The organism is Trinickia sp. LjRoot230 (genome assembly GCF_964253315.1).
In the GTDB taxonomy this organism is placed as follows: domain Bacteria; phylum Pseudomonadota; class Gammaproteobacteria; order Burkholderiales; family Burkholderiaceae; genus Trinickia.
This window is the reverse complement of record NZ_CAXUQX020000002.1, coordinates 803,672-919,014: the sequence shown is the minus strand read 5'-3', so window position 1 is coordinate 919,014 and position 115,343 is coordinate 803,672. Positions and strand designations below refer to the sequence as shown.

Annotated in this window: 94 protein-coding genes and 1 pseudogene (1 of these 95 cut by a window edge); 61 read left to right on the top strand and 34 right to left on the bottom strand. The window is 59.9% G+C overall.

The features are described from left to right. Positions 1-151 precede the first annotated feature (151 nt). Both ACSQ20_RS23130 and ACSQ20_RS23125 read left to right on the top strand, forming a co-directional pair. On the top strand, positions 152-349 hold the full coding sequence (locus ACSQ20_RS23130) for a hypothetical protein (RefSeq protein ID WP_436024597.1): 198 nt from the start codon (positions 152-154) through the stop codon (positions 347-349). Between the two features lie 102 nt (positions 350-451). Next, positions 452-898: a hypothetical protein gene (locus ACSQ20_RS23125; protein WP_436024595.1), complete on the top strand. Its 447-nt coding sequence runs from the start codon at positions 452-454 to the stop codon at positions 896-898. A gap of 11 nt (positions 899-909) precedes the next feature. Here the strand turns inward: ACSQ20_RS23125 and ACSQ20_RS23120 are convergent, their stop codons facing one another. From ACSQ20_RS23120 to ACSQ20_RS23085, 8 genes and pseudogenes are all read right to left on the bottom strand, one after another. Then, entirely contained in the window at positions 910-1,437 is a 528-nt protein-coding gene (locus tag ACSQ20_RS23120) for an NADH-quinone oxidoreductase subunit B family protein (protein WP_436024593.1), read from the bottom strand. Continuing rightward, entirely contained in the window at positions 1,437-2,993 is a 1,557-nt protein-coding gene (locus ACSQ20_RS23115) for an NADH-quinone oxidoreductase subunit C (protein ID WP_436024591.1), read from the bottom strand. The genes ACSQ20_RS23120 and ACSQ20_RS23115 overlap by 1 nt, the downstream gene beginning before the upstream one ends. A gap of 3 nt (positions 2,994-2,996) precedes the next feature. Beyond that, positions 2,997-4,457: a hydrogenase 4 subunit F gene (locus tag ACSQ20_RS23110; protein ID WP_436024589.1), complete on the bottom strand. Its 1,461-nt coding sequence runs from the start codon at positions 4,455-4,457 to the stop codon at positions 2,997-2,999. Beyond that, on the bottom strand, positions 4,450-5,109 hold the full coding sequence (locus ACSQ20_RS23105) for a formate hydrogenlyase (protein ID WP_436024587.1): 660 nt from the start codon (positions 5,107-5,109) through the stop codon (positions 4,450-4,452). Before ACSQ20_RS23105 ends, ACSQ20_RS23110 begins: the two co-directional genes overlap by 8 nt. After that, a complete protein-coding gene (locus ACSQ20_RS23100) occupies positions 5,110-6,060 on the bottom strand; it encodes a respiratory chain complex I subunit 1 family protein (RefSeq protein WP_436024585.1) in 951 nt (316 codons plus the stop codon). Then, positions 6,057-8,066 carry a hydrogenase 4 subunit B gene (gene hyfB / locus ACSQ20_RS23095; RefSeq protein WP_436024583.1) on the bottom strand — a complete coding sequence of 670 codons (2,010 nt, stop codon included), beginning with the start codon at positions 8,064-8,066 and terminating at the stop codon, positions 6,057-6,059. The genes ACSQ20_RS23100 and hyfB overlap by 4 nt, the downstream gene beginning before the upstream one ends. A 725-nt stretch (positions 8,067-8,791) precedes the next feature. After that, positions 8,792-9,034 (bottom strand): annotated as a pseudogene (locus tag ACSQ20_RS23090) (IS3 family transposase); the annotation flags it as partial. 50 nt (positions 9,035-9,084) lie between these two features. Further along, entirely contained in the window at positions 9,085-10,593 is a 1,509-nt protein-coding gene (locus ACSQ20_RS23085; RefSeq protein ID WP_436024581.1) for a peptide MFS transporter, read from the bottom strand. A 362-nt stretch (positions 10,594-10,955) separates the two neighbouring features. On the opposite strand from ACSQ20_RS23085, the gene ACSQ20_RS23080 reads away from it, so the two are divergent. Continuing rightward, on the top strand, positions 10,956-12,386 hold the full coding sequence (locus tag ACSQ20_RS23080; protein WP_436024579.1) for an OprD family outer membrane porin: 1,431 nt from the start codon (positions 10,956-10,958) through the stop codon (positions 12,384-12,386). A 79-nt stretch (positions 12,387-12,465) separates the two neighbouring features. Here ACSQ20_RS23080 and ACSQ20_RS23075 read toward each other — a convergent pair whose 3' ends face one another. Beyond that, a complete protein-coding gene (locus tag ACSQ20_RS23075; RefSeq protein WP_436024577.1) occupies positions 12,466-12,711 on the bottom strand; it encodes a hypothetical protein in 246 nt (81 codons plus the stop codon). 286 nt (positions 12,712-12,997) lie between these two features. Further along, the gene (locus ACSQ20_RS23070; RefSeq protein ID WP_436024575.1) at positions 12,998-13,567 is read right to left on the bottom strand and encodes a TetR/AcrR family transcriptional regulator; all 570 of its coding nucleotides are present in this window, start codon (positions 13,565-13,567) and stop codon (positions 12,998-13,000) included. Positions 13,568-13,723: 156 nt separating this feature from the next. Here ACSQ20_RS23070 and ACSQ20_RS23065 point away from each other — a divergent pair, with 156 nt between their 5' ends. The 3 genes from ACSQ20_RS23065 to ACSQ20_RS23055 all read left to right on the top strand — a co-directional run bounded on the left by ACSQ20_RS23065 (position 13,724) and on the right by ACSQ20_RS23055 (position 15,332). Beyond that, positions 13,724-13,921 carry a hypothetical protein gene (locus ACSQ20_RS23065; RefSeq protein WP_436024573.1) on the top strand — a complete coding sequence of 66 codons (198 nt, stop codon included), beginning with the start codon at positions 13,724-13,726 and terminating at the stop codon, positions 13,919-13,921. Between the two features lie 3 nt (positions 13,922-13,924). Then, the gene (locus ACSQ20_RS23060) at positions 13,925-14,536 is read left to right on the top strand and encodes a J domain-containing protein (protein ID WP_436024571.1); all 612 of its coding nucleotides are present in this window, start codon (positions 13,925-13,927) and stop codon (positions 14,534-14,536) included. Positions 14,537-15,041: 505 nt separating this feature from the next. Continuing rightward, positions 15,042-15,332 (top strand): H-NS histone family protein, encoded by a 291-nt coding sequence (locus tag ACSQ20_RS23055; RefSeq protein WP_436024569.1) that lies wholly within the window; start codon positions 15,042-15,044, stop codon positions 15,330-15,332. 27 nt (positions 15,333-15,359) lie between these two features. On the opposite strand, the gene ACSQ20_RS23050 is transcribed toward ACSQ20_RS23055, so the two are convergent. Continuing rightward, positions 15,360-16,262, bottom strand: coding sequence for a LysR family transcriptional regulator (locus ACSQ20_RS23050; RefSeq protein WP_436024567.1), 903 nt, complete (start codon positions 16,260-16,262; stop codon positions 15,360-15,362). A 92-nt stretch (positions 16,263-16,354) separates the two neighbouring features. Between ACSQ20_RS23050 and ACSQ20_RS23045 the strand changes: the two genes are divergently transcribed. The 4 genes from ACSQ20_RS23045 to ACSQ20_RS23030 all read left to right on the top strand — a co-directional run bounded on the left by ACSQ20_RS23045 (position 16,355) and on the right by ACSQ20_RS23030 (position 19,997). Then, positions 16,355-17,578: an MFS transporter gene (locus ACSQ20_RS23045; RefSeq protein ID WP_436024565.1), complete on the top strand. Its 1,224-nt coding sequence runs from the start codon at positions 16,355-16,357 to the stop codon at positions 17,576-17,578. Positions 17,579-17,611: 33 nt separating this feature from the next. Then, positions 17,612-18,490 carry an alpha/beta fold hydrolase gene (locus ACSQ20_RS23040; protein WP_436024563.1) on the top strand — a complete coding sequence of 293 codons (879 nt, stop codon included), beginning with the start codon at positions 17,612-17,614 and terminating at the stop codon, positions 18,488-18,490. 121 nt (positions 18,491-18,611) lie between these two features. Beyond that, positions 18,612-19,001, top strand: a complete 390-nt coding sequence (locus tag ACSQ20_RS23035) for a cytidine deaminase (protein ID WP_436024561.1) — start codon at positions 18,612-18,614, stop codon at positions 18,999-19,001. A 24-nt stretch (positions 19,002-19,025) separates the two neighbouring features. Then, positions 19,026-19,997, top strand: a complete 972-nt coding sequence (locus tag ACSQ20_RS23030) for a nucleoside hydrolase (RefSeq protein WP_436024559.1) — start codon at positions 19,026-19,028, stop codon at positions 19,995-19,997. On the opposite strand, the gene ACSQ20_RS23025 is transcribed toward ACSQ20_RS23030, so the two are convergent. Next, the gene (locus ACSQ20_RS23025; RefSeq protein ID WP_436024557.1) at positions 19,991-20,329 is read right to left on the bottom strand and encodes a cupin domain-containing protein; all 339 of its coding nucleotides are present in this window, start codon (positions 20,327-20,329) and stop codon (positions 19,991-19,993) included. The two genes, ACSQ20_RS23030 and ACSQ20_RS23025, sit on opposite strands and share 7 nt — an antisense overlap. 301 nt (positions 20,330-20,630) lie before the next feature. Here ACSQ20_RS23025 and ACSQ20_RS23020 point away from each other — a divergent pair, with 301 nt between their 5' ends. After that, entirely contained in the window at positions 20,631-22,595 is a 1,965-nt protein-coding gene (locus ACSQ20_RS23020) for a collagenase (protein ID WP_436024555.1), read from the top strand. Here the strand turns inward: ACSQ20_RS23020 and ACSQ20_RS23015 are convergent. From ACSQ20_RS23015 to ACSQ20_RS23005, 3 genes are read right to left on the bottom strand one after another with little or no spacing between them, the layout of a single operon-like run. Beyond that, on the bottom strand, positions 22,552-23,544 hold the full coding sequence (locus ACSQ20_RS23015; RefSeq protein ID WP_436024553.1) for a GDP-mannose 4,6-dehydratase: 993 nt from the start codon (positions 23,542-23,544) through the stop codon (positions 22,552-22,554). The genes ACSQ20_RS23020 and ACSQ20_RS23015 overlap by 44 nt on opposite strands. Then, entirely contained in the window at positions 23,541-24,584 is a 1,044-nt protein-coding gene (gmd, locus tag ACSQ20_RS23010) for a GDP-mannose 4,6-dehydratase (protein ID WP_436024551.1), read from the bottom strand. Before gmd ends, ACSQ20_RS23015 begins: the two co-directional genes overlap by 4 nt. Before the next feature lie 43 nt (positions 24,585-24,627). Then, positions 24,628-25,710, bottom strand: coding sequence for an acyltransferase family protein (locus ACSQ20_RS23005; RefSeq protein ID WP_436024549.1), 1,083 nt, complete (start codon positions 25,708-25,710; stop codon positions 24,628-24,630). 283 nt (positions 25,711-25,993) lie between these two features. Between ACSQ20_RS23005 and ACSQ20_RS23000 the strand changes: the two genes are divergently transcribed. The 3 genes from ACSQ20_RS23000 to ACSQ20_RS22990 are packed head-to-tail and all read left to right on the top strand — an operon-like array spanning position 25,994 to position 32,252. Then, positions 25,994-28,321 (top strand): hypothetical protein, encoded by a 2,328-nt coding sequence (locus tag ACSQ20_RS23000; RefSeq protein ID WP_436025835.1) that lies wholly within the window; start codon positions 25,994-25,996, stop codon positions 28,319-28,321. Between the two features lie 14 nt (positions 28,322-28,335). Further along, complete coding sequence (locus ACSQ20_RS22995) at positions 28,336-29,802, top strand: oligosaccharide flippase family protein (RefSeq protein WP_436025833.1); 1,467 nt, start codon at positions 28,336-28,338, stop codon at positions 29,800-29,802. Next, a complete protein-coding gene (locus ACSQ20_RS22990; protein ID WP_436024547.1) occupies positions 29,799-32,252 on the top strand; it encodes a glycosyltransferase family 4 protein in 2,454 nt (817 codons plus the stop codon). The genes ACSQ20_RS22995 and ACSQ20_RS22990 overlap by 4 nt, the downstream gene beginning before the upstream one ends. Before the next feature lie 48 nt (positions 32,253-32,300). Here the strand turns inward: ACSQ20_RS22990 and ACSQ20_RS22985 are convergent, their stop codons facing one another. Further along, positions 32,301-33,533: an acyltransferase family protein gene (locus tag ACSQ20_RS22985; RefSeq protein ID WP_436024545.1), complete on the bottom strand. Its 1,233-nt coding sequence runs from the start codon at positions 33,531-33,533 to the stop codon at positions 32,301-32,303. 247 nt (positions 33,534-33,780) lie between these two features. Between ACSQ20_RS22985 and ACSQ20_RS22980 the strand changes: the two genes are divergently transcribed. The 6 genes from ACSQ20_RS22980 to ACSQ20_RS22955 all read left to right on the top strand — a co-directional run bounded on the left by ACSQ20_RS22980 (position 33,781) and on the right by ACSQ20_RS22955 (position 39,115). Continuing rightward, positions 33,781-33,942 carry a hypothetical protein gene (locus ACSQ20_RS22980; protein WP_436024543.1) on the top strand — a complete coding sequence of 54 codons (162 nt, stop codon included), beginning with the start codon at positions 33,781-33,783 and terminating at the stop codon, positions 33,940-33,942. Positions 33,943-34,003: 61 nt separating this feature from the next. Then, a complete protein-coding gene (gene galU, locus ACSQ20_RS22975; protein WP_436025831.1) occupies positions 34,004-34,885 on the top strand; it encodes a UTP--glucose-1-phosphate uridylyltransferase GalU in 882 nt (293 codons plus the stop codon). Between the two features lie 226 nt (positions 34,886-35,111). Then, a complete protein-coding gene (locus ACSQ20_RS22970) occupies positions 35,112-35,789 on the top strand; it encodes a hypothetical protein (protein WP_436024541.1) in 678 nt (225 codons plus the stop codon). A gap of 27 nt (positions 35,790-35,816) precedes the next feature. Continuing rightward, a complete protein-coding gene (locus ACSQ20_RS22965; RefSeq protein ID WP_436024539.1) occupies positions 35,817-36,140 on the top strand; it encodes a hypothetical protein in 324 nt (107 codons plus the stop codon). A gap of 195 nt (positions 36,141-36,335) precedes the next feature. Further along, on the top strand, positions 36,336-38,444 hold the full coding sequence (locus ACSQ20_RS22960) for a phosphocholine-specific phospholipase C (RefSeq protein WP_436024537.1): 2,109 nt from the start codon (positions 36,336-36,338) through the stop codon (positions 38,442-38,444). Positions 38,445-38,668: 224 nt separating this feature from the next. Next, positions 38,669-39,115 carry an HU family DNA-binding protein gene (locus tag ACSQ20_RS22955; protein ID WP_436024535.1) on the top strand — a complete coding sequence of 149 codons (447 nt, stop codon included), beginning with the start codon at positions 38,669-38,671 and terminating at the stop codon, positions 39,113-39,115. 180 nt (positions 39,116-39,295) lie between these two features. On the opposite strand, the gene ACSQ20_RS22950 is transcribed toward ACSQ20_RS22955, so the two are convergent. The 3 genes from ACSQ20_RS22950 to ACSQ20_RS22940 form a co-directional block, all read right to left on the bottom strand. Continuing rightward, a complete protein-coding gene (locus tag ACSQ20_RS22950; protein ID WP_436025829.1) occupies positions 39,296-40,456 on the bottom strand; it encodes a porin in 1,161 nt (386 codons plus the stop codon). 216 nt (positions 40,457-40,672) lie between these two features. Further along, entirely contained in the window at positions 40,673-41,569 is an 897-nt protein-coding gene (locus ACSQ20_RS22945) for a YihY/virulence factor BrkB family protein (protein WP_436024533.1), read from the bottom strand. A gap of 396 nt (positions 41,570-41,965) precedes the next feature. Further along, positions 41,966-42,847 carry a LysR family transcriptional regulator gene (locus ACSQ20_RS22940; protein ID WP_436024531.1) on the bottom strand — a complete coding sequence of 294 codons (882 nt, stop codon included), beginning with the start codon at positions 42,845-42,847 and terminating at the stop codon, positions 41,966-41,968. A gap of 132 nt (positions 42,848-42,979) precedes the next feature. Between ACSQ20_RS22940 and ACSQ20_RS22935 the strand changes: the two genes are divergently transcribed. The 5 genes from ACSQ20_RS22935 to ACSQ20_RS22915 all read left to right on the top strand — a co-directional run bounded on the left by ACSQ20_RS22935 (position 42,980) and on the right by ACSQ20_RS22915 (position 46,655). Beyond that, a complete protein-coding gene (locus ACSQ20_RS22935) occupies positions 42,980-43,897 on the top strand; it encodes a nitrilase-related carbon-nitrogen hydrolase (protein ID WP_436024529.1) in 918 nt (305 codons plus the stop codon). Positions 43,898-44,050: 153 nt separating this feature from the next. Continuing rightward, a complete protein-coding gene (gene parS, locus ACSQ20_RS22930) occupies positions 44,051-44,650 on the top strand; it encodes a type II RES/Xre toxin-antitoxin system antitoxin (protein WP_436024527.1) in 600 nt (199 codons plus the stop codon). Beyond that, entirely contained in the window at positions 44,647-45,129 is a 483-nt protein-coding gene (locus ACSQ20_RS22925; protein WP_436024525.1) for an RES family NAD+ phosphorylase, read from the top strand. Before parS ends, ACSQ20_RS22925 begins: the two co-directional genes overlap by 4 nt. Before the next feature lie 181 nt (positions 45,130-45,310). Beyond that, positions 45,311-45,436: a hypothetical protein gene (locus tag ACSQ20_RS22920; protein WP_436024523.1), complete on the top strand. Its 126-nt coding sequence runs from the start codon at positions 45,311-45,313 to the stop codon at positions 45,434-45,436. A gap of 562 nt (positions 45,437-45,998) precedes the next feature. Then, complete coding sequence (locus ACSQ20_RS22915; RefSeq protein ID WP_436024521.1) at positions 45,999-46,655, top strand: response regulator transcription factor; 657 nt, start codon at positions 45,999-46,001, stop codon at positions 46,653-46,655. Here ACSQ20_RS22915 and ACSQ20_RS22910 read toward each other — a convergent pair whose 3' ends face one another. Then, positions 46,656-47,057, bottom strand: a complete 402-nt coding sequence (locus ACSQ20_RS22910; RefSeq protein WP_436024519.1) for a response regulator transcription factor — start codon at positions 47,055-47,057, stop codon at positions 46,656-46,658. It lies immediately after the preceding gene. A 104-nt stretch (positions 47,058-47,161) separates the two neighbouring features. Between ACSQ20_RS22910 and ACSQ20_RS22905 the strand changes: the two genes are divergently transcribed. Next, positions 47,162-48,685, top strand: coding sequence for a PAS domain-containing sensor histidine kinase (locus ACSQ20_RS22905; protein WP_436024517.1), 1,524 nt, complete (start codon positions 47,162-47,164; stop codon positions 48,683-48,685). Here ACSQ20_RS22905 and ACSQ20_RS22900 read toward each other — a convergent pair. Together ACSQ20_RS22900 and ACSQ20_RS22895 are read right to left on the bottom strand one after the other, a co-directional pair. After that, positions 48,680-50,392: a class I SAM-dependent methyltransferase gene (locus ACSQ20_RS22900; protein WP_436024515.1), complete on the bottom strand. Its 1,713-nt coding sequence runs from the start codon at positions 50,390-50,392 to the stop codon at positions 48,680-48,682. The two genes, ACSQ20_RS22905 and ACSQ20_RS22900, sit on opposite strands and share 6 nt — an antisense overlap. Before the next feature lie 349 nt (positions 50,393-50,741). Continuing rightward, positions 50,742-51,401: a TetR/AcrR family transcriptional regulator gene (locus tag ACSQ20_RS22895; protein WP_436024513.1), complete on the bottom strand. Its 660-nt coding sequence runs from the start codon at positions 51,399-51,401 to the stop codon at positions 50,742-50,744. Positions 51,402-51,489: 88 nt separating this feature from the next. Between ACSQ20_RS22895 and ACSQ20_RS22890 the strand changes: the two genes are divergently transcribed. The 8 genes from ACSQ20_RS22890 to ACSQ20_RS22855 all read left to right on the top strand — a co-directional run bounded on the left by ACSQ20_RS22890 (position 51,490) and on the right by ACSQ20_RS22855 (position 61,847). After that, positions 51,490-52,317, top strand: a complete 828-nt coding sequence (locus tag ACSQ20_RS22890) for a class I SAM-dependent methyltransferase (protein ID WP_436024511.1) — start codon at positions 51,490-51,492, stop codon at positions 52,315-52,317. A 15-nt stretch (positions 52,318-52,332) separates the two neighbouring features. Further along, complete coding sequence (locus ACSQ20_RS22885; RefSeq protein WP_436024509.1) at positions 52,333-52,890, top strand: hypothetical protein; 558 nt, start codon at positions 52,333-52,335, stop codon at positions 52,888-52,890. A gap of 648 nt (positions 52,891-53,538) precedes the next feature. Then, positions 53,539-54,069: a hypothetical protein gene (locus tag ACSQ20_RS22880; protein WP_436024507.1), complete on the top strand. Its 531-nt coding sequence runs from the start codon at positions 53,539-53,541 to the stop codon at positions 54,067-54,069. A 290-nt stretch (positions 54,070-54,359) separates the two neighbouring features. Then, positions 54,360-54,443: a K(+)-transporting ATPase subunit F gene (gene kdpF / locus ACSQ20_RS22875; protein ID WP_436025827.1), complete on the top strand. Its 84-nt coding sequence runs from the start codon at positions 54,360-54,362 to the stop codon at positions 54,441-54,443. Next, on the top strand, positions 54,440-56,248 hold the full coding sequence (kdpA, locus tag ACSQ20_RS22870) for a potassium-transporting ATPase subunit KdpA (protein ID WP_436024505.1): 1,809 nt from the start codon (positions 54,440-54,442) through the stop codon (positions 56,246-56,248). Before kdpF ends, kdpA begins: the two co-directional genes overlap by 4 nt. Before the next feature lie 13 nt (positions 56,249-56,261). After that, entirely contained in the window at positions 56,262-58,406 is a 2,145-nt protein-coding gene (gene kdpB, locus ACSQ20_RS22865) for a potassium-transporting ATPase subunit KdpB (protein WP_436024503.1), read from the top strand. Between the two features lie 37 nt (positions 58,407-58,443). Continuing rightward, positions 58,444-59,040, top strand: coding sequence for a potassium-transporting ATPase subunit KdpC (kdpC, locus tag ACSQ20_RS22860; RefSeq protein WP_436024501.1), 597 nt, complete (start codon positions 58,444-58,446; stop codon positions 59,038-59,040). Positions 59,041-59,087: 47 nt separating this feature from the next. Next, the gene (locus ACSQ20_RS22855; RefSeq protein ID WP_436024499.1) at positions 59,088-61,847 is read left to right on the top strand and encodes a DUF4118 domain-containing protein; all 2,760 of its coding nucleotides are present in this window, start codon (positions 59,088-59,090) and stop codon (positions 61,845-61,847) included. A 38-nt stretch (positions 61,848-61,885) separates the two neighbouring features. Here ACSQ20_RS22855 and ACSQ20_RS22850 read toward each other — a convergent pair whose 3' ends face one another. Continuing rightward, a complete protein-coding gene (locus ACSQ20_RS22850) occupies positions 61,886-63,016 on the bottom strand; it encodes a DSD1 family PLP-dependent enzyme (RefSeq protein WP_436024497.1) in 1,131 nt (376 codons plus the stop codon). A 303-nt stretch (positions 63,017-63,319) separates the two neighbouring features. On the opposite strand from ACSQ20_RS22850, the gene ACSQ20_RS22845 reads away from it, so the two are divergent. From ACSQ20_RS22845 to ACSQ20_RS22815, 7 genes are all read left to right on the top strand, one after another. Continuing rightward, positions 63,320-63,724 carry a RidA family protein gene (locus ACSQ20_RS22845; RefSeq protein ID WP_436024495.1) on the top strand — a complete coding sequence of 135 codons (405 nt, stop codon included), beginning with the start codon at positions 63,320-63,322 and terminating at the stop codon, positions 63,722-63,724. Between the two features lie 229 nt (positions 63,725-63,953). Further along, complete coding sequence (locus tag ACSQ20_RS22840; RefSeq protein ID WP_436024493.1) at positions 63,954-65,162, top strand: hypothetical protein; 1,209 nt, start codon at positions 63,954-63,956, stop codon at positions 65,160-65,162. 644 nt (positions 65,163-65,806) lie between these two features. Then, complete coding sequence (locus ACSQ20_RS22835; protein WP_436024491.1) at positions 65,807-66,043, top strand: hypothetical protein; 237 nt, start codon at positions 65,807-65,809, stop codon at positions 66,041-66,043. Positions 66,044-66,480: 437 nt separating this feature from the next. Then, entirely contained in the window at positions 66,481-66,753 is a 273-nt protein-coding gene (locus tag ACSQ20_RS22830) for a hypothetical protein (protein ID WP_436024489.1), read from the top strand. Positions 66,754-66,795: 42 nt separating this feature from the next. Beyond that, positions 66,796-67,209, top strand: coding sequence for a type II toxin-antitoxin system HicB family antitoxin (locus ACSQ20_RS22825; protein ID WP_436024488.1), 414 nt, complete (start codon positions 66,796-66,798; stop codon positions 67,207-67,209). Positions 67,210-67,372: 163 nt separating this feature from the next. Next, a complete protein-coding gene (locus ACSQ20_RS22820; RefSeq protein WP_436024486.1) occupies positions 67,373-67,582 on the top strand; it encodes a hypothetical protein in 210 nt (69 codons plus the stop codon). 172 nt (positions 67,583-67,754) lie between these two features. Next, a complete protein-coding gene (locus ACSQ20_RS22815) occupies positions 67,755-69,005 on the top strand; it encodes an IS256 family transposase (RefSeq protein WP_436024484.1) in 1,251 nt (416 codons plus the stop codon). A 45-nt stretch (positions 69,006-69,050) separates the two neighbouring features. On the opposite strand, the gene ACSQ20_RS22810 is transcribed toward ACSQ20_RS22815, so the two are convergent. The 4 genes from ACSQ20_RS22810 to ACSQ20_RS22795 form a co-directional block, all read right to left on the bottom strand. After that, positions 69,051-69,257: a hypothetical protein gene (locus ACSQ20_RS22810; protein ID WP_436024482.1), complete on the bottom strand. Its 207-nt coding sequence runs from the start codon at positions 69,255-69,257 to the stop codon at positions 69,051-69,053. Between the two features lie 56 nt (positions 69,258-69,313). Next, positions 69,314-69,481, bottom strand: a complete 168-nt coding sequence (locus tag ACSQ20_RS22805; protein ID WP_436024480.1) for a hypothetical protein — start codon at positions 69,479-69,481, stop codon at positions 69,314-69,316. Positions 69,482-69,969: 488 nt separating this feature from the next. Continuing rightward, complete coding sequence (locus ACSQ20_RS22800) at positions 69,970-70,218, bottom strand: DUF1488 domain-containing protein (protein ID WP_436025825.1); 249 nt, start codon at positions 70,216-70,218, stop codon at positions 69,970-69,972. A 427-nt stretch (positions 70,219-70,645) separates the two neighbouring features. Next, positions 70,646-70,963: a hypothetical protein gene (locus ACSQ20_RS22795; RefSeq protein ID WP_436024478.1), complete on the bottom strand. Its 318-nt coding sequence runs from the start codon at positions 70,961-70,963 to the stop codon at positions 70,646-70,648. A 242-nt stretch (positions 70,964-71,205) separates the two neighbouring features. Here ACSQ20_RS22795 and ACSQ20_RS22790 point away from each other — a divergent pair, with 242 nt between their 5' ends. After that, on the top strand, positions 71,206-71,469 hold the full coding sequence (locus tag ACSQ20_RS22790) for a transcriptional regulator (RefSeq protein WP_436024476.1): 264 nt from the start codon (positions 71,206-71,208) through the stop codon (positions 71,467-71,469). An 18-nt stretch (positions 71,470-71,487) separates the two neighbouring features. On the opposite strand, the gene ACSQ20_RS22785 is transcribed toward ACSQ20_RS22790, so the two are convergent. Beyond that, positions 71,488-72,408: a LysR substrate-binding domain-containing protein gene (locus ACSQ20_RS22785; protein WP_436024474.1), complete on the bottom strand. Its 921-nt coding sequence runs from the start codon at positions 72,406-72,408 to the stop codon at positions 71,488-71,490. Positions 72,409-72,559: 151 nt separating this feature from the next. Between ACSQ20_RS22785 and ACSQ20_RS22780 the strand changes: the two genes are divergently transcribed. From ACSQ20_RS22780 to ACSQ20_RS22760, 5 genes are all read left to right on the top strand, one after another. Continuing rightward, on the top strand, positions 72,560-74,017 hold the full coding sequence (locus tag ACSQ20_RS22780; protein WP_436024473.1) for an aldehyde dehydrogenase family protein: 1,458 nt from the start codon (positions 72,560-72,562) through the stop codon (positions 74,015-74,017). Between the two features lie 441 nt (positions 74,018-74,458). Beyond that, positions 74,459-75,295: a hypothetical protein gene (locus ACSQ20_RS22775; RefSeq protein WP_436024471.1), complete on the top strand. Its 837-nt coding sequence runs from the start codon at positions 74,459-74,461 to the stop codon at positions 75,293-75,295. Positions 75,296-75,469: 174 nt separating this feature from the next. Continuing rightward, positions 75,470-76,576 carry a hypothetical protein gene (locus tag ACSQ20_RS22770; RefSeq protein ID WP_436024469.1) on the top strand — a complete coding sequence of 369 codons (1,107 nt, stop codon included), beginning with the start codon at positions 75,470-75,472 and terminating at the stop codon, positions 76,574-76,576. 9 nt (positions 76,577-76,585) lie between these two features. Next, on the top strand, positions 76,586-77,005 hold the full coding sequence (locus ACSQ20_RS22765) for a phosphate ABC transporter substrate-binding protein (RefSeq protein ID WP_436024467.1): 420 nt from the start codon (positions 76,586-76,588) through the stop codon (positions 77,003-77,005). Positions 77,006-77,030: 25 nt separating this feature from the next. Next, positions 77,031-80,249 carry a bifunctional diguanylate cyclase/phosphodiesterase gene (locus tag ACSQ20_RS22760; RefSeq protein WP_436024465.1) on the top strand — a complete coding sequence of 1,073 codons (3,219 nt, stop codon included), beginning with the start codon at positions 77,031-77,033 and terminating at the stop codon, positions 80,247-80,249. Here the strand turns inward: ACSQ20_RS22760 and ACSQ20_RS22755 are convergent. Further along, a complete protein-coding gene (locus tag ACSQ20_RS22755) occupies positions 80,246-80,950 on the bottom strand; it encodes a glutathione S-transferase N-terminal domain-containing protein (protein WP_436024463.1) in 705 nt (234 codons plus the stop codon). The two genes, ACSQ20_RS22760 and ACSQ20_RS22755, sit on opposite strands and share 4 nt — an antisense overlap. 125 nt (positions 80,951-81,075) lie before the next feature. Between ACSQ20_RS22755 and ACSQ20_RS22750 the strand changes: the two genes are divergently transcribed. Then, positions 81,076-81,552: a hypothetical protein gene (locus ACSQ20_RS22750; protein WP_436024461.1), complete on the top strand. Its 477-nt coding sequence runs from the start codon at positions 81,076-81,078 to the stop codon at positions 81,550-81,552. A 10-nt stretch (positions 81,553-81,562) separates the two neighbouring features. On the opposite strand, the gene ACSQ20_RS22745 is transcribed toward ACSQ20_RS22750, so the two are convergent. Both ACSQ20_RS22745 and ACSQ20_RS22740 read right to left on the bottom strand, forming a co-directional pair. Further along, complete coding sequence (locus tag ACSQ20_RS22745) at positions 81,563-82,660, bottom strand: hypothetical protein (RefSeq protein ID WP_436024459.1); 1,098 nt, start codon at positions 82,658-82,660, stop codon at positions 81,563-81,565. A 22-nt stretch (positions 82,661-82,682) separates the two neighbouring features. Continuing rightward, the gene (locus tag ACSQ20_RS22740) at positions 82,683-83,207 is read right to left on the bottom strand and encodes a DUF3455 domain-containing protein (RefSeq protein ID WP_436024457.1); all 525 of its coding nucleotides are present in this window, start codon (positions 83,205-83,207) and stop codon (positions 82,683-82,685) included. A 265-nt stretch (positions 83,208-83,472) separates the two neighbouring features. Between ACSQ20_RS22740 and ACSQ20_RS22735 the strand changes: the two genes are divergently transcribed. Continuing rightward, positions 83,473-84,015 carry a DUF488 domain-containing protein gene (locus tag ACSQ20_RS22735; protein WP_436024455.1) on the top strand — a complete coding sequence of 181 codons (543 nt, stop codon included), beginning with the start codon at positions 83,473-83,475 and terminating at the stop codon, positions 84,013-84,015. Positions 84,016-84,039: 24 nt separating this feature from the next. Here ACSQ20_RS22735 and ACSQ20_RS22730 read toward each other — a convergent pair whose 3' ends face one another. Beyond that, the gene (locus ACSQ20_RS22730; protein ID WP_436024453.1) at positions 84,040-84,642 is read right to left on the bottom strand and encodes a phosphatase PAP2 family protein; all 603 of its coding nucleotides are present in this window, start codon (positions 84,640-84,642) and stop codon (positions 84,040-84,042) included. A gap of 193 nt (positions 84,643-84,835) precedes the next feature. Here ACSQ20_RS22730 and ACSQ20_RS22725 point away from each other — a divergent pair, with 193 nt between their 5' ends. The 6 genes from ACSQ20_RS22725 to ACSQ20_RS22700 all read left to right on the top strand — a co-directional run bounded on the left by ACSQ20_RS22725 (position 84,836) and on the right by ACSQ20_RS22700 (position 91,324). Further along, positions 84,836-85,303, top strand: coding sequence for a YaiI/YqxD family protein (locus ACSQ20_RS22725; RefSeq protein ID WP_436025823.1), 468 nt, complete (start codon positions 84,836-84,838; stop codon positions 85,301-85,303). 277 nt (positions 85,304-85,580) lie between these two features. Continuing rightward, positions 85,581-88,178 carry a bifunctional lysylphosphatidylglycerol flippase/synthetase MprF gene (mprF, locus tag ACSQ20_RS22720; protein WP_436024451.1) on the top strand — a complete coding sequence of 866 codons (2,598 nt, stop codon included), beginning with the start codon at positions 85,581-85,583 and terminating at the stop codon, positions 88,176-88,178. Next, positions 88,175-89,620, top strand: coding sequence for a virulence factor family protein (locus tag ACSQ20_RS22715; protein ID WP_436024449.1), 1,446 nt, complete (start codon positions 88,175-88,177; stop codon positions 89,618-89,620). Before mprF ends, ACSQ20_RS22715 begins: the two co-directional genes overlap by 4 nt. A gap of 175 nt (positions 89,621-89,795) precedes the next feature. Then, complete coding sequence (locus ACSQ20_RS22710; RefSeq protein ID WP_436024447.1) at positions 89,796-90,449, top strand: ProQ/FinO family protein; 654 nt, start codon at positions 89,796-89,798, stop codon at positions 90,447-90,449. 61 nt (positions 90,450-90,510) lie between these two features. Continuing rightward, entirely contained in the window at positions 90,511-90,801 is a 291-nt protein-coding gene (locus ACSQ20_RS22705) for a hypothetical protein (protein WP_436024445.1), read from the top strand. A gap of 16 nt (positions 90,802-90,817) precedes the next feature. After that, positions 90,818-91,324, top strand: coding sequence for a CreA family protein (locus ACSQ20_RS22700; RefSeq protein ID WP_436024443.1), 507 nt, complete (start codon positions 90,818-90,820; stop codon positions 91,322-91,324). A gap of 77 nt (positions 91,325-91,401) precedes the next feature. On the opposite strand, the gene ACSQ20_RS22695 is transcribed toward ACSQ20_RS22700, so the two are convergent. Next, entirely contained in the window at positions 91,402-102,063 is a 10,662-nt protein-coding gene (locus ACSQ20_RS22695; protein ID WP_436024441.1) for a hypothetical protein, read from the bottom strand. Between the two features lie 957 nt (positions 102,064-103,020). Between ACSQ20_RS22695 and ACSQ20_RS22690 the strand changes: the two genes are divergently transcribed. Both ACSQ20_RS22690 and ACSQ20_RS22685 read left to right on the top strand, forming a co-directional pair. Then, positions 103,021-103,458 carry a hypothetical protein gene (locus ACSQ20_RS22690; protein ID WP_436025821.1) on the top strand — a complete coding sequence of 146 codons (438 nt, stop codon included), beginning with the start codon at positions 103,021-103,023 and terminating at the stop codon, positions 103,456-103,458. Positions 103,459-103,563: 105 nt separating this feature from the next. Beyond that, the gene (locus ACSQ20_RS22685; protein WP_436024439.1) at positions 103,564-103,938 is read left to right on the top strand and encodes a VOC family protein; all 375 of its coding nucleotides are present in this window, start codon (positions 103,564-103,566) and stop codon (positions 103,936-103,938) included. Between the two features lie 85 nt (positions 103,939-104,023). On the opposite strand, the gene ACSQ20_RS22680 is transcribed toward ACSQ20_RS22685, so the two are convergent. Beyond that, entirely contained in the window at positions 104,024-104,737 is a 714-nt protein-coding gene (locus ACSQ20_RS22680) for a hypothetical protein (protein ID WP_436024437.1), read from the bottom strand. Between the two features lie 370 nt (positions 104,738-105,107). Here ACSQ20_RS22680 and ACSQ20_RS22675 point away from each other — a divergent pair, with 370 nt between their 5' ends. The 4 genes from ACSQ20_RS22675 to ACSQ20_RS22660 form a co-directional block, all read left to right on the top strand. Further along, positions 105,108-106,307, top strand: a complete 1,200-nt coding sequence (locus ACSQ20_RS22675) for a tetratricopeptide repeat protein (RefSeq protein WP_436024435.1) — start codon at positions 105,108-105,110, stop codon at positions 106,305-106,307. Between the two features lie 225 nt (positions 106,308-106,532). Next, entirely contained in the window at positions 106,533-112,610 is a 6,078-nt protein-coding gene (locus ACSQ20_RS22670) for an alpha-2-macroglobulin family protein (protein ID WP_436024433.1), read from the top strand. Further along, a complete protein-coding gene (gene pbpC, locus ACSQ20_RS22665) occupies positions 112,594-114,876 on the top strand; it encodes a penicillin-binding protein 1C (protein WP_436024431.1) in 2,283 nt (760 codons plus the stop codon). Before ACSQ20_RS22670 ends, pbpC begins: the two co-directional genes overlap by 17 nt. An 82-nt stretch (positions 114,877-114,958) precedes the next feature. After that, positions 114,959-115,343, top strand: the 5' portion of a protein-coding gene (locus ACSQ20_RS22660; RefSeq protein WP_436024429.1) for an NYN domain-containing protein. The gene runs 734 nt beyond the window's last position; only the first 385 of its 1,119 coding nucleotides appear in the window; it begins with the start codon at positions 114,959-114,961; its stop codon lies off the right edge, out of view.

The following is a 115,343-nucleotide window of genomic DNA, read 5'->3' as shown; positions in this document are numbered from 1 at the left end:
CTCAATAAGATGCAGATGTGAAGGAAATCGTTATTTCGGCGGCGGAGATCATCAATGAACTGCGCAAGCAATACATTTTGCAGTAAGTTTCATGGAGTGTCCCCGAGCCTCGGCAACCTCCGAAGCGCCGGAGTCGATGAAGGAGATAGTCATGGCAGATGAACTCAGTCCCAAGGCGATTGAAGCGCTGGGCGAACTCAACCGTCGTTCTCCTGGCGAGCGGCCGCTCATGCTGGAGTGGGACATCGAGAGCGAACTCAGGAAGCGCGACTTCATTGAAGAGGTGCCAAACGGCGGATGGCAGATCTCTGAGCGCGGCCGGGCGTATGTGCGGAGCCTGAGCGCTTGAGCCCTGGCGCATCGAGTGAAAAGAGTATTGACTGCTGCCGTACAGACACTTCCCGTTGGACGTGAGATGGTGCGATGCAATAGAACCATTTGCACGATGATCATGACAAAGGCCGCTCTCCAAACGCTAGCCGTGCTTACAGCAATCGGCGCCGGATTCTTTCCAGTTCTGTGCCGTGCCTACGCGCTCGACCCGCAACTCGACTGTAAATCCAGCGCGCACGCGTTCATCGCCCCACTGGTGCACGATCGATACATCGATCCGAGCCCGATGCGGGTTGAGGCGAATTCGGTCAATGCATTTCGACCGGCGCACGGCAGCGCCTTGACGGCGTTCGGTTTTCGCGTCTATGCCGTCCTCGGGTATCAACACGACGATGCGATCTTCAAGAAGGGAAGCGGCGAACCCATTACAGACTCGTCGTATGGCGTGATAGTCGTCGGGCCGACCGAGTCGGTCGAAATGCGCGCGCGAGAGGCTGGCAGCGACGCTGTCGTTCAGCAGGTCATCCCTCTCGTGCTCACGGCCGTTTTCTGCAACGGGCATTGACGCGCTGCGGATCATGGCGGGAGCATCATGTGCTTCGCACGAAGCGCGGCGAGGATGCCCTTCAGGATATCGATGGGAGGTGGTGGGCAGCCCGGTATCGTGACGTCGACCGGAAGGAGCGTCGAAACCGGTCCGCACACGGCGTAGCTGTCAGTGAAGATGCCGCCCGTGCAGGCGCACTCGCCGGCCGCGACGACCAGCTTCGGATGCGGCGTTGCCTCGTAAGCCCGCGACACCGCTTCCTTCATGTTCAGAGTGAGCGGACCGGTGATGAGCAGCATATCGGCATGGCGGGGACTCGCGACGAACCTGATACCGAGACCTTCGAGGTTGTAGTAGGGGCTATTGAGCGCATGGATTTCCAGCTCGCATCCATTGCAGGAGCCCGCGTCGATCTCGCGAATGCACAGCGCTCGACCTAGTACGTCGAGTATGTTCTGCTGAATCTGCTGGCATTCGGTGCGCCAAGCGTCATCGCTTTCTGGCGCGCGCTCATCCGGCGTGCCGGTTCTCGCGATCTGTTTGAGAAGTTGCCACATTACAGGTCGTGTCCAGCGTAGTTGAGATTGAACGACTTGTTGATCAGCGGAAAGTCAGGAACGATATTGCCGATGATCGCGTGTTCCAGGGCTGGCCAGATCTGCCACGACGGGTCATGGCAGTGACAACGCGAAATGGCACCGTCGGCCTTGGTGTCGAGTGCGACGAACACATCGCCCCTCCAGCCTTCGATCCAGCCTACGCCATAGGATGGCGAGCCGTCGTGTTCAAGCTGCGCGACGATTTCGCCGCTTGGCAGATCGTCCAGGAGGGTTCGGATCAACCGGATGGACTCGTAGATCTCGTTGAAGCGGACGGCGACCCGGGCCGCCACGTCACAGCGGTCATCGCTGATCATTTGCGCCTGAACCTCGTGATATGGCGCGTAGGGGTGATCGACGCGCACATCGATTTTCCGGCCGCTTGCCCGTCCGACCAACCCACACACACCGAAATGCTCCGCCACCTTCGCCGAGAGGATGCCAGTGCCTGCAAAGCGATCCTGCAGTCCCGACTGGTCGTCGTAAATGTTCTGCATGACACGAACCTGCGCGTCAATCTGGTCGCACTGCGTCAGCATCGCGGTGATGAAGTGCGGATCGATGTCCGTTGCCACCCCCCCAGGAACGATCTGATCCATTAGATAGCGGTGTCCAGAAAACCGCGCGTTCAGCCGGAGCCAATCTTCCTTCAGGCGGGAGAACTGTGCCAGTCCGTACGCGAACCCGGCGTCGTTGCCCAGTGCCCCGAGATCGCCCAGATGGTTGGCTATGCGCTCACGCTCGAGCAGCAGCGCACGCAGCCATTGCGCGCGCGGTGGAATCCGTCCGTTCAACGCGCGCTCGACCGCCATGCAATAGGCCCACGAAAAGGCGACCGTGGTGTCTCCGGCGATCCGTCCTGCCAGACGATGCCCGAGCAACAAAGGCGTCTGCTCGAACAGCTTCTCGATGCCCCGATGCGCGTAACCCAGCCGCTCCTCGAGTCGCAGCACCTTCTCGCCGACGACCGAGAAGCGGAAGTGCCCCGGTTCGATCACGCCTGCGTGGATCGGGCCCACGGCGATCTCGTGGACGCCGTCCCCTGCGACCGGTACGAACGGATAATCCGCTTGCTGCGACTCGAACCGCTCGGTCCCGGAAGACAGCTTCCGCAGAGGATGGTAGTCGGTAAGCCAGTTACCGTGATTCAGCCACGGCCTTGTGTCTTCGGCGCCGATCGCGTTCAGTCCCAGCAGATCGTGGACGCCGCGTTGCATACGCGTCGCGCAGGGAAAGATGGAGGATAGATCCGGGTATCCGTTGCCATGTCCATCGTCTGTCGGCAACTGAAGCCACAGGATGCCGTCTTCCAGTGCGTAAGCGGCGGAGATCACGAAAGCGTCCGCAGCCTCCTCAGCACCCCAGAGGGAGATCAGTCGGCCGCCGGTTTCGCGCACCGTGCCGGCGGTGTGGGTCCACATGTCATGATCGACCTGTGCGAGAAAAGCGGAGGATTTGCCTGCAAACGCGGACAGGCGAACCAGGTTGGGAAGCCCGAATGCCTCGATGCGCATATGTCACCCCGCGATCATGGCCGCCGCCTGCCGATACCACGTCGCAAGATAGGGCGGAATGTAGAGTCCCAGCACCAGGCCGATGCCGAGATGGACGAACACCGGCAGCAACGCGGGCGGGTGCTCAAGCGCCTTCGCCGTGGTGTCCCCGAACACCATGCCCTGCACACGCACGAAGATGGCCGCGAACGCCGCAGCAAGCGCGAGCAACAGAAAGGGCGTGGCCCACGGGAGTTTGTTCATCGCGGTCGTCAGGATAAGGAACTCGCTCGCGAAGACGCCGAATGGCGGCATGCCCAGGATCGCTAGCGCCCCGAGCATCATGCCCCACCCAACGGTTGGGCTCACGCGTAACAACCCGCGGATGTCGTCGATTGCCTGGGTGCCGGCCTTCTGGGCCGCATGCCCGACTGTGAAGAAGATAGCCGACTTCACCAGCGAATGCACCGTCATGTGCAGCAGGCCTGCGAAGGTTGCGATGGGGCCGCCAATCCCGAAGGCGAACGTCATCAGGCCCATGTGCTCGATCGACGAATACGAAAAGAGCCGCTTGACGTCTTTCTGCCGGAACAGCGAAAAGGCGGCGACCAGCACCGAGACCAGCCCGAATCCGACCAGCAGGTTTCCCGGCAGGCCGTTATGGAGTGCACCATCGGCCAGCACCTTGCAGCGCAGCACCGCATAGAGTGCAACATTGAGCAGCAGGCCGGACAGCACGGCGGAAATCGGCGTCGGGCCTTCGGCATGCGCGTCGGGCAGCCAGTTGTGCATCGGTACGAGGCCGACCTTGGTGCCATAGCCGATCAGCAGAAACACGAACGCGAGCGAAATGATGGTCGGGTCGAGATTGCCCTTGACCGCGTTTAGGCTGGTCCAGAGCAACGCATCGCCGCCGCCGAGCTGCCGGCTTGCTGCGAGATAGAGCAGGATCGTGCCGAACAGCGCCTGCGCGATGCCGACGCCGCACAGAATGAAATATTTCCACGCGGCTTCGAGACTGGCCGCCGTGCGATAGACGCTGACGAGCAGCACCGTCGCGAGCGTGGCAGCTTCCATGGCGACCCAGAGGATGCCCATGTTGTTGGTCAGCAGCGCGAGCAGCATCGCAAAGATGAACAACTGGTACATGCTGTGATAAAGGCGCATGCGAGGCCCGGTCATCTTGCCGCGATCATGCTCGATGCGCATGTACGGCCTCGAAAAGATCGACGTGGTCCAGCCGACGAAGGCCGTCAGCGCGACGAGGAACACATTGAGCGGATCGACGAAGAACAGCTTGCCCAGCGCGAACGCAGGCCCATGCGCCACGGTTTGCAGGGCGAGCAGCGCGGCGGCGGCAAAGGTCAGGAAACTGAAGCCGACGTTGAGCTCCGCGGCGACATGATGCTGGCCCACGAGCACCAGACAGGCGCCCGCGAAAAGCGGGATTCCGAAAACGAGCAGCAGTACCCAGGCTTCAGTCATCCTTGAGTTTTTCCAGGTGATGAATATCCAGACTGTCGAACTGTTCGCGGATCTGGAACATGAACACGCCTAGGATCAGGATGCCCACCAGCACATCGAGTCCGATGCCAAGTTCAACGATCATCGGCATGCCGTTCGTTGCCGCCGCGGCGGCAAAGAACAGGCCGTTTTCCATCGACAGGAAGCCGATCACCTGCGGTATCGCCTTCGCGCGCGTAATCATCATCATGAACGACAGCAGCACACAGGCGAGGGCAATGCCGAGCGTGCCGCGGGCGACTGACGACGCGAGCTGGCTGATCGGCGACGCGACATTGAATGCAATGATCACGAGCACGATGCCAATCAGCAGGGTGGCGGGAATATTGAGCAGCGGCTCGACGTCCGTCGTGACGTTGAGCCGCCGCACGAGTCTGTAAAGTATCCACGGGATCAGGCCGGCCTTGAGTACCACGGTCAGTGCGGCGGAGATATAAAGGTGTACGTCAGCGGTGACGTATCCCAGGATGACATTGGCTGACACGAGTGTCAGGCCCTGCAGCGTATAGAGGTGAATCAACGACAGGATCCGGCGCTGACTGAGCATTGCAAACGACAGCAGCAACAGGATGGCGGCCAGGAAGTTGATGATCTGCGTCGCGAAGCCGTGCATTCACGCTCCCAGCAGGAAGTGAACGAGCATGCCGATGACAGCGAGCAGGAACGCTGTCGCGAGAAACTCCGGTACGCGGAAAATGCGCATCTTCGCGTTGGTCGTCTCGACTACCGCAAGCGCCGCGCCACCTATCGATAGCTTGACGAACAGCGCGGGTATCGCAAGCAGCAGCGCGGTTGGATTGCCGGCCTCGGCGATTCCCCACGGAATAAACAACGCGAGGCCGATGCAGGAGTACGCGAACAGTTTGAGGCTCGCTGCCCATTCCATTAGCGCGAGATGCCGGCCGGAATACTCAAGGATCAGCGCCTCGTGGATCATCGTCAGTTCGAGGTGCGTGGTCGGATTGTCGACCGGCAGGCGCGCGTTTTCGGCGAGCGACACCATCGTGAACGCGATCCCTGCGAACGCGAGGCTCGGATAGATTGCAAGCTCGCGATGACTGAGCGTGGCGACGATGCTGGTCAGCAGTGTGGACTGCGTGATCAGCGACGCCGAAAACAGCACCATCAGCAAGGCAGGCTCCGCGAGGAAGCCGACCAGCATCTCGCGGCGCGCGCCCATCGTGCCGAACGCGGTGCCGATATCCATCGCGGCCAGCGAGATTGTCACGCGAGCCAGCGCGAAAAGGCCCACCAGGGCGATCGCGTCTGCAGCCGGCGAGAGCGGCAGATCGGTGGAAAGCGTGGGCACGATCGCACAAGCGAGCGCCATGCATGCCCAGACGACATATGGCGCGCCGCGGAATATGGGGCTGGCGTGGTCGGCGACGACCGACTCCTTGTTGAACAGCTTGTGAAGCATCCGGTAAGGCTGCCAGATGCTCGCTGCCCGGCGGTTTTGCAAACGCGCGCGGCACATGTTGACCCACCCTGTCAGCAGGGGAGCCGCCGCCAGTGCGAGCACGATCTCCAGCCCCTGGGAGAGCAATCCGGGGAGCGCGATCATCGTCTCACCAGCATCAGCAGTACGATCAGCACGAGAAAGCTGTGCATCAGATAGACCGCGATGCGGCCTGTCTGGAGCAACCCGGCCAGTGCCGCGAGGCGCTTGACGAGCCGCTCGATCGGCCCATAAATCAGCGTCCATGCGCGATCTGTCACGGTGACGCTGTACACGGGGTGGCTGTCAAATGGAGAAGGTAGTTGCCGTTCGATCCTGAACAGCGGCGCGAAGATTTCACGGATCGGCTGCCCGAACCCTTCTGCCGTGTCCTGCATACGCGCGTTCACGAACGGAAAGCCGCAGGCCCAGGGAGCAGCACGTCGCAGGCGCCCGTGGTAAAGGCGGCGTACCAGCAGCCACGCGAGCCCGCAACAAGCAACGAAGAACAGCAGGAAAACCGCCGGCATGTAGCTTGCCCGGTCTACGCCTGTGGGTGCGAGCAGCAGCCAGCCATTCCTTGCGACCGCCTGGCCGATACCGGCGCCAACCAGCATCTGCGTGACGCGATCCAGAACGACCACGAACTGTACCGGCAACAGCCCGAGCAGCACGCATATCGCTGCGAGCCACACGAAGCCGACGCGCTCCCACGGACTTGCATCCCGTGCATCGCGTAACTTCGCCTCGCGAGGCTGGCCGAGAAAGATGATGCCGAAGAACTTGACCATCGTGTAGCCGGCGAGCGCGGCCACGAGAGCGATTAGCGCGGCGACGAGCGGCACTACCATGTTCAGGAACGGGTCAGGCAGGCCCGGCGTGAACAGAAAGCTCTGCAGCAACAGCCATTCGGAGACGAAGCCGCTCAACGGCGGCAGGCCTGCGCTGGCAAGTGCACCTATCAGAGCGGCCCAGGCGGTCCACGGCATGAAACGGATCAGGCCGCCCAGGCGCCCGAGATTGCGTTCGCCTGTCGCATGAAGCACAGAACCCGTCCCGAGGAACAGCAGGCTCTTGAACGTCGCGTGGCTAGCGATCTGATAGAGCAGGGCGGTCAACGACAAGGCAGCCAGCGCGCTCATTCCGTATGCGCGAAACAGGACCGTCAGCCCCATGCTGACGAACATCAGGCCTATGTTGTCGATTGATGAGTACGCAAGTAGCCGCTTCATATCCGTCTGGATGGCGCTGAACACGACCCCGAACAGCGCGGTGAAGAGTCCAAGCATCAGCATGAGCACGCCCCACCACGCAATCTGCACGTGCAGCAGATCAAACACCGTGCGCAGCACGCCGTAGAGCCCGGCCTTCAGGACGAACCCGCTCATGAGGGCCGATACCGGCGACGGCGCCGCCGGATGAGCCTCTGGCAGCCAGACGTGCAGCGGAAAAATGCCTGCTTTCGTGCCGAAACCGAACAGCGCCAGCAGAAACGCGATGGATGCCCAGAACACGTCCAGATGCTGCTGTCGCATGTTGGCGAACGTATAGTCGCCGGTATTAGCCTGTAGCAGGCCGAAGCACAGCAGGAGCGCCAGCGCGCCGACGTGGGAGATCAGGAAGTAGAGCCAGGCGGCCCGGCGAATCTCGGCAATGCGGTGATTGGTCATCACCAGGAAGGTAGCCGACAGTGTCATCGTTTCCCACGCGACCATGAAGCAGTATGCATCGTCCGCTAGCAGCAGCATCGCCATGCTCGCGAGGCACACGTGATATTCGAAGCACAGCAATCCGGGTGGCGTGCCTTCGCCTTTGCGGAAATAGCCGGCGGAAAACGCGCTCACGCCCGCGCTCACCGCGCCGAGAACACAGAGGAAATAGGCCGACAGGCCGTCGAGCCGCAGATGGAACGGCAGATCCGGCAACCCGAGCGGCAGGATGACTTGCTGGGGGCCTGCGAAAACGCCGGTCAGGCCCAGTCCGAACAGCAGTAGGCCAAACACCGCACCGACCGGAAACAGGCCATGCGCCACCACCCGTGTTCGTCGCAGGCTGGCGAGTCCCAGAACGCTAACGACCAGCCAGCTCGCGATGACCAGCAGCACGTAATGGACGACCAGCAGATGTTCCATCGGCGTTGTCTCCGGTGCCGTCAGACGTCCTGTCCAACGGTCAGTGTGTTGGACGAAGGGTATCCCGGAACTGGCCCTGCCCGGTGATGACGTTCCATTTTTTTGACATACCGGTACAGGTCGAGTCCCATCGATTTCCTGATGGCTTCAGCGCGGGCATAGAGGTCCAGCCACCCAGGCACGGTTCCCTGTTTGACGCCGATGGCAATGGTATTGCCTTCGCGCCGCGCCATGATGCGGAACACTTTTCCGTCGCACGCACGGCGCAGCCGGTCGAGGTGGGTAGTGAGCCGCGTGTCGTTGTTCAGCAGGTTGGCCACCAGCACACCTTCGCTGCGCAGCGCGGCATGACAGGAGTCGTAGAAGGATTGGCTTGACAGGCTGGCCGGTAAGCCCAATGCGTCGAAGCCGTCGAGAAGGATCACATCCGCGACGCCAATCTTGTCCGGGAGATCGAGCCGCACGCGCTGGTGCATCCCGCGCCGCGATGAGACGCTCGCCATCTGATGTTCTTCAAGCGTTTCGTCAAGCAGCATGGCACTTCTCCCGATACGTCGGGTAGGGCACCAGGCAGCCAGTCGGCCGCCTGGTGTTGTCGCCTCGCGATCACACGCGCCTTGAGCCTGCATTGTTGCCGCTGCGGACCCATGCGCAACATCTCCTGGCATCACCCGCCCCTGGGAGTGAACTGCCACCAAGGGCATAAAGTTACCGGTTAACCCAGCAAGTTTTGAATAATAAGCGGCTTCAGCCTGGGCAGGTGGAATGTTGCCGATGGGCTCAAGCAGCCGACGGTGATTGAACCACTCGGCCCATTTGAGCGTCGCCATCTCGACGGCTTGCAGCTTACGCCACGGCCAGTGCGTTGTCGTCGGAGTCGTCCACGCCGCCGAGGGCGGCTCGATGCCTGTCTCGGCCAGATGATCCGTATAGCGGATCGAGCCGTCCTGCTTAGGAACGTTGGTATGTTGGTTAACCTGGCGCACATATCGTCCCGCCGACCGGACCGAACGACGCCTTAGTCGACGACCAGCGCACCCGAACGCACAGCCGCGAGTTCGTCTGCCGAGCGGCGGTGCGCGTCCGAGAGCTTGCGCATGAGCGGCAAGAGCAGCATGGAGATTACCGCACCAGCCGCAGCGAGCCAGCCGAGTTTCGCAAAAAGCGCCGTGTACAGCGGCAGCGAATCGGCGGCTGCCAGCGCATTGGACGGCAGCCGCGCGAGATTTGCCACCACGCTGCCGAGGTACTGCGACACGCCGGTAGCCACAAAGTAGGCACCCATCATGAAGCCGCCCATGCGCACCGGTACATAGCGCGCCATCATCGCAAGACCGAGGCCGCTCACCAGCAACTCGCCAAGCGCATTGAGGCCGTAGCCAAGCACCATAAACCATGATGAGATGCGGCCGTCCACCGCATAGCGGCCGCTTACGGCATAAGCGAAGAACCCCGCAGCGACGGCGAGGAACCCGAGCGCAAACTTGGCGGCGACGCTGATATCGCCGCCATGTTGCGCGGCTCGCGTATAGGCCAGCGCGAGCAACGGGCTCAGCAGCATCACCCAGATCGGATTGAGCGCTTGAAATTGCGCTGGGCTCCATGCAAAAAGCTGTATGCCGAACAATGAGAACGACGGGTCGACATTACGCAGTGCGAACAATGTCAGGGAGGTCGACATCTGCTGATAAAAGACGAAAAAGAGAATGCACTGAATGACGAGGACGAATGCAGCAACGAGCCCTGCGCGTTCCGCTCGCTCGCAGGTCAATGTCATGAACGCAAAAATGGCGACAATCGCAGCCGCGGCAACATAGACACAGGCCACAGCGAGCGTTTCGTGCCCAAGCACGAAGACCGTCGCGAGTGCGAGCGCAGCGCCGCCCAGCGCAACGGCACCAACGCGCTTGACGCAAATCGGTGCGTCGTCCGGTACCGATCCAATTTGCGCGAGCGAACGGTAACGCATCATCAAATTCAACACGCCGAGCACCATGCCGGCGCAGCACAGTCCGAAGGCCGCGTGCCATCCCCAGTGATCCTTGATCCACGGCGTCGCGAGCATCGATACGGTCGAACCGATGTTGACAGCCATGTAGTAGATCGTGAATGCGCTATCGAGACGTGCGTCGTCGCCGTCGTAGATGCGGCGCACGAGGTTGGCCGCATTGGCTTTGAACAAGCCATTGCCGACCACGACGACGCCGAGCGCTGTGTAGAGAAATCCGATCCGGTCATCGGGAATGGCCAGCATCAGGTACCCGCAGCAGAGAACGAATGCGCCGAACAACATGGTGCGGCGTGTGCCGAGCACTTTGTCGCCGATCCATCCTCCGATCGAGGGCGCGGCATAAACGAGTGCCGTGAATGCCCCCCAGGCCAGGTTGGCCTGCGAATCGGTGAAGCCGGTCTGCTCGATCATGAAGAGCACGAGCAGTGCCGCCATGCCGTAATAGCCAAAGCGTTCCCACATTTCAATCAGAAAGACCGTCGCAAAGGAACGGTTTTGCAAACTAGAGGAATTCATCGAGTACGTCTCCTGATGGTCGAATTCCCACAGCGCATGATGTGCGCAAGGGGTAGCGGTCTGCGAATGCGATCGAGTAGAGGCGGATCAGCGCGCTGCCGACAGCGGACGAACGCCGCTGGCGCCAAGCCGCAGCGAGGCTTACGCAACACGTTTGCGACGGCCCGTCGATGCAATGCCGCGGCGATTCTCGCGAGGCGAGATGTGAGCGTCACTCAGGGAATACGCCCCTCATACCTTTGCTAGCTGCACATCGGCACGCGTGCGTGGTCTGATGCGCGTTTCTTTTCGTCCGCAAAAATTAGTCAGTAGTCCTTACTAATTTTTGCGTGACATCACACCCGAGCCAGGAAGAGACGCGGATGAAACAAGATGGATTGTGCGCGGCGCTCGCGCGGTTAGCGTCGTTCGCTTATGCAGTTTTGATGACTGTCGGAGCCGGCGTAGGTGCCGCTCATGCAGCGCAGGCATCGCCTGACGAGGCACTCGCGCGTGCCGATCAGATCGAGGCGACGCCGCCCGAGCCGAGTACCGCGGTGTTAGCGAACGGCAAGCACGAGGGGTTGATCGAAGGCAGCCACATCGACTTCGAGTTTCGCAACTACACCGACTATCTGCACATGGCGGGGGGCACAACGCGCCACGCGTGGGTGGGCGGGATGCAGGCCCGCTTCGAGTCGGGCTTTACCGCGGGCCTCGTCGGACTAGGCGCGGACGCCGCATTGTTTGGCGCGCTCAAGTTCGACGGCGGAGCAGGCGTGGGCAACATGGTGCACGTGGGCCGCAATGGTGGGGGATCGAACCAGCTAGCCTGGGCCTATCCGGGGACATACGATGTGAAGGCGCGCATGTCGGAGACGGTGCTCAAATACGGCTTGCACGCCGTGTCGAATCCGTTTCTCGAGCCGCACGACAATCGTGCGCTCCCACCGACGTTTCTCGGCGCATCGATGCTCAGCCAGGAGTGGAAGCAATTGGCTTTGCAAGCCGGCAGCTTTACGAAAGTGAATGCCAGAGGACACACCGCGTTGTCCGGATTGAGCACGTCATACGGTGGCGTGCCGGTGCGGCGCTTTAGTTTTGTGGGTGGCGCATGGGCCTATTCGCCCAACGGCAACGCGATGCTGTACGCGGGTCAAGCCGACGATGTCTGGCGGCAATACTATGCGTCGATTCAACACGGTATTGGCCGTATCGAGGCATTGAGGCTGACCGGTGCCGCTGGCGTTTATGTCACGCAAGATACGGGCGCCGCACGACAGGGCGCAATCGACAATCGCGCCTACGGCTTGTCGCTTTCGGCGCAGCACGGGCCTCATTCGCTGTTGGTCGGCTATCAGAAGATTTCAAGCGACCAGTTCTTCGATTACGTGAACGAGACGGCCGGCGACTACTTGGTCAATTCGATGGATGTGGATTACAACGCCCCACATGAGCAATCACTGCAGTTGCGTTATTCGTTCGATGGCAAATATGCAACGTTGCCCGGCTTTTCGGCGATGGTGTGGGCGCAACAGGGGTGGGGTGCCGACGCAGCCGCGGGTGCGCAGCGATATGGGTCGGGCGGGCCCGGCGCACCGGCATATGGCGCCATGTATTTGAAGAACGGCCAGGCGGTTCATGGCAGGCATCACGAGTTCGGCATCACGCCGTCATACGTTGTGCAGAGCGGGCGTTTCAAGCAAACGAAAGTCGCGTTGATCGCAATGTGGCATGTGGGATCGGCTTACTATTCGGACCCTACCAGTCAGGTGTACCGGCTTGTCGTCACGTTGCCGGCGCGCCTGCTTTGAAGCTCGGCATTGACGAGACAAAAAAACGCGGCAGACATCGCGCCTGCCGCGTTTTTTTGCGAGATGGATGCAAAGCGGGTCAGCGCGCGTGCTGCTCGCCTGGCAGTTCCGCGCCATTGGCACGAATGGCCGCGATCAGTTCGGCCGGCGTGATTTCGTAGCGCACTTCCCGGTGGATGCCGGGCTTGCGTTCGTCGATTTCGATCAGAAGAATGCTTTTGCCGTCTTCTGCGGTTTCAAGTTTCAGAGAGCGTACTTCACGTCCGCTCGTTTCGTCGATTTCGGTGAGCAGGGTCATGGCCCCGGAACAACGGGTGGTGCGCATCGAACGTTTCCTCGGGTCGTTATTGAAAGCGATTGTACGGGCAGCGCCTGCTGTTCGACAGAGTGCTTTCGTCTGCCGGCCGGGCGCAACAACGCGGCGAGCCGCGACGTCGCGGCGGCTTTTCCGCTGCCCAATTTCATGTCGATGAGTGTAACGCGAAGTTCGCCGGCGTCAGCGGCTTTTTAAAGTGCGCGAACAGCATGCCCCAAGCGGGCGCAATCGCGCACGGTGCGCGATGCACCCTCTCGTCGCTCACCGTTTTTTCGCGTGCGGATGACGGCGTGCGTTACACGCAATGCACCCGTTCGTTGTCGACCAGCACTTGCGCCATTTCCCACGCATCGCGTGCGGCGTCGGTGCGGCCGCTCAATTGGCGAGCTAACGTTGCGCCATCGAGTAGAAGCGCACATCGCCGCGCAAGCCGGGCCGCCGCTTCGCCGTCGAAGCGTTCCCCGAGAATGCGCTCGAGCAAATGAACAAATGCATACCGTTGCGCCTCGGACGCTGCAAAAATTTCGTTTTCCTCGGCGTGAAATTCCGCAGCGGCATGAACGAACATGCTGCCCGTAAATGGCTCTGCGCGGAACCAGGCATCGTGCCAAAGAAAAACGGCATGCAGTTTATCGAGTGGTTCGGAATGCGGCGCGGTGGCAGCCGCGATTCCCGCGGTTAGCGCCGCACCCTGCTCGTTGAGCACCTCGACGACGAGGCGGCTTTTCGACGGAAAGTACTTATACATCGTCATTTTCGCAACGCGCGATTCTGCGATGATTCTGTCGATTCCCACGGCGTGAAAGCCGAACCGCGAAAATAGCTTGGTCGCGGTATCGATCAGCGCTTTCTTTTTCTCACTCATTTTTGGCCCGCTTAATATATGTGAAAAGTTGTGCGTTTTCGCGGAGAAACTCGCCTATCGAGTCAATTTCTTCGAAGAAAACGTTATTTTTCAACAAGTGTTTCCCCCGATAGACGACTTTCGATCGGTCTGACTCGCACCTCTCAATGCGGGACGATGATCGTAAGTGATGTCATTCAAATCGAAGCGCGTCCTGAAATCAAGCCCCCAGCCGAATTATTAATGTTGCAGTGCGCAGATAATATCGGCGCCACTACGCCGATTGCATTGGCTGGCCGGGCTGAGCGGCCTGAATCGATGACCGGAATGGCGCGCGATGCTACGATCGAAAAACACGCAACTATTTTCAAGTGAGGGATGGTGACGCTTTATGACACGCTGGGTGTGCGCGAGGATGCCACCGAAGAGGAAGTCAAGCGAGCCTATCGGAAAGCCGCGATGCGCTCGCATCCTGACCGCAATGTGGGAAATGAAGCTGCTGCACACGCGACGTTTCAACAAGTGAAGGAAGCTTACGCAATCTTGTCGGACCCGGAACAGCGGCGCGTCTATGACGCCGTGTTTGCCGAGGAGATGCAGCGACTTGCACGGCGCCGCGAGAAAGAGCGCCGCCGCGCGCAAGCCGAGGCAGCGCGACAGCAGGCCGAGTACGCGGCATTCGTCACGCTCGCCATGCGCTATGCGGAGCAGGGACACAACCGCGATGTCCTGTTCGGCGTATTGCTCGGCCGCGCGTGCGACGCAACGCTCGCAGCCCGTATCGCCGACGGCGTCGCTGCGCTTCAGTCGTCGCGCGAGGCGCAGCCCGCGGGCGCATCGGTCGAGAAAGGCGCAACCGCGCAAGCCTCGCAATCATCGGAAGCCTCCGAAGTGCCGGACGCATACACTGGCCATGGCGAAGCAAAGGACTCGCTGCACACGAATCTTTTCAGTACGCTGTGGCACGGCATGTTCGGACTTCGATCGTAGCGAGCGGCGCCAATTACATTGAATTCGAAACCCTGTCGAATAGGGATGATTACGCCGCGGCGTGGTAATGCAATAACAAGACGCCCGCCGCGTGGCATACTCCCGCCATTCGAAAGCAAACGAATCAATTGGCTCGATGAAACACACGCTCCCATCTTCTATCCATCGCGCAACGGCACGTCGCGCCGTCTACGTCATTCATGCCATGGTGCTCGCTATGGCGGCTACGGGTTGCGGTGGCGCGGCACCGCTTTTCACGTCCGATGGCCGTCCAACCACGCTCGTTCAGTGTCCGGCGCAAGGCCCGGAAAGTGCTTGCTTGGAAAATGCGCGTGGCATGTGCGGAGGGGGGGTCGACGTCGTTCAGAAATCTACCGATAACGGTATGCGCAATGTGCTCTTTGCATGCAAGGCGAGATGAAATTGCACTTTTGCGCGTCCGATCTGTCACAAGCGCGGTACCAATTGGCAATTACATCGGCAACCACAACGGAGGCGATTCTCTATGGCGAGCTATCGGCAACTTACTGAGCAACTTGCAAAAGTCCAAGCGCAAATGGCTGCCGCGCGCGAGAAGGAAATGGCTGCTGTCATTGAGCAAATAAAGGCCCAAATCGCGGAATATGGCATTAGCGCGGAAGAGCTCGGCTTCACTGCCAAACGGGCGCGCAAGACCCAATCGGGCCGGTTGCCGCCAAAGTACCGCGATCCGAAAACCGGCGCCACCTGGAGCGGTCGAGGACGTGCGCCGACATGGATCGGCAAGCGGCGCGAGCGCTTCCTGATTCAAGATTAAGCCGCGGGTGTGACGCCGCGTCGAGCGCTACAGCGCGACGCTTTGAAGCCGTGCCGCCAGAAACTCCACAAAGAGGCGCGTGCGCACCGGCAGACGCCGCGTCGGCGGCCATAACGCCTGCAATGGCAGCGGCGTAAGTTCGTAGTCAGCCAGAATCAATTCCACGCGACGTTGCAGCACGAGTTCGCTGATCTGCCAGTAGGCGGCCCGGCCGATACCGAGGCCGCTTGCCACGGCCTCGTTGAGCGCAGCCGTGCTGTTGCTGTCGAAGCGGCCACGCACCTGCACTCGTTCTTCTATGCCGCGTTTGCCCCGGTAACGCCAGAGCGACGCCTCAGGCAGTGCCGAGCGCACCAGGCAATCGTGTTGCTTCAAATCCGCTGGCCGCAGCGGACGTCCGCGAGATTCCAGGTAGGCAGGCGAGGCAAACGTCACGCGACGAATCGTGCCGAGCCGCCGCGCAACCAGATTCGAGTCCGGTGTTTCGCCTATACGGATCGTGACATCGGCGCCGGTTTTCGCCGGGTCATCGTATTCATCCGAAAGATCGAGTGACGCCCTGAGTTCGGGATAACGCGCCAGAAAGCTGGCCAGCAGCGGCGCGATATATCGCGGGCCGAACAGCGTCGGACCGCAGATACGCAAACGCCCCGACACGGTCGTCGCGTAGTCGGCGAGTTCCGCGCGTGCCATCGCAAGATCGCCGAGCACCTGCTTGATGCGCGCATAGAACTTCTCGCCTGCGGTGGTCAGCCGGCACTGCCGCGTAGTGCGTGCGACGAGCAGCGTGCCTGCTTCCCGCTCGAGCACCTGGAGCGAGCGGCTGACTGCCTGCAATGACTTGTCAAGCCTGCGCGCCGCTGCGGTGAGGTTGCCTTCTTCCGCAATCGCGACAAACGTTTCCAGGTCGCGTAATGATCCATTGTCCATTTTTTCGGGAGAAAGAGTCAGGCGTTGCAAGGATTATCTATCACTAAGGCGAGAGTACGATTCAGCGGATGGTGTTTCCGGAGTGCATGTTGATGTCAGCAAACGAATTGAGTCGCGCCGACGTCGCAACGTCCACATGCGTTTCGACGTGGCCGTATGCAATCGCCGTCGGCATCGCTGTGCTCGGCCTGTATGCGTCGCAGGGGCTCGTCGACGACCTGGCCACGTCGATCGGACTCGGTGCATGGGCCAATCTCGTGACAATGCTGACGCTGGCTGGCTATGCCTGCGGGCTGTTGCTTCTCGTGCCGCTCGTCGATCTGTTGCCGAACCGGCGGCTCATCGTTGCGACGCTCGGTGCGCAAGTGATGTCGCTGGTTGTGGTCGCCGCTGCGCGCGAGCCGATGATGTTTCTGCTCGCGTCGTTCTTCATCGGCGTGAGCTCGAGTGCGATCCAGATGCTCGTGCCCGTCATTGCATCGCAGGCACCCGAGGCAGATCGTGGCCGCGTGGTCGGCGACGTCATGAGCGGACTGATGCTCGGCGTATTGCTGTCGCGGCCAGCAGCGAGCCTGCTCGCTGGCGCGTTCGGATGGCGCAGCTATTATGCGATCGATGCAGTGGCGCTCGTCGCAATGACCGCGTGGCTCTCGACGCACATGCCCGAACGGCGTCCCGTGCATCGCAGCTCATACGCCGCGCTGACGAGTTCGCTGTTGCGCCTGATTCGCGATGAATCGGTGCTGCGGCGCCGCGCGTGGTATCAGGGCCTACTGATGGTCTCCTTCAACTTATTCTGGACGAGCGTGTCGCTCGAGCTCGCGAATCCACCACTGCGGCTCGGTCATGTGGGCATCGGCCTATTCGCTCTGGCCGGCGCGGGCAGCACGATCATCGCGCCGGTCGCGGGACGCCTTGGCGACCGCGGTTTCGATCGGCAAGCCACGATCGCTTTCCATATGATCGTCGTGCTTGCGACGGGCATCGCGCTACTCGGCGGCAGCCACATCGTGTCGCCCGCCGCTTCCGTGACGCTGCTCGTCGTCGCGGCGCTGCTGCTCGACCTCGGCGTGATCGGGGATCAGGCGTTGGGGCGCCGCGCGGTTAATTTGCTGAACGCACGTGCGCGTGGCCGCATGAACGGCCTGTTCACCGGACTTTTTTTCATCGGCAGCGCGATCGGCGCGCTGCTCGCCGGGCCTGCGTGGGTGCATGGCCACTGGACGGGCGTCTGTCTTGCTGCCGCTTTCTTCGCGCTGGCGGCCGGCGTGCTGCATGCGGTGCAGACGCTGGCACCGGTACCGCGGCAGCCCTGAAACGCATCTCATGACTCGAGAAACCGACCCACTATGAACGCGACCCGATCAACCTTCCGCTATCCGACCGTCAATATCGATGGAGTCGATATCTTCTATCGCGAGGCCGGACCGCAAGACGCACCGACCGTTTTACTGTTGCACGGCTTTCCGTCGTCGTCACGAATGTACGAACCACTGATGCCGTTTCTCGCGCGCGAGTTTCGCCTAATCGCGCCGGACTATCCAGGCTTCGGCAATAGCGAGGCACCCGCGCCCGACCGATACGCGTATACGTTCGATAATCTCGCGCAATCCATAGAAGCGTTCACCGACGCGTTGAAGCTCGATCGCTATGTGCTTTTCATGGCGGACTACGGTGGCCCGGTCGGATTCCGTTTGGCGATGGCGCGGCCGGAGCAAGTGGCTGGTATCGTGATCCAAAATGCGGTTGCACATGAGCAAGGGCTCGGGCCGTTGTGGGTAACGCGCAAGGCATTCTGGCAAGACCGTGCCGCATACGAAGACAGCCTGTGGGCCAATCTTGCTTCCCTCGATGCTTTGAAGCTGCGTCATGTAGGGAAGAGTCCGGATCCCCAACGCTACGATCCCGACAACTGGCGCGACGAACAACACTTTCTGGCGCGCCCGGGACAACGCGCGATCCAGACCGATCTCTTTTACGACTACCGCACGAATCTCGAATCGTATCCGCGTTGGCAGGCTTGGTTGCGCGAGCATCGGCCACCGATGCTCGTGACGTGGGGCAGATATGATCCGTCATTCACCGTGCAGGGTGCGTATGCCTATCAGCGCGATGTTCCCGACGCGGACGTGCATCTGCTCGATGCCGGCCACTTTGCACTGGAGGAAGCGAGTGACGAGATCGCCGCGTTGACACACGATTTTCTGCGGCGTTTGGCGCTGCGCTGAATGAAGGCGCACGGAAAGCGGGGTATCGTGATGCCGGCGCCGAAACTATACTGCAACGCTGACAAGCGCAACGATCACAGCCATATTCGCCACCATTCATCGAGACGAAGGAGAAGGCCGCATGACGTTGGAACATTTGCTGGAGCGTGCGGGTATTGCACGCCAACATGCCTACGCGCCTTATTCGAACTTCAAAGTCGGCGCTGCATTGTTGACGCTCGACGGCAATGTTTTTCTTGGCTGCAACGTCGAGAATGCGTCGTATGGGCTTTGCAATTGCGCCGAACGGACGGCATTTTTCAGTGCGATCGCAGCAGGCTATACACGTCATCAGTTTCGCGGGTTGGCCGTCATGGGCGATACAACCGGGCCGATCTCGCCGTGCGGCGCATGCCGGCAAGTCATCATCGAGCTTGGCGGCCCCGATTTGCCGATTCGGCTCGGCAATCTACGCGGTGACTGGCGCGATACGACGGCACGCGAACAGCTGCCCGATGCGTTCTCGTTATGACGGCCCCGAGCCAGGCATAAGAACATGCACAAAGTCATCTACGATACGGACCCGGGCATCGACGATGCGATGGCGCTCGTTTTTCAGGCGCTTAGCCCCGATATCGAACTGCTCGGTATCACCAGCGTGTTCGGCAATGCCACCATCGATACGACGACGCGCAATGCGCTTTATCTCGCGCACCGTTTCGCGCCTGGTGTGCCGGTGGCGCGCGGTGCTGGCGAGCCGCTCGAAGGCAGCGCACCGGCACCGTTGCCCGCGATTCACGGCGACGACGGCCTCGGCAACATCGGTGTCGTGCCACCGGTGCACGCCATGCCCGACGCGCGCGCGGCCTCGCGTTTCATCGTCGATACCGTGCGACGGCATCCAGGCGAAGTGACGCTGCTTGCCGTCGGGCCACTGACCAACCTCGCACTTGCGCTTGTCGACGATGCGGGCATCGCCTCGCTTGTGAAGCAGGTGATCGTGATGGGGGGTGCCTTCGGAATCGACGGCGTGTCAGGCAATGTCACGCCCGCGGCGGAAGCGAATATGCACGGCGATGCGCGCGCGGCCGATATCGTATTCGGTGCCGATTGGCCCGTTGTCATCGTCGGCCTCGACGTGACGCAACGGGTCATCATGTCGCACGCCTATCTCGCGTCGCTGCGCGAGCGTGGCTCGGAAGCAGGGCGCTTCGTATGGGACGTCTCGCGCCACTATGAAACGTTTCATCGCGCCAGCGGGTGCGTCGAGGGCATTTATGTCCATGACGCATCGGCGGTCGCCTACTTGCTCTCACCGGAGTGCTTCATCACACGCACCGGTCCGGTTCGCGTGCTCACCGAAGGTATCGCGGCCGGACATACGATCCAAAAGCCAGCGCAAATGCTGACGCCGGCCCCTGCGTGGGACAGCAGGCCGTCTTGCAGCGTTTGTGTCAGCGTGGATGCGGCAGCGGTGCTCTCGCTCTATCAGCGCACGCTATGCGCATTGCCGCGTTCGCCTCAGTAGCCGCCCTGCGGCCCGAAAAATATCACCCAGGTCTTGAAGTCTGCGCTGAACGTCGTGAAGCGATGCTCGACATGTGCAGGCACAAACAGCACATCTCCCGCCTTGAAATCGCAGCGCTGGCCCGCACGCTCGAAAATGCCCGAACCCGACGACACGATATAGAGCTCGTCGCGCGTATGCGGCTTTTGCGTGTCCGTGCCGCGCGGCGAAAAGAGTTCGACTGATACGTCGCCGCGCTCGAAGAGCACGATGAACGGCACCGGAAGCTCGGCTAGCGACAACGCCGCGTCAGCCTCGGCGATGCGCAGTACGTCGTTTGGAACGGTTGCCATGGTTGGCCTTTATTGTCGAGTAAAGGATCGCGCGTTATGCGCGGCTCGATCATAACGCCTCCCGAAAAACCTCACCTTAGCGCTTGCATCGCCGATTACCGCCTCCCACAGGCCAAGGCTTTGCGTGCCGAACGGGCGCTCGATTCCGCCTAATCCCGAAAACCCTCACCTTTGCCGATGATTCCGGATTAGTTAGCACCTCTAAGCATTGGCAGCTATCTGGTCGCGCAGTTGTTGGCGCCGCTCGCGCTCCATAGAGTGGGTGCCGACTCAATCGAGATGACGAAAGGAGGCAACGCTCATGGGGCGATTGCGAATCAGCTTGTCTGGTGGGCTATGGCTTTTCGCCATGACGATGGCGTTCGTCGGTTCGGCGCTTGCTGCACCTTATTCGCATGCGTCCGGCGATGTGGGAATGGTATCGAAGCAAGCGCGCTTGCCACCGATGCCGCGTACGCCATCGATGCTGCCACGCACGCGTGAAGCCATGCGCTATGATCTTGCACCGTCGAAAGTGCTGCGCCCCGAGTTGATGACATCCGAGATGCGGCGTCGATTGCGCGACAGCGGTCACCTTGTTCAGGCCGAAACCGCTGCATGCCCTTCGATGGCTGCGATGGCTGGCTACAGTGGTGCCGAGCTTGCCGAAGCGATTGCCGCGCTCCCCGATTCGAGTTGCGCCAACGCCTTCTTTTCGGTGACGGCTCAACAGGCGACGCAGCTCTTTAGCAACGCGAACATGACTGCGGTCGCTACCCGGTTCGCCAGCGCGAGTGCGGCCTACGCGCCCGGTGACCGCACTTTGGTCAATGTCGCGCTATTCCTTAGGGCTGCTTACTATCTGGCGAGCGAGGGCAGCATCGCGCCGATTGCCGCAGACGTGCTCGCTACTGTGCGCCCCGCGATCATGCAATTACTGACGGGCAGCACGCTCTTTTCGCCGAACGAAAAAGCGCAGACGACGGCTGGCGAAGTGGTGACGCTCATCGTCAACATGCACGACGAAGCGGCTTATCTCGACGTGATGAAACGGTGGGTCGAGCGATTCACGAATACGCCGGCGGCACCCAACGCGGCGCGCTTGCTCGACGATCCGAATGTCGGATACGGTTTTACCGGCATTCTCAAGGTGTTCTACTTCGCCCATTACCGCCCGGAGGCATTGCCGAAGATCGAGAGCGATCCCTCCTATGCATCGTCGCTATACGCGTTTGTGAGGGCGAACAAACAAAGCTTGCTCGATGACAACAACGCCAGCTATCAACTGAACCAGGCGGCCGGTGAAGCATTTCGTTTCGCGATGCACCCGGCGTTGTTGCCGACGGTCAGTGCGTTGATGCGCGATGCGTTAGCCGGTTCAACTATGGCCGGCCCTGACAGGCTGATTTGGCTCGCTGCGGCGCAGGCGGTCAACGCCTACGACAACGACAATTGCAACGCCTATGGAACCTGCAACTTCGAAGCGCGCTTGGCTGACGCCATCTTATCGAGGCGTTATTCCTGCCCGGGAAAAACCGTCCACTTGCGTGCCGAATCGCTCGATTCGGCGCAGGCGAAAAAGGCCTGCTCAACGGTGCAGCAGGAAGCCCCCTTCTTTCATGCAATGTTGCATACGAACCGCGTGCCAGTGGCGAATGACGGCAATGCGAAGCTGGAGGTGGTCGTCTTTTCGAGCAATGTCGAATACGAAAACTATTCCGGCGTGCTATTCGGCAACGATACCGACAACGGCGGTGTCTATTTGGAAGGGGACCCGGCCTCGCCCACCAATCAGGCGCGCTTCATCGCATACGTCGCAACCTGGTTGAGTCCGACGTTCGAAATTTGGAATTTGAAGCACGAATACGTGCATTATCTCGACGGACGCTTCGATCTCTACGGCGACTTCGAGCAATCGACGCGCGTGCCTACCGTCTGGTATATCGAAGGGCTGGCGGAATACATTTCGCGCGGCAACGACGATCCCGAATCAATCGAAGCGGCAATGACGGGCCGTTATCGCCTGAGCGAAATCTTTAAGAACGACTACGACATGGTTGATTATGTGAGCCGCGCTTATCGCTGGGGGTACATGGCAACGCGCTTCATTTTTGAGCGACATCCCGAAGTGTTGGCAGCGATCCTGCCGATGTTCAGGAGCGGCGATTACGCTGCGTATTGGGCGTTCATACAGCGTTTGTCCCCGCAGCTCGACGACGAATTTTCCGCATGGGTGCCTACCGTTACAACGGCCGGTACGCCGGCTCCGCCGTGGCACAGCGATTGACGGTCTCGATGCTTGCGGCGTGTCGGTACATCCAATCGAGCGTCTCGTGAAGCGGCGTGGCAGGCACACGTCCGATGGCGTGGCGCAGTTTGAGGTTCGACCCGATGAGTCGATGCACCTCGTTGGCGCGTAAAAAACGTGGGTCGACCGACACGTCGATTTCATAGCCCGCGATGTCGCGCAGCATCGCGAGTACATCGGTCAACGAATGTGCCACACCCGAGCAAACGTTGAACGTCTCACCTGCGGGTGCTGCGTCAAGTAGCTGCGCATAAACAGCGACTACGTCGCGAACGTCGGAGAAATCGCGGCTCACATGCAGGTTGCCGAGCGAGATTTTTAGCTCGCCTCTTGCATGGTGGCCAACGACCTTCGGCAATAGAAAGTCCTCGCGCTGTCCGACGCCTGTGTAGTTGAACGGCCGGACAATGCAGATCGGAAGACGGTCCATCCAAAGACGCGCTGCATGTTCCATCGCAAACTTGCTGACTGCATAGTCGTTGGCCGGCTGCGGCGCGATGCTTTCGTCGAGCACTTCGAATGGCACATTGCCATAGATATTCGCGCTGCTTGCGAGCAATACCGCGCGCGGCGTTGTGTCGAGCGTGGCGAGCGCCGCCAGCAGATTGCGCGTGCCCACGATGTTGGTCAGGTAGCTGTTGGTGGGCGTGTCCTGCGTAATGTGCGACGCCGCCGCGAGATGCACGACAACCTCGGGGCTCGCATCGTCGACGAACGCGCGCAGACGCGCGGCATCGAGCAGGTCGACCGCTTGTGCGACATGGGCCGGTGATTGCAACGGGGCAACGCTGACCTCGGGCGCGACGGTGCCCCAGACTTCATAGCCAAGTTCGATCAAATGCGCGACGAGATGCCGGCCTGTAAAGCCGCCAGCACCGGTTACGAGCGCACGCGGCATGCGTGTTACGCCTGAACTGATTGCGCTCATGGCGCCGCGATGCGTGCGAGATCGGCCTCGACCATCATGTTGCAGAGCCCTTCGAGCGTGGTGTGCGGTTGCCAGCCGAGTTTTTCGCGCGCTTTGTCCGCACTGCCGATCAACAGCTCCACTTCCGCCGGCCGATAAAACTTCGGATTGACTTCGACGAGCACCTTGCCGGACGCCACATCGATGCCGCGTTCGCGTTCAGCCTTGCCGCTCCATTCGAGTTGATAACCTGCTGCTTGAAATGCCATGCGGACGAAATCGCGCACGGTTTCCGTACGCTGTGTCGCGAGCACGTAGGTATCGGGCTCATTTGCCTGCAGCATGCGCCACATGCCTTCGACATATTCACGTGCGAAGCCCCAGTCGCGCTTCGCGTCGAGATTGCCGAGCTCGAGCTTATCGAGCTTGCCTGCCTTGATGCGCGCAGCGGCATCGGTAATTTTGCGGGTGACAAACTCGAGACCGCGTAGCGGCGACTCGTGATTGAACAAGATGCCGCAGGCACCGAAGATATCGTACGACTCGCGATAGTTGATCGTCGTCCAATGCGCGAAGAGCTTCGCCACCCCATACGGGCTGCGCGGATAGAACGGCGTGTCCTCCGTTTGCGGAACGGCCTGGACCTTGCCGAACATTTCCGATGTGGACGCCTGATAGTAGCGAATGCTTTTATCGATGATCCGAATAGCCTCGAGCAAATTGAGTGCGCCGACTCCGGTGACCTCCGCGGTGGTGACGGGTTGATCGAACGACACGCCCACGAAGCTTTGCGCCGCAAGGTTATACAGCTCGTGCGCATGCGCCGATTCGAGCAACCGTATCGTCGAGCCGAGGTCCGTCAAATCGTGCTCGACAAGCGTCAGATTCGGATGCTGTTCGATGCCGAGTTCGGCGATACGCCAAAAGTTGACCGAGCTCGTGCGCCGATAGGTGCCTACGACGGCATAGCCTTTCTCGAGCAGCAGTTGCGCGAGATACGCACCGTCTTGTCCGGTGATACCGGTGATGATCGCTTTGCGTGCAGCCTGCGTCGCATTCATGACATTGTCCTTGTAAGGTTTTTGAATGGCTCGATGAATATTCTCAGTCACGAACGAGTGCGACAGTCGACAGCGTCGAACGGCGAGGGCCGCCCCGGGTCAGCCGTTTTTCGAGCAGGAACCAACTGGCACTCGCGAACGCGAGCGTCAGCGCCAACGCAGCGATGGCGCTGGTGTAGCGGCCCAAATCGAGCTTCCACATCAGGCCGATGAATGTCACATGCACGAGGTAAACCGTATAGCTGATGGTGCCGATATAAACGAGCACGGGGTGGGACAGCACACGCGTGACGATGCCGCGGCTTCTGAGCGCGAGCACGACGACCGAACTCGACAGCACGAGTGTCAGGCTATAGAGGCCGGCATTCGACAGCGGCTGATTGGAGTCGCGCATGGACGGGTAATGTATGTGCAGCCAGCCAAGCGTGGCGAGCGAGCCGAAGAGCCCCGCCCAGGCCATCCATCGCATGCGTTCGGGCAGATCGGGCACGCGCCGCATCAGCACCGCGAGCAATGCGCCGGCACATAGCAGATCCATACGGAACGGCGTCAGGAAATAGATCGGCCAGAATTCGCTGAACAACGGTGTGGCTAGCGCGCGCAGTATCGGCGCGACGATGATACCGGCCGCTGCGATGATACCGAGCGTGCGCTCGGATACGAGCAGTACGAGCACGGGCCAGACCAGATAAAACTGCTCCTCGACCGCGAGCGACCACAGCACGCCGAAGCCCGGGTTACCCGTTTCGCCGAGCGATTGGCCGATATTGGTCGCGAAGAACGCATACCACCACCAATGATTGAGCCAGCCGACGCCGAAGAGTAACGACGAGAGAATCAGCAAGATGATGTAAGGCGGCAGAATCCGCCGCGCACGGCGCGCGTAAAAATAACCGAAATACGACTGATTACGTGATTTCCGATCGAGCAAAATACCGGTGATCAGGAATCCGCTCAATACAAAAAACAGATCGACGCCCATCCACAGCGATACACCGAGGGCGTGATTGAGGAATACGGCGAGTACCGCTACGGCACGTACGCCGTCGAGCTGGACGATGCGTGTGTGCGGTCTTGCGATATCGATATTGGACTCCGGTAAAGCAGGCGCGATCAACTGAGACATGGTGTCCTTGCATTCCCTTCGCCGGCAGGGCCGTCCGGCAGTGCTTAAAAAAGACGGCCCCATTCTGCGGAAAAAGAAATTGACGAAAAACCCATTGAGTCGTTTCGTATTAAGTGCCGCATGATCCGGGGCAGATGGCGATACGGCAGGAATTTTTTGGAATTATTTGCAGCTTTCCGCCAAATAGTTTGGCCTTAGTCTAGGCAGTCGAATTCCTGAGAGCCAAGGAGGCCCCTTGTTGCGTGTCCTGTCCCGCCCGGCATTGGCGCTGACCGCCGTCGTGATTGGAATCTGTGCAGCCGTCGCCGGGTTGTCCGCGCGCGCGGCCGAAAACGGCGAGGCTGAAAAGAGCCTGTCGGTCACCACATCGTGGATCGGCAACACTTTCGGCTTCGGCGCACGCAGTGCGGCCCCAGGCAGTGCGGCGCCAGGCAATGCGGCCCCAGGCAATTCGGGTCAAGGTAGCTGGACGCAGATCAATATCACCGCGATTGCCGTTTCGCCCGACGGCAAGGTCTATACGAACTCGCCGTGGGACGAGAGTGGCGCCGAAGCGAGCGTCTATCAGAACGGCAAGCAGCTCTCGTTCGCGGGCGGCACGCATGGCTGGGGGCGGGCAGGCGGCGACGCCGTTGCTGTCAACAAGCGCTATGTTTTCATTGCGATGGCGGTCGGCAACGAGCGCGGAAAGCTCGTCGGCGACGGCGTGTGGCCTGCCGCGGGTGAACAATGGTTCGGCATTTCTCGGCGTGCCGTTGGCGACGAGAAAAAAACGATGCCGTTCCGCACGGTTGCGCGCAACGATGGCCACGGGCAACTTGCAGCCGGCTTTCTTGCGGTCAACCGCGTGCCAGCAGGCACCAAGGCGCCTATCTACGGCCTGGCAGCCAGCGACAGCACCGTGTACGCGGCCAACACGACGCGTAACGAAATCGACGTGATCGACGCCGAGACGATGCAGCAAAAAGGATCATGGCAGGTGCATGAGCCGGGGCGCATCGCGCTTGCATCGGATGGCACGTTGTGGGTGTTGACCGACAGTTTGAGCAGCCCCGCACCGCGCATCGCTCATTATTCGGCTGACGGCAAACTGTTGGCCGACAAAGTTGCGTTGCCCGAAGATGCGGTCGCGGTCGACTTGGCGTTTGATAACAAGGGGCGGTTGTTGGTTGCCGACAACGGCTGGCGTCAGCAAGTGCTGATCTTTACCGCTGCGAAGGCGGGGCAGTACGAACTTACCGATACCTTCGGCCAGCGCTACGGCATCTGGGCCGGCAAACCAAGCGAGCATGGGCGCCCCGGGCCGTTGCGATTCAACGGGCTCACCGGCGTTGGTGTCGATAGTGCCGGCAACATCTACGTTTCGATGAACGGCATCGGCCCCCAGCTCGGCTCCACGGGTGCGGGCCTCGGTGCATCGCTGCAAAGCTATTCACCTGATGGCCAGCAACGCTGGCAAGTCGACGGTCTGCTCTTCGTCGATGGGGCGTGTGTCGATCCGGCCCGTCCAGAGAGTAGCGTCTATACCGGTAACAAGCGCTTCGAATTCGATTGGTCGAAGCCGCCCGGGCACGAATGGAAATATGTCGGCTTTCTTTCGAATCGATTCAAGTATCCCGAGGACACGGTCTTTCATATGGACCAGTGGCCCGGCACGCCGATGGCGCGACAGTTGAACGGCCGGACATTCCTCTATCTCACCGACATGTACGCCGATCACCTGAAGATTTATCGCTTCGATGCGCCGCATGATGGAGAAACCGCGATCCCGTCCGGCTTCATTGCAGGCCGTCCCGGCCCGGTGCATGCAGTCACGGCCGCACCGCCGGGCGGCGATTGGATATGGCGCAATGGGAACGGCGACGGCAAGTTCAATCCGCAGGAATTCCAGCGCAACGATACCGACGAGCGGCTGGCGGGCGGCTGGGGTTGGTGGGTCGATACCAAGGGCGACATCTGGCGTGCCAACGACACGCGCATTCATCGGCTGCGCTTTGGCGGTCTCGATCGTGCGGGCAACCCCATCTACTCGTACGAGAAGATGACGACTTATCCGCTGCCGGCGCCGTTCCGATTCGTCAAGCGGGCGATTTACGACACGCGCACCGATTCGCTTTATGTCACCGGATATACCGATCAGGCGATGCCGAACAGCAACGACGTGCCGAAGGAAATTGGCCGCGTGCTGGCGCGCTATGACGCATGGTCGACGGGCAAGCCCGTGCTGCGCTATCAGACGCAACTGCTGTGGAACCCGGCCGGCAAGGAGCGACGCACGCTCGTGAGCGTCACGCAGGACGGCGACTACGTATTTGCCGTCGAATTCATCGGCAACGTTCATGTATTCGATCGCAACACGGGTCAGGAAATCGGCGTGATCAAACCAGGCCCCGAAGTCGGTAACGCATCGGGCCACGTCGACGTTGCCAACGCCATCAGCGCGCACCGGCGCGATAACGGCGAATACCTCGTTTTCGTCGAGGAAGACGCGCGCGGCAAGGTGCTGATGTATCGGTGGACGCCGCCCGCCGGCGGGCAAAAGGGCAAGAAGCCGAACAAAGAGAAAGGGGATGTCAATCAAGCGGCACGCGACGGAGTCGATAAGGGATGACGACAGGGCATTCGATGGACAAGGGCATGCTCAAGAATGTTGCCATCAACTTCTTCGGGTTGGTGCTGCCGACATTCGTCTCGCTCGTTACTGTGCCGACCTACATCAGGATGCTCGGCGTCGAACGATATGGCGTGGTGAGCCTCGTGTGGACGTTCATCGGTTATTTCGGCGTGCTTGATCTCGGCATGAGCATGGCCGCGCAAAACCATATTTCGAAAGCGCTCGCCGCGAATGACAAACAGCAAAGCGCACTCGTTTTCTGGAGCGCGCTTTGGTTGAATGTTTTTACGGGCATCGCGGGCGGCATCATTATTTATATCGGTGGGTACCTCTACACGGCGTACTTCACGCATGTCACGCCGGTATTGCGCAGCGAGGTCTATCACGCATTGCCATGGCTTGCGCTCGCGATTCCGATCGCGAATATTTCGTGGGTGTGCGCCGGTGCGATCAATGGTGCGGAACGCTTCGGGATTTTCAACACCAACCAAACGCTTGGCACGTTCCTCTTTCAACTGATGCCGCTTGGTGCCGCCTGGCTCATCGGCCCAACGCTGCCGAATGTGCTCGCTGCGGCCGTGCTTGCGCGCGGCATCGCGGCACTCCTGCTTGCGCGCGCGAGTATGCGCGTCCTTGAAATCGATCGGGTGCTGATGCCGCGGCTCGCGCTTGCGAAAGAGCTGTTTCGCTTCGGTGGCTGGATGTTGGCCGCCAGCATGGCGATCATGGTCGGCGACACGTTGGACCGTGTGTTGCTCGGCGCCGGACTCGGCGCGCGTTACGTCACGTACTACACAGTGCCGCAGAATTTGGTCACGCGTCTGAACATGCTGCCCAATGCACTGGTGCGTACGCTTTTCCCGCGGCTCTCGGCCATCGAGCGCGATCATGCCGATGTGCTTGTGAGGCAGTCGCTCGAATTTCTCAACGGCGTCTTTACGCCGATCATGATTGTCGCGATGCTCGCGCTCGGGCCGTTTCTGAATCTTTGGGTGGGCAGTGAGCTTGCGGCGGCCTCGGTCAACGTCGGCCGCGTGCTGATCATCAGCGTGTGGCTCGTCGGGCAAGCGGGCGTTACGCGTTTGTTGATCCAGTCGCATATCGATCCAGCGCGAGCCGCGTGGATCGGCATTATCGAGTTGCCGTTCTTTGCCGCCATTCTGATGTTCGGCATTACGCATTTTGGTCTGACGGGCGCAGCGGTGATCGTCGTGGCGCGCTCGTTCGTTGATTACGGCGTATTGCTTTATCTGTCGTCCGTCCGTGTGCGGCCTATCTTATTCGACATGATTGGCCATCTAGCCTTTCTCGCCGTAGCCGGTTATCTCGCGTATGCAGTGACCGGTCTGGCCGCGCTCGCAGCGCTCGCCGTGGGGCTGGCATGCGCGAATGTCGCGTGGTCGATGACAACGTCGCCTGCTCTGCGCGGCATCGCGCGCGCATTGTTGGTACGCGTTTATGCAAGGAGAAGTGCATGAGCGACGAAACCCTCGCCGCCACGACCGATGCCGCCTCGCTGATTGCGATCAGCGAGCCCAGGCGTCCGGCCGCTGCCGGCTCGGCTTCGCGCGCGCTGCGCGTGGCCGTCGTGCATGACTGGCTCGTGACGTATGCCGGCGCCGAGCGCGTGCTCGAACAAATCATCGCGTGTTTTCCGGAGGCCGATCTTTTCAGTCTCGTCGATTTTCTCGAGGATCGAAGCTTCTTGCGCGGCAAGCGCGCGGTCACCTCGTTTATTCAGCATCTGCCGTTTGCGCACAAGCGCTATCGCGCCTATTTGCCGCTCATGCCGCTCGCCATCGAGCAGTTGGATTTGAGTGCCTATGATCTGGTGATTTCGAGCAGCCACGCGGTGGCGAAGGGTGTGCTGACCGGCCCCGATCAGGTTCATGTCAGCTATGTGCATTCGCCGATTCGCTATGCATGGGACTTGCAGCACCAATACCTCGAACAATCGAACCTGACACGCGGCTTGCGTTCGGCATTCGCTCGTATCGTGTTGCATTACATCCGCAATTGGGATATCCGCACATCGAATTCCGTTGATCATTTCGTCGCCAATTCGCAGTTCATCGCGCGGCGGATCAGGAAGGTGTATCACCGCGATGCGCAGGTCATCTTCCCGCCCGTCGATGTAGCGTCGTTTTCGATTGGCGAGCGCAAAGAGGATTTTTATCTGACGGCGTCGCGCCTCGTGCCGTATAAGAAGATCGATTTGATCGTAGAAGCTTTTTCGCACATGCCGGACAAGAAGCTCGTCGTAATCGGCGATGGTCCCGAAATGAGCGCTGTGCGCGCGAAGGCTTCTCCGAACGTCGAAATCATGGGCTACCAGCCCTTTGACGTACTGCATGACCACATGCGCCGTGCCAAAGCGTTCGTCTTCGCCGCCGAGGAGGATTTCGGCATTGCTCCGGTCGAAGCACAGGCATGCGGTACGCCTGTGATTGCGTATGGAAAGGGCGGCGCGCTCGAGACCGTGCGTGATCTATCGCAAAGCCGTCCCACCGGGCTCTTTTTCTACGAGCAGAATGCTGCGGCAATCATTGCCGCGGTGTCCGGTTTCGAACGCGATAGCCACCGGTTCTCGACGCGCGATTGTCGCGCGAACGCCGAGCGCTTTTCGGTTGCACACTTTCGCGAGCGCTTCGCGGCGTATGTCGAGCGTGCCTGCCCCGGGGCCACGCGACGATCGATCGGAGCCGTTGCTATTGCTGGCGCGGTTGGATCGGACGTCGGCGTTCAAGCCGGCAGCCCGGCGTCGAAGCTCAAGATTCTCGCACTCGATCAAACTGGCGTGCTCGGCGGTGCCGAGCTTTCGTTGCTCGAGTTCGCGCGACAGATGAAAGAATGCGTCGAAGTCGTGCTCTTCGACGACGGGCCGTTTCGCCTGGCACTTGAAGATGCCGGTATCGAAGTGAAGGTACTCGATGCGTCGTCGTTGCGCGGCGTGACCAAGCAAGCTGGAATGCCTAAGCTCGGTGCGTTGGGCGGCATCGCTTCGCTCGTGCGCGAGACGGCCAGGCGCGCACGCGACGTCGATGTGATTTATGCCAACACGCAGCGCGCGATGGTCATCGGCGCACTTGCGGGCAAGCTCGCGCGCCGGCCAGTCGTTTGGCATTTGCGCGATATCGTCAGTGCCGAGCATTTCGGGCGCTTGCAGCGCATAGCGATCAAATGGTGCGGCAGGTTGGCGATCGATCATGTCATCGCCAACTCCGCTGCGTCGGCGGGCGCGTTCGTCGAGCTGGCGAAGGTCAGCGCTCAACGCGTCGATGTCGTGTTCAACGGCATTTCGGAAGGGCCGTTTCGCCAATATGACGACATCTCGCAGGCCACGTTGCGTGAACGGCTCGGCCTGCCGCGTGACGCATTCATCGTGGGATGCTTTAGCCGCCTTGCACACTGGAAGGGGCAGCATATGCTGCTCGAGGCCGCGTTGCTCGATCCCGCTATGCATGTGGCGCTCGTCGGCGCGGCACTCTTTGGCGAGCATGCCTACGAAGCGACGCTCAAGGCCTTCGTTGCAGAGCATAATCTTGCTGGACGTGTGCACTTTCTCGGCTTTCGCGACGACGTGGCGGCTTGTATGCGCGCGATGGATGTCGTTGCGCATACATCCATTGCGCCCGAGCCGTTTGGCCGTGTGATCGTCGAAGGGATGCTGGCCAGGCGGCCCGTGGTGGCGATGCGGGCAGGCGGGGTGACGGAGATCGTCGAAGATGGCCTGAACGGATTGCTGTGCGAGCCCAACAGCGCGCCTGCACTGGCTGCGGCGCTCGTGCGGTTGCGAACCGATGCGCAGTTGCGCACGCGCCTCGTCGAAAGCGGTTATGACGTTGCGCGTCGGCGCTTTGGCACGCGCACTTATGTCGACGGTGTGAAACGCATCCTGTCGCGCGTGGCATCCGCCCGGCGGCGTTGATTCGTTACCGGACCCACCTCGAGTGGGCCGGTAACCGTGTAATCGTCCTCATGCCGCTGCGCGCGGCGCCACGTTGCCTTTATGTCGCTTGATGCTGGCTGACCAGCGCATGGCCGGTTGCTCGATGCAGCGATAGAAGAGATAGGCGGCGACGAGCGCGACCGGCATGAACGCGAACGTCGGCCAGATCGACACCTGCAGCGCCGAGCGGAAGAAAATCGCCTGCAAGCAGATGAAGATCGGCAGATGAATAACGTAGAGTGAATAACTAAAGTTCCCACACCCGGCAAAAATACGCGTCACGATACCGTCGCGCGCACGAGCGGTTTGCTTGGCACTGCCAAGCATCGTGCGCAGCAAGCATGCGAAGCCGATCGCCCAGAGTTGAAACGCAATATATTGCCCAATGTAAAAGCTGTAATTAAATGCTGCACAGCCGAGCAGGGCCAGCAATAATGCGCTGCCTCGCCACAGCGCGGTCTGGCGTGCGGTCAACGACAAATCGGAAGATGTGGCCTGGATTTCGGCAACGTAGGCACCAAGCGTCCACGATAGCCAATACGATGTGAAGAAATAGATCCACACCGGCTCCAGCAAATAGCCTGAAACCACGTTGATGGCAGCAATGGCGGCCATCACAGGCAGCATGCCAAAACGGCGCCGCGCGGCGAAGAGCAGCGGGTAGGCAACGTAGAACTGCACCTCGATCGCGAGCGTCCACAACGCCCCATTCGAGCCATAGGGATGCGCCAGCACGCCTTGCATCGAGAAGAGGCTGATCAGGAATGCCTTAGGGCCGATATCGAGGATCTTGTGATTGACGGGCGGCAGACTGAGGCTGATCGAATCGAGCGCGAGCGTGACGAGCAGCGCGGCAAAAAGCACCGGATAGATGCGGGCAAAGCGGCGCGCCCAGAAAATCGGTGTGTCGAGCCGATAGGAAGGATCAACCGAGAGGCGCGCGGCGGGGCCGCGATGGATGCAATAGCCGCTGATGACGAAAAAAATCGACACACCTGCCGAACCCCATGCGATTGGTAGCGTCAGGTAGCCCAGCAATACGCCCGGGTGCAGCGAGAATCCGACCGTTTCATGAAACTGATGCAGGCCTATCCATGTAACCTGGCGGCAGTGAAAGTAGGCAACGAGCACTGCCGCCACGCCGCGCATGGCATCGATAAACGTTTCCTTGGCTGCCGAGACCGCTTGCGATGCATCGATGCGGTTAGTGGCAGAGGCGGCCGCGGGCGGGCCGGAGACGCGAAATGCTGAATCGCTCATGCAGGGTCCTGATCGATGGCTTCGGAAATAATGACGGATCAACGTCATGCCAATATAAAAAATTCCGAATTCGGGCCTATCGTAGAACAAAAAAAATCCACCAAAAGCGTGAATTAACAACCGGCAATTTGCATTCGATAGCTATTCGAACGAGCGGTTAAAAAATCCGCCCTGTGGGCCCGGCGATTATTGTCGCGTTTTTTCGTGTTAACTTGATTCCACGACAAGTCGCTAATGGAGTCACGTTATGGATTTGCACTGGCTAGCCGGCGTTGCCGTGCTCTTGATTCTCGTCGCCGTCTCAGCGTATCGCGAAGCGCTCGAGAACGACAGGGCGATGCGCTTTGGCGCAATACATGGTGATCGCTCCGCGGTGCACGATGCGGAGCAAGCAATGGAGCGGGTTTGATCTTCTTTTCGAATTTCTTCGTGGAGCCTTCATATAACGACTTCCCAAAAGGGGACGCATGATGTTGAAAGTCACCAAAGCGGTGTTTCCGGTGGCGGGTTTGGGTACGCGGTTTTTGCCGGCTACCAAGGCGAGCCCGAAGGAGATGCTGCCAGTTGTTGATAAGCCGCTGATTCAATATGCGGTGGAGGAGGCAATAGAGGCCGGGATGACCGAGCTCATCTTCGTGACCGGTCGCAGCAAGCGCGCCATCGAAGATCACTTCGATACGTCATATGAGATCGAGGCGGAACTCGAAGCGCGTGGCAAGGACAAGCTGCTCGACCTTGTGCGCAACATCAAGCCGAGCCACGTCGATTGCTTTTACGTGCGTCAGCCTGCTGCGCGTGGGCTCGGTCACGCGGTCATGTGCGCGGAGAAACTCGTAGCGGATAGCCCGTTCGCGGTGATCCTCGCCGACGACTTGCTCTACAGCGAGCAACCCGTGATGAAGCAGATGATCGACGTGTTCAACCACTATCACAGCTCGATTGTCGGAGTGGAAGCCATTGCTCGCGAAGACAGCCGCTCATACGGCGTCGTCGAGGGCCGCGAGTGGGAAGAAGACATCTTCAAGCTGTCGGGGATTGTCGAGAAGCCGTCGCCGGAATCGGCGCCGTCGAACCTTGGCGTCGTCGGGCGGTATGTGCTGATGCCGAGCATCTTCTCGCATCTGCGCAAGTTGGAGGCCGGGGTGCAGGGCGAACTGCAGTTGACCGATGCGCTGCATTCGCTGCTCAGCGAGGAACAAGTGCTGGCCTATCGTTATTACGGCACCCGCTTCGATTGCGGCAGCAAGCTCGGGTATCTGAAGGCGACGGTCGAATTTGCACTGCGGCATCCGGAGATTGGCGCGCCGTTCGACGCTTATCTTCGCGAGTCGATGACGCAGCTGATTTCCTGACCGATTGATTGTTTGCTTGTTCCTGGAGAGCGGCGCGCTTTGCATAGCGCGCCGCTTTTACGTTGAGCATGCGGTTTCGTTGCCGATGCGACGATTTCGCGACCCCACCCGTCGGCATTCCTCTCTCGCGTAGAGTACGTTTCCTGTTGTCAGCCAACTTCGTAGCCAACCGCGTAGCAATCAGCCACGAAGGTTTGTCGGCGTCACGCATACACAGGAGAACACAATGCATGTCACTAACGGCGATGGGCACTTCCCCGATGAATATGGCGTCGGGCAGCCGTCCGAGCAAGAAGGCGGGCAAGCGGCTGCGGGCCCAGGCAAGCCCCCGAAACCGCTCGGTGCATTGGGGCACTTGATGAACGCCGTGGGGCTGCGCGCACAACGGGGTGCCTCGGCACAGCCTGCCGAACCATCTCACCCTGTGACCGAACCGTGCTCGGCCGCTGATACTCCTGCTGCGGAGCCCGCACCAGCCACCGCTTTAGCCGCTGCCGGCCACGCATTGCCCGGCACGTTTGACAGCCTCTATCAACTCTGCGGGATGAGCAGCTCCGCTGGCGAAGAAGTCACAATTTCGGTCAATGGGAAACTCCTTGTCGATTGGCAGCAATTGCCTACACTTCTGACCGAAAACTGCCACGTGTCCATTGATTTAGGGCATTGCGAGGGCGGCCCCAACTTGGACCTGCTGAGGGTGCTCGTTGCGCTTAACCTGGCGCTCCAACGCGAGACGAGGGCGAAGGTTACGCTTGCCGTTCCGGATGGCTCGTACCAACAAGCACTTAGACGCGTGTCGTCGGAGGAGTATGGACCGGATGGACTGACGCAGGAAAGACTGCGCTTCGAAGAATTGCCGCCCAGCAACCTTAGCAGTTTCTTTAAATCGGTCAAGCGTGCCTAAGCGCAATTCGAACGCGAGGGAGGGGCAATGGAATGGCGATGCTCGAACGCTGTTCGATATCAACGCAGGCGCTCATGGCTTGTTGTCTTCGCACCGATCTGCTTTGCCTTCGCCTTCGCCGGTTGCGACAACGGTGACGGTCAAGCGGATGCCGCTACAGGTGGCAAGCCGCATGTGCCGACGCTGCCGGGCATAGACACCGACGCAAGCGCGCGCACGTCCCGTTCCAGTGACGAGCCCACGCGCAAGCCGGCACTCGCTCAACGCTTCGGTGCGGCTCCCTCTGCCTCCGCCACTGTCGTGCCTGCTTCCGATATCTTGTTGCCGCCGGTCATGCACACTGCGGACTGATTCGAAAGCGCAGCGGCAAAGAACGTTTTCGCCGTTTCCTATCTCATTACTCTCCTCTAAGACGGCTTGTGCGGATTGCGATGTGCCTGCAATTGGTCCATAACGTCGCTGATCACTCCGCCCGGCAGAATGCACAGCGTCTCGTGATTACGCGCATGCTGCCGCTTTCAACGTCGCACTTCATTAGCACTGCTTATGACTTCGACAAGCCGCCGTAATTTCCTGCGTGCCGCCGTGCGAGCAACCGGCGCTGCTGCCGCGATGGGCGCATTGCCTGCCGGTATCCGCAATGCGCTCGCCATTCCCGCTAACGATGCGACACGCAGCATCAACGATATCGAGCATATCGTCATCCTGATGCAGGAAAACCGCTCGTTCGACCACTACTTCGGCGCACTGCGCGGCGTGCGCGGCTACGGAGACCGTCGTGCGATCACACTGCCCAACGGCAAAGCCGTCTGGTATCAGCCGTTCGTCGCGGGGCTTGGCCAGTTGACACCTTTTCGCCCCGGTGCGCCGAATCTGGGCATGCAATACATGCAAGGGCTGTTGCATGATTGGGCGACGACTCAGCTCGCATGGAATGATGGCCGTTACGACCAATGGATCATTTCCAAAGGCCCGACGACGATGGCCTATCTGACACGCGAAGACATCCCGTTTCATTACGCACTGGCCGATGCCTTTACGATCTGCGATGGCTATCACTGCTCGGGCATGATGCCGACCGACCCCAACCGCTATTACATGTGGACGGGCGGCATCGGCAACGACGGCAACGGAGGGGGCCCGGTGATCGACAACGCCGAGGCAGGCTACTCATGGTCGACTTATCCTGAGCGGCTGCAAAGCGCGGGCATTTCCTGGAAGGTCTATCAAGACATCGGCACGGGGCTCGATGCAAACGGCGCATGGGGGTGGACGAAGAACGCGTTCATTGGCAACTACGGCGACAATTCGCTGCTGTACTTCGATCAATATCGCAATGCACGGCCCGGCAGCCCGCTTTATGATCGAGCGCGCACCGGAACGAACGTCGCGGCCGGCGGCGGATATTTCGATGTCCTAAAGGCCGACGTGCGGAATAACACATTGGCGCAGGTCTCGTGGATCGTGGCGCCGGAAGCTTATTCGGAGCATCCGAACTGGCCCGCGAACTACGGGGCTTGGTACATCGACCAAGTGCTGCAGGTGCTGACGTCGAACCCGTCGGTATGGAGCAAAACGGCGCTGTTCATCGTCTATGACGAGAACGACGGATTCTTCGATCACGTTGCCCCGCCGTTCGCGCCATGGTCCGACGCGGTGGGTCGTTCGAGCGTCGATACGGCGAACGAATACTTCGGCGGCGCGTCCGGCAAGTCTGCCGGTCCTTACGGTCTCGGCCCGCGCGTGCCGATGCTCGTGGTCTCGCCGTGGTCGAAGGGCGGATGGGTATGCTCCGAGACATTCGACCATACGTCCATCATCCGCTTCATCGAACGACGATTCGATCGTGTCGGCAACTTGCGCGAATCGAATATCACGCCGTGGCGCCGAACGGTGTGCGGGGACCTCACTAGCGCATTCGATTTCGCACATCCGAATGAAACGTTTCCAACCTTGCCGGGCACGGCGGGCTACATACCACCCGATCACGAACGCCGCTTCGGCTATTTGCCGCTGCCGCCCGTCGAACAATCGATGCCGGAGCAAGAGCCGGGTGTACGGCCGGCGCGAGCGCTCGCCTATGAGCTTTTCGCACAGGGGCATGCGCTGGGGGATCAGCATGCTTTGCGAATCGAGTTTGTCAATCGGGGGGAGGCGGGCGCGGCTTTTCTCGTTTATCGGATCGGCGGCGGCAACGCGCCGCGCGCCTACGCACTCGGTGGTCATACGCGCCTCGTTGACGATCTGTTGCTCGACCCCGACGGCAGCTATGGATACACGCTGCACGGCCCGAACGGTTTTTTTCGGCGCTTCAAGGGAAAGACGAAGGCGCTGCATTGGTGGACCACCGGCACGCCGGTGCCGGAAGTGAAGGAGGCTTACGACGTTGCGAACGGCAATATCAGCTTGCGGCTCAAGAACCTCGGCACCGGTGTATGCGACTTCACGATCGTCGATGCCTACGGGGGCGCCACGATCAAACGTCGTGTAGCCGGCGGTGACGTAGCCGATGTTTATGTCGACTTACGTGCTTTTCACGGCTGGTATGACCTGGTCGTCAGCGTCGATGATGACCCGCTGTTCGAGCGTGCGCTCGCCGGGCATGTCGAAACAGGCCGCAGCAGCATGAGCGATCCGGGGCTTGGTATGTTGTGAATGCGCATCGGGTTGGCCCTATGTGGACCTACCTGCTTTTCGTCGATTGAGCGGCTTACCGATAGCCCGGAGTCTGTCGAATGCAACAAATCCTGCTTGCAAAAGGCCGGTCTTGCATAAAACAGATGCATTAAGGCGCACGGCGCTTGTAGAATCCGGCGTTGAAGCAACGCACATCGTTCGTGTGTGCTTCATGCGTTCAACGACCAACAGGTAGGAGAAACATGTCGACTTCCGCAAAGAAGGTTGCGAAAAAGGCTGTCGCTGCATCGGCGAAGAAAGCAGCCGCGAAGAAAGTGCCCGCAAAGAAAGTAGCGGCTAAGAAGGTCGCCGTGAAGGCGTCCGGCGCAGCGTCGCCGATCAAGGACACCTTCACGAAGGCCTCGCTGGCTGCCCATCTCGCGGAGCGTTCGGCTGTCGAGCCGAAATCGGTGAAGGCGGTGCTGGCTGCGCTCGAGGACACGATCCTCGGCACGGTGCACAAGAAGGGCGCGGGCGAGTTCACGCTGTCGGGTCTGCTCAAGATCGTCGTGCAGGCAGTGCCGGCGAAGAAAAAGCGCTTCGGCAAGGACCCGTTCACGGGCGAGGACCGTTGGTTTCCGGCCAAGCCCGCCTCGGTGCGCATCAAGGCACGCGCATTGAAGAAGCTGAAGGACGCGGCTTCGGCGTAAAACCGCAAAACTGCAAGCCGCACCGCGGTTTTCAATCGAACCCCACCGGCGATTCGCCCGTGGGGTTTTTTCATGTGCAAGCCCACAAACGAAAAAACCGGCCGGGATCGCTCCCGGCCGGCTTGATATTGCTTCGGACTGCTAAATACCGCCAGCAGTCGCGATCGGTCGTCGAACCAATTAGAACTTGTGGCGAATACCGAGGTTGACGATCGCTTGGTTGTTCGTGCCGGCAAAGCCGTACGAACCAACCGACGCTTGCGCGCCAACGACAGCACCACCGGCCGTACGCGTTTCGCCGCTTGCATGTTGCCATGCGCCAACGAGGTAGACGTCCGTGCGCTTGGACAGCGAGTAGTCCGTGCCCAGCGAAACTTGGTGGTACTTAGCCGACGTATCGCCGCTCGACTTCGTGTAGCTGTAGCCGAGGCCAGCCAGCAGTGCCGGCGTGAACTGATAGTTCACGAAGCCCTGAGCCGTGTTGTACTTCTCGGTCGAACCAAATGCCGACCAGCCATCCGACTTGTACTGCGAGTTGCTGTAACCCGCGCCGAACGTCACAGCGCCGAGCGTGTACTGCGCAGCCACGCGAGCGATGTTGATCGACTTCGCCGTTTGGTAGCCGATGTTGATCGGGCCATCGAACGTGCCGCCCGACGTACCGTTCCAGCCGCCACCGGAGGCCGTCGCGACGCGTGCGCCGTTGTTGTTGTCAGCCTTGAAGTAGCCAGCAGCAACGCCGAGCGGGCCGTTGTTGTAAGCCGCAGCCACCGACCACGTTTGTGCCGCGCCCGTCTTGCCGGCAACGCCGCCCAGCGCATACATGCCTTCGAACTGGAAGCCACCGTAGTTCGGCGACAAGTACTTGATCGCGTTGTTCGTGCGCGAGCTGTTGTCGTAGTTGTCCACGTCGCCAGCTGTTGCGAACACGCTGCCGAAGTAGTTGTCAGCCGTGATGCCTTGAACCAGGTCGACGAGCGGATCGTACTGACGGCCCAACGTCACTGTACCGAACTGGGCGCTTTGCAGGCCGACGAAAGCCTGGCGACCGAATTCGCGGCCACCTTGGCCGAGCGTGCCGTCGCTAGTGTTGAAGCCGTTTTCCAATTGGAAAATCGTGGCGAGTCCACCGCCAAGGTCTTCTTGACCCTTGAGGCCCCAACGGCTACCCGACAGGTTGCCGTTGCCGACGGACCATCCGTTGTCCTTGCCAGATTGGTGATTCACGTACGTGAGCGACTCGTCGATGACGCCATAAAGCGTCACGCTGCTTTGTGCATGAGCAGCGCCAGCAGCGCCAAGCAGTGCGAGCGAGAGCGTCGACAGTGCGATTTTTTTCATCATTTCTCCACGCGAACGATTATGAAAGCTGTGTTGCGGAACGCAGAATAGCCCAATGTCCTCGCGCGGACGAACCGAAAAAAACAAAAGTGTCTCAAAAAGGAAACAGTGCCGAATCTAGGGCGACGAGCCGATTTTGCGCACTGTTGCGAAATGTGGGATTAATAATTTCATATTAGTTAATAATGAGAGGCAAGGCTGCGCGCACGGCTGGCGTTATCTGTGGACGGTTGCGGCCCGCTGCGCCCGCCGCTGCCGGTCGCGTGCTGCGCCGAACTCCGCGCCCAATAACAGGACAGCGGCCGAGAAATAGAGCCACATCAACAGCGCGGCCAGCGAACCTGCCGCGCCAAAGGCATTGGCCATGCCGGCATGCGCTAGATAGAGCGCGAAGAGCTTCTTGCCGCCGGTGAAAAGCAGCGCAGCCATGGTCCCGCCCGTCAGCGCATCGCGCCACTGGACGTGTGCGTCGGGCAGGAACTTGAGTAATGCAGCGAAAGACAACGCCAGCACGGCGAGTCCGAAAGTCAATTGGAGTACATCCCCGATTGCTGCGTAAGAGGTTCCTCCCCATAGCCATTCGCCGACGAACGAGATAACCGTGTCCAGCACGAGCGAGACGATCGCGAGGAATGCGACGCCGAGTACGAGCCCGAACGAGATGAGCCTGACTTTGACGAGTGCGACGACGCTGGACAGGCGGCTTGCCGCGCCGCTTGGCCAGACCATTGACAACGCGCTATTGAGCGCGGCGAACGTGGCCGAGGCGCCGAGCGCAAGCGCGGCGAACGAAACGAAGGCGGCGAAACCGCCCGTGCCGCTGTGCGTTCGGGCGTTGGCGACGATCATCTGCACCGCGGCGGCAGCGTCATCGCCAATCAATTGATGAACGTCATCGAAAATTTCACCGCGTATCGCATCCGCGCCGAAGAACCAGCCGGCGACCGCGATCACCATGACGAGCAATGGCGCAAGCGAAAAAGCCGAGTAAAAAGCGATGCCTGCTGCCATCGTCGTGCAGCGGTGTTCGCTGAAATGCGTGACGGCATCGAATAGGCATGCGCATTCGCGGCGAACGATGTCGCGTGAACCGCGCAGCAAGACTGTAGTCATCGCGTTTCCCCTGTCGACCAGAGTTGGCGCTTTAGCGCCTACTCTGGTCCCATGCAAAGCGGTCGACCAGAGTTGGCGCTTTAGCGCCTACTCTGGTCCCATGCAAAGCGGTCGACCAGAGTTGGCGCTTTAGCGCCTACTCTGGTCCCATGCAAAGCGGTCGACCAGAGTTGGCGCTTTAGCGTCTACTCTGGTCCCATGCAAAGCTGCACATCGCGTTATCGCGTACTACTCATCTCGCAGGGGCCATGCCAGTTCCGTCATGTTGCACTGCGATATCTACGGCTTCCGCCGTGGCGGGCGCGTGAACGGGTCCGAGGAATCCAAAACGATGCGAAACGCGTAATGGAGCGGGCAAGCTCGAGCATTGCGCCAGTGCCCGTTTTGCAAGTGGTGCTACCCGAGGTTGCGCTTGATCGCTGCCCGAATGAACGAAGCGAATCGTGCGGCTACCGGATCGTCGCCGGCCGAGCGCCATGCAAGCCCTACACGCCACGTTGCGTGTTTGCCACGCAATTGCAGTACCGTGGCGTCGCGCAGCAGATGCTGCGCGCGCGACGGAATGAACGCCGCGCCGACACCGGCGGCCACCGACGTCAGTACCGATTGAATGTCGTCAGCCCGTTGTGTCACCTGCGGAGCGAAGCGCCGCTCGTTGCACCAACGTTCGACCTGCGCCGCGAGCCCTGGCCCTCGCCCGCGTGCCAGCGCGATGAACCCCAACTCATTGAGCACGTTCAGATCAGACGGGAGTCGTTTGTAACGGGTGTGCGCGGGCACTGCGAGGGCCAGCCCTTCATCGATTACACGAAACGACGAAAGTCCAACGGCTGCCGGCAAACGCATGAACCCCACGTCGAGTTTGCCCGCAAAAAGACGCCGGCTTTGCTCGGCCGACGAGAGGTCGTATAGCGTGATGCCGACGTTCGGATGCAGCTTTCTAAACTCGCTGATGAGGCGCGGCACGATGTTCAGTACCGAAAGGCACATGCCGATGCGCAACTGCCCGGACCGGCCGCTCGCTGCTTCGCGCGCCCGGGCGAGGAGGTCGTCGGCGTCGTGCACGAGCGTCTCGGCATCAGGCAGGAAACCTTCGCCGAACGCGGTCAGTTCGGCGCCATGTCTGCCTCGCTCGAACAGCCTGCCGCCGAGGCTCGCTTCGAGCGCGCCGATCTGCTTGCTCAGCGCAGGCTGGCTCATATGCAAAGCAGTGGCTGCGCGGCTGAAGTGGCGCAGCTCAGCTACTGTCAGGAACGTCTTCAGCAGTTTGATATCCATTCCACAAAGTTATTTGATCGATCGAAACATTCATTTTACTTATTGAATGGCATGGGCTTCAATGACCTATCGATTCTTTCTGGGTTGCGCCTCATGTCCACCGCTTGTTCCTCGCGCCTGCATATTGCGGCAATGCCTTTTATCGACAACGATGGGCAGCGCGCATCTGGTGATATCTCGTTCGTAGCCGACCGGCTCGATGAAGCCGCGCGCGCCGGCATTGATCTCGCTGTGTTTCCGGAGTTGAACATGACGCCGGCGGTCGGCATATCGGCTGAACGACGGACGGACCTTGCTGCGCTGGCAGAACCAGTCGATGGACGCTCGATTCGCTTGGTACGCGCAGCAGTCGAGAAGACCGGGGTGGGGGCCGGCGTCGGTTGGATAGAGCGCGCGCCGGATGGCCGGCTTTTCAACAGCTATGCGATCTGTTTGCCGGACGGTGCGTGCCATTGTCACCGCAAGCTTTATCCCGCGGAGCATCCGCATTTGAGCCGCGGCGATCATCACACAGTGTTCGACACGCAGTGGGGCCTGCGCATCGGCATACTGACCGGCGGCGACAACCATTTGCTCGACAATACGCGCGCGGCCGCGCTGATGGGGGCAACGGTGCTGGTGGCACCGCATCGGTCCAGCGGTGGCGCGTATCAGAACTGTCACAACTACGACAGAAGCGTTGACCGCCTGGAACAAGCGGACGTCGAATGGCTTTTTCAGTCGATGCCGAGCCGAGCAGCCGATAACGGGATGTTCGTGATCGTTAGTAGTGCTGACGATGTGGCGGGCAGTGCGGGTGCCAACGGTAAAGCGATGATCGTCGATCCATGCGGGCGGATTGTGGCAAGTGCTGACGGCAGCGAGCGAATGATCGCGCAAGCGCGGATCGACCCGCATCTTGCTGAAACGAGCCCCGGCCGGCATTGGTTATCGACTCGACGGCCGGACCTCTATGGTGTGCTCGCGAGCGGGCAGCAGAGGGTGAGCCGACACGGCGGCGCGAGGGGCAGCATCGCGGTGAGTTTTGCGATTACGCCGCGGGTGCGGTGATCTCGCGCGGTGGTTGGTGTGCGACGGCAAAGCTTGTGCGCAGGCCAATTGAGCGCAGGATCTCGATGTCCGGCAAACATTGCTCTATCATTTCACCGGCAAACGCACTACTCAAATGAGCTACAATAAACACTCATTTGATAAGAGGGCGTTATGGCAATAACGGTTAGCGAGAAGCGCGCGGTCGGCAAGAAAATCTCCTCAAGACCGACCGCGACTGAAGTGACCCGTGGTGGGCGACGCGGCCCAATGCTGGAGCCTGCCGGGGCATCTCTCAAAAAGGCCCCGAAACGTGCCAAACCCGCAACCGTAGCCGAACTGCATCTCTTCGACTTCATCGGCGTCTATCAGGCAGCGCCGATGGAGCGGATCGAGTGGATCAAGAAAGGGGTAGGTGCGATCAACGTAGTCGACCTCGCCGATCGCTTGGATACCAGTAAAGAGCAACTGATGAAGGCGCTGGGCTTGCCTCGTGCCACGATCGATCGCAAGGCGAAAGCACATCAAAACCTCTCGACAGAGCAGGCCGAGCGGCTGATTGGCTTGTCCAAGCTGATCGGTCAGGTCCAGACCATGGTCGAGCAGTCCGGCGAGCCCGCTGGCTTTGACGCTGCTCACTGGGTCGGTCAGTGGCTCGATCGCCCGAATCCATCCCTCGGTGGGCGGCGTCCAGCCGAACTGATGGACACCGTGGCAGGGCAGGAGGTAGTAAGCAGTGTGCTCGCGAAGCTTCAGAGCGGGGCGTACGCATGACGGTTGCGTTTTGGCGGATTGCGACCGATACGCCCGAATACGCGGCTGATGATATGAATGGCGTAGGCGCAAAGCAGTCCGGCGGGCGCTGGAATCGCAAAGGCGAAGCGGTAGTGTACGCCGCGTCGAGTGTCGCGCTTGCGTGCCTCGAGACTATTGTCCATCTTGCCGGTGGTGACCTTCCATTGAATCGCTACCTCGTACGCCTCGACGTGCCCGACAAAGTCTGGCAGCGCGCGCAAATCATGACGGCGCAAACAGCGCCCGTCGGCTGGGACGCGATTCCGGCAGGCAAAGTCAGCCTCGATCTCGGACGGCGGTGGCTTGCCGATACGAGTGCATCGGCCCTTTTATGCGTGCCCTCCGTCATCGTTCGCGAAGAACTGAACGTGCTGATCAACCCTGCTCACGCAGACGCACGCGCAATTACTGCGATCAAGCTGCGGAAATGGACCTACGATGCGCGGGTATGGACCTGACGTTACGCCCCTGGGCAGGCCGGCGCACCACACCGCAATGACAACCGCAGAGCAAACCCTCTCATACCTCCGTTTGCCCCGTTCATCCGAGGGCAGAATGGTGTTGGGCTCGGCAAGCGTTTAATCTGCGATACATGCTCCACGCAAATTCGCAACGAGCAGCGTGTTATCGGAGACCAAGATGTTCCGGCTGAGCACATGGCTTTTTATTGGCAGCAACGCTTACGACGAATACACCTACGTGCCTTGGCTCGGTAAGAACATCTATCGCCGCACCGTCGATCTGCGGCACATCACCTTGCTTTGACCGTGCGACACGCGACGCGCAGCTTCGCTGCCGTCGCGTCTTTTTCGTGCGTTCCAAAAACGTTCAGGTTTCCTGAGCGCTGCTCGATTCCTTGGATCGCCCGATCATCCCAGCGTAAAAGTCCTCGCCGCATCCAATCCCTTGCGCAACATGCAATGACGCATTGTCGCGGCTGATCTCGAGCCGCGCCCCGGGCGCAACGCAACTAATGGCGATCGACCGCTCAAACGACGTCGTGCCCAAAATCTTTCAGCCCTGATTGCCATGGTCGTTCACCGGGAAGTATTGATCAGACGTTGCGGAGCCCGCGCAAAATTCGGAGGTCTGGCGTCACCCGTAAAAGGTAGGCCGGTGCTCGCCCGGCGACAAACATGCATGAGGACACTGCATGCCAACAATCAGTTGACCGCGTCATACCTCCGTATGGTCGCGGCACAGTGTTCGAGTTTGTGCTGCAGGCATCTTTCGACCCATCGGGTGCGGCCTATAATGGCTTTCAAAGAAAGGGAACGGCGGGCCGCAGACTATTTAGCGCTAGGCCTCGGTTCCATGAGGAGCCGGCATGGTATCGGTTCAGCATGCTGCATCGGTCGGCACAAAAGACGATTCGCCCGTTGTCTATGTCGTGGACGATGACGAACCGATGCGGCTTGCGTTACGCAATTTGCTGCGCTCGGTCGGGTTTGCGGTCGAAACATTCGGTGCCGTGCGGGACTTTCTGGTTTTTCCGCGACGAGCGGTACCCAGTTGCCTGATTCTCGACGTAAGACTACCGGGCGAAAGCGGCCTTGCATTCCAGCAGGATATGGCCAGCAGCGGCTTACGCATGCCCGTGCTTTTCATGACCGGCTACGGCGATATCGAAATGTCGGTCAAGGCGATGAAAGCCGGCGCGCTCAATTTTTTCTCCAAACCGTTTCGCGACCAGGACTTGCTCGATGCTGTCAACGAGGCGCTCATGCTTGATGCCGAGCGTTTGACCGCGGAGCGCTCTGTTACGTTGCTTAGGACTGCTTACGAATTGCTGACGCATCGGGAACGCGAAGTCATGGCCTTCGTGATTAGCGGCCTTTTGAATAAGCAGATTGCCGCTCGGATGAACCTAAGCGAGATCACCGTCAAGATTCATCGGGGCCAGGTCATGAAGAAGCTGGGCGCGCGTTCTGTGCCCGACCTGGTGCGAATGGCGCAGGCGCTCGGCGTCGAGCCGCTGCGCTGATCACGGTGGCCACGGTGGCGCGCCGGCCGCGCGCGCCAGGCACTGTTCCAGCGCGCGCGCATCGATTGGTTTTTCGAGCAATGCGAGCGCACCATTGGCGACGACACGCGCGTTCAATGCCTCGGTGCGCGATGCCGTGACCAGGATGGTCGGCGGCGCGTGCCCCGACGCCAGCAGATATTCGTGCAGTTCGACGCCGGACATGCCCGGCATTTTCACATCGGAAATCAGGCAGCCCGTTTCGACCGCGCTTGTTGCTGATTGCGTTGATTGTTGCGCTAGATAGGCTTCGGCGGATTCGAACAAGACGGTCGGCCACCCGAGTGAGCGCACGAGGCTGGCGGTAGCGAGGCGTGATGCCTCGTCGTCGTCGATGATGGAAACGGTTTGAACGGGTGGCATGAAGTGGCTCGACGGCCCGATGTTTTGTTGGCAGCGTAGCCCGGATGCCACCGGACGAACATCATACTGACGTATGTCATTCACGTCGGTCGGGGAGATGCAACATGGCAGACGGTACCGGCGAATCATCATCGCGCACCGAAGCAGCGCTGCGAGACAGCGAGGCGCTGTGGCGGGAAGTTTTCGAGCACAACCCCGTCATGTACTTCATGGTCGACGCCAACGGTGTCGTTCAGTCTGTCAACGGCTTCGGCGCCGCCCAGCTTGGCTACGAGGTCGATGAATTGATCGGTCAGCCGGTGCTGGGCGTATTTCTCGAAGCGGATCGACCCTTCGTCAAACGGAAGATGACGCTTTGCCTCGACGATCCAGGGCGGTCGCGCAATTGGGAGGTCCGCAAGGTCAGGAAAGACGGATCGTTGCTCTGGGTGCGCGAGAACGCGAAGGCGGTGAAGCGTGCCGACGGCTTTCTCGTGCTGATTGCCTGCGAGGACATTACCGAGCGCAAGGACGCTGAAGATGCACTGCGGCAAAGCGAAATGTATCTGGCCGAGGCGCAGCGCATCAGTCATACCGGTAGCTTTGGCTGGCGAATCGCCACCGGCGAAATCGTTTGGTCTGCTGAAACCTACCGAATCTTCGAATACGACCCTTCGCTCGAGCCGACCCTTGAGATCGCATTGGAGCGCACGCATCCGGACGATCGCGCGTTTGTCCGGCAGCTTCTCGAGCGCGTTGCGCGCCAACAAGCCAATTGGGATGTGGAGCATCGATTGATGATGCCCGACGGACGTATCAAAGACGTTCGCGCTGTGGCGCACGCTGTTCGAGACGGCGTAGGCAACCTCGAATTCATCGGCGCGGTCATGGATGTCACCGCATCGCATCGCGCCGCGCAGGATTTGAGCCGGGCTCGCGCGGAGTTGGCGCATGTGGCGCGCGTGACGACGTTGGGAGAAATGACGGCTGCGATCGCGCATGAGGTGAACCAACCGATTGCCGCAATGGTGACGGATGCTCAGGCATCACTCAATTGGTTGCGCCGGGAGCCTGTTGAGCTTGGCGAGGTTCGGCAAGCGCTCGATCGCATCGTGACGAACGGCAATCGCGCGGCCAATGTCATCGGCGGCATTCGTGATCTGGTCAAGAAGGCGCCGCCCCGCAAGGACGCCATTGATATGAATCAGGCGGTAAGCGAAATGATCGCGCTTACGCGGGCGGAGATTTCCGGCTCAGGTGTTTCTTTGGAAACGGCGCTTGCCAGCGATCTGCCGATGGTGGAGGGCGATCGAATCCAGCTGCAGCAAATACTGCTCAATCTGATCGTCAATGCGCTGCAAGCGATGAGCGCCGTGCCCCAGGAGCGTCGCAAACTGCGCATTACTACTGCTCACGCTGAGCCGGCGGGGGTGCTCGTATCTGTTCAAGATTTCGGGCCTGGCTTATCGACGGAGCTTATCGAGCGCGTGTTCGCGCCCTTCTATTCGACAAAGCCCGGAGGGCTCGGAATGGGGCTGTCGATTTGCCGATCGATCGTCGAGGCACACGAGGGGCGCTTGTGGGTCACGGCGAATGAACCGTATGGTGCGGTTTTCCATTTCACCGTGCCGGCCAACCCTCCTTTATAAGCGGGCAGCGGTTGCCTCGTAAAATTGGCATGCATGGCCCAATGCAGACTCCATGTCGCGCAGCTTGTCCTCCAGTTCAGACAGCGCGTGAATAGTGTCGTCGCGGTTTCGTGTCTTTGCATCGCCGGTCAAGGTTTGGTCGTATGACTGCACTATCTGCAAAAATCTTGCTTGAATTTGCTTCGCGGCCAATCCGGCTTCCTTGATCGCGCTTACTTGTAAATCGGCGAGCGATTCGTGCGCCGATCCTTCCAACGCACTAACGAGTTGCGGAATATTGGCATCTGCGGTGGCCTCGACGTCTCCGAGAAGATAACGAAAGAAGTCCTCAGAATCGATGGGCACTGCCGTACCGGCATAGACTGCATCACGTGCTTTGAGCAATTCGTCGCCACCGCGCGAACACTGCGTTTTGGCTGAGGACAGTTGCTCGAGCGCGCCGTTTATCAACGCGCGCGCCAGATCAATGCTGATACTGGCTTCGCCAGCGCTACTCGCCGAATGCCCAAGAGCAGGACGCGGCATTTCTCGTTCGTTGCTATGCTGTTTTACGAATTCTACGTAGCCACTAACATGAGTGCCATTTCCAACTTTGTATTCCGGTATCAGCGACAAGACTTTCAGGGACCCGACCTGGCCTGTCTCAACGAAGTTGGCTAGTTGCATGGCACCCGTGACGGCTCCCAACACGATCTTGCCGCCCGGCTTTAACAGGTCAGCCATTTTTTGGAGGGCGGCCAATCGGAATTCAGATGATTCACTGTAATTAAAGATGCTGTGTGCCGATAAAATTATGTCAAAGCTGTTTTCATCAAAGCCAGCGCTTTGCAGATCTACGTTAAATAAATAGGGTGCTGTTGGCAGCTCTTCTTGAGGATCGACGCCTACCGCGTCGGCTCCCCGCGTCCTGAGATCGCGCACGAACTGGCCGTATCCGCAGCCCACATCGAGCACCCTCATGCCGGGCTTTATCTCGCTCAGAATGCGCGTGGGATAAGCGGTATTGACATCATTAGGGCTCAAAGGCCCGACTAATATCTGCAAACCGCGGTCGGTCTTTTTATACCATTGATGCTGTTCGGGAAATTGCTCTGATCCTAGATGTCTCCATTCGCTCCGTTGCGTTTTTGATGTCCTATAGTCGTATCGGCTTACAGGTCGATTCACCAACTCATGGATTGCAGGAGCCCATTCTTCCTTCGGACTAAATACGCGTAGCACCGGCCTCGGCACGAGCCGGTGCAAATTTCGGGTGGGCGGCAGTTCGCCGGCACCGACGGACCCTATCCGTTCATGAACCCATACCGGTTGCGGCGGATTCCTTACTTCCACACCGAGATGCTGAGCTAACGCCTGTAGGTATTCCGGGTCCAGAGGACAACTCATGATGACGCTTGGGCGCACAGAGTGCCGAGCCCCGGCGTTGATTCGAGTTGCCAATTCGGCCGCATGCAGCGTATTCCCATCTTCGTCGACAGGCCAGTTCACGAGCCGTTCGGTGCCCGATCGTTTATCGCGAATCCATACTGCCCGCGTATCGACTACAGTCAGATGATGTCCGCTCGTATTTTTATAGCGGCTGACGGCCTCATAGAGCGGATGATCTTTCGGGAGCAGGATCAGATCGGGGGAGTGCTGCCACGTTCTTCGCGAGCTGCCCGGCGAGGGCACGGCCGTATGCAATGCGTTCGATGCGAGCACCATCATTCTGGGCGCATCGTTTGGCTTTTCAGGCACCGGTCGTCTCGTCGATTGCCGGAAGTCCGCCTTTGGACCTTCGGCAACGCTTCGCCTTGGGCGCAAAAGTTTCGCGAGACTCGGGTCGGTGGGCCAATACTGCGTGCTCGCTTGGAAAGCAGTGCGCTCTCTGCGCTTGCTAGCGCTATCGTCAGGCTGCTGCGACCCGCTGCGCCCGCTCCGGGCATTCATCGTGATTGCCATGGTGGTTATCCGACACGCGATATCATTATGTAACACCTAGGTTGACGAATCGGCCTGAGATGCGACGAAGTCATGGCATTCGATACGAACATAGCCGTCGCGAGTCGCCGCACATTTAACGATGTGTCGTAGTCTCCACCGATGGTGAATTAAGCCGCAAAAAAGCTTCGGTGGCATTGTTCGCGCGTTTCGTGATGTCGCGCGGCTGCAGCGGCGGGGCAACACCCAGTAGCAGGCGGATCATCAAATCGCTCAAAAGCAGCGCGCCAAACTGCTCCGTGAGTTCAGCAGGGCGGCCAGTGAGTAGCCCGCTAGCCCGAGCACCCGTGATGATTTTTCGTAGCGCCGTACGCATCGTTTCACGCCCGATCGAATCGAGCGTTTTTGCCACTTCGGGAGCATGGATAGCCTCAGCGATCGCGAGTCGGAACATGGCAACCACCGCTGGATGGCTGATCTCGCGAACGAGTTGAGCGCCGAATGATGTCAGCACGCGTGCGAGCGTCTCTCGCTCGCGTGGCACTGGAAGATCCGCTGGCGCTTGCAGCCGCTTGGCACGCTCGCGGATGCAGGCAATCAACATTTCCTGCTTGTTGCCAACCAATGCATAAAGCTCTCGCTTTGAAACACGTGCCTCGGTGGCGATTGCAAGCGTACTGCTTGCCGTGTAGCCATTTTTCGTAAATGCCATAAAGGCCGCTTCGAGAATGCGCCCCCGAATCGCCGTTCTATCGCCATCGTCCTGGCGTGAATTCGATGTCGAATTCGTAGTCACAACATCTCTCCTTGACTTTGGTACCGAATAGTACCATGCTTTCTTGCGCCGACTGGTACCATCCGGTACCGTCATGTAGGAGCACTTCATGAATACGACTGATACAACCGACAAGGTGCGCGAGCACTACAGTGCATCGGGGCTCGTCGCGCGGCTCAAGACTGTGCTGTCCGCTACGATTGCCGAAGACCAACCGCTGACGGTCGCGCAATTGGCGCCGCTCGATCAGTTTCACATCCGCGGTATTCAGGCCACTGCGGAATTGGCCGGCGTGGCGGGGCTCGATCGGGCGTCGCGCGTGCTCGACGTGGGTTGCGGCGTCGGCGGCCCGACGCGCTATCTGGCTGCGACTTTCGATTGCAAGGTAACGGGCGTCGATCTGAGCCCGGGTTTCATTGACGCCGCCGCCTATCTGAGCGAGCGATGCGGGCTCGCACATAAAACCACGTTCGAGGTCGCCGACGCCCTGCATTTACCGTTCGAAGCGAATACGTTCGATGTGGTGTTTCTGCAGCACGTGGCGATGAATGTCGAGGATCGGGCCGCGCTCTATGCGGAGATTCGACGTGTCCTGTCGCCGGGCGGGCGGTTCGCGACCTATGACGTTGTGTTGCGCGATGGGGATGTCGTGTATCCGGTGCCGTGGGCTCGCGATGCATCGACGAGCTTTGTTCGAACCGAGACCGATACGCGTCAGGATCTCGAGAATGCGGGGTTTTCCGCGGCCGTTTGGCGCGACGACACTCGACTGGCGACCGATTGGTTCAAGGCGGTAGCCGAAAACGGGCCATCGTCGAGCGGTCCGAACCTCAGTGCGATCGTGGGCCCGGAGTTCGTGGCGCGGACTCGGAACCTTGCTCGCAATCTTGGCGAGAACCGCCTCGGCGTGGTATCGGCCATCCTGAAGCGCAATTGAAGGGAGTCAATGGTCATGATGGAGCAACTGTACTTCTTCGCGAGCGTCGCATTCGGTTTTGTCGTGTGGGGTGTCGTCACTGCTCGGTATATCTGGCCCGCACTGCGCGAGCGGCCACGCGCCGCGGCGTTGGAGCCGTTGCTCGTGCTGCATAGTTTCCGCTTCGTCGGGTTGGCGTTTCTGTTTCCGGGCGTCGTCTCACCCGACTTGCCGCTCACGTTCGCCCGCGCCGCGGGCTATGGGGACATCGTTGCGGCGGTGCTCGCTTTGCTCGCGTTGTTATGGCTGCCGCGACGAATCGGCATCATCGCTGTGTGGATATTCAATGTTTGGGGCATGGTCGATCTGCTCAACGCTTTTTTTCAGGCAAATCGCTCGGGACTGCTCGCTGGACAGTTGGGCGCAACTTATTTCATCCCGACCGTCATTGTGCCGCTATTGTTGATTACACATGGGCTCGTTTTTCGGATTCTTTTGCGCGATAACCGCAACAGCTCAGCCCGGCGCGACAGCGCTCGCCCGACATCGAGGCCGATGACTTTGCCGCCGCGATCATCGACCGCGCCTCGTTAATCGTTAGGACTCCTGAGGTTCAAGCACAAAGCCCGTTGATCGTTAGTCGCGACAATGTTTCGCTTATCACGTCAAGTGACGAATGGACCTCGATAAGATGCAGCCTGTGATCTTGGATTCTGGAGTGCATCGATTGTGAATGTTGACGGGTTGACGACAGGAATTGCAGGATTCTTGCAAACCGAGACGCAACCGACGCCACCCGATCGACGGTCGAATCTGGATTTGCCGGTCACATGCCACACGTTTTCGGCGAGGCCCGCTCATTTCTTGCTTGATCAGCCAATCGTTGCGCATAAAAAGCATGCTTTGCGTTCGACTGTTCAGATAAGGCCGGGTGGGCCACATCGGCTGGCGGAGCGTTGGCCATTGCGAGACGCGCTTGAGTCCGTTGGCAAGAGCGGAGATCCAGTTGCAAACAACGTTGCGGATGTTATTCGAAACCTGGCGCTCGAGGCGCTCTGGTGCCGGCCGGTGTATCGGGAGCAATGGGAGGCACGGCGCGCCGCAATCGAGCCGCTGCTGAGCCGCTTTGCCTCTGCGCAAGTCGGCCAGCAAACGTCGTCGGGGCGCTTCGGTGTTTTTCCGATCACAGGTGATCCGCCAACATGGGGACATCTTGCCGTTGCGCTCAACGCTGTCCTCCAATTGAAGCTGGAGCGGCTCTATATCTATACGATCGATCGGCCGAAGAAGGACACTTTATCTTCGAGCACCGAAGAGCGATTCGGTTTGCTGCGCGCGGCAGTAGAGCCGTTTCGCCCCCTCATCGAATTCATCCCCGTGCGCAACGCGCGTGAGCGTCGCGGAAATCTCGTGTTGGGGTTGATGGGCGAATTGGCGACAGCAGGGCGTTTCACAAAAGGTTATTACATTTGTTCAGATGAATACCGACACCAATTCCCGTCGCTGTTTGCCGATAAATTAAAGCAGGCGCAGAAAGAACCGGCGTTTTCGTTTCGGCTTGCATTTAGCACGCGCGAACTTGAGGCTGATGCTCTCCAGGTGCATCTGAACAACATCCACGGCGCTGTCGATTTCCCCGTCGAGAAGATAAACGTTGATAAAGGGCTGCGAGGGATGTCGTCCCGGCTCTTTAGGCGCGATCCCACGTTGCCGGTCGTTCCGTACCACGTCCGGCTCGAGATGTGGCGACGCGCTCTCTCCCGGGTTCACTGACGGGCTTCGTCCGGTTCGCAAGTGGTCCTGACCATGGCGGCGCACCAAAAAATATTTACGCGATTTTTACACCGAGAGCCTGATTCTTATCTCGGCGTTTACCTGAAAGTCCATACGCTTCACGTTGTCCTGATCCGCTAACGGGAGACGTGAACAATGGACTTGATTTACATCGCCGGCATTGCCGGTTTTTGTGGGCTCTGTGTCGCGCTCGTCGGCGGCTGCGAAAGGTTGAGTCGCCGCCCATCGGGGGGCCGGCCGTGAATGCGCTGAATGCATCGAGTGCATGGATGATGTGGCTCGCCGGTACCTCCACGGTGCTTTTGCTCGTGTACCTCGTGTACGCGCTTTTGCGTGCGGAGGACCTCGAATGAACGCCAACACGTTTTTCCAGACCGCGCTTTTCATTGTTGTCCTGATCGCGTTGGCGATACCGTTTGGCCGCTATATGACCGCGATACTCGACGGCTCCTCGGCGGTCGTGCGTCGAGTCGGCAGGCCGATCGAACATGTGCTGTACAAACTTGCCGGTGTCGATCCAGGCGCCGAAATGTCATGGAAGCAGTATGCGTGTGCCGTGTTGCTGTTCAATGCACTGGGCGCCTTCGTTGTCTATGGGCTGCTCCGGCTGCAGCAGTGGCTGCCGGCGAATCCTCAGATGCTCGGACCGATGACGCCAGATGCCGCGTTCAACACGGCGATCAGCTTCGTGACGAACACGAACTGGCAAGACTACTCGCCCGAGTCAAGCGTCAGCTATTTGACGCAAATGGCCGGCCTTACCGTGCAGAACTTCCTTTCCGCGGCGACAGGTATTGCAGTCGTCATCGCACTCGTTCGTGGTTTCGCACGGCACACCGTTCGGACCATCGGCAACTTCTGGGTCGATCTGACGCGTATCACGCTCTATATTCTCGCGCCGCTCGCGACGGTTCTCGCACTCGTATTCATCAGCCAGGGTGCAATCCAAAACTTTAAAGCCTACGAAACTGTATCGACGCTTCAAACCACCACCTATCAAGTGCCGAAGACGGATGCGCAAGGCAACGCCGTTCACGACGCAAACGGCAATCCGGTCATGCAGGATGTAAAGGCAGACAAGCAGACTATCGCGATGGGCCCTGTTGCTTCGCAAGAGGCGATAAAAATGCTTGGCACGAACGGCGGTGGCTTTTTCAACGCCAATTCCGCCCATCCCTACGAGAACCCGACGCCGTTTTCGAACTTCGTGCAGATCGTATCGATACTGCTCATCCCGGCGAGCCTTTGCGTTGTCTTCGGCCGCATGGTGGGTGACCGGCGCCAGGGCTATGCGGTGCTCGCCGCAATGACGATTGCTTTCGCTGTCGCATGCTGGGGCGAGATTTCCGCGGAGCAAGCGGGTAATCCGCTTTTTACGCTACTGCACGTCGACCAGAGCACCTCCGCTTTGCAATTCGGCGGCAACACCGAAGGCAAGGAAGTGCGGTTCGGCATCGCTCAGTCGGGCATTTTCACGGTGGCAACGACAGCGGCTTCGTGTGGAGCAGTCAACAACATGCATGACTCGCTTACGCCGATGGGAGGGTTCGTGCCGCTCTTGTTGATCCAGCTTGGGGAAGTGATCTTCGGCGGCGTCGGGTCTGGTCTCTACGGCATGCTTGTCTTCGCTTTGCTCGCTGTCTTCGTCGCTGGCTTGATGATCGGGCGCACGCCCGAATACGTCGGCAAGAAGATCGAATCATATGAAATGAAGATGGTGTCGATCGTCATTTTGCTGACGCCGTTCCTGGTGCTCATCGGCACGTCTATCGGTGTGCTGTCGCCGCTCGGCACTGCTGGCATTTCGAACCCCGGTCCGCATGGTTTCTCGGAGATCCTCTACGCCTTCAGTTCCGCTGCGAATAATAACGGCAGCGCATTCGCCGGGCTGTCGGTCAACACACCGTTTTATAACGTGCTGCTCGCGGTTGCGATGTGGTTGGGCCGCTTCGGCACGATCGTTCCCGTGTTGGCCATTGCGGGCTCGCTCGCGAACAAGAAGCGTATCGCGGTGACGTCGGGCACGTTGCCGACGCACGGTCCGCTTTTCGTCGTGCTGCTATTGGGCACGCTCGTACTCGTTGGCGCGCTGACTTATGTGCCGGCGCTTGCGCTGGGCCCCGTCGTCGAGCATCTGATGATGGTCCCGAGCCATTGATTTCGAGGAAAGCATGACAACAGTCAATCCAATTCCGGCTCATCGTCCCGATACCGTTGGGCAGGGGCGTAGCGCGACGCACACGATGTTCGATCCGATGCTTCTGAAGCCGGCCGTCGTCGATTCGTTCAGAAAGCTCGGGCCGCGTACGCAATTGCGTAACCCTGTGATGTTCTGCGTCTACGTCGGAAGCATCCTGACAACGGTGTTGTGGATCGCTGCGCTCGCCGGCGAAGCCGAAGCGCCTGCCGGATTCATTCTTGCTGTCGCGCTCTGGCTATGGTTCACGGTCTTATTCGCGAATTTTGCCGAGGCGCTTGCCGAAGGCCGTTCGAAAGCTCAGGCCGCATCGCTTCGCAGTACTAAGCAAAATGTGATCGCAAAAAAACTGAGCGATTCGCATCCAAAGGCACCGGTTGTTATCGTGCCATCGAGCGACCTGCGCAAAGGCGACGTGATACTCGTCGAGACGGGGGACACCATTGCCGCCGACGGCGACGTCATTGACGGCGTGGCGTCTGTCGACGAATCGGCGATTACCGGGGAGTCCGCACCAGTCATCCGCGAATCAGGTGGCGACTTCTCGTCGGTGACGGGCGGCACGCGCGTGCTGTCGGACTGGATCGTCGTGCGCGTAAGTGCGAACCCGGGCGAGGCGTTTCTCGACCGGATGATTGCGATGGTAGAGGGCGCCAAGCGTAGGAAAACGCCGAACGAAATCGCACTGACCATCCTGCTCGTCGCGTTGTCGCTGATGTTGTTATTGGCGACGGCAACGCTCGCACCATTTTCGATTTTCTCGGTGACGGCGATGAAAGCGGGACACGTCGTGACGATTACGGCGCTCGTCGCGCTGCTTGTCTGTCTCATTCCGACGACGATAGGCGGATTGTTATCTGCTATTGGCGTGGCTGGCATGAGCCGCATGATGCAGGCCAATGTTATTGCGACATCGGGGCGCGCGGTGGAAGCCGCTGGGGACGTCGACGTGCTGCTATTGGATAAGACCGGCACGATCACACTGGGCAATCGGCAGGCGTCGACGTTTTTTCCGGCACCGGGTGCGACGGAACAGGAACTCGCCGATGCCGCACAGCTTTCCTCACTTGCCGACGAGACCCCCGAGGGCCGCAGCATCGTCGTGCTCGCGAAGCAGCGCTTTAACATTCGCGAGCGCGATATGGCGTCGCTTCACGCGACGTTCGTTGGCTTTACCGCGCAAACCCGCATGAGCGGTGTCGATTTGCCGAATCGTGAAATTCGTAAAGGCGCGGCGGATGCCGTGAAGCAATACGTCACCGATAATCGCGGCGACTTTCCGCAGGCAGTCCAAAACATCGTCGACGATGTCGCGCGACGGGGCAGCACGCCGCTTGTGGTCGCGCAAACGACTGACGCGCAAGATGCCGACGGCGCTGCCCGCGTGTTGGGTGTGATCGAGCTGAAGGACATCGTCAAAGGCGGCATCAAGGAGCGCTTCGCCGAGCTGCGCAAGATGGGCATCAAGACGGTGATGATCACCGGCGACAATCGCTTGACGGCCGCCTCGATCGCAGCCGAGGCAGGTGTCGACGACTTTCTTGCGCAGGCAACCCCCGAAGCCAAGCTCGCGATGATTCGATCGCACCAAAGCGAGGGACGTCTCGTGGCCATGACGGGCGATGGCACCAACGATGCACCCGCGCTCGCGCAAGCGGACGTTGCGGTTGCGATGAACACCGGCACGCAGGCGGCGAAAGAGGCGGGCAACATGGTCGATCTCGATTCGAATCCGACCAAGCTCATCGAGATTGTCGAGATCGGCAAGCAGATGCTGATGACGCGCGGCTCGTTGACGACGTTTTCGATTGCGAACGACGTGGCCAAGTATTTCGCGATCATTCCGGCCGCATTTGCGACGACCTATCCGCAGTTGCGTGTGCTCGACGTGATGCATCTGACGTCGCCAGCCTCCGCCATTCTTTCGGCTGTGATTTTCAATGCGCTGATTATCGTGTTCCTGATTCCGCTCGCGTTGAAGGGCGTCAAGTATCGCGCGCTCGGGGCCGCAACGCTTTTGCGACGCAATTTGCTGATCTATGGGCTGGGCGGGTTGCTGTTGCCTTTCCCATGCATCAAATTGATCGATATGGCGATGACAGTAATGGGCTGGGCATGATTGAACCTCTAACCGAAACGCTTGACACCGAACGATCATGAAAAACTTATTGCGACCTGCGGTGGCACTCTTTGCCGTATTAACCGTGATGACGGGGATCATCTATCCGGCCGTCGTCACCGCGATCGGCCAGACCGTGTTTGCGCATCAGGCGAACGGCAGCCTGATCGAGAAGGACGGCAAGCCCGTTGGCTCCGAGGTGATCGGCCAACAGTTCGATGCGCCTGAGTACTTTTGGGGGCGAATCTCGGCAACCTCGCCCAACCCTTACAACGCGCAAAGTTCGGGTGGCTCCAATCTCGGACCGACGAATCCGGCGCTCGCAGCCGAAGTGAAGGCGCGTCTCGGGGCCCTACGTGACGCCGATCCCGGCAATACAGCAGCGGTTCCTGTCGATCTCGTCACCTCGTCGGGAAGCGGCCTCGACCCCGACATCTCGCCCGCCGCGGCAGCCTATCAAGCGAGCCGTGTAGCGAGGGCGCGGAGCCTCACGCGCGAACAGGTTGACCAACTGATTGCGCAGAATACATCCGGGCGGCAACTTGGCGTGCTTGGGGAGGCGCGTGTCAACGTGCTCAAACTGAATCTTGCACTGGACCAACTAAAGCCCATCCATCAAGCGGGTTTGAAGTAAGCTCAGTACGACCAGGAGTTACCCGTCCTTTTAAGAAACAGCACGCTATGCAACGCCCCGATCCCGATGCACTGCTCGACAAGCTTCAGCGCGACGAAGAAAAGCGCAGCCGCGGTCGGCTGAAAATCTTCTTCGGCGCATCGGCCGGCGTCGGGAAGACGTTCGCAATGTTGCAAGCGGCCAAGCGGCGTCTTTCGGAAGGCGAGGGCGGGGGCGAGCGTATCGATATCGTCGTTGGAGTTGTCGAGACGCACGGTCGCAAGGAAACGCTTGCCCTGTTGGACGGGCTCGAGATCCTGCCCGCCGCGCGCGTCGAATATCGCGGCCGCACGCTTGCCGAATTCGATCTCGATGCGGCACTTGTGCGCAAGCCTCAACTGATTTTGGTCGACGAGCTTGCGCATTCGAACGTACCAGGCTCGCGCCACATGAAGCGCTGGCAGGACGTGCACGAGTTGCTTGCTGCAGGGATCGACGTCTATACGACGGTCAACGTTCAGCACCTCGAGAGTTTGAACGACGTGGTTGGACAGATCACCGGTATTCGCGTATGGGAAACCGTCCCGGACCGCGTGTTCGATATGGCCGACGAAGTTACGCTCGTCGACTTGCCGGCGGAGGAGCTGCTCGATCGCATGCGCGACGGCAAGGTGTATCTGGGTCAGCAGGCCGAGCATGCGGTGCGCAATTTCTTTCGCAAGGGCAATCTGATTGCGCTGCGCGAGCTTGCACTGAGGCGCACCGCTGATCGTGTCGACGCGCAGATGCGCGAGTATCGTGCGGACCAATCGATCGAGCGAATCTGGCAGGCGCGCGAGCGCATCATCGTATGCGTCGGGGCGGGGCCCGAAAGCGTGACGCTCGTGCGTGCAGCCGCGCGGCTCGCTACGAGCCTCAAGGCGGACTGGCTTGCTGTTTATGTGGAAACGCCGCGATTGCAGCGGCTGCCCGACGCCATCCGCAAGCGTACGCTCGATGCATTGAAGCTCGCTTCGGAGCTCGGCGCCGAAACGGTGACACTGCAAGGCGATGACGCCGCGCAGACGTTGGTTGCGTATGCGCGTATGCGCAACGTGTCGAAACTCGTGGCGGGGGCTTCGCCTTCGACGGGCCGGCACCGCTGGTTGCGACGTGCCACCGGCGAGCGTTTGATTCGCGCAGCAGGTGGTATTGACGTGACGCTTGTGAGTTCGGGCACGGTCCGCGACGTCGTCGAGCGAGGCGACGCGTCTACCGTTTTCGCGGGGCTTGGCGCGCGAGGCGAGCGCTCTTCGCCTGCGTCCTATGCTTATGCAGTGGCGATCTGTGCGGCCGTCACGATTGTCGCAAGCGGGTTAAACGCGCGGATCGCACTGACGAATCTTGTCATGCTGTATTTACTGGGAGCGATTTTTACGGCCGCGCGGCTCGGCCGTGGTCCTGGTGTGCTGTTCTCGTTTCTCGGCGTGGCGTCGTTCGATTTTTTCTTCGTCCCGCCGCGCATGTCGTTGACGGTGGCCGATACGCAGTATCTGCTGACGTTTGCCGTCATGTTGATCACGTCGCTGACGATCAGCAATTTAACAGCGAGCTTGCGACGGCAGGCGCAGATTGCGACGCGGCGCGAGCGCCGTACAAACGCGATGTTCGAGATGACGCGCGAGTTGGGTGGTGCGCTCGAGACGACGCAAATCGTGGAGATTGGCACGCGCCATGTCGGTGAGGTGTTTCATGCGCGTGTGGCGATTGTGTTGCCGGATAGCGCGGAGAAGGTCAAACAGAAAATCGAGAACCCGGACCCACGGTTTACGCTGGAACAGTCTGAGTTCGACCTCGATCTCGATATCGCACAGTGGGTCTACGATCAGCAACAAGCGGCGGGGTACGGTACGGATACTCTGCCTGGCGCAGCGGCGCTTTACCTGCCGCTCAAGGCGCCGATGCGCACGCGCGGTGTTATTGCATTGATCACGCCGCGCATGGATGACTTGGCGATACCGGAGCAGCGCCGGCTGATGGATACATTCGCCGCGCAAATCGCGCTGGCGCTCGAGCGTGTGCATTACGTCGAGATTGCACGCGATGTGCTCGTTAGTATGGAGTCCGAACGATTGCGCAACTCGTTGCTCGCGGCAATCTCGCATGATCTGCGTACGCCGCTTACGTCGATTGTAGGGTTTGCATCGATGCTCGCCGAACAGCAGGGGGAAAAGGAGCACGAGTTGGCGCAGGCGATTCACGACGAGGCGCTACGGATGACCGGGCTCGTCACGAACCTGCTCGACATGGCGCGCTTGCAGGAAGGTACGGTGCACCTTAATCGGGAGTGGTCGTCGTTGGAGGAAGTGATCGGATCGGCGTTGGCCGGATGCCGGCGTTTGCTGGTCGGGCGAAAGATTGACACGCACCTGCCGCGCGATTTGCCACTGGTTCGATTCGACGCCGTGTTGGTAGAGCGGGTCTTTACTAACCTGTTCGAGAACGTCTCGAAGTATACGCCGGCCCGGTCGCCGATTGTCATTTCGGCGATCGTCTTTGAGGATGGTTCGCAACGCTATGTGAAAGTCGAGGTTGCGGATAGTGGGCCGGGGTTGCCCGTTGGCATGGAGACGCGTGTGTTCGACAAATTCACGCGCGGCGAAAAGGAATCGGCGAAGCCGGGTATCGGGCTGGGGCTTGCAATATGCAGGGCGATTGTCGAGGCACACGGCGGAAAGATCGGGGCTTCGAATCGGGTGGCGGCCGCGGGCGAGGTGGTGGGCGCGACGTTTTGGTTCACCGTGCCGGCCGAGCCGATGCCGCCGATCACCGCGGTTGAAACGCAATGATTTATGGCTTCGGCTTGCTTTACCTTGCGTAGATGCGGTTACCAGCCGTAGAAACGCGGCCATGTTTCGACGGTGCCCTCACGACTGAGGGCCTGATAAGCGGGATGCTGTGCCCCTGTCGCACAGGCATGGTTGGGTAGGATCCGCAGCCGTGTCCCGAGTGGAAACCGCTTCTCGATCTGATGGTCGGGTGTGCCCGATCGGGAGATGATGCCGTGCTCTTGATTCGCGCCGCTCATCAGGTACTCGCCCAGCACATCCCCATTCTCGAGGCAGACCAGGCCGTAGCCGAAGTCCTGCTTCTGACGCTGCGTGCCGCGGTCGCGGCTCATTGCCATCCAGCCCGCATCGACGATGGCCCAGCCTTTCTCGCTCTGATGGCCGATCACCGTGGTTAATACGCTCAATGCGATCTCGGCGATGTCGTTGACGCCCACGTTATGCATGACGAGATCGAACAAGACATAGACGCCTGCGCGAACTTCCGTAACGCCTTCCAAATGCTGGGCAGCCAGCGCTGTTGGCGTCGATCCGATGCTCACGACATCGCACTGCAGGCCTGCAGCGCGAAGGCGCTCAGCGGCGCGCACGCAGCCAGAACGTTCTTGTTCGGCGATGCGGACCAGGTCATCATGTGTGTCGTAGTCGTAGCTGGAACCGGCATGTGCAAGCACGCCGCCGAGATGCATGCCGCCGCTAGCGAGCGTCCTCGCGACAGTGACGAGCATGTCGTCGTCGGGTGCGATGCCTGAACGATGACCATCCACATCGATCTCGATCCAGACTTCGAATGGTTCGTCGTGTTCCCGGCCGAAAGCGGCGATCGCCTCGGCGCATCGGACACTGTCGGCGACAATCTTCAAGGCGCAGCCTTGTCGCCGCAGCGCCAGCGCTTGCGGCAGCTTCGTCGGCGCCATGCCCACAGCGTAGACGATGTCGCGGATGCCGCTTGCGAAGAACTGTTCGGCTTCCTTGAGGGTGGACACGGTGATGCCGCGCGCGCCGGCATCCATTTGCGCCCTGACCACTTGCTCGCACTTCGTAGTTTTCACATGCGGGCGGAAGTTCACGCCGAGTGCGCTCATGCGCTGCTGCATCCGCTCGATGTTATGGTTCATGCGCTCGACATCGATCAATGCTGCGGGCGTGTTCAGCGATGGCAATCTCATCTGCAGCTCCTGGCGGTTCCTTGCGCGATTGACGTGTCGGTGTCGGCGTGTGGCGCGATGATGACGCAAAGAGTCGCTACTATAGGAGTTCGCTGCGCGCTTTTGTTTAATGAAGGGTAAAGCGACCGTTAAGCCACGTTAAACGGCACATCATTTATGCATGTCATCCAGTCCGGGCATTAAGCTCGATTTAACGATTGGTTTATCGATCGTTAAGCATAGCGAAAACATTCTTTTCTATAGTTCATCGCATGAATTTGGCAACTGCGGTGGGCGAAGTTCCCTCTACTTGGAGTGGTTGTCATGAATCAGCATCAGCACGGTGCGCAGGTCCCTCGGACGATAGACCCCGCTGGGCTTGCAACGCCCGGTGGGCACTACAGTCACGTTTCGATTGCGAATGGGTTCGTTTTTGTGTCCGGCCAGCTTCCGATCGACGCCACCGGCGGCAAACTCACGGACAGGTCTTTCGAAGACCAAGCCGAGCAAGTGTTGGTGAATCTGGCTTCCGCGCTTGCCGGCGCAGGCAGCGATGTCAGGAAATTGGCCCAGGTTCGTGTCTATATCGTCGATATCGCGCATTGGGCCAGTTTCAACGAGATCTACGCGCGCTGGGCGGGCGATGCGAGGCCTGCTCGTGCTGTCGTGCCGGTCCCCGCACTCCACTTCGGTCTGAAGATCGAGATTGAAGCGGTCGCGTTAGCGTAGCCAGCTACGTCCGGTTTTTGGCAATGGAACACCGAGGAGTGCCGCCCTGTTGGCGAGACTGCCGGTCGCCCGGCAGATTTTGCGGACGGTGTCTGCAAAATTCGTTCGATCGGCCAGCCAAGGTAAAAGGCTCGCATCTGAGAGGGGCCACCACTCTGTTGATGTAGATCAAGGCTCGACGTGGTATTGCGCTTAGCCTGAAGAGATACGTCAGACATAAGGAAAGAGAATGCGTGCGCTCCTTTTCGCGTTGTCGATCCTGATAACGCCACAGATTTCAGTTCATGCTCAGGTTGGCGTCAATATCGGTTTGCCGGGCATCGACATTGGCATTAGCATGCCGGTCTACCCGCGGCTCGTCCGGGTGCCTGACTATCCGGTCTACTATGCGCCGCAGGCCGATTGGAATTACTTCTTTTACGATGGCCTCTATTGGGTCTACCAGCAAGACAACTGGTATGTCAGCAGTTGGTACAACGGACCATGGGAATGGGTAGGCCCCGAGGACGTGCCGCTGTATGTGCTGCGTGTTCCGGTGCGCTATTATCGCCGACCTCCTCCTTACTTCATCGGTGGGAATCTCAATGCGCCACCGCGCTGGGGCGACCACTGGGGCCGAGATTGGGAGGCCCGCCGGCGCGGGTGGGATCAGTGGGATCGCAGGTCCGCTCCGCCTCCCGCGCTTTTGCCGAACTACCAGCGGCAGTACACGGGCGAGCGGTATCCTCGTGCGGTCGAGGATCAAAATGCAATTCGATCCGGGAATTACCGTTACCAGCCGCGTGAGGCCATCACACGGCAACATTTTCAGCAACAGGGCAATCGGGATGGCGTACGTACTAGACCGCAAACGCCCGACCAGATACGCACGCCATCCGAGCAGCAGACACCGCCCGAGCGGCAACTACCTCGTCAGACCGCGCCACGGATGCCGCTCACGCCGACTCAGCCACCCGCCATACAGCCGTCGGCCCCCATGCAGTCGCCCCAGCCCGTCCGACCGCAGACCCAACAGCCACGTGAGCAATCGCACGGCGATATGGGTGAACACGGTAAGCAACGGAACGAATTGAATCCGAGGCCTTCGGTGCAGGAGCAGCAGCAGAATCAGCAACGCCAGCAGCCACGCTCGCCGCAGCCGGAACTCCGGCCGCCTCCGTCGCCGATACAGCAGCCGGTTGCGCCACAACAGCAACCGATGCCGCACGCCGTACAACCGCCGGCGCAAATGTCACGCCCTCAGCCTGCGCCAACGGATGCAATGCCGCCGCGTGGCCAACCGAATCAAGTTCGGCAGCAGCAGTCTGGGCAACAGCAAGACAGCCACGTCACGCGGCAAATGCCCCCCGATCAACCACCGCAGCAAATGCATGTCCCTCAGGGGGGCGCGCAGGGCAACGACGGGGAGAATGAAAGGCGTGGCCAGACCAATCACTAGGGTCTGGTTACATTCGATGAAATGTTTATATCTTGTCTTTTGCACAAGCGAGCCAAGATGATTGGAACGTTACTGAGCGACGAGGCATGGACACAGATCGAATCGGTTTTGCCGGGCACGGAAGGTGATCCAGGGCGAACGGCGGCCGACGACCGCTGGTTTGTCGGTACAGCCGCGTGCTGTACCGGACTTGAAACATCGTCGAACGTTTATTCAATCTCATCGAACATTTTCGTCGTGCCGCCACTCGCTACGACAAGCTTTCAGGCAACTATCTAGCCTTCGCCTTGCTTGCCCGTGCCTTTGCCCCGTTTGGTGAGAATGTGAACAGAACCTAGCGGTTGCCTGCCACGCAGCTTCTGCCCCACCGACGGATGACGACGGACGCGCGCAACACGGAGCGAACGGGGGGCGGTTATCGTCAACGAGCAGAAGTCGGCCCACTGCGGGCGTTCGGCACATCTGTCTGGATTATCTACAATCGGTGTGCACTCATCGAATCGACCATTGTGCTTTGAGGCCTGCGGTTAGCACCCTTTGGATGGTCGTATGTTGGCGCGTGTGTGACTATCTAGCTTGATTACTGTGCAGACCGTTCGGGGTTGTCCTTCAATGTTAATCTCCAATGACCAAAGGGGGCTTTGATGCACCGACTCATCGCGTATCGCGGCTTCGAGATCGACGTCGAATTGACTCCGGCTGCTGGAGACACGTTTGACGTGACTTTTCAGATAATAGGCGGCACTAACCTTGGGGTGCTCGGCGCGCGAGGAGGCCGCATATCACTGCGCAACGGCCCCTTCACTGAACGCTGGGCCTACTTGGTAGGCGAAATCGCCGGACAAGCTGCAGTCGACGTGTTGCTTGGCCCAGTTGACTGATTCCATCTGTTTCCCCGGCTCGGTCTCACAGTGACCGGAGCGGGTGCGGCCCATTTTGAGACCTTTGACTTGCTTTCGGGAACGGCCGCTGACCGTCGCGTAGCTCGACAATCCGCTGGGTGATGTGTGCTCAGGGGCATGAAGCTGGAAACCGTCGAGCTCGCGCCGGCAGCCGGACGCCGGATACCGCGGTACCGACATTGCGTAGGCGATAGCGATACGATGCTCGCGTGCAAGCCCGAAAACGATGTGCATGCGTAGGTCGTCTTTGCGATGCCGGCACGACGCAAGCTTCACATTCACCAAGTCACGATTTAGTTTGCTTTTCAATGGCATTGAGCGCATGGTGAAAAGATCCAGATGACTTGACCGCACTTTTTAGCATCTGGACAGGCATGGGTTCATGACGGTCAATATCGCTTAAGGAGCGCGCCATCATGACCATCCCCACTATCGAATACAGAGGGTACGAGCTACGTGCGTACTCTCACCAGGTATTCCCGCTGCACCGTGACCCGTATGCCAAAGGTCCGCGCCAGTTTTCATCCGTCGTGCGAATCGACACCATTCCCTCCAGCGAGGTCAAGGCCCGGCGCTATGCAACGTTGTTCGACGCGGGAAGTCCCACTACCGCGGGCGACGCCATCGACGTCGCGATGCAATTCGGCAAAGACATCGTCGATGGCAAGGTTGAGGCGACCGGACTCTGACGCATCGAATGTCAGTTAGCCCAGGCTTGAGTGGAGCAAGTCATGCAATATCCGCTGTATGTGCACCGTGATGGAGTCGCCGGTTTTCGTGCCAGTTTTCCTGATTTGCCCCGAGCAGTTGCGCGTGGCCATTCGTTCGATGAATTGAAACGCAACGCACTGGAGGTTGTCGAGCTGATGTATGACCGCAGCGAGCAACTCATACCCGCTCCCACCTGTAGTACGTCGAAATTGAAATCGCTCGACATGGACGATGGGGAAGGGATCTGGATGTTCATCGAGATCAATCTGGCGCGGGTTACCTCGAAAGCCGCGAGCGTTCAATTCAGTCTGCCCGAGAGTCTGCTGCAAAGAGTTGATGCTGCAGCAAAAGAGCGTCACTCGACGCTCGCTACGTTCTTTACGTTGGCTGCCGTACACGAACTTGGGAATCGGGACGAAGGGCAATTGCCCTAGACGCCGGTTGTCTGGCGGGTGCCCGCTGACGGATGACATCGCACGCCACGACCGGCATCAGCAATCAAGACTCGAACTTACGATGTGCTGCGTCGTCCCGACTATCGAGGGCGACGCAAACCGCCTGTTGGCGAACCAGTTTATTACATAGTAGGAGTACGTCATGAATGATGACCAGGTAAATGCCGAAGAACTGGCAGAAAGCAGAAGACAGAGAGAGGCTGCGGCGAATGCGACGGATGATGGCATGCCGACGGTCGAGGGAGGTAGGGAGCGAAATGCCGCCGAAGGGATCCGACAGAGAACACCGAAGCAATGGGTCAGGCACGCAAGAAAATGGCTGGGTGCAGGAAGCGGCTTTATGCGACCCTGAACGTCGGTCTGATGCATAACGAAGGCTGCAGCGAGCCTCTCGAAACGGCGTAGACGGGTTGGGTCAAATGGTACCGGAGTAGCGGAACGGATTTGCTACAGCGGGCGAAGTGAATTGTTGGGGTTGTCAGCAATTTCGTGTTCAAGGCATATGATGCTCCCCAGGAGAATATATGCCTCGCAAACTGAAAGCCCTACCTGCAGACCTGCCGGCGATCCCCGCCGAGCTGCTTGAGCAATTCGGCAGCGGCCCGATGACAGCCGAATCGATTAACGCCGCGACGATGGCCCTGAAAAAGGCGTTGATAGAGCGGGCGCTGGGTGGCGAAATGAATCATCATCTCGGCTATCCGTCTGGCGCTGCCAAGCCCGCTGCCGTGACGAACCAACGCAACGGCACTGGCGCCAAGACGGTGCTGATCGAAGACGGTCCAATGCGCATCGAAGTGCCACGCGATCGCGATGGCAGCTTCGAGCCGCTGCTGATTCCGAAGCACGGACGACGCTTCACGGGCTTCGACGAGAAGATCGTCGCCATGTACGCCCGCGGCATGACCGTACGCGAGATTCAGGGCTTCGTGCAGGAGCAGTACGGCACCGAGGTGTCGCCCGATTTCATCAGTTCGGTCACCGACGAGGTGATGGCGGAAGTCACCGCCTGGCAATCCCGGCCGCTCGAACCGATGTATCCCGTGGTGTTCTTCGATGCGATGCGGGTCAAAATTCGCGAAGACGCGGTCGTGCGAAATAAGGCCGTCTACCTTGCACTTGGCGTGCTGCCCGACGGCACGCGCGATATTCTGGGCCTGTGGATCGAGAACACCGAGGGTGCCAAGTTCTGGATGAAGGTGTTCAACGATCTCAAGACCCGCGGTGTCCACGATATCCTTATCGCCGTGACCGACGGCCTGAAGGGCATGCCCGAAGCATTGGCAGTGGTATTCCCGGCAACCACGCTGCAGACTTGCATCGTGCACCTGATTCGCAACAGCCTTGAGTACGCGAGCTGGAAGGACCGTAAGGCGTTGGCCGCGGCGATCCGACCGATCTACACAGCCCCGAGCGCCGAGGCAGCGCAGGCCGAACTCGATGCCTTCGCCCAAGGGCCGTGGGGGCAGCGGTTCCCGACCGTCAGCGCCGCCTGGCGCAATGCTTGGGATCGCGTGATTCCGTTCTTTGCATTTCCGCCGGCGGTGTGCAAGGTGATCTATACAACGGATGAAATTGAAAACATCAACGCGCAACTGCGCAAGATCATCAAAACGCGAGGCCACTTCCCGACCGATGATGCCGCCACGAAACTCATCTGGCTTGCACTGCGCAACATAACGGCCGGCTGGAGTCGCTCTGCTCACGATTGGAAGCAGGCCATGAACCAATTCGCTATCCTTTACGCAGACCGATTCGTGCGACCATCCGTGTGAATCTTAGCCCCGCCTTGAACACGGAAATTCTGACAACCCCGACCATCACTCCTTTCCCCCACCGTTGATCCCGCTTCCAGTTCGCCATACCTGCTTTCCCCGCTCGGAGAGCTCGCCGCAACTATGCTCCGCGTCGGCCTCCGTCCCTTCGATCGCCATTTCGCCGCCGGCCTGTTCCTGTGCCTTTTGCTTCTGCCCGTGTCGCGCTGCCACAGCTTCATCGTGCGACCTGCCTGCGTAATTCATGGTCATCTCGCCAACTCCTTCAAAAAGTAGTCTTTGCAACGTGCCAAGCTGCCCAGCGTGTGTCATTTCTTGAGCGACCATCCCAATTGCTCCCGTAGCCGGTCCAATAGATGGTGCTCATCCATCCAACGAATCTCGCGCTTGCGCAGAACGCTGCGCCTGTATCGCCGCAGCGACACGCCAAACATCAGCGCCAGCCCGATCGCGATGCCCCACATTGCATACGTCATATCATCCTTTTCAATCCGCTATTGGATGCACGTCTCCTGAGTAATCGGCTTGTCAATATGTTCTCGCCTGTGCCGTGCCGCCGCGAGCATCGCGACGCATAGCAGCATCACGATCCCCACTACAAAACTGATCATTGACTGGGTCATGGCAGCCTCCTTTGAGGCCTGAACCCTACTCATAATTTTAGTTGACCAGGAAATAGCGGGAGCCATCTTCATTCAACGTTCCTTGTTTTGTGCGAACCGTGTCGCGCGGCGGCATAGTGCGATACAGCCAGCGACGCTAGTCAGCGGGTCCAAGGATGACGTTCCGGCGTGGCCGGACGAACGGTCGATTCCGACTTGCGCTAACTGCAGCACAGGCGATGGCGGCGCCTCTGATCGCCGTCAGAAGCGAAGCGACGTTGCCCCGTTAGGGCGCTGTGCAGGGCGCTCCAGGAAGCCGGGGATCGGCAGATCTGGAAGCATTCTCGCGACAGGTCTGTAGCTCATGAAATCGAGTATCGATTCTGCGAACCGCCGACATACTGCTTCTTGGCGATTTCGAGAACCTTTTCGCGAAGCTCGTCAAAGGCACCAAGCACCGAACGCTCGTCGGATCCAACGCCAGGCTGCAGATTTCTGAGCATGGCGTCGTCGACCATGAAGGTGATTTCGCGCGAATTGTCGTACCCCCAGAAACATACGCAATGTCGGGAGGCATCATAGCTACGGCTGGGGTTGGGAAATTGAAGCATCGTGATCAACTCTTCGCGGGCACGGCCGAGTAGCGCCACTTACTGGCGTTGGAATCGATCGCGGCGCAACTGATGCGTCTTTTCTCTGCTCTCAGAGCATCCGCTGCGTCGAGTATATGAGCACGCGCCCTGCGTTCGATGGCGTACTCGCTCTCGCTGACAATTGCAGCCGAAGCAGGTTTGAATTGCGATCGCATGATGGGCTCCGAAGCTGGAGGCCGCGCATAGGCGACCGGTCTGCCCACTGTATACCCTTTGGCTGGCGCCGACGTCTCTATTTACCTGGAATCCTTGGAGTTCAGTTTTCCGAAACGTTTATACAATTCGACCTTGAAGAATTCGATGTGATATTCGGTTCCCGGCAAGCTCATGCCACGGTCCGAACGCCTAGGTTGATTCAACACCAGTCGCGAGCGCTGCCGGGGATTCAACGCTTCGGTCCCTTCATACCCTCGGTTTCCATCGAAGCATTCCGTTCTTCGCGGGCTTCAATGGGTTCCATGGTCTCGTCGATGGAAGCTGTCGCGCGTTCTGTGGCCGCCTTCGTTTCGTCGACGGTGGAGCCGAATCCTCCGTCGTCGTCGCTTGGGGGCTCCAGCATGTCTCGAAGCATGGCCTGCAACTCGGGCGTGTCCCACGGCGCGCCATGCTGCTCTTTCTTCTTTATGTAGTGCCTGACTTCTGCGTCCTGCTCCGGCGTCAGGGGAAGACCGCGAAATGTGCTTTGGGGGGTAGCGTCTGTCATGGCATTGCTCCGGCATTTATCCCATTCTGAGTGTAGGCCTGTTGTGGCCAACGAGCCTCAACTATCGGCCTGCGTATGGGCTGCGATGGCAGGAACTATGACCAAAATGTCTGGACAATTGTCCATTGAGCGCGTGCACAAAAGCGGTACGCTGGGGAATCCCGACTGCGACCAGATCGGCCCCGGATAACGCTGTGAAGGGGACCACGAATATCGCTGTCGGACAGACGGGAGAGTGGAAGATGCAACTGATCGAAGCAGATGAACGTCAGGCATTCCTAGCGACCTTGCAGCGCAAAGGACTGGCAGAAGGTGAATTCGAACTGCAGGAAACGGATACGACTGACCCCAAGAGCGACGAAAACGTCGGCCTGCAGGGATATGTCACTGTAACCAGACTATCAACACAAATTGCGAGGGAATACCTCATCGGCTTCGAAACCGGGTGGGTGCAGCATTTCAAACAGGATCTCGAAGCTGGCGTCTTCGATAAAAGCGATCGTTAAGTCACGTTAAACGCTCCGTCAATTGCGCCAGGGGATCGGGCTGAAGGCGCGCTTTGCGGCATCGAGAAACACGCGCTGGCGGATCGTCAGTCCCTGACGCGTAGGCGTCAGCGCCATTATCGGCGCGGGTTCGAGGCGCCATGCCGGCAATAAGCGTTTGAGTTTTCCGTCCGCGATCAGCCGTGCGGCATCCCATTCGGATCGCTCGACGATGCCCAGGCCGCCGACCGCCCAGTCCGTGACCACGGTGCCGTCGTTCGACGACAACGCGCTATCGAGCCGGATCGTGACGGCTTTGCTTGCACGCTTTCCCGCCGCATCGCGCTGAGTGAAACGCAGGCGGGTCACATCTTCGTCGTTCTCTCGCAAACTCAGAAATTCGTACCGTGTGAGTTGGGATGGATGCTCGAGCTTCGACAGGCGACGCGCAAGGGAGGGGCTTGCGCACAGGAAGCGGTCGTTCGGAGCGAGATAATGCCCTATCCAGGAGGACGCTTTGACGTTGCCGATCGAGACGACCGCATCGGCGCCGGAGGCTGCCGTGAGCGGGCTCTCCGACAGAATGAGCGAGATCGCAAGGTTCGGGTGGGAGAGATGAAGATCGCGAACCAGTGGCGCGACATAGGCTCGTCCGAACCCGAACGGTGCCACGACGCGCAAATGGCCGCTTACCCCGCTTGATTCTCCCGAGACACGCGAGGGAATCGATTCGATTCGTTCGAGGATTTCGATCGCTTCCTGAACCAGGTGCTGGCCCTCGTTGGTGAGTGAAATGCCCCTGGCCGCGCGCGTCACAAGGCGTAGTCCCATTCTTTCTTCTATGCGCTGAAGGCGGACCGTGACTGCGGGCGGCGTGAGATTCAATAACCTCGCGGCCGCGGCAAGCGATTGCGACGCGCCCAGCGCACGGAACAGGCGCATGTCTTCGAGTTCGAGCATTAACGTGCCTTTAACGATGGGTTCATTCGGCATTAAACAAGACCAGACGATTTTTTTCTATAGTGTTTCGCGTTGACCTGATACGGCCCGGATAGCGCTCGGCGTCGGCCAGATGGAAGTTCGGCGCGGACCGACGCAAGGACACATTGCAATGAACTCACCTGTTCGTCACCTGATGCAAGCCGGAAGGCTGGATCGATTCTTTATCGATGGGAAATGGGTTACGCCCGCGGGCGGCGAGCGGATAGAGGTCGTTTGTCCATCAACTGAAGGCAGGCTCTGCGAAATTCCGCTTGGCAACGCACGCGACGCCGACCGCGCGGTGCAGGCCGCACGCAACGCTTTCGAATCCTGGTCAACAACTTCGCCGCAGGAACGTGCCGCGCTGCTCGACCGCGTTCATGCTTTGATGGTCGACCGTGCCGAACGTTTTGCCGCGGCGCTGACAATGGAGATGGGTGCGCCAATCAGCTATGCGCGTGGCACGCATGTGCCGCTCGCGGCCGAACATATCCGGGTCGCGCGCGACAATCTGGCGAATTATCCGTTCAGGTTCCAACGTGGAACGACTGCGGTCGTGCGGGAGCCGATTGGCGTGTGCGCGTTGATCACGCCATGGAACTGGCCGATATATCAGATTACGGCCAAAGTCGGCCCTGCACTCGCCGCGGGCTGCACCGTGGTCGTAAAACCGAGCGAGCTCGCGCCGCTAAGCGCGTTGCTGTTTGCAGAAGTCATCGCAGACGCCGGTGTTCCGGCAGGCGTATTCAACCTGGTGAACGGCACTGGCGTGGATGTAGGCGCATCGCTCGCGTCACATCCGCAAGTCGATATGGTGTCGATCACCGGTTCGACGCGTGCCGGTGTGCTGGTTGCGCAAGCGGCCGCGCCGAGCGTCAAGCGCGTAGCTCAGGAGCTTGGCGGAAAGTCTCCGAATGTTGTACTACCCGATGCCGATTTGCCGCGTGCCATTTCGCTCGGCGTTGCGGCCGCATTCCGTAATATGGGCCAGTCGTGCAGCGCTCCGACCCGCTTGATCGTCCCGCGCAATGTGCTCGATGAAGCCAACGAGTTGGCCGTTGCGGCAACGGGGCAGATGATCGTTGGCGACCCGTTCGCCGACGCGACGACGCATGGTCCGCTGGCCAATCGGGCGCAGTTCGGCAGAGTTCAGCAGATGATTGAAGCCGGTATCGACGAAGGGGCGAAGCTGATCGTGGGCGGCCTCGGAAGACCACCGGGATTCAGCAGCGGTTTCTATGCGCGGCCGACTATCTTCTCCGATGTGCGAACCGATATGACGATCGCCCAGCAGGAGATCTTCGGTCCGGTGCTCGCAATTCTTCCTTACGACACCGTCGATGAAGCCATCGCCATCGCGAACGATACGGTTTATGGGCTTGGTGCCCATGTTCAGGGCACAAACAAGGCACTCGTGCGCGCGGCAGCCGCGCGTATCCGGTCGGGCCAAGTGCATCTGAACTATCCGGCGTGGGACCCGCAGGCGCCGTTTGGCGGGTACAAGCAATCGGGGAATGGGCGCGAGTATGGGATTGAAGGCATGGAAGAGTACATGGAGGTCAAGTCGATCCTCGGGTACTACGATTGAAACAATCGCTCAGGAGTGCAAGCATTTTCATTGATTGGCGGCGGATCGGGGAATCACGGCATCGCAACGCATAGGGCGGTTCATCTGTTTCGGCACCTGCGCGCTTGCTTCGCACGATGGCAGATACCCACGCGTAAGCGGGCTATATTCTGCGATCTCTTAATTAGACGTCACCGTTGCGGCCTTCCGGCCCGGTGCTGTACCAGATTGAACCCGTCCCTCCTGCCCAGTCGGTTCTGCGCGACCGAGAGTTCATCGCCGACCGCTTTGCCGCTGCAAGTGGGGGATGGGGCGCAATCTGCCCAACGTGGAACGAACGTCATCGGCCGCGCTGGCGTCCTGGCGGATCTATTAGAGGCGCGTTCGCCTCGAACGCGAGTGTCTTATCGACATAGTCATATCGCCATGCCGGAGTGGCAACCTGCCTCGGACGACGAAGCAATGTTGAAATTCATTGCAGCAGTGATGTCGGATACGACCTTGTTGGCGCTGTCGAAAGGGCGCTACGAGCGGCTCGTCGCCGAATATCTGAGAGCCTTGAATATCGACGTAAGCACGTCGAAGACGGCGCCCACTGGAACGCTTTTCATCAACCGCAAGCTCGTGCGATTCAAGTACATGCGAGACGCGGCGATTTCTCACTTTGTTGCCCACAAGCTGGGTCGCATGGGATTCGCTGGATCGCACCAGGTGCTCGACGCACGGGTTCACGGCACGGCGACCCATTTGAACGACCTTCCGGTACTGAAACATCCAAGCGCAAGATTCGCTGTGGCGGCGCGGCCTGAAAAGATGAACGCGCTGGCTCAAAAACTGCGTGACGGCGAAACCGTGACGCTTAGTACGGAGTACGTTTCGTCGGCGCGCCAAATCGCTTTGCAGTGCGGCTGGTCCGTCAATTTTTATCGATCCGACAAAGGCATGGCTGAGATCGACGCGGGCGAACATCCCGAATTCATCGATGGCGTGGCTGCAATCGTCGATACGAAGAAGACGCTACGCAATAACGACCTGGACGTCGTTGAAGACCTCGATCATTTGGCGCCGATCTGGATTCACGTCATGTGGCGCAGCCGCCCGGATCTCGCAACAACGGAACATCGGATCGTACGCGGTGTGCTGCCCGAGCGCGGTCCGCGCAACGAACACGCCATTCAGACGCAGCTCAATGCATGGTTGGATGGCAGGCACGCTGCAACGATCAGAGCCAGCTTGAGGCGGCACAGGTATGACGAAATGAGCCCCATGATCGACGTCGATGCGATACCTCGGCTATAGCAGCCCAATAGAGACAAATTTCGGGCGAATCTGCACAGACCCCCTAAAGCCATAAAGAATCGCGGCAATCGGCCGTAAACAACTGGAAGAGCGTGTCCCGGTTTGCGCAGACGCGCCGCATACCGCATTCCCCGTGGCATGCGCAGTTGAATCATCCGATTACGAGTAAGGTTTATGCGTTTTGCCCCCAGCCGGCTCGCTCTGACGTTCGTCTCATGCTGTGCCGCTCTGGCGGTTGCGGTGCCGAACGCGCGGGCCGACGGTCCTCGGTCGATGTTTACGCTCAGTGGGTTCGGCACGTTCGGTGTGACGCACTCGAGCCTTGACACGGCCGATTTCTCAAGTACCTCGTTGGAGCCGCGCGGCGCCGGTGCCAGTCATAAGATCGACGTGGCCGACGATACAAAAGTGGGCGTCCAACTGAACGCGCAGTTCACAAGCAAGCTCTCGGCGCTCGTACAGGTCGTTGCGCACAACAATTTCGACAATACGTTTACGCCGACGCTCGAATGGGCGAACCTGAACTATGCGTTCACGCCGGACCTCAACGTCCGGATCGGTCGCATTGAATTACCGACGTTCCTCGCCTCGGACTATCGCGAAGTTGGCTATGCCAACCCGTGGGTGCGCGTGCCGCGGGAGCTGTACAGCATCGAGCCAATCACTAATAGCGACGGCATCGATGCGTCGTACCGCGCGCATCTCGGCTCGGTCACCAACACCATTCGCCTTGTTTATGGCTACACGACATTCTCCGACCCTTCGGGGTTCAAGAGCCGCGTGTCCGCCATCTTCGGCGCCTTTGATACGTTCGAATATCGCGCGCTGACAGCGCGCGTGGGCTACATGCGTGCGCGCGTGAAGCTGCCGTTTGCAAGCGATGCGGCAGCCGCCATTTATAGCGCGGGCGCGAATTTCGATATGGAGCGTTGGTTCGTCCAGGCGGAGATCGCGCGCGTAACCGCCGCTGGCCTCACGCCGGGATATCTGTCCGGCTACGCGACGGCGGGCGTCAGAATCAATCGATTCACGCCCTATGTGACCTATGCTCAGGAGTACTCACTAAATCATCCGTTGAACATTCCGAACTACAACCGCGGCCAGAAGGACCTATCGGCCGGCCTGCGGTGGGATTTCGCCAAAAACGTCGATTTGAAAGTGCAGTACGACCACGTATGGACGCCCGCGAATTCGACGGGACTTTTCATCAACGAGCAGCCCAATTTTCGTCTGGGCAGCGGCGCGAACGTTGTGACCGCCGCTCTTGACTTCGTCTTCTGAGGTGCGGAGATGAGCACCGCAACGAACATCGCTCGATCGTGCATTGTCGGCATCGCGTTATGGCTGTTCGCGCCGGCAAGCCAGGCTCAGCTCGTTGTGATCGTATCGGCGAAAAGTCCGCTTACGTTGCTCGGCGAAAACGAGGTTGCGGACATCTATCTCGGTCGTGGCACGGAAATGATGCCGATCGACCAGGCCGACGACTCGGCCAGCCGAGCTGATTTCTACAAGCTGGTGTTGCGCAAATCGCCCGCACAGTTGCGCGCGTATTGGTCAAAGCTCATCTTCACGGGGCGCGGGCAGCCTCCCCGCGAAGTTGGCGATGTCGCAGCGATAAAAAAGCTCGTATCGGGCGACTCGCATGCCATCGGCTACATCGACAAGAGCGAGCTTGATTCGACCGTCAAGGCCGTCTTGACGCTGCATTGATATTTCGATTGCAACCGAGACCCTGATGAATCACGTCGATCCAGATGATTGCGACACACGCCCCGCCTGGCAGCGCAAGCCCGGTGATGGCCGTCTGTTGTCAACTCATCTGATCTTCCCGGTCTTCGCGCTGTTGCTGCTGTTGACCACATGGGCGCTGGTGATTCGCGTTGTCTCGGTGGAGCAAGAAGCCGCGACGCGTGCCGCGATTGAGCTGAGTCGAGAACTTGCCGACACCTACGAGGCACAGCTCGTACGCAATCTCGATGCGATCGACCAGACGTTGAAAGCCGTTGCGTTCGCCTATGTTGTACGGGGCAATGCCGCGCTCGCGGATCTTCAAAGCAGGGACATGTTGCCTTCGACGATCGTGTTCGACGTGGCGATTGCCGACCGCCTCGGGAACGTTCGCGCGAGCACTCGCAAAGGGCCATTCGAAAATGTATCGAACGAACCTTATTTCGTGGCGCAGCGAGCCGGCGATAGTGGCAAATTCTTCATCAGCCAGACGTCCGTGAGTCCGCATTCTGGCGTGTCGGAGCTAGTCTTCAGCCGACGCCTTGCCGATGCGGCCGGCGAGTTCGCGGGCATCGTCACGCTTGCCGTCGATCCCGCCTATTTCACCAGTGGCTACGACGCGGCAAGCATGGGCAAGCAGGGCTTGCTCGGTGTGCTCGGTACTGATGGCTTCATGCGGATCCTTCAGGTTGGCGACAACGCGTCATGGAGTGGAGGTATGGCTCCGCTTGCGCACATCGCACAATCAGCGCAGACGCTCGGCACGCAGCCCTGGGATGCCGGCGTTCGGCGCTTTACGAACTTGCGCGTGCTGCATGGCTATCCATTGGTTGCCATCATGGCGTTGTCGCAGGACGAACAGCTCGCGCAGTTTCGCCATCGGCGCCTCGTCTACCTGCTCGAAACGGCTGCAGGCAGCGTGTTGCTGCTCACAGTTGCGGCCATTCTTACTTTGAAGAGCCGGCAACTGGCGCAAAGCCGAGCGCGCACACGACAGTTGCAGCAAACCTATTTCGCTGCGTCGGAAGCAAGCCTCGATGCGTTCTTCGTATGGGAGTCCGTCATCTCTCATGTCGGCACTTCGGCGCGCACGAGGACGGCGCACGGCAACGTTGTCGGGTTCGTGCTGCGTGATGTGAGCCGGCGTGGTGTCGAAATTGCGGCGAGGCCCCGCCGTGGTCTGATAGGCGCGCCGCTCGAAACAATCTTTCCGAATGTGGCGGGAGACCGTCCGCTAGAAGAGTTCGCCTGCGTGTATGAAACCGGCGCGTTCGAAGAGCGTGAGTGGCTGTACACGCGATGGGACGGCTCGCAACTCTGGCTGCATCGGCAGGTGGTTCGGGTGGACGGCGGCGTAGTCGCGATCGTTCGCGACGTCAGCGCACGCAAGCGGGCCGAGGCTTGGCGCGCGGAGCAGAGCAAGGTGCTCGAGATGATCGCCGCCAGCACACCGCTCGACGACGTGCTTGCCCGGCTGATGCACTTGCTCGAATCGCAACTCACCGGGTTTGCCGGCGCGATTTTGCTGCGCGATGACGATGGGCTGCACGTTCGCGTCGGCGCCGCGCCGAGCTTGCCGAGCGAGTTCATCAAGGCGATGAACGGTCAACTGATCGGCCCGGCTGTTGCCTTTGCCGCGCTCGCCATTCACGCACGCCAGCCTGTGCATGTCGCGAACCTGAGGGACAAGCGCTATGTCGAGGCGATGGCTGAGGCAAACATGCAGGCCTTCACGAGCTGCCGCTCGAATCCGATCCTCTCGCACGATGGGGACGCGCTCGGCGCGTTGAGTCTTTTTGCGAACGCAGACACACATCCTGCTGATGTCGAAGCCCAGACGATTGCGACGGCGATTCGCATTGCAGGCATCGCGATAGAACGCCGCCGTGCGGAAGAACGCATCCGTTATATGGCGAATCATGATGCGTTGACGGGTCTGCCGAACCGCACGTTGCTGAGCGACCGCCTCGGTCAGGCACTGCTGCAAGCGCGGCGATACCGGCGCAGCGTAACCGTGGTATTCGCCGATCTCGACAACTTCAAGTTGATCAACGACAGCCTGGGCCACCGGGCCGGCGATACGTTGCTCAAGACGATTGCGCAACGGATGGTGAGCCATGCGCGTGCGACCGACACGGTAGTGCGTCTTGGCGGCGATGAATTCGTGCTGGTGTTGTTCGACGAATCGCAAGATGCGCTCGCTGTAAGGACGATCGTCGAGCGGCTGCGCGACACGATGCTCGAGCCGGTTGACCTGATGGGCAAGAAGTATCAGGTGAGCTGCAGCATGGGCATAGCGAGCTACCCGGCCGATGGTGAGGATGCCGAAACATTGTTGATGAACGCCGACGCGGCGATGTATCGGGCCAAGGCGCTGGGTCGCAACAACTACCAGTTTTATACGCCGCAAATGAACATCGAGGTTCACGAGCGGCTGCGTTGGCGCGAGCAACTGCGCGAAGCGCTGGCGCGAAGCGAATTCCGCATCTTGTATCAACCGCAAGTGGACGCGCGCACGGGAAGCGTATTTGGCGTGGAAGCATTGTTGCGCTGGGAACATCCGACCGACGGCACAATCTTGCCGGCGACCTTCATTCCGATTGCCGAAGATACGGGCTTGATCGTCCCGCTCGGCGAGTGGGTGTTGCGCTGCGCCTGCGAGCAGAACAAAAGCTGGCAGGATGCGGGGCTGCCGCCAATCACGGTGTCGGTGAACGTATCGGCGCGGCAGTTTCTTCATCCGCAATGGGTCGAGAGCGTGGCAAGTGCATTGAACACGACTGGGCTCGATCCGCAATACCTCGAACTGGAGCTTACCGAGAGCATGATCATGCAGAATCTCGACGGCGCAGTCGAAACCATGCGCAAGCTCGAGAACATGGGCGTGAAGTTGTCGATCGACGATTTCGGCACGGGCTATTCGAGTTTGAGCGCGCTCAAACATTTCCCGATCGCGCGTCTGAAGATCGATCAATCCTTCGTGCGCGAACTGCCGAATGGGGAAGACGATAAGGCGATCGTCAACGCCGTGATCTCACTAGGCCAGCAACTGAACATGAAGGTGATAGCGGAAGGCGTCGAGACGCAGGCCCAGGCCGATTTTCTGCGAGACAACGATTGTCATGAAATTCAAGGCTATCTGTTCAGTCATCCGGTTCGTCCTGGCGAAATCGCGGCGATGCTCGCTAGCGTAACGTCGACGATGTGCGCCCCGCTTCGAATTTAGCCGCGGCTCGGAATGGTGAGGCCTCTCGTCACGGCCGGCCGTGCAACAAACGCGTCGAGCGCGCGCTTGACGTGTGCAAAATCGTCAAAGCCGATCAGCTCGCGCGCATCGTAGAAGCCGATCAGATTGCGGACCCACGGAAACGTGGCGATATCGGCAATCGTGTAGGTGTCGCTCATGATCCATTCGCGCTCGGCGAGCCGTTCGTCGAGTACCTTGAGCAGCCTGCGAGACTCGGCCACGTAACGATCGCGCGGCCGCTTGTCTTCATACGCCTTGCCGGCGAATTTGTGGAAAAAACCCACCTGTCCGAACATGGGTCCGATGCCGCCCATTTGAAACATCAGCCATTGAATGGTTTCATAGCGGCCTGCGTCATCGGACGGAATGAATTGCCCCGTTTTGTCGGCGAGGTAAATCAGGATCGCGCCCGATTCGAATAACGCAAATGGTTTATCGCCGGGGCCGTGCGGATCGAGAATGGCCGGAATCTTCGCGTTCGGATTGAGCGAGCGAAACTCCGGCGACGATTGATCGTTCGTATCGAAGCTCACGAGATGGGGCTCGTAAGCAAGCCCGGTTTCTTCGAGCATGATCGACGCTTTGACGCCATTCGGTGTCGGCAGCGAATAAAGCTGAATGCGCTCGGGGTGCCGGGCAGGCCATTTAACGGTGATAGGGAAGGTGGATAAGGCGGTCATGCGTATCCTCGAAAAGGGGAGTGGGGGCATTGCATTGGTCCATCAGTTTACCCTTCCGATCTGCGTTATGCTGCGGCATTGATTAGGAGTCCGATGTTTTATGTCGGCTGCGCCGCTCGACGAGGATGCGTCTGATGGGAAAGCTGCGGGACTTTTTTAACGCGATCAAACCCGACACACTGCTGCTCAGAGGTCTAACGCCGGGTAGCACGACCGAGGCGCAAATCCGCGAGCAAATGGGCAAGCCCGAAACGGAGCGCACGTTTGCCGACGGCGCGAAGCGTCTCGAGTATCCGCGCGGCCCGCAAGGCCTCGCCACCTATATGGTCGACATCGCGCCGGACGGCAAGCTGAGCGCGCTGACCCAAGCGCTCAGCGCCGACAATTTCGCGCGAATCCGTTGCGGCATGACGCAAGACGAAGTGCGGCAAGTGCTCGGCAAACCGGCGGAGGTCGCGGTTTATCGATTGAAACCCGAGACGGTATGGAGTTGGAAGTGGCAGGAGGGCGGGCCGAGCGGCGAGGCATTTTTCAACGTGCACTTCGACAAATCGGCCGTCGTCTATACGACCTCTCGCTCCGACGTGATACGCGGCCGGTAGGCGCACGACGTCACGAAACTGGCTCCTCTTCGGTGCTCGGTCTCGGCGAAAGCATTCCGACCATGTTCTTTAGCGCGACATCCTCTGTCGAGATCTGGTAGCCGGCCAACTGCGCCTTCTCGATTTCCAATGCAGGGTCCTTGTTGAAGGTCAGGCGCTCGATGCCGCCCGTGCGTGCGTCGCACAGCGCACGGTAATACGCTGCGGTGCTGCCGTGCGCGCGCACCTCGGCCAGACGTGTGATGCTCGTGCGCTCCGCGGCTTCGTGCGACGAGTCGTCATACGGTGTCTGGTAATGGAAATCGGCGTTGTCATTGCCAAGGTACCGCAACGCGATGCTGACCTGCCGCCTATGTGTGACACCGTTGGCATCGATTACCGGTATGCCTCGCATTAGTTCAATCAGCCGGCTTTCGAACGACCATCTGCTCGCTATTCTGTGGTGGCCGTCGGGCGGCAGGCTGCCGGTGAAGAGGTATAGTGCGACGTCCGTGCCGCGTGGTTCTTTTATCAGGTCGGCCCGGATTTTTTCTAGCGTTCCTGTCAACGTCGGCGCTCCGGCTGCTTTGTTCATGGCGCGCAGAATGTGCAAGCGCGACCTCGAATCGCTTGAAATGCGTGTGGCATTCAGCGTATAGACGTTCGGACGGTGCTGGCACAACGCATCGAGCATGTCCAAGAGTTGGAGGCCTTCGTTTTTCTGTTTTACCAATCGAGCGCTCGCCTCGTCCACGTTCTCGGGCGCGAGGTCTTTCATGAAAATGCTGGTGTCGAATACGACGACGGGTTGCATATCGTAGATGCGCGCAGCGATATCCGGCGAAACGTAGGCCGGGTTGAGTCCGCGCACGTCGTAAAAGACGGCTGTGGCCGCTAGCGATGTCAGCAGTCCGCCTGTGCCCGTGTGACCAATGAAGCGCGCATTGCCCCGAGGGGCGTTGTCGCCGGTAGACGCCTGCACAGGTCGTTGCGGCATGCTGCCAAACGGATCTGGCGTGTTGTGCCCAGGGCGCTGCGGGTTGGACGTTGCCGGCTCCTCGGCGGGCGCGCCAGCAGCCCAGTCACTCCACGATGAGCCCCCTGGCCCGGTTGCGCCTACGTTTTGCATCGACAATCTCCCTGCTGATTGGTTACTTCAAGAAAACGTAGCGAGCGAGGTAGGGCGACTTGCCCGTTTCGTGTTCGCGGCCACACGAATCTGCGGGGGGCAGGCCGCCCACGGTATCGAGTCGCTGCACGAAGCGAGCGGCGGCGAGTGTCCCATCGGCCGTGCTGTGCACTTCCAGCAGCAGTTGAGGAATGCTTTGCCGATTCTGGCTGGCCGCTTGCGCGATGACCTTGCCTACGACGCGGCTTCCGTCGGGTGCCTGCCACGACGGCCCAGCGCCATGCACGGCAACCGATCGACCGCTTGCATCGTACAGCGTCGCGTCAGGACGCTGCAGCGTCCATGACAAATGGTGATCGCGGTCGTATTCGCACGCGTAGATTTGGACGCCGGAGGCGCGCGTGCTAATGAAAGGGCTGACGTCGGGCGCGTTGAGCGGTGCGGGAATGGATTCTTCCGCGTGCGCTGCCGTTATAGCCGTCAACAGATAAAACGTAAGGAGTGCTAACGAAATGCGGTGACGTCGCGTAACTGAAAGCAGGCTCATTGGCAGATCGATCCGTGGAATGTGGCAATTGCTTCATTGTGAAGGCAAGGGGACATTCCCGCTCAATCCAGGCGAAACAGTCGATACGCTCGCGAAGCTGCATGCGAGCAGCCGACAGCTGCCCGTTTCGGCGAAGTGACGACAACCTGCACCATTCGGTAAATGCGATATAACGGCAACAATAAATGGCGGTGATGCCTGTGGGTCGGTTTCTTGCTAGTTTTTCATTCCACTCCGTCTGCCGAAACATATCGACGAGGCCGCCATGCCGAGTCTATTTTTCACGATTGGCCATTCGAATCGCACATTAGCCGAGTTCATCGGTTTGCTGACGAACTCGAACATTCAACTGCTTGTCGACGTACGCAGCTTTGCGCGCTCGCGCACGAATCCGCAGTTCAACGAAGACACGGTGCCTTCGGCGCTAGCCGAGCAACACATCGGCTATCGGCATCTGATCGAACTGGGTGGGCGACGTGGCCGGGCGCGCGGTGTGCCGCCGTCGCCAAACGGTTACTGGATACACCCAGCGTTTCGTAACTATGCGGACTATGCGGCCACCGATGCGTTTCGTGCGGGGCTTGCCGTGCTGCTCGAGTTGGGCGCGCAGCAACGGTGCGCAATCATGTGTTCCGAGGCGCTCTGGTGGCGTTGCCATCGCCGCATCATCGCGGACTATCTACTTTCGCGCGGGGCGGAGGTGTGTCACATTCTCGAGGCGAGGCATGTCGTGCCGGCGACGCTCACGCCCGGTGCACAAGTGACACCCGATGGCACATTGATCTATCCGCCGAGAGACGCCGCATAGTTCGGTGGCGCGCTGCCGCCGCGTTCACGGGCGCAGCCATCCGACCGCGATCGGCCGCGCGAGAATCTTGCGATATACGACGATGATGGCGCGCGATGTCGGCTCGCCGCCCAACTTCCATAATGGCGCGAGAACGACATAGACCGAGATGGCGACGACAACGGCGCCGACGATGTCGAGCGGAAAGTGAACACCGAGAAAAACGCGTGCCCATGAAACCGCAATCCCGAAAAGCAGAATCAGTGCGCCCACCCCCCATCGCTTTCCCATCAGCAATGTCAACGTAACGGCGGAGAAGAGCGTCGCGTGATCGCTCGGGAACGAAGAGTCGGCGGCATGCGCGAGAAACGTATGGCCGACGCCGATCATAAATGGGCGCGGATGCGGCCAAATGACCCCGATCACTTGATTCACGCCGAGGCTTGCGAATGCGATCAAGCATGCCCGTAAAGCGAGTTCGCGCTCGCGCGTGTCGCCCGATAGCCACATCGCGACCAACAACAATGGCAGTACCAGGATGAAGTAGTTGGCGATAGCGACGGCTGCATGGATGAACGGCGGAGGCGTTGCCGCCGTGCCATTGATTGCAAGAAATGCGAGTCGGTTGAAAGCTTCCAGCGTATTCATGAGGACGACGTGCGCAAGAGGAACAAGGATCCATTATTCCCTTCTTTCCTTAGCAACTGCTTAAGACGCCTGGCTTTCGACAGCCATAAGCGACATGGTCGTCAGAAAAATGTAATGGCAACAAAAAGTATGCGATGAGTGCCGGTGGTAGGGCAGTAATATGAGCGTCTATTCCCTCGACGAAACGAACGCCATGCAAGTGCTGGTCGATGCAGACGCCTGTCCCGCGGTCATCAAGGACATATTGTTTCGAGCCGCGCGCCGCGCCGAAGTGTGCGTGACGCTGGTCGCGAACCAGTATTTGCGTACCCCGCCTTCGCCCTTCATCAAAGCGTTGCAAGTGCCCGCTGGTTTCGATGTCGCCGATGCCCGCATCGTCGAATTAGTGACGGACGGTGATCTCGTCATTACCGCGGATATACCGCTCGCCGCGGCGGTTCTCGACAAGCGCGCCTATGCACTCGACCCGCGCGGGAATTGGTTCAGCCGAGAGAATATCGAGGAGCGTCTGACGATGCGCGCCGTGATGGATCAGTTGCGTAGCACCGGCGTCGATACAGGCGGCCCGACGCCATATAGTGCGCGCGATAGCCGCGCGTTCGCGGGACAACTAGATCGCTTTCTCGCACGTCGCAATACGAAACCGGGAACGGCCGTTTGACGTCTGGCGCGCCGCGCGATGCGCGGTTCGGTAAAAAAGACGTAATACGCGTTCGAGCCCCATCTGTGCAGGCGCGGCGCGCTCCAGCACCTCGTTTTTAATGATATTTGCGTCAACCAAACCGACCTCTCGTGCGTTTGATGTAGCACAATTTGCTGCATCGATTGGTTGACGGGGTATCAGAATACGTTTCATTTGGTTAACGAGTGGTGCATCGCTGCCGCCGGCTCAGTTGCCGGGCGCATGCGACCCATTCTCAGGGAAAGTGCAGTCATAAATGCAGTCATATAACGGAGACCGCGTGCGGAAGGCGTTTGCCGCCTTCTGCACGAGCTATCGGCGTATCAACTACAGGCGGCTTGTGTCGCCCGCATTCGCGCTCGTGATTTGCGGGTTGTTGCTGATTGCGCTCCAGCACATGTCGCGGGGCATCAACTACCACTTGGTGAGCCGGCAGTTGCTCAGCATCGCGCCAGACCGATGGCTGGCGGCACTTGGTGCGACCGTTCTGAGCTACTTCGCGCTGGTGGCCCGCGATGCGATCGGCTTGCGCCATGTTTCGGCGAAGATCCCTCAGTCGCTACTATGGATCGGCGCGATCGCCGGCTCCGCGCTCGGCAATGCCGCTGGCTTCGGCGCATTGACGGGTGGCGCCGTACGCTGCCGCGTTTATGGCGCCGTGGGCGTCACGCCCGCGCAGGTCGGGCGCCTCACCGTGTTTACCAGTGTCTCCCTTGCCATGGCGCTGCTGTTGGTCAGCGCGCTGGGTGCGGCTTGGGGCACCGAGCCGCTAGCGGCCATGATGCACACCGCGCCTGGCACGCTGATGACGGGTAGTGCTGTTGTGCTTGCGGCGCTTGCCGCCGTCACCGGCTGGTGCGGCCGACGCACGACACAGCTGCGGCCGCGCTGGAATCGCCGCATCGTGCTGGACGTGCCTTCGCGAGCTGACCTGATCGCCCAACTCGCGCTCGGTGTTGTCGATGTGGTTGGCGCCGCGGCAGCCTTGTGGGTGTTCCTGCCGCATGCAAATGTGAGTTTCGTCAGCTTTCTTGCCGTCTATTCCGGATCGCTGTTGCTCGGCATGTTGGGCCATACGCCCGGCGGCGTCGGCGTGTTTGAATCGGCGATGGTGTTTGCACTTGGAAGCGACGTGAACGCGCCGGCGCTGGTTGCGGGGCTGCTCGCCTATCGAGTCATTTATTTCGGATTGCCGTTGATGGTCTCGGCAGGCGTGATGGCCGGCTTCGAGGGGCGCGCGCTCGGCCGCCATTTGCGGCTGCGTCGCGTAGCGGGCCTGTCTCAACTTGCGCCGCTGTTCCTGTGCATCATCACGTTTCTCGCGGGCTCGATGCTGGTGGTGTCGAGCGCAACGCCTGCATTCGCGCGCCGGCTGGCTATTCTGAGCCACCTCGTGCCGTTGTGGGCACTCGAAAGCTCGCAACTGTTGAGCGGCGTGCTTGGCGTCTTGCTGCTCTTTGTCGCGCGCGGCTTGCTGCGCAGGCTCGATGCGGCATGGTGGCTGACGTTCGGGCTCACCGCGCTGAGCCTCGCGTTGTCGGTCATCAAAGGGCTGGCCTTTGTCGAGGCCGGCGTGCTGGCCTCGCTGCTCATTTTGCTTGCGTGCACCCGTCGACGTTTCAGCAGGCGCTCGTCGCTCTTCGCTGAGCGCTTCACGGCAGGCTGGTTCGTGTCGGTAGCGATCGTGCTGATCTGTGCGGCTTGGGTCATGTTCTTCGCCTATCGCAACATTCCCTACAAGAACGATTTGTGGTGGCAATTCGCATTTGACGAGCGCGCATCGCGATCGCTTCGGGCGATGCTGGCGGCCAGCCTCTTTGCTGCGGCATTTGCGCTGTGGCAATTGCTGCGCCCCGCAGCCGGACGTTTCGTATGCCCGAGCTCGAAGGATCTCAGTGACGCCGTGCAGATCATTCGTTTGCAAGAGCGCAGCGATGCCGGCCTTGCGATGATGGGAGACAAGAGCTTTCTGTTTTCCGATTCTCGGCAAGCGTTTCTGATGTTTGCGAAACATGGACGCACCTGGGCCGCACTGCACGACCCCGTCGGGCCGCGCAGCGAATGGCCTGAGTTGATTCAGAAATTCGTCAGGCTCGCGCATAGCCACGGAGGCCGCGCTGCGTTCTACCAAGTCCGCGCCGATGCATTGCCGCTGTATTTGGATTCGGGGCTCACCCTGATGAAACTTGGTGAAGAGGCACGAGTCACGCTCGATGCGTTCGATCTGGATGGCCCCAAGCGGTCGAGTTTGCGTTATGCGCTGCGTCGTGCGGAGCGCGATGGTTGCACGACCGAGATCATCGACGCGGCGAACATCCCCGAGCATCTCGACATACTGCGCAGCATTTCAGATAGCTGGTTGAATGCTCACGCGGGGCGGGAGAAAAGTTTTTCTGTCGCTGCATTCAGCGAGGCGTATCTGGCGGCACAGTCGGTGATGATCGTGCGGCAGCAAGGTGTGCCTGTGGCTTTTACGACGTTCATGACGACGGACCTGAACGTCGAAGCAACCATAGGCGTGATGCGTCATCTGCCGCAGGCATCGCCTTATGTCATGGACTATCTCTTCGTCACGCTCGCGTTGCATCTAAAGCACGTGGGCTACCGTTCTCTCAGTCTCGGCGTCGCGCCATTTTCGGGGGTAGAGCCGATGCCGCTGGGCTCGCCGCTTCATCAATTGGGATCGATGGTGTGGCGCTTCGGTGGACGTTTCTATAATTTCCAAGGACTCCGTGCCTTCAAGGGCAAGTTCCAACCGGGCTGGGAGCCGCGCTATCTTGCGGTGTCGGGGTGGGTCAGTGCGCTCGTGACGCTGGTGGACCTTTCAATTCTGGCGGGCGGGCGCCGTTCATGACGATCTGTGCAGTGTTGCGAAAATTTCAGTGGCTTGCTGTAGTGGCGGGCGTGTTGGTGTGTGGCGCTGCGCAGGCTGCCGAAACCAGTGTGCCAGGCGGGCGTTACGGCGACGTGACCGTTGTGTGGCCGCAGGGCGAGTTGCGCGGCTTCGTCGTGTTGTTTTCCGCGCGAAACAACGCGACGGCTGCCGATCAGCTCGCAGCCCGCGCGCTGGCGCGTGAGGGCGCGTTGACCGTGGTGGTCGATACGGGGCGGTATGCCGCGAACCTCGTAGCGAGCGGGCCGGCATGCCGGCAACTCGTCGGCGACGCGGAGGCCGTCAGTCATCAGCTCGAGCGTCAACTCAAGTCGGACCGCTATTTCGCGCCGATCGTTGCCGGCACGGGCGCCGGGGCGACGCTTGCATTACATGTGTTGGCGCAGGCACCTGCGAATACCGTTGCCGGTGCCGTATCGGTCGACGCCGACGGCACATTGGACCGACGTTTCCATCCGTGCCCTCCCGATCCAACGGTCAGCCGTGGGAGCGTATTGCCTGGTTTCGTCGAAACCGGTGTGACGACGCAAAGCGCAATCGCCGCCACGCGCCAAGCAGAGCGCTCTGCAGTTCGTGAGGGGGCTGACTCGCCCGGCTTGCGGCCTTCCGATAATGCCGGTGCCCATAAGCGCCTCGCGGCACCGCTGCTGGATAAGCCGCCGCGCATGTTCGCCGCCGGCGCTGCACCGCAGAACGATGCGCTCGTGGCGCTCGTTCGTCCGCACCTGTTCACGGAAACGGCCGGCGAGCAGGACGTATCCGATTTGCCGTTGATCGAATTGCCCGCCGCGCACCCCAGGGCAATGTTGGCCATCGTGATGTCGGGCGATGGAGGGTGGCGCGATCTCGACAAGACCATCGGCGAGGAACTGCAAAAAGACGGCGTGTCGGTCGTCGGGTGGGACAGCCTGCGTTATTTCTGGAGCGAGAAGACGCCGCAGCAGGTGAGCCACGATCTCGCTCGCGTGGTGCAGGCATATACCGCACGTTGGCACACGAAGTCCGTTGCGTTGATCGGTTATTCGTTCGGCGCAGACGTCATGCCCTTCGCGTATAACAAGCTGCCAGCGCTGTTGCGCGAGAAAGTCGCGCTCGTTTCGCTGCTGGGCTTCGCGCCGACGGCGGACTTTCAGGTTCGCGTGACGGGTTGGCTCGGTTTGCCGCCAAGCGACCGGGCGTTGCCGGCAAGGCCGGAGGTGGACCGCATGCCCGCCGGCATTATTCAATGTTTCTACGGCGAAAACGAGGAAGATTCATTGTGCCCGGCGCTCGCCGGCACGCGCGAGGTCGTGCGCACGTCTGGCGGACATCATTTTGGTGGCGGCTACGCCGAGTTAGAGGACCAGATCCTCGCGGCCTGGGAAAAACGCATGGATACGAACGGCAATCACACGGGCCAATAATCGCGCGTGGGTATTCTGTTGCCTGTTGCGAACAGAGCAGTAATACCGTTGGCGCGCGCACAAAATCCGGCGGTTCAGCCTACACCGGTTTTTAGCGAAAACTCAATGAAACAGCAATGGCTCAAGGAGGCTGCTAGTATTCAGCTTTCTTTTGATGCACGGTCACAGGACGAGCATGGGTTTCGAGCAATTAGCAGAACTTAAGAAGCAACTGGCGAAGGAAGCGAGAGCGGCGAAGGAGGCCAAAGAGGCGAAGCAAGCCAAGGAAGCCAATCCCGCCAAGCGGCCAGCGCCGTCGGCCGGCCCGCAAACCGCGAAGCCCGCCCGGCGTGCCCCGTCCGCCCAGGCGAAGCCTAACGGACGCGCTGCCGTGAAGAGCGACCCGGTCGACCCGGTCGTTCGCGTGATCGGCAAGCTGCAAAAGCGCTTTCCTGTTGCGTTCCCAAAAAATCCCGCGCCGAAGTTGCCGCTAAAAATCGGTATCTTCGCCGACTTGGTTGCCTTTGCTGGCGAACTTGGACTCAGTGAAGCCGAAATCCGCGAGGCGGTCAGCACGTGGTGCCGCGGCAGCCGCTATTGGGCGTGCTTGACCGAAGGCGCGGCGCGTGTCGATCTAAACGGCGCGCCGGCAGGCGAAGTGTCCGCCCGGGATGCCGCGTTTGCGCGCAGACAGGCCAAAGGCGGCGGCCCGCGACACAAGCGAAGCGGGGCGCCTGTGGCGGCCAACGCACCGGCAAACGACGCACCGGCAAACGACGCACCAGCGCCTGACGCATCGTCGCTGGATGGCACCGCTACGACGGGCGACGACGCAGCAAACACGCGTTGATTCGAGCGATGCATCGTGCATCCGCACGGAATCACCCATTCCAACTGCAGGACACTGTCGCATGCCAATGAAAAAAACCGACCTTGAAAAGAACAAGGCACTCAAATTGACACAATCGATGAAGCAGGCACGCTCCGACCGTTTTGGCAAAGGCGCGGCCGATGCCCCGCTCGATCGGCGCGAGCAGCGCAAGCTGGATCAGGCAAAAGGCCTCGTGCCGTTCGCATGCAAGCTCGATGGGAAGTTAGTCGATATGCTCAAAGAACGTGCCGCGACTTACCCCGACGGTATGACGGGCCTGCTCGATGAATTACTGCGACGAGGCTTGGCGAAAAATGGTGAGGACACCTAAGTATCTGTGCAACCGAATGAAGATCGCTATCTGCCGTCTTACTGTTTTCAAACTGTGGCCGTTCGTTGCAACGGCGCTTGCGTCGCTGGCAATCGGCACATCGTCTTCATTTGCGGAAGAAATCGGTAGCGTCAATACAAACTTCAGGCTGCTGCGGTCGGACCGCGTCGTCGTCGAGGCGTACGATGATCCTGCGGTTGCCGGCGTGACGTGCTATGTCTCACGAGCACGCACAGGTGGAGTTAAAGGAACACTCGGGTTGGCTGAAGATCCGACCGAGGCATCGATTGCATGCAGACAGGTCGGCCCGATCCGCATCGCACAGCCGCTACGGCAGCAAGAGGATGTATTTGCCGAACGCATCTCGCTGATCTTCAAGACGCTGCACGTTGTGCGGATCGTCGACGTAAAACGCAATACGCTTGTTTATTTGACCTATAGCGACCGCGTCGTATCCGGCAGTGCAAAAAACAGCGTGACGGCGGTACCGGTGGCCACGGGAACGCAGATTCCCGTGAAGTAGGGCCGGCCTGGCCCCACCCCACTTGAAGCGAGCGCGAACGCGCTGTCGTTCGCGCTCGCTTTATCCGTCAATGCACGTCACTCATGCAACTCGGCATCGACAAGCATCTCGGCCAATTCGCGCTTGAAACGAAGCACCGTTTCGCGATCGACGCCGAAGCGGTTGTTAATTTCCGCATAGGCCTCGTCGTCATCGAACCCTTCGTCTTGCGTGAGTTCGTCCCATGTGGCGAACACTTGCAATAATTGGGCCGCTTGCGCTTGGCCAAAACGGTTCAATAAAAGCGCTTGCAGGCTCTGAGCGACGACCTGCTGCTCTGCGATTTCATCGGGCCGGGGGCCGGCATCTATGACTTCAAGATCGTTCGTGAAATCACCGTCACGCATCATGTGATAGCCCGATGCGTGCTCGGCGCTCAAAAGCACATTGTTGGCTGCCAGCGTTCTTGGCCGCCCCATATCGTCGTGAATGCGAAACGATTCTGGCACGCCGTTTCTGAATGTGACTTCGACCGGCGAATCCTCGGCGCTGAGGTATGAAGCGAAGCTGTACACCGCATAGCCCAACGGCGCACGCAAGCGGATCGTGATAGATGGCGCTGCTCCGCTGCTCGTGCGATAGCCGACGATGGTTCCATTGAAGCGCTGCAGGCGCCGCGGGAGACCGTTCGGCGTGAACCAGTCGACGACGATACCCTGATCGTCGATTGCCGCGCGAACGGGCGTGCCGTCGACGACTAGGGCGCGCGGACCAACTGTATCCTCGGCCAGTTGAGCGGTGATCGAGCGAAGCTCGGCGACGGCTTGTGCGAGGGAGGCTGTCGGCCGGCGCCACTTCAAACGCGTGGTCCACGCCTCGTCGAGCGCAACGTAAAGTCCCCGCGAGTTTCGCGAGCCGATCTGGCGCGCTTTGACGAGGTTCGCAAAGAACCTTATCTGACCGGCCATGTGCATGTAGTTTTGCGCCTCGGGATCGGAATCGATGAGTCTTGTCAAGAGTTCGGAAGTCGCTTCGCGGTAGCGTTGTGCATCTTGGAGTGGCGCTTCGATGCTCCGCCAGTTCAGCGCGGTACACCATTGCGGCTCGAGTGTGGCGAAGAGCGAGCCCAAATTGGGCGATGTAATCAGGCCTTTGTTTTCCAATTCGCTTACAAAGCGGATTTGCCCATCTGTCCCGATGTACTCGGCCGCCCGCGCATCGTTGTCGGCAATGCGGCTGACCAACGCGGATACTGCTTCGCGGTACGACGAGGCTTGCTCGAAAGGCAGCGAGATCGAGCGCCATTCGAGGATCGACGACCAATCGGCGTCGAGTAGTTGAAAGAGCGCCACCAGACCGCTCGACGTTAATTGACCGGCGTTCTGCAATTTCCGAGCGAAACGAATCTGACCTGCCACGCCTTTATAAACGTCGGCCTCGGGGACCTTACGGGTGACACGTTCAACCAACGTATGCACTGCGTCGCGGCAGGCGATGGCCTGCTCCAGCGGAAGCTGGATGAAGTGCCAATTGAGAGCCGAGCACCATTCGGGCTCGAGTATGGCGAACAGCGAGCCCAGATTGGGCGATTTCGGCAGGCGTTCGTTTTCCAATTCGCTTACAAAGCGGATTTGCCCGTTTGTCCCGGTGTACTGGGCTGCCTGCGCATCGTTATCGGCAATGCGGCTGACCAACGTCGATACCGCTTCGCGGTACGACGTGGCTTGCTCCAAAGACAGCCAGATCGAACGCCATCCGAGGATCGACGACCAATCGGCATCGAGTAGTTGAACGAGCACAGCCAGACTATTCGACGTTAATTGACCGGCGTTCTGCAATTCCCGAGCGAAACGAATCTGACCTGCCACGCCTTTATAGACGTCGGCCTCGGGAACCTTACGGGTGACACGTTCAACCAACGTTTGAACTGCGTCGCGGCAGGCGATGGCCTGCTCCAGCGGAAGCTGGACGGTGTTCCAATCGAGAGCCGAGCACCACGCGGGCTCCAGTGCCGTCACGAGCGAACCCAGTTGCGTCGCAGTGAGTTGTCCTTGCTCTCGCAGTTGCGTGACGAAACGAATTTGTCCGGCGACACCGCTATAGCCGCTTGCACCGGTGTTCGGGTCGTCAAGTTGTTGCACCAGCGTATGGACCGCGTGGCGGTAAACGACTGCCTGCGGAAGCGAAACGGCGATCACGCGCCAATCGAGTGCCGAGCACCATGCGGGTTCGAGCGCTGCGAACAGGCCCGCCAGATGGGTCGTCGTCAAACGTTTTTCGCGATGAAGTTGCTCGACAAATCGGATCTGTCCAGCGGTTCCAGCGTATTGGGCCGACTCAGGATCGCTCTCGCCAACGCGTGCCACGAGTTCAGAGACGGCATCGCGATACGCGAGCGCCTGATCAACTGCCACCCTGACGTTGGTCCAACGCAGCGTCGATCGCCAATTTGGCTCAAGGGCCGAAAGCAGCGCGCTTAATCGAGTTCGCTGAACTTTTTTGCGTTTGACGAGGTCGTCGACGAAGCGAATTTGGCCGCTGTTCCCCATGTATTGCATCGCCTCCATGTCTTGGTTGCGGACGTCGTGGACAAGTGTCCTCACGGCGTCGCGAAAGGCCTGCACGTCGTCGAACAGTAACCCGATAGGTTGCCAGCCGAGAGTCAAAGTCCATTCGGGCTCCAGTGCGGACCAAAGCGCGCTCACGCGGGGCGTCGTCGATAATCGACCCGTCTCTTTTAGCTCGGTGATGAAGCGAATTTGACCGGCGATGCCGCTATAGCGGGTTGCATTGACATCGCCCGCACCGATTCGTTCGACCAAGTCTTGAACCGCCCCACGATATTCGATAGCCAACTGAAGTGGCAACTCAATGATTTTCCAGTCCAACGTTGCGGACCATTCGGGCTCGATCACGGCGAAAAGCGAGGCGAGCTGCGTCGACGTGAGCCGTCCTGCCTGTTGTAGCTCGGTGACGAAACGGATTTGCCCATTCGTCCCAATGTACTGGGCTGCCTGCGCATCGTCGTCGGCAATGCGGCTGACCAACGCGGATACCGCTTCGCGGTACGGCGTGGCTTGCTCCAAAGGCAGCCAGATCGAACGCCATTCAAGGATCGACGACCAATCGGCATCGAGTAGTTGAACGAGCACAGCCAGACTATTCGACGTTAATTGGCCGGCGTTCTGCAATTCCCGAGCGAAACGAATCTGACCTGCGACGCCTTTATAAACGTCGGCCTCGGGGACCTTACGGGTGACGCGTTCAACCAACGTTTGAACTGCGTCGCGGCAGGCGATGGCCTGCTCCAGCGGAAGCTGGACGGTGTGCCAATCGAGAGCCGAGCACCACGCGGGCTCGAGTGCCGTGATGAGCGAACCCAAGTGCGTCGCAGTGAGTTGTCCTTGCTCTCGCAGTTGGGCGACGAAACGAATTTGTCCGGCGATGCCAATATAGGTGCTTGCACCGGTGTTCGGGTCGTCAAGTTGTTGCACCAGGGTATGGACCGCGTCGCGGTAGAGAACTGCCTGCTCAAGCGAAACAGCGATCGAGCGCCAATCGAGCGCCGAGCACCATGCGGGTTCGAGCGCGGCGAACAGGCCGGCCAGATGGGTCGTCGTCAAACGTTTTGCGCGATGAAGCTGCTCGACAAATCGGATCTGCCCTGCGGTTCCAGCATATTGGGCTGACTCCGGATCGCTGTCGTCAACGCGTGCCACGAGTTCAGAGACGGCATCGCGATACGCGAGCGCCTGATCAAGAGACAGCGCGACGCTGGTCCAACGCAGCGTCGACCGCCAATTGGGCTCAAGGGCCGAAAACAGCGCGCTTAATTGAGCTCGCTGAATTTTTTTGTTTTTGACGAGTTCGTCGACGAAGCGAATTTGGCCACCGTTCCCGATGTATTGCATTGCCTCCCTGTCTTGATTGCCGACGTCGTGGACGAGTGTACTCACGGCATCGCGAAAGGCCTGCACGTCGTCGAACGGTAACCCGATGGGTTGCCAGCCAAGCGTCGAAGTCCATTCGGGCTCGAGTGCGGAGAAAAGCGCGCGCAAGCGGGGCGTCGCCGATAATCGCCTCGTCTGTTTTAGCTCGGTAATAAAGCGAATTTGACCGTCGATGCCGCTATAGCGGGCCGCATTGACGTCGCCCGCGCGGATTTGTTCGATCAAGTCTTGAACTGCCCCGCGATATTCGACGGCCAACTGAATTGGTAACTCAATGATTTTCCAGTCCAACGTTGTGGACCATTCGCGCTCGATTACAGCGAAAAGCGAGCCGAGCTGCGTCGACGTGAGCGATCCCGCCTGTTGTAGCTCGGTGACGAAACGGATTTGTCCTGCTGCCCCGGCGTACCCGCGCGCTTTCGCGTCACCCGCGGCGACGCGTTCGGCCAACTGGCGTACCTCGTCTCTGAATGTCGCAGCTTGGTTGATCGATAGCCGTGCCGATGTCCAGCGCAGTGTCGTAAGCCACTCGTCGTCGACAACCGAGGCGAGCGCGTCGAGCGTGGTCAACGCTGTTTGGCTCGATGCATTGAAATCGCTAGCGAAACGCATTTGCCCTGCAACGCCAGCGTAGTTTTCAGCGTGCGCATCTCCGGACGCCATGCGCTGTATCAGTGCGCGCACGGCATCGTGACATGCGGTGGCTCGCTCGAACGGGAGCCCGATCAGGCGCCAACCGAGCGTGTTGCTCCAGTCGGGTTCGAGCGCCGAAAAGAGCTGGCCCGGGTGAGTCGTTCTGAGTCGACCGCATTCGACCAGTTCTGTTATAAGCCGCAGTTGACCAGCAACGCCCGAATAGCCGCGCGCGTCGAAGGTGGGGTCGTCCAGTTGGCCGATCACTGCGCGTACGGCGTCGCGATAGACCCGTGCCTGATGGAGCGGGAGACGAAGCGGGCGCCAATCGAGCGCGGCACACCAAGCCGAATCGAGTGCGGAGAAGAGTTGTCCCAAGTTGCTGGACGTCAATTGCTTTGCGTCGATGAGTTCGGTGACAAACCGTATTTGGCCCGCTCTCCCGGTGTATTTGCGCGCGCGATGGTCATGCTGCGCCAACTGTTCGACGAGCTCCAACACCTGCTTACGGTAAACGTACACTTGATCGAGCGGCAGTTCGATTTTCCTCCACTGGAGCGCGGTGCGCCATGCGGACTCGAGTGCTGCATAAAGTGCCCCCATATTGCCGGATGTCATGTGCCCCGCTTCGGTTAGTTCGGTGACAAAGCGAATTTGGCCTTCGTCTCCGATGTACTCAGCTGCCGCGGGGTCATGCTCCGCCAAGCGTTTGACGAGCGAACGCACGGCATCGCGGTAGGGTCTAGCCTGATTCAGCGAAAGGTCGATCTTTGTCCAGTGCAGTTGATCGACCCACACTCGGTCCAAGGCGGTATAAAGTGCGCCAAGCTCTGCAGTCATCGATCCATTGTCTGCCCAGCGCGCGACAAACCGGAGCTGTCCATCATCACCGGTGTAGTGCTGAGATTCGGCGTGCCCCGCATTGAGTAGTTCAATGAGCCGCTTGACCTCGGTACGGTATTGGAGCGCAGTGTCGAGCGGCACTCCAATTTGACCCCAGCGCAACGTTTTTATCCAAGCGGGGTCGAGTACGGAAAAGAAGTTCGCCGGTATGACCGACGCCAGCTTCCCGCTCGCACGTAACTGCATGATGAAACGCAACTGCCCGTCATCATCCATAAAATCCAGTGCTTGCGCGTCGTCGCTGGCGACGCGTTGGGCCAACGCATTGACTTCGTCGCGCACCGCCAATGTCTCGGCGAGGCTCAGGCCGAGGCGATTCCAGCCCAGTTCATCCGTCCACCGCGATTCGAGCGTGGTGTACAGGTCACGCAAGCTTCTCGATGTGATCCGGCCTTTTTCTGTCAATGCTTGAACAAACCGAATCTGGCCAGCATTGCCGAGATAGTTGCGTGCTGTCGGATCATTCGCGATACATCGATCGACGAGTGCGCGGACTTCGCCGTGGTAATACGACGCTTGCTCGAGCGACAAACGAATTCGGCTCCAGCCCAACCTGTTCATCCAACTCGGATCGAGCGCGGTTGTCAATGACGAGAGCCGCATCGATGTGATCAGGCCATCGTCGACGAGCTTTTGTACGAATCGGAGTTGCCCTGCATTGTCGCCGTACTGGCGCGCGTCATCATGTCCGCTAGCGTATTGATCCACCAACTCGGCGACGGCTGTTCGGTAGCGAATGGCTTCGTCGAGCGGCAACTCAATGCCGTTCCATTCCAGACGCTGGACCCATTCCCGATCGAGCACGCCGTGCAGCTGGGCGATGCCGAACGATGTCAACGTGCCTTCGTCGCGGAGTCGCTCGACGAATAGAATTTGTCCCGCGTTGCCGAGGTAACACTGGCTATCGGCATTGCCGGCCGTGATTTCGGCAACAACCTGCTCAACTGCCGCGCGGTAGCGCGACGCCTGCTCCAACGGCAAGTTCATCGCGCTCCAGCCGAGCGCCTCGCACCATGTGCGATCGAGTGCGCTATACGTCATGCCCAAATGCGTCGACCGTAACTTGCCGCTGTCGCGTAACGTCTCGATGAAGCGGATTTGGCCACGGTTTTCTCTGAAGCGATCCGCGCGCGGGTCGCCGGTTTCGGCAAGCCGCGCGAGTTCGTGCACCGCCTCGCGCAGATTGACGGCATCATCAAGCGGCATATTGATCGGCGTCCATTCGAGCACTGCGACCCACCGGCGATCGAGAGCCGCAAAGAGCGCGCTCAGATAAGTGGATGTCAGCGTACCGGCATCGCGCAAGGTCTGCATGAATCGAACCTGCCCCGCGTTGTTTCGGAAGCTCAGTGCTTGTGCATCGCCGCTCGTACAACGCTCAACGAGTGCCGCAACGGCGTCACGTACCGCGGCGGCTTGCGCGGCGGGCAAACTGATGCGAGTCCACCCTAGCTTCCGCAGCCACTCTGGATCGATAGCGGTATAAAGCCGGCCGAGATCGAGAGCAGCAATCCGACGAGATTCGTAGAGCTTCCCCAAGAAGCGGATTTGCCCTTCCTTGGTTTTGTCGTCGTCTGACCATGTTTCGACCGACATCCAGTAATCGAGTGAAAACTGATCTGCCCATGATGCCCTGACGTCGGTGCTCTTTTTCCGGGCCTCCTTGAGCGCATGCGCAACGACACGCCGCAGTTCCTGTGAGGCATTCATCGAGTTGTTGCGCGGCAGGTCGAGCGGCACCAGGCCCACCGCATGCGCTACCCACAAGTCCTTCAACAATTCAGCAGCAGGGCGACGTGCGTCGAGGTAGTTCTGTATGTTGTTCAATCGCGAAGGATTGACATCGCCGAACCACGTTGACGTCGTGAGTATTCGTACCCCGGTGGGCATGAGCGTCGCGCCGTTACGTAATGCGGCCGCAATCTGTTCGAGGGTGCGGGGGGCAATCGCACGGTGCCGCGCGAATCGGACGCGTTGGGGTGCCAGCGCCGTCATGATCAAACGTGGCAGGGAAGTGGTCGTGGTATCGACGTCCTCAGGGAGAATGCGTCGGAGCGCGGAGAGGTCGATCAGATTCGGATCGTTGCTCCATCCGGGTTTCACGCGCGTGCCGTCCGGGGCTTTCGACGCACGAGGGCGGTACAGCCGATGCCACTCGAGCGCCTGTGCCCATTCGGGCTCCACCGTGCCCCAAAGCTGCCGTGGATTGGCCTGCCCAATGACGCGATCGTTTTGCAGTTGCGTCATGAACAGCAATTGACCCTCGTTGCCCTTGTAGCGCACGGCTTGTTCGTCACCGCTTGCGACACGACGAACCAGATCTTGCACGGCTTCACGAAAAGCCTTGGCGATGTCCAACGTTGTGTCGATTTCCGACCATTCCATGGCGGCGCGCCATTCGGTATCCAACGCGCCGTATAGCTGGCCGATGCGGCGAGGCTGGAGGCGTCCCGTGTCGCAAAGGTGTTGAATGAAGCGGATTTGGCCGCCATTGCCGCGATAACTCATTGCTTCATTATCGGCGTCGGCACATCGAGCGACTAAGTTCTCAACTGCGTCGCGATAAACGATGGCTTCATCAACCGGCAAGTTGATCGTCGACCAGCCCAACGTCTCGCACCACGCCGGGTCCAACGCGCTCAAGAGTTCGTTCATCCACTTGGTCGTGATTGTCCCTGCATCGAACTGCGCCTGTGCCCAGCGAAGCTGTCCGGCGTTTCCGCAGTAGAGGCGAACGTCCTCTTGCTCGCCCGACTCGATGCGCTCGATAAGCATGGCAACCTCATGCCGATATCGCTGCGCGTTTTCAAGTCCGACCCGGATTGCCTTCCAACCGAGTTCGGCTGTCCAGGCGTCGTCCAGCACCGCATGAAGGGCGGCAAGGTCGCCGGATGAGAGACGCTTTTCGTCGCGCATTTCGGACACGAATCGGAGCTGGCCTGCGTTGCCGGTGTATAGCCGAGCAAGGAGCCCGTCTTGCCCGGCTTCGGCGTGCAGGTCTCGGATGAGCGCTTCGACCGCATTGCGCCAGCTATCGGCGTCGGCGAAATTCAAATTGATGTGCGTCCATTCGAGCACCGCGAGCCAGTCCGGATCGAGGGCTGTGCGAAGATGGCTGGGTTTGGTGGAGGATATCCGCCCTTCGGTGTGCAGTTTCTGCATGAAACGGATTTGCCCAACGCTACCTTTGAATGCGAGTGCATCGCGTTTGCCTTCGACACACCTGGATACCAGTTCGCCAACGGCTAGCCGGATCTGGCCCGCGTCATCGAGCGACAGTTCGACTCGGCTCCAGCCCAATGCGTCGATCCAATTGCGATCGAGAGCACCCCACAACGATGCGAGATACGTCGACTTCAGTGAATGACTCGTTTGCAAGTCCGAAACGAAACGGATCTGGCCATCGTCGCCGATATAGCTGCGACTTGCGATATCACCGTCTGCAACACGCTTGACAAGCGCGGCCACGAGATCGCGGAAGATCACGGCCGCATCGAGCGGCAGCCGCATCGGTGTCCATTCGAGCGCCGCGCACCATTCTTTGTCCAACGCGGTGTTCAGCGCTGTGAAGCTGTCCGACGGCAATGCTTTTTTGCTGCGCAATTCAAGCGCGAATTTGATTTGTCCAGCATCGCCTCGATATGAGAGCGCACGGCGCTCGCCATTGCCTGCGCGCGTTGCAAGATCGCTCACGGCTGCGCGAAAGGCGATGGCGCTATCCAACGCCATCGAGATGCGAGTCCAACCCAGCGTCGTGCGCCATTCGTCATTCAGCGCGCTGCTGAGTTGAGCGAGGCTTTGAGCTTCAATCGTGCCTTCACGCCTGAGCTTCTCCACCAGGCGAAGTTGTCCAGCGTTGCCGAGGTATGCACGCGCTTCGTCATCCCGCGCTTCGACTCGTTCAACCAGGTTCTCAACGATGCTGCGGTATGCGATGGCGTCGCCGATCGACAAGTTGACGACAGTCCAACCCAGCGCGGCGCGCCATTGCTCATCCAACACGCTGGCGATTCTCGCAAGGCTTGTCGATGTGACGTGGCCCTCGTCGTAAAGACGCTGCATGAAGCGGATTTGCCCACTGTCGCCTCGGAATTGCAGTGACTGCGCGTCTCCCGTGGCGCAGCCGTCGACCAGTTTGCGCACCGCGTTGCGGCAATGGATTGCTTGATCCAGCGCAAGACTTAGCCGGCTCCAACCAAGGCGACCTAACCAGTCGCGATCGAGCGCACTGTAAAGCGCCACAAGATGGCCGGACTTGATTATCTTTTGCTCGCGCAGCGCTTGAACGAAGCGGATCTGCCCCGCGTCACCGCAGTAGGACTGCGCGATGTTATCGTTCTCGTCTAATTTCGCGAGGAGTTGTGAAACCGCCTCTCGAAACCGCACCGCTTCGTCGACGGAGAGTCCGATTTTGCTCCAACCTAGTTCTTCCAGCCAATCGCGATCGAGTGCTGAGTAAAGCGATGCAAGGTTTGTCGATGTAATGCGCTCGTCTTGCTTTAGCTTTTTGACGAATTGAACTTGTCCGCTGTCACCGCGGTAGCCGAGTGCTTCTGGCTCTTTCGCGCGAATCTGCTCTCTCAATTGTTCAACTGCCGTGCGAAAGCTGTGGGCATCGTCAATTGATTGATCGATTTTGGTCCATTCGAGTACTTTCGCCCATTCACGTTCGAGGGCCGTAAAGAGAAAGCCGAGATTTTTTGTCGTGACGCGTTTATCGTCGCTCAACTGACGAGCGAGACGAATCTGACCGCCATCCCCGCGATATTGCAACGCTTCGTCGTCGCCGGCTTTGCACCGCGCGGCAAGGGACGAAACAATTTCGCGGTATAGCAGTGCTTCGTCGAGTTGAAGCGGGATGCGCGTCCACTTATGCCGGCGCGCGATGGACGTTTCGACAGCACCAAGGAGGAATGTCAGGCTCGTGGTGCCGATAACGCCGTTATCGCACAGCGTTTGCGCGAATGCGAGAAAGTTTTGTTTCGGCGACAGTGTTGCATCGACTGGATGTTTGGCCGACCAGTAATCGATCGATAGACGGTCATGCCATGTCAGATGGGGGCGCGAGAAGGGTTTTCCTGCTCGCTTGAATTCGCTGCCAACGAGTTCGTGAATGGCAATCGGATTGTTGAAGTGGCCCGCTGGCGCCAGATCGAGTGGTATCAGACCGAGCGTATGCGCGATCCAGAGATCGCGCATCAACATCGCATCGGCGTTCGGATGCTCCAGATAGCGGTGCCAATCGTTCAATCGCATGAGGTCGATTTCGCCCATCCAACTTTGGATGCGAGGGATCGCGAACCTGTATGGAATGAGCGTTTCGCCAGCTTGCAATGCCGCGGCGATATCGCGTCCGTTTCTTGGTCGAGGCGCGCTGTACCCCGACGCAGCAATACGTTTTGCTTGCGGTGCCAAAACGGCCGCTATCACTTCGGGCAATGTTCGTGCGGCGCGGACATCCACTTGCTCCGCGTCGATTCCGGCAAGCGCCTGGAGATCCACTGGGAAGCGTTCGTCATCCGCATTGTTGCCCGGCAGCCCGGGGCCACCGTCGATAGGTGGCGGCGGTTCGCCGGGCTTTGGGCTGACAGAGGGGTCGCTTGGCGTTTTGATTTTCCTGCGCGCCGGGCTCGATGCCGCGTGTGGCGCTCGAGTTTCATCATCGTTGTTGCGAACAGTCTCGTTGCGATGCTCGAGCGCGGCGAGAGCGCCAGTGATGCTTCGTGCCGTTGTGCGCGGCGTTTGCGTACTAGCGGCTTCCGACTGCGATTCCAATAAGTGCTGTGCGCGCAGATGGGTGGTTTGGTCTTCCGAGGCGAGCGTAATTGAAGTGAATGGACGCATGAGTGCTCCAACGTGGTGAAGGAGGCACGAGTGTTCTGTGATGAGGCCTCCCCGTCCACGAGCCACTAGCGAAGAGCTGAACACGCGAGCGATTGCGTCGAAGCGGAAATTGGAAGTTAGGAGAAAGACGCCGAGCGCGTTCGGTGGCGTTGCGCCGGATTTGATTTCGCTTAAGGGGTGCCACGCATGCGCTCGAGATGGGGGGGCTGCACGCGACGCGATGTGATCCAGATGCCGCAAACCGAGGGCGACATCCGACCGTCGAACTTTGTTACAGCTCTTACGGAACAGGAGCCGATGGGCGACGCACATCAAGGCGCCGTTTCGGTATACTCCGCGCCGCAATCAAATCGAAAGGTTATTTATATGTCGAACAAAGTGGGTCGGATGGTCGCCGTCGCGGCATTTACAGCGTTCGCCGCGTTCAGCGCCGCAACGTCAGTGCCGGCGCGCGCAGGCGATATGAACAATGCATTAGGCGGCGCGCTCGGCGGGGTAGCCGGTGCGGCGGTAGGCGGCGCGGTAGGCGGCAGCACCGGAGCGGTCATCGGCGGCGCTGTCGGCGGCGGTGCCGGCGGAGCGGTTACCTCGAGCCGCAAAGAGCGAACGGGCGCGATCGTTGGCGGCGCGTTGGGTGGCGGTGCCGGTACAGCAGCAGGCAATGCCATGGGTGGGCGCACGGGTGGCTTGGTAGGCGCCGCCGTGGGTGGCGGCGCAGGTGCGGCACTCGGCGGGAATATCTCCCGCTCGAACGCGTATGCGAACGATTCCCGCTCTGGCGGCCGAAACGGCAGGCATCATCGCAAGTATCGTCACCGGGATTGATACCGGCCCTTGGCTGATCATCACCAGCGCAATTTTTGCAAAGAACCGACAAACGAGCGCCTCGACAATCACTTAGGTGTACTAACGAGGATAAGGGGCTCTCAAATGTTCGACCATGTTTCGATCGGTGTGCGGGATCTGGCAAAAGCCAAATCGTTTTACGACGCGGCGCTGTTGCCGCTCGGCTATCGATGCCTTCACGAAAGCGCAGGGTCGCTAGGCTATGGCAGGGAGGCGGTTGGTTTATGGATCTCGGTGAGCGAGCATCCCGTCGAGCCCGATATGCGCTCGGGGCTGCATCTGTGCTTCGTGGCGCCCACCCGCGACAGCGTCAACGCGTTCTATGCGAAGGCCTGCTCGGCGGGCGGCGCGGATAACGGCGCGCCTGGGCTGCGGGCGGACTATGGGCCGAATTACTATGCCGCTTACGTCGTTGATGCTGACGGGTATCGGCTCGAAGCGTATTGTGGCGGCGAATAGGGAGCCGCAACGACGATTGGGGAAGCGTTCAGGCATTGCTTGACCCGCGGCAAACGACGCGACTCGCCGGTCGAAACCAACGTCTTCAACCAGGTATGCTGCTAATGCCTGAGATTGCTACGCCTCCGGTATCCATGCGTCGCTTGAGCGCATCCGTTCCCACAGTACCGACATGGTTGCCCTTCATGCCAATCCAGCTGCGAACCACATCGTCTTCTGCTATTGCAAGCGCACCAAAGGTGCCCACTTCATTGTCAGCAAAATCGATGTGTCGAAGGCGATGGTTTTGGAGAATGATCTCGACACCACGCAAGCCGATCGAATTGCGGCGCAACGACACGGACGTCAAGTTGGGCAGCGTCGCAATGACCTCCAGGTCTGCGTCACCGAGATCGCAACGGTTTGCGGTTAGCGAGGTCAGCGTATGCAACTGCGCGAGCGCCGCCGTTGCTTTCCACTTGCCGATCGGATGTCCACTCACGTCGAGGGATGTGAGACCCAACGGTGCTAAGTCGTCAAACATGGCGGCGGTGAGCCCCCAGCATTCGCTGAGATCGAGCGAATCGACCCACGCGGGCACATACCGCAATGCACGCGGGCCGAACTCGCCCCGAAGTTTGACTGCTCGCGTTGCATTTTCGTCGATGGATTGGGTGGGATTTCTGAGGCCATCGCCTTTTGTTATTAGCCATACGTCTTCGGGCGGCGCCGCTGAGCTCGGCGCAAAGCGAGCGCGACGCGGCTCCCCCTGCGTCACGCCGTCGGCGGGGTTTTGCTCGCGGTCGTCCGGTCGTGTCATTCGGAAGGGCGCGTTGCTTAGGCTGCCGAATGGGCGCCTCCTGTGTTCCGGTTCAGGCCGCAATGCGCCCTCTCCTTCGACGGGGTAATGACCCTGTGATCCAGGCGAACTACCGCCTACTGGTGCTGGCATTTGCACTTCTCCATGATCGACGTGGTCAGCCGATAGTAAAGTAGCCCGCGGCCTTATCTTTGACAGGCTGCGAAGCAGTATCTGTGGCCGCGAACGTTGTCAAAACGCATAAGGTGCGCCACGCATCCTCGATGCTCTGCAAAACGAAAATTCGGTCTGCCGCAAAACGCTTCGTAATTTGCCGGCACGTTGTCCCGCGGCACGCTATAAGGACTTGCTTAACACTACGGGCTGTCGTATGCCAAATTCCTCCATCGACGCACAACCGGCCGACGCCGAGCGCGCTGCGCTACTCGAAGCCGCGGCGGACGGACATTTCATGGGCGGCGAATTCAGCGAAGCGTTGTCTTGTCAACTGCAATCCGTTGCGCTGCGAACCCGTATGGGCGATTGGGCCGGTGCGGGAAACGGCGCACACGCTGTCGGTTTTCTTAGGTTCTTGCTGGCGGACCATGTGGGTGCCGTTCAATCGTATGAGGAGGCGCTTCAATTGCGCGAGCGCGCCGGCGACGTGCGAGGTCAGGGCCTGACGTTGGGGCGAATGGCTGGAGTATTTCAGCAGATCGGCAATCACGGCAAAGCGGTCGAATTGTTGCAGCGCTCGCTGGCCTGCTTCGCTCGGACCAGTGCGCTCAAGGACATGGGCACCGGTCTGAACAACATGGCGGTTTCCCTTCGGGAAATGGGCGACGTGAACCGTGCCATGCAATGCTATGAGCGCTCGCTGGAATTGCGTCGGCAGGTCGATGATTTCGACGGGCTGGCCGCGACGCTTCATAACATCAGCGTCCTGTATTTCGACCAAGCGCAGTATGACCGGGCGTTTTCGCTGCTCGAAGAGGCAAGACAAATCCGCGAAACGATGGGCGACTGCCGCGGGCTAGGGCAAACAGTGCTTCGCCTTGGCATGATTTACGAAGCGAAGGGGGACTTGGCCCATGCGAAGCAGTGCTACGAGGACGCGCTGCACCTCGCGCGGGGCGCCGACACGCAAAGTCGAGACGACGAAGCCACGGCGCTTTTGAATCTGGCCGACGTGATGGCTGCTCAAGGCGACACCGACGGTGCATTGGCGGCGTTGACCGAAGCCGAAAACCTGTTTTCCAAAAGCGGGATGAACGCGGGCATTGCCATGGTTTGCTGCGGTCGCGGCTACACATTTGCTTCGGCCGGGCGTCTGTCCGAGGCGCTAGCTTGTTTCGAGGAAGCGAACGTGCGGCTGATGTCGATGGGCGATCGCCCCCGCTTGTTCGCGACGCTCACCGCCATGGCAACGATCCTGTCGCAATGCGGCCGTCATCAGGAAGCGCGCACTGCGCTCGCCTCCTCGCTGGAATTGCAAACGCAACTGCCGCAGCGTCATCAACCGTCGGCCACCGCGCAAGCTACCAGTCGCGAGGCAGCGGCGTGGCCCGTTGGGCCGTGTCATTTGCATTGACACGCGCATTTCTCAATTAGATGCATATATTGGCATTCGGCCGGCCAAATTCCGTTTTGACAATCGAAACGCAACACTCCCACTGGCTCCGAGTTGATTCAAATCGACTGGTCTGACAAGATTACGCCCTGCCAGGAGCAAAAAACGAATCTAAATGCTTGTGCTTGCCGACCATTAAGCGGCCAAGCGCGATGCGCGAATAACGAAAACTCGGGAGCGTGGTCGATGCGAAGCCGCAATATCAAACAAAAATGCATATGGGCCGTCGCAACGGCTGCGGTTATCGGTCTGATGGCCGCTACCGCGTGGCGAGCCGAGGCCGCTCGCATTACACGAGTGTCGCCGCAAGGCACGGTGGCCAAGGTGCGGCAGGTGCTCGTCAAATTCGACGAGCCGATGGTTGCCTTCGGCGCTCCAGACTTGCCGCCGCCCGCGCACGTCAAATGTAATGACGCTTCGGCCAGTGCAGGGCAGGCGCGTTGGATCGACGACAAAACATGGGCCTGGGACTTCGCCGACGACCTGCCGCCGGGCATGGCGTGCTCGGTGGAATTGAACGACGATCTGAAATCGTCGGCGGGCAACGCATTAAAAGGCCCAAAGCATTACACCTTCGCAACAGGTGGCCCGTTCGTTCGGACCATCGAGCCGCATGCTCGCGAAATCGATGAAGACCAACTGTTCATATTGCGATTGAATGGCGCTGCAACCGAGCAGTCGGTACAGCAAGACATTTGGTGTGAATCAAGCGGGTTGGGTAATCGCATTCCGGTAAAAAACGTCGATGCGAACACGCGTGCGACGCTGCTCAAGCGCTTTGCACTCGAAAAAGAAGCGGCACGGGTGCTGACACTGCAATGTCAGCAGGCGCTGCCGTCCGGCGCAAAAATGCAGCTCGTGTATGGCAAAGGCGTCGCGAGTCCGAGCGGTATCGCAAACGATGTGGAACGTCGTTTCGATTTCAAGGTGCGCGATCCGTTCGCGGTCAGTTTCAGCTGCGAGCGCGAGAATGCCAAAGCGCCTTGTACACCGCTGCGTCCGCTGCGCCTGCAGTTCAATGCCCCAATTGCGCGCGACGACGCGCAACGCGTGCGCATCAAAGGCCCGAATGGGGCAATCGAGCCGAGCTTTTCTGCCGACGACCACGACCCGCAGACGTCGATCGTCGAGTTCGCCGCGCCGTTGCCCGAGCGGGCGGACCTCATCATCGAGCTTCCTTCAAACCTAAAGGACGTCAGCGGCCGCAGTCTTTCGAACGCCGGCCTGTTTCCATTGAAGACGATGACTGCGCCGCTGCCGCCGCTGGCCAAATTTTCGTCGGGCACGTTCGGCATCGTCGAACGTTACGCGGAGCCGAATATGCCGGCGCTCGTGCCGGTCACGCTGCGCAACGTCGAAGCCGATCTGCATATCGCCGGGCTGAATGCCGGTAATGCGCAGTTCACCAAATTGCGCGTGGAAGCCGATACCGATATCCGTCGCTGGATGCGCAACGTCGATCAATTCGATAGCTTCACGATGAGCCGCGAAGCGATCAATGCGCGCATGCCGGAGTTGCTTGCGCGCAATCCGCATCCCGTCATCGTCAAACGTAACGGGTCCGAGCCTGAAAGCAAGGACGACGAGCAGGTGGACGTACGCTCACTCTCGCTGCTTGCGGGCCAGCCGAATCTGGAAACGCTTGCGCTGCCGAAGGCCGATCCGAAGTTGTTACGGCCGTTCGAAGTCATCGGCGTGCCGGTGACCAAGCCCGGCTTTTATGTAATCGAGCTTGCATCGCCCGCACTTGGCGCGTCGTTGCTCGGCAAGAAAGCGCCGATGTATGTGCGCACCGCCGTGCTCGTGACGAACCTTGGCGTGCATTTGAAGCAAGGCCGCGAAAACAGCCTCGTTTGGGTGACCACCCTCGATAAAGGCCAACCGGTCGCCAACGCCGACATTCACGTGAGCGACTGTAACGGCGACGAATTGGCGTCGGGGAAAACCGATGCGCAAGGCTTGCTCGCGATCAACGCGCAATTGAACCCGCGCCACGAATGCAAAGACGACAGCTTGGATGGCGTATTCGTCTCCGCGCGGATCGACGACCCGAAGACGGGCCGCGACATGGCGTTCGTGCGCTCCGACTGGAATCGCGGCATCGAAGCATGGCGCTTCAACGTGCCGACGGATACGAGCGTCGATCAGACGGTGCGAGCCCATACCGTCTTCGATAGAACGCTTTTCCGAGCAGGCGAGACGGTGTCGATGAAGCACATGATTCGTGCGGAAACAATGCACGGTTTCGCTTTTCCGAAGACTTATCCATCGACTGTGACGATTCGCCATCTCGGCAGCGGGATGACGTGGCATCTGCCGCTCAAGTGGGCCGCGGATCACACGGCTGATTCGACGTTTGCGATTCCGGTGGCGGCCAAGCTCGGCGAGTACAGCGTGTCGCTCGATGACAGCAAAGCGGGTAGCTCCGCTGACAGCGCCGCTAACGATAACGACAACGACAACGACGAACAGCAGACCGCGTTGGGCACCCCTCACATAAGCTACGCGTCGGGTAACTTCCGTGTCGAAGCATTCCGTTTGCCCGTGTTCAAGGGCACGATAGGCGTTCGGGACGAAAAGACGCATCCGCTCGTTGCCGCGAAGCAGGCGCCGCTTACGTTGCAAATCGACTATACGTCCGGTGGCGGTGCATCGGGCCTGCCCGTGCAGGTATCGGCATTGATAAGGAGTACTAACGTTTCGTTTGCCGATACGTATCCCGACTTCAGCTTTACGCCTTACACGAAACGCAGTGACAGCAACGCGTCCTCATCCGACGAGGCAAGCAGCGACGAGCAGTCGGGTGACGACACACCAAAGCTGATTGCTGACAAGGAGCCCGTCACGCTCGATCGCAATGGCTCGGGACGCCTCACGCTCAAGGACGTTCCACAGGTCAATGGGCCGAAGCGTCTCGTGACGGAGGCGACGTTTGCCGACCCGAATGGCGAAGTTCAAACGATCAGCGGCGACGCAACGCTTTGGCCGGCCGCGGTCGTTGCAGGCGTGAATTCCGGGCAGTGGGTATCGGTCGGCAATACGGTGCCGGTCAAAGCGCTGGCGGTTGATTTGCAAGGCAAGCCGCGTGCCGACGTGCCGCTCGAAGTGCGCGGCATTGCGCGCATCACCATTTCGTCGCGCAAGCGGATGGTGGGCGGCTTTTACGCGTATGACAACCGCACGGAAACGAAGGACCTCGGCACATTGTGCAGTGGCAAAAGCGACGACCATGGTCTGTTGCGCTGCGATGCGAAGTTAAAGGAAGCGGGCAACGTCGATCTGATCGTGACGGCCAAAGATGGTGACGGCAACGTCTCGAGCGCAACGACGTCGGTCTGGGTCACGCGCGAGGAGGATCTGTGGTTCGGTGGCGAAAACACCGATCGTATCGACGTCCTGCCTGAAAAAGCTTCGTACGAACCGGGCGAGACCGCGCGGTTCCAGGTGCGCATGCCGTTTCGCTTCGCGACAGCACTGGTTGCCGTCGAACGCGAAGGCATCATCGAAACACACGTTGTGAAGTTGGATGGCAAAAATCCGACTGTCGAGTTGAAAGTGAATGAGGCCTGGGGCCCGAACGTTTATGTGTCGGTGCTGGCGCTGCGCGGCCGTATTCACGAAGTGCCGTGGTATTCATTTTTCACTTGGGGATGGAAAGCGCCGATCGAGTGGGCGCGGGCCTTCTGGTACGAGGGCAGGCAGTATGAGGCGCCCACGCCGCTCGTCGACTTGTCGAAGCCGGCATTCCGTTACGGGCTCGCGCAAATCAAGGTGGGCACAGCCGCTCACCGGCTTGCTGTGTCGGTGACGCCTGATGCGAAGTCATATACCGTGCGCGGAAAAGCGCACGTGAAGATCAAAGTGCAGTTGCCCGGCGGCAAGCCTGCGCCGGCCGGCACGCAGGTTGCGATCGCAGCGGTCGACGAGGCGCTGCTCGAACTGATGCCGAACCAAAGTTGGGACGTGCTCGATGCGATGCTGCAGCAGCGGTCCTACGGCATCGAGACCGCGACGGCCCAGATGGAAATTGTCGGGCGTCGTCACTTCGGGCGCAAAGCCGTTCCTGCTGGCGGCGGTGGTGGGCGCGGTGCCACGCGTGAGCTATTCGAGACGCTGTTGCTATGGAACCCGCGCGTGACGCTCGATGCGAACGGGCAGGCTTTCGTCGACGTGCCGCTCAACGATTCGCTCACGAGCTTCCGCATCGTTGCGATTGCGGCTGTAGGTGCCGGGCAGTTCGGCACCGGCAGCACATCGATTAGGAGTACTCAGGATCTGCAGTTGATCTCAGGGCTGCCGCCACTCGTGCGCGAAGGCGATCAATTCCGAGCGCAGTTCACGTTGCGCAATACGACGACGAGAGCGATGAAAGTCGTCGTGACCCCTGACGTGCCCGGGCTGTCGTTGCCGCCGCAAACGGTGCAAATTGTGCCCGATTCGGCGCAGGAAGTCGCGTGGACTGTAGCGCCGCCCGATGGTCTTTCCGACGCGAATGCGGCCGCCGCGCTAACCTGGCGTGTCGGTGCGGCGGAGCAAGGCTCACCGCACGCCACCGACACGATCAAAGTGACGCAACGCGTGACCGATGCTGTTCCGATCACCGTGCAGCAGGCGACGCTCACGCAGGTCGACGGCACCTTCTCGCTACCTGTTGCGGCTCCGCCGAATGCCACGGCGACACAGGCGGGCGCGCTGCGCGGCGGCATTGCGGTATCGCTCCAGCCGAAGCTCACCGACGGAATGCCTGGCGTGCGGCGTTGGTTCGAGCGGTATCCGTATCGCTGCCTCGAACAGCAGGTATCGCGCGCGCTCGGCTTGCGCGACGCGGCTCAATGGCAGGCGGTGATTGCGCGGATGCCTGTTTATGTGGACCGCGATGGCCTCGCGAGCTACTTCCCGCTTAGCGACGACAGCGGCAGCAAGGGTAGCCCGACACTCACCGCTTACTTGCTTTCGGTCTCCGACGAAGCGTCGAAACTCGACTCACGCTTTGCGTTGCCTGACGACGTGCGGGGAAAACTCGAAAACGGACTCGTGGGTTTCGTCGAAGGCCGGATCGAGCGCAATACCTGGGCGCCACGCAAGGACCTCGATCTGCGCAAACTCGCTGCGCTCGAGGCGTTGTCACGTCACGGTTTTGCGCGCGCGAGCATGTTGGGTTCGATCGAGCTTGCGCCGAACCAGTGGCCGACGTCGGCGGTACTCGACTACTACGCTGTTTTGTCGCGCGTAAAAGATGTGCCGCAGCGTGACGAGAAGCTGGCGCAAGTAGAGCAGATCATTCGCGCACGTCTTACTTATCAGGGCACGCGGCTCACGTTTTCCACCGGCGATACGGACGACCTGTGGTGGCTGATGACGGGCACCGAAACGAACGCGGCGCGCACGGCGTTGACGTTTGTCGATGCGCCCGGTTGGAAGGACGAGATGCCGCGTCTGATTGCCGGGCTCCTTGCATTGCAAAGCAGAGGTGCCTGGCAGACAACGACATCCAATCTATTGGGCTCGCTCGCAGTCGAACGCTTTTCGAAGGTGTTCGAAAGCGTTCCGGTCTCGGGTCAGACGAAGCTGCAACTGGGTCAGACCGTGAAGACGATTGCGTGGGGCAAGGCTGCTTCGAATGCAGCGAATAATGCATCGGCAACCGCCGCGACAACCGCAACCTCCGCCGCGAAAACAGCCGACATGCACGCTGAATTATTGCCCTGGCCGAGCGAAGCGCGCACATCGTCCGCCGCATCGACATTGACATTGACGCACGACGGCGCGGGCAAACCGTGGGCGACGATCGAAAGCCTTGCAGCAGTTGCGTTGAAGGCTCCGTTTGCGGCGGGTTATCGGATCACCAAGACCCTGACGCCGATCGACCCTGCGGTCAAGGGCAGGACCACCCGAGGCGACGTTGTGCGCGTGCATCTCGACATCGACGCACAGAGCAACATGACCTGGGTCGTTGTGAACGATCCCGTGCCGGCCGGCGCGACGATCCTCGGCTCCGGGCTCGGTCGCGATTCCGAAGCGGCGACTGCGGACGAAAAGTCGCAACAAGGCGCGTGGCCTGCATTCGTCGAACGCGATTTCGACGGTTATCGTGCTTACTACGACTATTTGCCGAAGGGGAAGTTTTCGATCGAGTACACGATTCGGCTCAACAACGTCGGCACGTTCGGCTTGCCGCCGACGCGGGTGGAGGCGCTTTATGCGCCAGCGACGTTTGGCGCGCTGCCCAACGCTCCGGTCGTCGTGCATGCGGCCACCAAGTAAGCTGGGGCGAACGGTGAACCGCGCCAGCATTTCAATCGGCATTCGGGCGCTGTGCGCGGCGCTGCTCTCGATGCCGATAGCAGCGCATGCGTTCCCGTCATTCGATCAGGTGCGCGCGCAATGGCATAGCTCCGATTGGCTGCTGCTCTCGCGCAACGGCGTGCTGCTCGAGCGAACCCGCATCGATAACACCGAGCGGCGCGGCGAGTGGGTCGCGCTTGCCGATATCTCGCCTGCGTTGCGCGAAGCAATCGTCGTATCGGAGGACAAGCGCTTTTACGAACACAGTGGGGTGGATTGGCGAGGTGCTGCCGCGGCTGCGTGGGGAAATCTCTGGAACACCCGCACGCGCGGGGCATCGACGGTCACGATGCAGCTTACCGGGTTGCTCGATGACGACGCGCAACATGCGGGGCGTCGGTCAATCACGGAGAAGGCAAGCCAGGCTGTCAGTGCGCTATGGCTCGAGCGAAGCTGGCACAAGGATCAGATCCTGGAAGCGTATTTGAACCTCGTTCCTTTTCGCGGCGAGACAATAGGCTTGTCGGCGTTGTCAATTACGTTGTTCGGCAAGATGCCATCCGGTTTGGACGAGCGCGAAGCGGCTGTCACCGCGGCGCTGATACGTGCGCCGAATGTATCTTATTCACGCGTAAGCGCACGCGCGTGTCGAATCTTGCGCGATATGAAAGCGCCGGCGCGCTGCGCGGGTCTGATGAGCTTCGTGCAGCTGGCGTTTGCGCGCCCGGCGCCGGCGTCGCTGTCGATCGCACCGGAAGCGCAGTCGCTGGCACCGCATTTTGCACGTCGTGTGGCAAGCGAAGTCCACCCGCGTGCGGGCGCGCACGTCGTGACGACACTCGATGCAAGGCTTCAGCGCTTTGCCGTGGAGACACTCACGCGCACGCTGATCGAGTTGAATGCGCCGCCCCACCGGCGCAATGTGAACGACGGGGCGGTGGTCGTGCTCGACAATGCGAGCGGTGATGTGCTGGCATGGGTTGGCTCGTCAGGACGATTGTCGGGCGCCGGCGAGGTCGATGCCGTGCTCGCGAGCCGTCAAGCTGGCTCCACGCTGAAGCCCTTCCTCTATGCGCAGGCGATCGAAGAGCGACGACTCACCGCGGCTTCGTTGCTCGACGATGCTCCGCTCGATCTCGCGGCGGGCGGTGGGCTTTATATCCCGCAGAACTACGACAAGGATTTCAAAGGCTGGGTCAGCGTGAGAACTGCGCTCGGTTCGTCGCTGAACGTGCCGGCGGTGCGCACGCTGGTCATGGTCACGCCGTATCGCTTCGCGAAGACGCTCAGCGCGCTGGGTCTGCCGCTTGAACAGAGCGGCGATTACTACGGTTATTCGCTGGCGCTCGGCAGTGCAGATGTCACGCTGCTCTCGTTGACCAACGCCTATCGTGCGCTTGCCAATGGAGGCGTGAGCGCGCGCACGTTCGATTTGCTTCGCCACGCGCCGAGCGTTTCGCACCGAATTTTCAGCGCGGATGCAAGCTACATCATTACGACGGTGCTCTCCGATAACAACGCGCGCACACGGACCTTCGGCTTCGACAGTCCGCTCGCGACGCGGTTTTTCTCCGCCGTGAAGACTGGCACGAGCAAGGACATGCGCGATAACTGGACGGTCGGCTTCACCTCGCGTTATACGGTTGGCGTGTGGGTCGGCAATGCGGATGGGCAACCGATGTGGGACGTATCGGGCGTGACCGGTGCTGCGACGGTCTGGGCTGCCATCGCCGGCTATCTGCACCGGCAGGTGCCAAGCGTGGCACCTCGGGCGCCTGCCGGTGTCGTGCAAACACGCATCGCATTCGAACGGCATCTCGAGCCGCCGCGTAATGAATGGTTTTTGGCTGGCACGCAGATGCCGATTGTCGGGCTTGCGGCGAGCGCCCGCAATGCGGTGCGCGAGCTCGACCTCGATCTGAATTCGCCATCGGGAAGCGGCGCGGCACGCGGTGCCGCTCGTATCGGCACGCCGACAGATGGCACATTGTTTGCACTCGATCCTGACATTCCCATTGCACGCCAGCGTATCGTCTTCGAGCGTGCCAGCGGATCGTCGACGCGCAGCACATGGCGACTGGACGGCCACGCGCTGGGGCGCGAGGGTCGCATGCCGTGGCTGCCTTGGCCGGGGCGACATGTGCTCGAGCTTGTCGATCTCGACGGATCGATTGTCGATTCGGTGCATTTCGAAGTGCGCGGCGCGTCGGTACGCGAAGGCAAAGCGAGCCAGCGGAAACGATAATGCCGGGGCGGGACCGGCATGGCGCTATGATGTGTGCACATTGCAACCTGCCGCATGGTTCGGCCCATCAGCGAGAGAATTCATGGCGTTACCTCAGGAAAGCGTCAACATGGCGTTGTTTTGCGACTTCGAAAACGTGGCGTTGGGTGTGCGCGACGCGAAGTACGACAAATTCGATATCAAGCCGGTGCTCGAGCGGCTGTTGCTCAAAGGCAGCATCGTGGTCAAGAAAGCCTATTGCGATTGGGATCGTTATAAGAGCTTCAAGGCGTCGATGCACGAAGCCAGTTTCGAGCTGATCGAAATTCCACATGTACGGCAATCAGGCAAGAATTCAGCGGATATTCGGCTTGTCGTCGACGCACTCGATCTTTGCTACACGAAGTCCCACGTCGATACCTTCGTCATCATCAGCGGCGATTCCGATTTTTCGCCGCTCGTTTCAAAGCTGCGCGAGAACGCGAAGA

Excerpts from the sequence above, each read along its gene's own strand:
- ACSQ20_RS22675 (WP_436024435.1), top strand. The coding sequence starts at position 105,108 with ATGCCAAATTCCTCCATCGACGCACAACCGGCCGACGCCGAGCGCGCT.
- ACSQ20_RS23105 (WP_436024587.1), bottom strand. The coding sequence starts at position 5,109 with ATGCACGGCTTCGCGACGCAGATCATCAACTTCCTGGCCGCCATCCTG.
- ACSQ20_RS23125 (WP_436024595.1), top strand. The coding sequence starts at position 452 with ATGACAAAGGCCGCTCTCCAAACGCTAGCCGTGCTTACAGCAATCGGC.
- pbpC (WP_436024431.1), top strand. The coding sequence starts at position 112,594 with ATGCGGCCACCAAGTAAGCTGGGGCGAACGGTGAACCGCGCCAGCATT.
- ACSQ20_RS22850 (WP_436024497.1), bottom strand. The coding sequence starts at position 63,016 with ATGAGATTGCCATCGCTGAACACGCCCGCAGCATTGATCGATGTCGAG.
- ACSQ20_RS23130 (WP_436024597.1), top strand. The coding sequence starts at position 152 with ATGGCAGATGAACTCAGTCCCAAGGCGATTGAAGCGCTGGGCGAACTC.
- ACSQ20_RS22890 (WP_436024511.1), top strand. The coding sequence starts at position 51,490 with ATGAATACGACTGATACAACCGACAAGGTGCGCGAGCACTACAGTGCA.
- ACSQ20_RS22940 (WP_436024531.1), bottom strand. The coding sequence starts at position 42,847 with ATGGATATCAAACTGCTGAAGACGTTCCTGACAGTAGCTGAGCTGCGC.
- ACSQ20_RS22760 (WP_436024465.1), top strand. The coding sequence starts at position 77,031 with ATGAATCACGTCGATCCAGATGATTGCGACACACGCCCCGCCTGGCAG.
- ACSQ20_RS23030 (WP_436024559.1), top strand. The coding sequence starts at position 19,026 with ATGCACAAAGTCATCTACGATACGGACCCGGGCATCGACGATGCGATG.
- ACSQ20_RS22990 (WP_436024547.1), top strand. The coding sequence starts at position 29,799 with ATGAGCGACGAAACCCTCGCCGCCACGACCGATGCCGCCTCGCTGATT.
- ACSQ20_RS22775 (WP_436024471.1), top strand. The coding sequence starts at position 74,459 with ATGTTGAAATTCATTGCAGCAGTGATGTCGGATACGACCTTGTTGGCG.
- ACSQ20_RS22745 (WP_436024459.1), bottom strand. The coding sequence starts at position 82,660 with ATGCAAAACGTAGGCGCAACCGGGCCAGGGGGCTCATCGTGGAGTGAC.
- ACSQ20_RS23045 (WP_436024565.1), top strand. The coding sequence starts at position 16,355 with ATGTCAGCAAACGAATTGAGTCGCGCCGACGTCGCAACGTCCACATGC.
- mprF (WP_436024451.1), top strand. The coding sequence starts at position 85,581 with ATGCAGTCATATAACGGAGACCGCGTGCGGAAGGCGTTTGCCGCCTTC.
- ACSQ20_RS23075 (WP_436024577.1), bottom strand. The coding sequence starts at position 12,711 with ATGCGCACCACCCGTTGTTCCGGGGCCATGACCCTGCTCACCGAAATC.
- ACSQ20_RS23110 (WP_436024589.1), bottom strand. The coding sequence starts at position 4,457 with ATGACTGAAGCCTGGGTACTGCTGCTCGTTTTCGGAATCCCGCTTTTC.
- ACSQ20_RS22725 (WP_436025823.1), top strand. The coding sequence starts at position 84,836 with ATGCAAGTGCTGGTCGATGCAGACGCCTGTCCCGCGGTCATCAAGGAC.
- ACSQ20_RS23035 (WP_436024561.1), top strand. The coding sequence starts at position 18,612 with ATGACGTTGGAACATTTGCTGGAGCGTGCGGGTATTGCACGCCAACAT.
- ACSQ20_RS22800 (WP_436025825.1), bottom strand. The coding sequence starts at position 70,218 with ATGCTTCAATTTCCCAACCCCAGCCGTAGCTATGATGCCTCCCGACAT.
- ACSQ20_RS23070 (WP_436024575.1), bottom strand. The coding sequence starts at position 13,567 with ATGAGTGAGAAAAAGAAAGCGCTGATCGATACCGCGACCAAGCTATTT.
- ACSQ20_RS22905 (WP_436024517.1), top strand. The coding sequence starts at position 47,162 with ATGGCAGACGGTACCGGCGAATCATCATCGCGCACCGAAGCAGCGCTG.
- ACSQ20_RS23065 (WP_436024573.1), top strand. The coding sequence starts at position 13,724 with ATGATCGTAAGTGATGTCATTCAAATCGAAGCGCGTCCTGAAATCAAG.
- kdpA (WP_436024505.1), top strand. The coding sequence starts at position 54,440 with ATGAACGCCAACACGTTTTTCCAGACCGCGCTTTTCATTGTTGTCCTG.
- ACSQ20_RS22925 (WP_436024525.1), top strand. The coding sequence starts at position 44,647 with ATGACGGTTGCGTTTTGGCGGATTGCGACCGATACGCCCGAATACGCG.
- ACSQ20_RS22785 (WP_436024474.1), bottom strand. The coding sequence starts at position 72,408 with ATGCTCGAACTCGAAGACATGCGCCTGTTCCGTGCGCTGGGCGCGTCG.
- ACSQ20_RS22680 (WP_436024437.1), bottom strand. The coding sequence starts at position 104,737 with ATGACACGACCGGACGACCGCGAGCAAAACCCCGCCGACGGCGTGACG.
- ACSQ20_RS22945 (WP_436024533.1), bottom strand. The coding sequence starts at position 41,569 with ATGACTACAGTCTTGCTGCGCGGTTCACGCGACATCGTTCGCCGCGAA.
- ACSQ20_RS23120 (WP_436024593.1), bottom strand. The coding sequence starts at position 1,437 with ATGTGGCAACTTCTCAAACAGATCGCGAGAACCGGCACGCCGGATGAG.
- ACSQ20_RS22915 (WP_436024521.1), top strand. The coding sequence starts at position 45,999 with ATGGTATCGGTTCAGCATGCTGCATCGGTCGGCACAAAAGACGATTCG.
- ACSQ20_RS22790 (WP_436024476.1), top strand. The coding sequence starts at position 71,206 with ATGCAACTGATCGAAGCAGATGAACGTCAGGCATTCCTAGCGACCTTG.
- ACSQ20_RS22965 (WP_436024539.1), top strand. The coding sequence starts at position 35,817 with ATGGAATGGCGATGCTCGAACGCTGTTCGATATCAACGCAGGCGCTCA.
- ACSQ20_RS22815 (WP_436024484.1), top strand. The coding sequence starts at position 67,755 with ATGCCTCGCAAACTGAAAGCCCTACCTGCAGACCTGCCGGCGATCCCC.
- ACSQ20_RS22805 (WP_436024480.1), bottom strand. The coding sequence starts at position 69,481 with ATGACGTATGCAATGTGGGGCATCGCGATCGGGCTGGCGCTGATGTTT.
- ACSQ20_RS22955 (WP_436024535.1), top strand. The coding sequence starts at position 38,669 with ATGTCGACTTCCGCAAAGAAGGTTGCGAAAAAGGCTGTCGCTGCATCG.
- ACSQ20_RS22820 (WP_436024486.1), top strand. The coding sequence starts at position 67,373 with ATGAATGATGACCAGGTAAATGCCGAAGAACTGGCAGAAAGCAGAAGA.
- ACSQ20_RS23055 (WP_436024569.1), top strand. The coding sequence starts at position 15,042 with ATGGCGAGCTATCGGCAACTTACTGAGCAACTTGCAAAAGTCCAAGCG.
- ACSQ20_RS22855 (WP_436024499.1), top strand. The coding sequence starts at position 59,088 with ATGCAACGCCCCGATCCCGATGCACTGCTCGACAAGCTTCAGCGCGAC.
- ACSQ20_RS22770 (WP_436024469.1), top strand. The coding sequence starts at position 75,470 with ATGCGTTTTGCCCCCAGCCGGCTCGCTCTGACGTTCGTCTCATGCTGT.
- ACSQ20_RS22845 (WP_436024495.1), top strand. The coding sequence starts at position 63,320 with ATGAATCAGCATCAGCACGGTGCGCAGGTCCCTCGGACGATAGACCCC.
- ACSQ20_RS22740 (WP_436024457.1), bottom strand. The coding sequence starts at position 83,207 with ATGAGCCTGCTTTCAGTTACGCGACGTCACCGCATTTCGTTAGCACTC.
- ACSQ20_RS22810 (WP_436024482.1), bottom strand. The coding sequence starts at position 69,257 with ATGACCATGAATTACGCAGGCAGGTCGCACGATGAAGCTGTGGCAGCG.
- ACSQ20_RS22825 (WP_436024488.1), top strand. The coding sequence starts at position 66,796 with ATGCAATATCCGCTGTATGTGCACCGTGATGGAGTCGCCGGTTTTCGT.
- ACSQ20_RS22900 (WP_436024515.1), bottom strand. The coding sequence starts at position 50,392 with ATGATGGTGCTCGCATCGAACGCATTGCATACGGCCGTGCCCTCGCCG.
- ACSQ20_RS22715 (WP_436024449.1), top strand. The coding sequence starts at position 88,175 with ATGACGATCTGTGCAGTGTTGCGAAAATTTCAGTGGCTTGCTGTAGTG.
- ACSQ20_RS22755 (WP_436024463.1), bottom strand. The coding sequence starts at position 80,950 with ATGACCGCCTTATCCACCTTCCCTATCACCGTTAAATGGCCTGCCCGG.
- ACSQ20_RS22705 (WP_436024445.1), top strand. The coding sequence starts at position 90,511 with ATGCCAATGAAAAAAACCGACCTTGAAAAGAACAAGGCACTCAAATTG.
- ACSQ20_RS22765 (WP_436024467.1), top strand. The coding sequence starts at position 76,586 with ATGAGCACCGCAACGAACATCGCTCGATCGTGCATTGTCGGCATCGCG.
- gmd (WP_436024551.1), bottom strand. The coding sequence starts at position 24,584 with ATGAATGCGACGCAGGCTGCACGCAAAGCGATCATCACCGGTATCACC.
- ACSQ20_RS22690 (WP_436025821.1), top strand. The coding sequence starts at position 103,021 with ATGGTCGCCGTCGCGGCATTTACAGCGTTCGCCGCGTTCAGCGCCGCA.
- ACSQ20_RS22700 (WP_436024443.1), top strand. The coding sequence starts at position 90,818 with ATGAAGATCGCTATCTGCCGTCTTACTGTTTTCAAACTGTGGCCGTTC.
- parS (WP_436024527.1), top strand. The coding sequence starts at position 44,051 with ATGGCAATAACGGTTAGCGAGAAGCGCGCGGTCGGCAAGAAAATCTCC.
- ACSQ20_RS23025 (WP_436024557.1), bottom strand. The coding sequence starts at position 20,329 with ATGGCAACCGTTCCAAACGACGTACTGCGCATCGCCGAGGCTGACGCG.
- ACSQ20_RS23115 (WP_436024591.1), bottom strand. The coding sequence starts at position 2,993 with ATGCGCATCGAGGCATTCGGGCTTCCCAACCTGGTTCGCCTGTCCGCG.
- hyfB (WP_436024583.1), bottom strand. The coding sequence starts at position 8,066 with ATGGAACATCTGCTGGTCGTCCATTACGTGCTGCTGGTCATCGCGAGC.
- ACSQ20_RS22950 (WP_436025829.1), bottom strand. The coding sequence starts at position 40,456 with ATGAAAAAAATCGCACTGTCGACGCTCTCGCTCGCACTGCTTGGCGCT.
- ACSQ20_RS22735 (WP_436024455.1), top strand. The coding sequence starts at position 83,473 with ATGCCGAGTCTATTTTTCACGATTGGCCATTCGAATCGCACATTAGCC.
- ACSQ20_RS22730 (WP_436024453.1), bottom strand. The coding sequence starts at position 84,642 with ATGAATACGCTGGAAGCTTTCAACCGACTCGCATTTCTTGCAATCAAT.
- kdpB (WP_436024503.1), top strand. The coding sequence starts at position 56,262 with ATGACAACAGTCAATCCAATTCCGGCTCATCGTCCCGATACCGTTGGG.
- ACSQ20_RS23080 (WP_436024579.1), top strand. The coding sequence starts at position 10,956 with ATGAAACAAGATGGATTGTGCGCGGCGCTCGCGCGGTTAGCGTCGTTC.
- ACSQ20_RS23050 (WP_436024567.1), bottom strand. The coding sequence starts at position 16,262 with ATGGACAATGGATCATTACGCGACCTGGAAACGTTTGTCGCGATTGCG.
- ACSQ20_RS23060 (WP_436024571.1), top strand. The coding sequence starts at position 13,925 with ATGGTGACGCTTTATGACACGCTGGGTGTGCGCGAGGATGCCACCGAA.
- ACSQ20_RS22885 (WP_436024509.1), top strand. The coding sequence starts at position 52,333 with ATGATGGAGCAACTGTACTTCTTCGCGAGCGTCGCATTCGGTTTTGTC.
- ACSQ20_RS22840 (WP_436024493.1), top strand. The coding sequence starts at position 63,954 with ATGCGTGCGCTCCTTTTCGCGTTGTCGATCCTGATAACGCCACAGATT.
- galU (WP_436025831.1), top strand. The coding sequence starts at position 34,004 with ATGTTGAAAGTCACCAAAGCGGTGTTTCCGGTGGCGGGTTTGGGTACG.
- ACSQ20_RS22670 (WP_436024433.1), top strand. The coding sequence starts at position 106,533 with ATGCGAAGCCGCAATATCAAACAAAAATGCATATGGGCCGTCGCAACG.
- ACSQ20_RS23020 (WP_436024555.1), top strand. The coding sequence starts at position 20,631 with ATGGGGCGATTGCGAATCAGCTTGTCTGGTGGGCTATGGCTTTTCGCC.
- kdpF (WP_436025827.1), top strand. The coding sequence starts at position 54,360 with ATGATGTGGCTCGCCGGTACCTCCACGGTGCTTTTGCTCGTGTACCTC.
- ACSQ20_RS22935 (WP_436024529.1), top strand. The coding sequence starts at position 42,980 with ATGCCTTTTATCGACAACGATGGGCAGCGCGCATCTGGTGATATCTCG.
- ACSQ20_RS22685 (WP_436024439.1), top strand. The coding sequence starts at position 103,564 with ATGTTCGACCATGTTTCGATCGGTGTGCGGGATCTGGCAAAAGCCAAA.
- kdpC (WP_436024501.1), top strand. The coding sequence starts at position 58,444 with ATGAAAAACTTATTGCGACCTGCGGTGGCACTCTTTGCCGTATTAACC.
- ACSQ20_RS22795 (WP_436024478.1), bottom strand. The coding sequence starts at position 70,963 with ATGACAGACGCTACCCCCCAAAGCACATTTCGCGGTCTTCCCCTGACG.
- ACSQ20_RS22750 (WP_436024461.1), top strand. The coding sequence starts at position 81,076 with ATGCGTCTGATGGGAAAGCTGCGGGACTTTTTTAACGCGATCAAACCC.
- ACSQ20_RS22695 (WP_436024441.1), bottom strand. The coding sequence starts at position 102,063 with ATGGGCGAAATCGACCTCATGCGATTGAACGATTGGCACCGCTATCTG.
- ACSQ20_RS22960 (WP_436024537.1), top strand. The coding sequence starts at position 36,336 with ATGACTTCGACAAGCCGCCGTAATTTCCTGCGTGCCGCCGTGCGAGCA.
- ACSQ20_RS23015 (WP_436024553.1), bottom strand. The coding sequence starts at position 23,544 with ATGAGCGCAATCAGTTCAGGCGTAACACGCATGCCGCGTGCGCTCGTA.
- ACSQ20_RS22995 (WP_436025833.1), top strand. The coding sequence starts at position 28,336 with ATGGACAAGGGCATGCTCAAGAATGTTGCCATCAACTTCTTCGGGTTG.
- ACSQ20_RS22835 (WP_436024491.1), top strand. The coding sequence starts at position 65,807 with ATGCACCGACTCATCGCGTATCGCGGCTTCGAGATCGACGTCGAATTG.
- ACSQ20_RS22985 (WP_436024545.1), bottom strand. The coding sequence starts at position 33,533 with ATGAGCGATTCAGCATTTCGCGTCTCCGGCCCGCCCGCGGCCGCCTCT.
- ACSQ20_RS22920 (WP_436024523.1), top strand. The coding sequence starts at position 45,311 with ATGTTCCGGCTGAGCACATGGCTTTTTATTGGCAGCAACGCTTACGAC.
- ACSQ20_RS23100 (WP_436024585.1), bottom strand. The coding sequence starts at position 6,060 with ATGATCGCGCTCCCCGGATTGCTCTCCCAGGGGCTGGAGATCGTGCTC.
- ACSQ20_RS22970 (WP_436024541.1), top strand. The coding sequence starts at position 35,112 with ATGCATGTCACTAACGGCGATGGGCACTTCCCCGATGAATATGGCGTC.
- ACSQ20_RS22980 (WP_436024543.1), top strand. The coding sequence starts at position 33,781 with ATGGATTTGCACTGGCTAGCCGGCGTTGCCGTGCTCTTGATTCTCGTC.
- ACSQ20_RS22830 (WP_436024489.1), top strand. The coding sequence starts at position 66,481 with ATGACCATCCCCACTATCGAATACAGAGGGTACGAGCTACGTGCGTAC.
- ACSQ20_RS23005 (WP_436024549.1), bottom strand. The coding sequence starts at position 25,710 with ATGTCTCAGTTGATCGCGCCTGCTTTACCGGAGTCCAATATCGATATC.
- ACSQ20_RS23085 (WP_436024581.1), bottom strand. The coding sequence starts at position 10,593 with ATGAATTCCTCTAGTTTGCAAAACCGTTCCTTTGCGACGGTCTTTCTG.
- ACSQ20_RS22910 (WP_436024519.1), bottom strand. The coding sequence starts at position 47,057 with ATGCCACCCGTTCAAACCGTTTCCATCATCGACGACGACGAGGCATCA.
- ACSQ20_RS22710 (WP_436024447.1), top strand. The coding sequence starts at position 89,796 with ATGGGTTTCGAGCAATTAGCAGAACTTAAGAAGCAACTGGCGAAGGAA.
- ACSQ20_RS22780 (WP_436024473.1), top strand. The coding sequence starts at position 72,560 with ATGAACTCACCTGTTCGTCACCTGATGCAAGCCGGAAGGCTGGATCGA.
- ACSQ20_RS23040 (WP_436024563.1), top strand. The coding sequence starts at position 17,612 with ATGAACGCGACCCGATCAACCTTCCGCTATCCGACCGTCAATATCGAT.